We start from the raw sequence: 81003 nt of genomic DNA, 5'->3' as shown, positions 1-81003 counted from the left end.
GCGAAGCTGCTCGAGTTGGCTGGAGGTCAGACGTGATGGACGTCCTGGAGCGACGGTGGCCTGCAGCGTGCCGATCTTTTTGAGCCGGGCGCTCCAAGTGGTGACGGTGAGGACAGACACGCCAAAATGTTCGGCAATCTCGCGGTGCGTCTGGGTGCCGCGTTGAAGCCATTCGGCAGCGGCCAGTCGGCGTTCCTCAAGCTGGGCGCGGGAATACCGTGAAGGTTGCCATTCGGCCATGCCATTAGAGTATCAGGCTGTATTTACGCCGTGATCAATAAGGGGAGGTGGCGCGCAGCGTCGGAGGGGTTAAAGCGTGACAGCCACCCCAAAACCAGAGAGAAGCTTTCCCCCATCCCTCTAGCACTCTCCTCTACCCTCTGATAATGTGGTGAGTTGCGCTGTCTGGCGAGGCGTGAACTTGCCAAAGAGACCGTGTAAAGCGAGGTGAATTATGAACCAGTACGACCTGAACCTGATCCTGAACCCCAACCTCAGCGCCGAGCAGGTGCAAACCGAGAAGGATTACATCGAGAACACCCTGAAGAACAACGGGGCCGAGATGGCAAGTCTGGACGACGTGGGCAACCGCCGACTGGCCTACGCCATCGACAAGGACCGCGAGGGCTATTACCTGATGTACACCATCAAGGTGGGCGGCAACCCCGAAAAGGAAATCGCCAGCACCCTGCGTCTGCGCGACCACGTGCGCCGCGTCCTGGTGGTCAAGGACCGCCCGGAATGGAAGACCAAGAAGGCCTGATCCCGCTGGGAGCATTACGCTCTTGACAGAACCCGGTCAACTTGTTACAGTCTTTCCAACCCGCATGTCTTGATGACCTGCACAGGGCCACATCCGCCAGCCACGTTAGAGCACCCAGTTACGGACGCCGCCGCGCGTCCAGCCAGCCACCAAGGAGAACACTGTTATGGCCCGAGGCATGAACCATGTGTATTTAGTGGGGGCGCTCGCCCGCGACCCCGAACTGCGTTACACCCCCAACGGAACTGCCGTGTTCGAGGCCACTGTGGCCGGAGAAGACCGGATCGTCGGCAACGACGGACGTGAGCGGAACCTGCCGTGGTACCACCGCGTGTCCATTCTGGGCAAGCCCGCCGAATGGCAGGCCGAGCGCAACCTGAAGGGCGGCGACGCCGTGATGGTTGAGGGGACTCTGGACTACAGCTCCTGGGACGCCCCGGAAGGCGGCAAGCGCAGCGCAGTCAAGGTCAAGGCCCTGCGCATGGAAGGTCTGGACGCCCAGCCCGAACTGATCCAGGACGCCGGAGGCGGCGTTCGCATGGGCAACGGGATGAATGAAGTAGCACTGATCGGCAACGTCGTCCGCGACCCCGAACTGCGCTACACCCCCGCCGGAGACGCCGTGCTCGGGATCGGCCTGGCCGTGAACGAAACGTGGAATGATCGTCAGGGGAACAAGCAGGAAAAGACCCACTGGATCGACGTGACCCTGTGGCGCGAAATGGCCGAGGCCATGAAAGAGCTGCGCAAGGGTGACCCCGTGATGGTCAAGGGCCGTCTGGTCAACGAGAGTTGGACCGACAAGGACGGCAACAAACGAAACTCCACCAAAGTAGAGGCGACGCGAGTCGAAGCCCTGTCCCGAGGCGCGGGAGCCGGTGCTTCCGCAGCCACCCCCGCCGGACCTCGCACGCAGACCGCGAGCAGTGCGGCGCGCCCCCAGCGCAACGGCTACGGCCAGAGCCAGAATCAGGCGGCGAACACGGGGAACCGTTCGGGCGGCTTAGATATAGACCAAGGTCTCGACGATTTCCCACCGGAAGAAGAAGACCTGCCGTTCTGACCTATTTGTAGGAACCCAGCAGGCACAAGGAATCCATGACGCAATCCAGTGACCGCAAACCGCGTGGCAAGGGACCGAAACGTCCCCGCAAGCCCAAGGTTGACCCCTTCTCCATCGGGGAACTTGAAATTACCGATTACAAAGACGTGAAGATGCTGCGCCGTTTTGTCTCTGACACCGGCAAGATCTTGCCCCGCCGCCGCACCGGCCTCTCGGCCAAGCACCAGCGCCGCATTTCGCAGACCATCAAGGTCGCGCGTCAGTTGGCCCTGCTGCCCTACACCGAGAAACTGGTTCGGAAGTAAGGAGGCGCTGCCAATGCAAGTCATTCTGATGGAACCCGGCAAGCTGGGCAAAACCGGCGACATTGTGGAGGTCAAAAGCGGGTACGCCCGCAACTGGCTAATTCCGCAGGGCATCGCCACGTCCGCCACCGCCGCCAACATGAAGAGCCTGGAAGCCCGCATCCGCGCGCGCCAGAAGATTCAGGCCCAGGAAAAGGCCACCGCCGAAGACCTCGCCAGCCGCCTGAACGGAGTCGCCGTGGAAATGAGCGTCCGCGCGGGTGAAGGCAAGATCTATGGGGCCGTGACCCACGCCGACGTGGCGGGCGCACTGGACCAACTGGGCTTCGACATCGACAAGCGCAAGCTGGAGATGCCCAAGACCGTCAAGGACATCGGCGAGTACGACATCGCTTACCGCGCCCACCCCGAAGTGACCATCCCCATGAAACTGGTGGTCCACGCCCAGAAAGGAAGCTGAGTTTAACTTCCGGTTTGAACAGGCCCCCGCCCATTGTGGTGGGGGTTTTTCCTTTGCGCCGTGTAGGTCATCCAGGTTCGGACGACGCCTGGCAACTCTGCCTCTGGCACACGCGCTAGGGCGGCCAGCGTCCGGCCCTGTTTCAACCAGTCCTCCACCAGCCACCAGCCCAGAGCATAGGCCGTGCGTTCCAGATGAAACTGCGGGTGGGGGCGAATGAACCGGAGAAGCGTCGCATCGTCAGAATCTTCAAGGGAGGCCAGGGCGTCTTCGATCAGTTCGGTACGAATGTTCTGGCAAGCGTCCAGCCACGCCCTTTCCCCAACTCGCCAGACCAGGGGCGCGTCCGGGTGAAGGACAGTGGTGGCCCGCATTGCCAGTCCTTCCTGAACGATGGTGGCCCCCAGCGCGCGCGTCCAGCTACCCAGACTGCCGCTGAACGTGTGGTGGACCAGATGCGTTAGCTCGTGGGTCAGGATGACGCCCGCCTTTGTCGCTGCCATCTCCACGGGCAGACACAGGGTAGGCTGCGGATCACTGAAGGCAAAGGCATTGTCCTCGAATCCGCCCACGTAGGCCACCAGGCGGTGCGGGGGAACGGGAGCGCCCAGCAGCAATTCCAGAGGGGGGGCGGCGGCCTCGTCCTGCCCCAGCAGCCTGTGCGCCTCGGCTTCCAGAGCATGCGGCAGCCCGGCATAGCGGTCCCAGGCGTCGCCCAAGAGCTTGCGCGCCATAGCCTGACCTTCCGGGACAGGAGGCACGGCGGCGAATCCGTAATGCTGCTGCCACAGTCCCCACCGTCTGTCCGGCGCGACGCCCTGAGCCAGAGCGTAGAAGGTGCGAAAACGTGGGGTCAGGTCAAGGAGTTCGGTCATGCCTTACGTTGCCTCTGACGCTACTCACCGCATAACCTCTCAGCGTGAGTAGCCCGCTGACTGTCACCGATCCCGCCGCCGTTCGCTTGTTGATGCGGGGGCGGACCCGTCGGGTGCTTGGAGCTTTCCTGGCCGGAGAAAACAGCGTGTCGGGTGCGGCTCGCCGGACGGGGGCGGATCTCCGTATCGTTCACCGCGAAGTGCTGGCGCTCTGCGGCGCGGGTCTGCTGCAAATCGTACGCGAGGACAGACGCGCCGGGCGGGCCATTAAGGTCTACGCCGCCGTCGCATCCACCTTTTTCGTGCCGTTCAGCGCCACCGACGCGGTCACGCTGGATGAACTATCGGGCAGCTACGCAGGCCACTATGCCGAACTGTTCCGGCAGGCCAGCGCCCGTGAGTTTGAGCGGCTGCACCGTAAACAATCCGCCGGGCGCGAGTGGGGCGTCAGGTTGTACCTCGCGCCGGAGGGCCACTGGCAAACCGACACCAGTTATGAGGGCGCGGAGCTGATCGACGCCGCCGTGCGCTATCAGGGACCAGTGGGCCTGATGCTGGATGCCGACGCCAGTTTTACCCTCACGGAGGAAGAGGCCAGAGCAGTTCAGCGCGAACTGATCCTGATGCTGATGCGTCTGCGCCCGCTGAGCCTGGAACATCGGCAGGCGGGGACGGGCAAGCCATATCTGCTGCGGCTGGGCCTGGTGCCAGTCACCGTGGAGGAGGGCAAATGCCTGCACGAACTGGCGGGGCAGCACTGAACCTTTACTGCACTCCCCCATTCCCTGAAGCATTCTTAATCCAGTATCACCGCCCACCTCACGCCCTCGGCTGTCCCGTTAAGGTGGACGGCGGAGGTTATACTCATGTTGAACAAAATGTTGACCGTCTCGGCCCTCGCCCTTTCCTCGCTGGCGCTGGGTCAGGCCGTGAAAGGCGCTGATCTGGACGTGACCAGCGGTGGCAAGGTCTACAAGAGCTATCTGGCCGCCCCAGCCAGCGCCACTCCCAAGGCCGCCGTGATCCTGCTGCACTCCTTTAACGGGCTGGAACAGGGCTACCGCGATCTGGTGGACGAGATGGCCGGGGCCGGGTACGTGACCCTGGCGCTGGGCTGGCAGACCTTCGAGAAACAGCCCAGTGACGACGTGATGAGGGCGCTGGTGGAAGACGGCCTGAAAACCCTGGCGGCGCGTGGGGACGTGAATATGAACGCCGTGGGCCTGACCGGCTTCTGCGCGGGCGGACGCTACACCATGCTGCTGCTGCCGCAGATGAAACAGTTCAAGTCGGGCGTGGCGTGGTACGGCTTCCCCGATTCGGGCGGCTCGGCCACCCAGCCCAAAGCGCCCGCTGAATTTATCGGGGACCTCAGCGCGCCCATGCTGATCCTGCACGGGACCAGGGACCAGCCCAGCCCAATTGCCAGCATCTACGCCTACGCGCAGAAACTGGACGCGGCCAACAAGAATTTCAAGCTGACGGTCTATCAGGGCGAGCCGCACAGTTTCCTGCTCAAGGACGGCAAGATTGCGGACACCTACGCCAGCCGCGACGCCCGGAAAGAGATGCTGAACTATTTTGGCGACACACTGAAGTAAAGTTTCGAAATAGCCCTCTACAAAACAACAGGCAAGGGCAGAGACACAGGGTTCACCTCTGCCCTCGCCGTTTCCTGTGCATTCCCACAACCCTCCCCCAGATACTCAGGTGAGGCCAGCACTCCTAAACTTCAGCTTTGGGGCTAGACTGCAAGGCGAACGTCCGAATTCACGCGGCGTTCGTCTTTTCTCACTTTTTTGCGGGGCGGGGCGGACCGTCTCAAGGTCCCCGCCGCCCTGAAACAGAACCACAAGGAGTCAGTTATGCCAACGATGCTGTGGGTGATCGTGGCGCTCCTGATCGGATTGGTCGGAGGGTTTTTCGGGGGGCAGTCGCGGGGCCTGCGGGAGCGGGCCGCCACCGACGACCGCCTGCAACGCGAAGCCCGCGCAGAAGCAGAGCGCATTCGCATGGCGGCGCAGGCCGAGGTGCGGACAGCGCGGGAGCAGGCCGACCAGGCCAGACAGGACGCAGCGAAGAGGATGCAAGAGGCCGGGGAGCGTGAGGGTCAGGTCACGGCGCTGGGCGCGCAACTCGGCGCAGAGCGCGAGGAAATCGCACGGTTACGCACGCAGGCCGAGGCCGAGCGCACGGCGGCCAAGACCGAGGTGTCCCGTGACCGCGAGACGCTGGGCGCAGACCGCAAGGAAATCCGCGCCGAACGCGAGGAACTCAAGCGCGAGGTCGAGAGATTGAACCGGCGGGCCGAGCAACTCGACGCGCGCGGCGACAAGCTCGATTCGGTGGAAGAACGGGTGGAGGAACGCTCGCGCACCCTGACCGAACACGAGGCGGACCTAACCGAACGGGGCCGGGCGGTGGACCTGCGGCTGTACGAAGTCGCGGGCCTCTCGCCGCAGGCCGCGCGCGACGAGATCATGGGCCGCCTGGAAAACGAGCTGGAAGAAGAGAAGGCCATCCGGGTCAAGGCCATGCAGGAGCGCACCACGGCAGAGGCCAAGCGGCACGCCCGCCACGTGATCGCCCAGGCCATCCAGCGCAGCGCCTCCGAGACGAGCGCTGCGCTGAGCGTGTCGGTGGTGCCCATTCCCAACGACGCCATGAAAGGCCGCCTGATCGGGCGCGAGGGCCGCAACATCCGCGCCTTCGAGGCGTTGACGGGGGTGGACCTGATCATCGACGACACGCCCGAGGCCGTAATTCTGTCCAGCTTTAACCCGGTGCGGCGCGAGGTGGCCAAGCATGTGCTGGACGCGCTGGTGGCCGACGGGCGCATTCACCCCACCCGCATCGAGGAGATGGTCCACAAGGCGCAGGACGAGATGAAGACCTTTATTCACGCGCAGGGCGAGGAGGCGGCCATCGAGGCGGGCGTGCTGGGGGTCAAGCCGGGGCTGACGCAACTGCTGGGGCGCATGTACTTCCGCACCAGCTACGGCCAGAACGTCCTGAAACACAGCATTCAGGTGGCGCACCTGACCGGCATCATGGCCGATGAGCTGGGGCTGGACGCGGGGCTGGCCCGCCGCGCTGGCCTGATGCACGACGTGGGCAAGAGCATTGACCGCGAGATCGACGGCACGCACGTCGAAATTGGGATCAACCTCGCCAGGCGTTTCGGTGAGTTGCCCGAAGTGATCGACGCGATTGCCCACCACCATGACCCCGAAAACGGCGAGACGCTGTACAGCGTGCTGGTGGCCGCCGCCGACGCCATCAGCGCGGCCCGGCCCGGCGCGCGGCGCGAGGAGCTGGAATCCTACGTGCGCCGTCTGGAGCAACTGGAGCAGATCGCGGTTTCTTTCCCTGGCGTGCAGCAGGCCTACGCCATCCAGGCCGGGCGCGAGGTTCGCGTGATCGTGCAGCCCGAGAAGGTCACCGATGCGCAGGCCGTTCTGCTGGCCCGCGAGATCGCCGGACGAGTCGAGCAGGACATGGAATATCCGGGGCAGGTGCAGGTCACGGTGGTCCGCGAAAGCCGCGCCGTGGAAGTGGCGCACTAGGCAGGAGCGGGGGCGGTCAGACTGAAATGGGCCGCCCCTTATGCAAGTCAGATCGAGACAGCCTCTTTTTTTCGTCGTCCCAGTGCAGGAATTTTGACCCGATGCATAAGTTTGACATAGGCCGCATTCCACGCTATATTTGTCTTATCACCGTCCGAGAGGGCGGGTTTTTCGTTTCTGGAGCGGCTGGGTGGCCCCCTCACCCCCGCCGCTGCGCGGCTCCTCCCCCTCCCACGTGGGGAGAGGGGATGGGCAAGGCGACTTGCTTCAGTTCAGCGTATGCAAATGCAGTCAATGGACAGCGAGATTTATGCCGTCCCAGCGCGGAAATTTTGACCCAATGTATAAATTTGACATTCGCCGCATTCCGCGCTATATTTTCCTTATCACCGTCCGCAAAGGGCGGGTTTTTTGTTTTCCGCCCTTTCGTGCCGCCGACAGCAGCGGTTTTACCCCTCTGCCGTCTGCTTTCCGCTCTCTGTTTCTTGCATGGCCTTCCAGTCTTCGTAGGCCAGGGCGGGCAACAGGGAGAAGCTGCCCACCGCCAGCGAGGCCACCGCCGCCGGGACACGCACCCGCGACTTGCCGTTCAGCACCAGATACAGCGCCCCCAGCGTGCTGAGTGCGCCAATGTCCATGAACATGATTCGCGCGAACGAGCTGCGTTTCAATGTTTCCACGGTTCCCAGATCGCCGTCGCGCCGCCGCCCGACGATGGCGGTCAGCACCAGCATCAGCAGCAGCGACAGGTACAGACGGAGGCGCGCAGGGCTGGGGCGGCGGTAGTCGTCGAGGTTCATGGTCTGAGGGTAACAGGAGAAAGCGAACTCAGCGCAATGCCTCAATCACCGTCAACGCCGGAAAATCGCTGAAATCACCGACATTCTCGGTATACAGGCGATCTGCGCGGTGCAGGGCGTGTGCGCCCACCAGAAAATCGGGCAGCACGGGTCTGGGCTGGGGAAAGCCGCCTGCACGCCGCCGGGCGTGGTAGTCGGCATTGGCCCGGCCTGCCTCGGCCCAGACCACCTCACCCATATCCGGGTCAAGCGTGATCCCAACCGCTTGCAAGAAGGCGTCCAGCTCTGTTTTGGGACGTTCTGGCCCGGCCAGCAGTTCCGCGTACACCACGCCGCAGATCACCAGCACGCCGTCTGCGGCAAGGCGGTACAGGGCGCGGCCCAGTTCCGGCGCGTTTGGCGCGTGGTCATAGATCAGGGCCAGCACGTTGGTGTCAATGGCGGTGATCAGGGGCCAGTCTCGGCAGCGTCCTGTAGATCCAGGTCACCAAGACAGACCACCCGTGCGCCCGGCCCAGCCTGGAGAAGACGACGTTCCTCCGGGTCAAGGCCAGCGTGCCGTGCCCCACGGGCGTCGGCGCTGGCCTGTGCTGCGGTGGCCTGTGCTGCGGTGGCCTGTGCTGCGGTGGCCTGTGCTGCGGTGGTCTGCGCTGCGGTGGTCTGCGCCGTGGTGGCCTGGGCTGGGGCAGGCGTGCGGGCCAGCCAGGTCAGAAAAGGATTGTCACCTTTTCGCAGCGGAAGCAGATGGACGCCCTGCTCGTCCAGCGTGAATTCCACCAGGTCACCTCTGTCCACACCCAGCCGTTCACGCACGGCGCGGGGCAGGGTGAGCTGGCTTTTACTGGAAATGGCGGCGGTGACTTTGCGGGTGGTGGTCATGGCTTGGCTCCTTACTTCAGTGTAGCAAAGTAAGAAAGAGCGGATCGTGGCGGTTGGCATTCAAAAACGCCCCCGCCCTCCCAGCTTCAAAAACACCGTGGGCAGCAGCGGAAGCTGGAGCGTGACTATTAAGTCACTATGATATTAAGTAAATCGAAAAAACAGTTCAAAAATGCGAATATTTAAGATTCTCGTCTCAGTATATAATCTAAAGGTATTTTTGTAGCATAGCAGTATGCCGAAATAATAGATTTTGCGTCCTTCTCAATAGCCGGAAATGCAATTTGATATGCTGGATCTTCTGATATTCCACCCGTTTTGAGTAGGCAGTGACCGAAAATGTATAAGTCAGTGTTGAAAGGTACTAAATTCATAGTTGAAGAACCCGTATATTCGTTTATGATCTCTATGATATTTGTCGAATAATCTGGGGCTGCTATAGGATCGTCACCCAATCCGGCAATACGGAAAATTCTTTCAATCACATTTGGATTAATTTCACCATATGTAAGTTTCTTCCTAATGTTATCCTCTCTATCCGTAGATCTAAGAATTCTGGTTTCAGATGCTATGCGCGCCAGCATGAGAGCAAATAGTGACGCCCCTTCAAGACATATGTGTCTTTTCAACCATGCAATGTCAGAGTTGGAAGGTTTAATATTGTATACACTGATAGCATAAGAAATTATTCTATTTAAGTTCGTGACTGGATTACCATGAATGACTGTAGAAAGCATGTCCGTATAAGAAGACTTTAGCTCTCGATTCTGAGATCTTACTGAAGACCACTTTCTCTCTAGTTCTACCGTTAATGAATGGCTTGCAGCGCCATACCCATAATCTATATACTTTTTTGATTCAATTCTCTCATCAATAGTGGGTGAATCTAATATTTCAACACCTCCCCTCATAGCAAATTCACGAGCATGTAAGGGAATTCGAGGTGCTGAGAAAACAGCCCTGTTAGCACTGGCATATTTTTTTAGGCCGCTTACCCAAAGAATTCTCTCATATGGTTTCGGTCTTTCTCGGTCTTTACAGTCAACGATTACACGTTCTTCAGCGTCCGTCGGAGTGAAATTTACTGCCACGACGTCTACGTCAGTCGCATCAGAATTGTCTACTCCACTCGTCACACTTACTCCTCTTTTTACATAATATCCATAGGACTGAAAATAAGCTGCCACCTTTATTTCAAGTCCCATCCCAGCGTTAACGGTCATGTCTTGCCGTCCGAAGTTCCAGTATTAGCTGTTGACGAGCTTCAGTCGTTGACTTATTAAGCTGGGAACTAGAGACCACCTTAAAAATTTCCGGAGGATTAAAAGATGTTGGAAACGCAATATCTTGAGTGGCCCCAGTATTTTTGTGAGTTTCCCTGAATCCACTCTCTAAGAGCCGTTTGACAATTACGGCAGGCTCTCTCCTTCTGAGAGACATGTAATACTGCTCGCCTGTTTTATGCTCTGCCTTATTTGTTTCAATGACTCCTTCTGTCTCCAAAACGACATAATCTTCGCCAATGGCTGTACATGGCCCAACCTCATTATCCTCGATCAATCTGGACATCAGGATTACTGGATCCATTATTCTTCCTCTGCTAGCTATTGACCTTTGTTCACCAAATCTGATTGAAGACAAAAGTAGTTTTGCATTATGGAATATGTCATCTTCGAGAGTATCCATATTCATACCTTTAATTTTGACAGAAGGAGGCATAACAAAATCTGCGCTAATAAGTCCAGATCCGGCGCTGTTAACTGTCACAACTTCGATTAATCCTAAATTGGCTGCCAATTGTATAATTTCATCTGGTACACCGCAATTTTCTTTCAATAGTCCCGCAATTCTGTAAATTTTTCCAACAAGTCCATCAATTTGTTCTTGAACGATAGGATTTACCAATCGCAAGAGGACATTGATATCCTTATCAAAATCTACAGATTTGTTTTGGAATAAGCTAAAATAGACTTGGCCTCCCTCTCCATCTTCAATAAGCGTGATTAAGTTATACGTTGTAAAAATTCTAATAAGTATTTTTAAATCCACCTCACTACCTAGATTCAGCGATAAACAATATCTGCTAATTTCCTTAATTTCTCTTGGCCTGATATTAAGAAATTCCATAAAGTGGATAGCTAGCATTTCTAAATCGGTTGCCATCCCTTCGTAACTGAGTATCTGATAAACAGCATCTAAAACTCGTATGCCATCTCTACTAAGGATTCTATACTCCGTCATTTCCACATTTGAGTCGATAATACCAAGTCGTCTGAACTCTTCTAAGGATTTTTGGACGGTCTTACGGCCCAATTTGCATGCATGTCCATACGCAGCGATTTGTTGTGCTGAAATAGTCTTTTCTTTATCTGTCACAATCGTTTGGAGGAACTTCCCCATTTTGCTCGCGGTAATAATCTCTTCCAATCGTGATAGATCTTCAGAAGTCGCATGGTGGCTGAGAGCTTGACCAATATTGACGATCCATGCTCCATAACGGGCGTTAGTAAGACCGACTAATTGTTTGACAGTCACGATTTTTCACCCGCACTTGCTATACCCACAAGCCTGGCACTTCAAACAACCCTCTTCCCGAATCACGGCCCGTTCCTCGCAGACGGGGCAACGTTCGCGGGTTGCGCCGTCCATGCCCTCCACACTGACACCTGACACGCTGACGCCGCTGCCTCCGGCCAGGGGCGGCAGGCCAGCCGCTTCCTGCGCCGATATCTGCCCGGCGGCCATGTCCTTCTGGAAGGTTTCCAGCGCCACGGCGATCAGATCTGCCTTGCTGCCCACCAGTCGCCCGTTGTAGCTGCCGTACAGCCCGCCGTTGATCCCGCGCAGGGTCTTGATCAGCGCCTGGGCCGGAACGCCGTGCTGGAGGGCAATGCTGACCACGCGCCCCAGCGCCTCGCTGTCGGCATTGGCCTCGTCGCCAGCGCGCCCGCTGATGACCATGACCTCCACCGGCTTGCCGTTCAGGTGGTTGACCGTAACCAGGAACGAACGCCGGTGCCCGCTGGTGGGATCGGTCAGCTTGACCATGTCGGTGATGCCGGAGAGGCGGGCGGGACGGTCATATTGCGGCTTCGCGGAGGTTGTGGGTTGTGGGTTGTGGATTGTGGAGGCGGCGGGCTGGGCCGCTCTGGGCTGGGCCGGAGCTTCCTCGCCCATCACTTCGGCAGCGGCCTGCGCGGGGGCGTCCTCGGTCTTCTCTTCCTTGGTCTTGCTGGTACTCAGCACCTGAAACTGGCGTGAGCCGTCGCGGTAGACCGTGATGCCCTTGCAGCCGGTGCGGTACGCCTCGCTGTAGGCGTCCTGCACGTCCTGCACGGTGGCGTTGTTGGGCAGGTTGATGGTCTTGGACAGGCTGTTGCCCGCAAATCCGTCCGCATCAAAGGCCCGCTGCACCGTTCCCTGCATCCGCACATGATCCTGCGGCGCGATGTCGTGGGCGCACACGAAGACCTGCTGGAGGGCGTCGGGGATAAAGGGCAGGCCCACCGCGCTGCCGTGGTTCTCGCTCACGGCTTCCGTCACCTTGTCCCAGTCCCAGCCGCCGTCCTTCTGTACGCCGTCGGGGGCGGGGTAGGTTTCCAGCAACTCCACGAAGAGGGGGGCCAGCAGCGCCCGGTACTCGCTGCCGATCTTGCGCCAGATAAAGGGCGAGAAGACGGGTTCAATGCCGGAACTGACGCCCATCAGCATGGAGGTGGTGCCGGTGGGGGCCACGGTCAGCACCGCCACATTGCGCCTCGGCGCGTGCGGCATCTTGGCCTCGTTGCGGGCGTACACCGCGTAGACGCCGCGCTCCTCGCCCAGGCGTTCGCTCTCGGCAATCGCCTCCTCGCGCAGCGCCGACATGATTTCCATGATCGTCTCGCGGCCCGCCTCGTTGTCGTAGCGCAGCCCCAGCTTGATTAAAGCGTCGGCCAGTCCCATCACGCCCAATCCAAGGCGGCGCAGGTCCTGACTGGCCACCCGGTTGTCCTCCAGCGCAAACACGTTCACGTCCAGCACGTCGTCCAGAAAGCGCACGCAGGTACGGACATCGGCCCGGAAGGTGGCGTAGTCGAAGCTGCTGTTGTGGACATAGGCGGCGAGGTTGATCGCCCCTAGATCACAGGGTTCCCCGATGGTGAGTGGGATCTCGCCACAATTTTGGGTGTTTACGTAGCTAAATCGGGATTTTTGATGACTTCCAGACACCTGATGATGCCCAATATAGTAATTATGGAAATCATCCACCGTACCATTATAAACATCTTCAATCCCAACATATTCCACCGAGATTACACGGTGATTCGCCACACTGGCCCGCTCGGTCAGGGCCGAGTAGGTGGGCAGTCCGCCAGGATGCAGACGAACAGGCACGCCCGCCGTGCGGCAGTGGGTTTCCCATTCCTGCTTCAGGGGGCGGCGGCCCAGGCTGAACTTCAGGTCATTGAAGGCGCGAACCTGCTGCCCGGCGGTGTTCTCGCTGATGCGTGTCATGGCGGCCCTAGCTCCGGGACGGCCCATTGCAGAGGCGCGCTTAAGGCCACACGGGCGGCAGTAGCTGACCTCGCGGCGGTTCCAGGGCTGCTCGTAGTGGGCAGCGCAGTCCTCACAGGCACGGGTCACGATGGGGTAGAAGTTGCCCTCGTGCCGCACTGCGACGTAACCCGAAGCCAGCGCCAATTCGTACAGCTCAAAATTATGGACGGCCTGGCGAGACTGGCCCACGCCACGCGGCAGAGCAGGCAGTTCAAGTTCAGCCGCCACCCCTTCAGACAGGGCGTTGACGCTGCCCAACTCGGCGCTGCGGTGTCCAGAGAAGCTCTGGGGCAGGCCGCGCTCCCCGGCAAATGCCTGCCACTCCCGGTTGGTGAAGCCCCGGCCCAGCGCCGCAATCAGCTCGCGGGCGGCGTCTTCCAGCTCCGCATGGCTCAGGCCAGAGTGACGGCCATTGCGCTCGCCGGAAGTCGCCTCGCTCATCTTTGCGCGGTGAGCGTCCTTCTGCCCGTCGCTGAGCTGGCCCCACCAGCGATCACGCATGGGGTTGTTGTCGCCCAGCATGTCGGCGCGGTGCAGTTCCGCGTGGGTTTCCCGGCCCATGACTTCCAGATTGGAAGAATGATTGTTGAGGCCGTTGTAATCACGGTGATGCACCACCTCACCCGGCAGCAGTGAGCGCCCGGCGGCAAACGTGGCAATCAGGCGGTGTTCGCCCACAGGCTGCCCCTGCCCCGAAGTCAACCAGGCGTAATCCTGACTGCGCTTCCCGGCAAACCCAAACGCATCGTCAAAGTTCCCCTCGAAGCGCGTCATCGACGCCACCGAATCCCCGGCCCGTAGCTCCAGCGCCTCACGCGCAGTGCCGTCGGTCAGGTTGAAGCGGTGGTTGCCCGTCACGCGAGTCTTGAGGCCGTCGTCAAAAGTCACCTCGTAAATCGGCTGGGCGTAGCCCGTCACGCGGGGGTTTCGCATCCAGCGCACAGCAACATTGCCCCGGTCATCCCTCGCGTACACGGGAACGTCTGCGCCTGCCTCGGTCAGTTCGCGGAAGCTGACTGCGCCGCGCCCATCGGCCACCGCCACCAGGGTATCCCCAGTTACACAGGGATTCGTGCTGCGAATCTCATACCGCTCCCCCAGGTTCTTCAGGGCGCTGAATTCGTTCACGCGGTCATTGAAGATCAGGCCCGGCTCCCCCGTGCTCCAGGCATGCTGGGCGATCTGGTCCCACAGCCACGCGGCGGGAATGCCGCTCTGGGCGCTCTTGCCTTTGCCGACCGAATACACCGGCACGCCGCGCGCCCCGTCCTCATCGCGGTCTGGCAATTCGGGGAACTGTCCCTCGAAGGTTCCCTCCTGCTTTGCCAGGTAATACTTGCCCGGCACCTCCTGCGCGGTCATGGGCCACACGCCCCCTGCCTGGAGCGTCTCCCAGAACTTCTCGGTAATCAGGATGGAGATGTTGAAGGTAGAGATATCCCCCTCGGACGCCTCGCGGTCCAGATCCTTGGCGGTCAGGAAATCCAACACGTCGGGATGACTGATGGCGATGGTGGCCATCCCTGCGCCGCGCCGGGTTCCTCCCTGCCTGACCACCCGCAACACTGGCGCGTAAACAAACCGCAGCGTATTGATCGGCCCCGCTTCCTCCGCGCCCCGGTTGGCCCACACCAGGAAGTTATCGAAGATTTCCATTAAAAAGCTGACCGGGCCGCTGCTGGTGCCCCCTGAACCCTTGATCGGCGCACCCTCGGCGCGCATCTCGGACAAATCCAGGCGGGGTTCCAGGCCCAGCTTGGCGTCCTCGGCCACCTTGCGGGCCGCGTCCACGATGCCGCCCATATCGTCGGGCACGCCCTGCACGCCCTCGGGCAGGGCGCGCACGATCTGCACGCCGTTGGCGCGGGCCAGCGCCACCAGTTCCGGCGCAATCGCCTGACCGTAGACCACACGGGTCCAGTTGCGGACGGCTACCGGCTGCTTGTCGCCGTCCGGCTGGGTGGGCGGGCGCATCAGGCCCTCTATGAAATCGGTCACGTCGGCGTGGCTGGCCGCCATGTAGGCCCAGCCGCGCACGCCCGCATCGGGACGACTGCCCTCGGCGCGGGGGCGGTACACGTCCAGGTTGACGCCGTTGCCGCCCCCCACCTTGGTCACCAGCGCCAGCTTCTTGGCGACTTCCATCACGCCTTCAAAAGAGGCTGGCTCATGCTCTGTCGCGCCCTGCACAAAGCAGTTCAGGACGTTGCCGTGCTGCGTCCCCGCCCCCGCCAGCACGCGCCCGCCGGGGCAGAACTTCTTGCCCGCCATCAGGTCGTAGTACTTCTGCGCCCAGGACAGCCGCGCTTCGGGAGCTTCCGCCCCCGCCACCCAGTTGGCAATCCGCCGGAACATGCCGCCGATGTCGCCGTCGTTCGGCTGCAAATACTGCCGCCTGGCAATGTGCTGGGCGTTGTCGTCGAAGGTGGTCAGCGGCTGAGCGGGGAGGGTGGTCATGGCGAGGCTCCTTGCAAAGAGAGAAAAAGAGAGGCGGCGGACAGGGGTGACAATAGGCGGCCATACCGACCCGGTAGGACGGCGGCTTGATAGGGAGCAATAGGCTCAGATGAGTACACGGTGTCCGACTAGGGCCTGACTGTACCACTGGCACCCGGTAGGTACAAGGGCTTGTACGTGAATCTTAGGTGTTATACAAGATGCGGCATTTTTCACGTCCTGCAACGCCAGGCGAAACAGCCGCTGTAGGCGTCGAGAGGAGCTTTGGTTGATGTGATCGTCGCCTGTAGGGACTGCGGCAGAACGTCCAGACAGGCTCAACCTTAGCCGTGTTCCTCCGCCTTGGCGTCCCGCTCCATCAGGCTGGCGATCCCGCTGTCCAGGGTCCATTCGCCCGAGGCCACCCGCGCCACCGCCCGTACGATGGGCAGGTCAAAGCCGTGCGCGCTGGCCCAGGCGTCCAGCAGGCCCGCCGTCCGCAGCCCTTCCACCACCTGAGCGCCCTGGGACGGATTCTGACCGCGCGCCATTGCCTCACCTGCCGCGCGGTTGCGGCTGAGGCGGCTGGTGGCGGTGGCGAACAGGTCGCCCAGCCCACTCAGGCCGTACACGGTGTCCTCCTGCGCGCCCAGGGCCAGCAGGTAGCGGCGCATCTCGCGCAGGCCACGGGTGATTAAAGCGGCCTTGGCGTTGTCGCCCAGTTCCAGGCCGTCCACCAGTCCGGCGGCCAGCGCCATCACGTTCTTCAGGACGCCGCCCAGTTCCACGCCCACTTCGTCCGCGCTGGTATACACGCGCAGGGCCGGGGACATCAGGGCCGACTGCACTGCCAGGGCCAGTTTCTGATCGGCACTGGCCACCACCGTCGCCGCAGGCAGGCCGCCCCCGATTTCAGACGCGAGGTTGGGGCCGCTCAGCACGGCCACGCGCCCAAAGCCCATCCGGCGGGCCAGGGCCGACAGTTGCCCGCCGTCCGGGGCCAGCCCCTTGGCACACAGCACCACGCCCAGCGTGCGCGGAAGCTGCTCCAGCAATTCCGGCACGCCCACGCTGGGGACTGCCACCAGGGCAAAGTCGGCCCCACTCACGGCTTCCGTCAGGTCAGACGTGAAACGCAGGGGGTCCGGTAGCGTCACGTCCGGCAGGTAGTCGGCGTTCACGCGCGTCCGGGTCAACTCGGCCACCAGCTCTGGCCGCCGCGCCCACAGGATGACGTCCCGGCCACTGCGCGCCGCGCCCACCGCCAGCGCCGTTCCCCAACCGCCCGCACCCAGGACCGGAAGGGCGCTCAAGCCACTGCCCACGCAAAGACCCAGACGCGCGGCACATCCGGCATCGGCGGGGCGTAATCGGGGTATTCCACGATTTCCCAGCGCGCAAAGCCTGCCGCCCGCAGCGGCCCTTCCAGATCGGCAGGATCGTAGCCGCGCTCGCGGTGGGTCTCGACGAACTCGCGCAGCTCGCCGCCCTCCTCTATGCGGCAAAACGCCTGCACCACGCCCAGATCGGCCCCGGCATCGTGGTGGTGGGACCAGTGGTAATGCACCTCGCCGCCGCCCTGGAGCGGGGCCAGCCCCTCGATGGCGTCGTCCTCCCACAACTCGCGCACGCCCAGGCGGGTGTTGACGTCGAAGGCCAGCAGGCCGCCAGGTTTCAGGTGTGCCCGCGCCCGCGTCAGGGCCGCCGTCAGGTCTTCGGCGGTCAGCAGGTTGTTGAGGCTGTCAAAGACGCAGGTGATCAGGTCAAAGCGAGCTGACAGGTCAAAGGTCCGCAGGTCACCTGCCACGAAGTCCACCCCCGGCAATCTGGACCGTGCCTCGCGCAGCATGTCCTCGCTGCCGTCCAGACCGGTTACGCGCAGGCCCGCTGCTGTCAGTTCCCGCGTAAAGCCTCCCGTACCGCAGGCCAGGTCCAGGGCCGCCGAGTCCTCCAGCTTCAGGCCCCCATCTCGGGCGTAGGTCAGCACAAAATCGGCCCAGTAGTCATACTCCACATCCGACATGATCGCGTCGTACACGGCGGCGAGGGCGGTGAAGGGCGGGCGCTGCATGGTCCGGAGTATAGGGCCGCCCCCCCCGTTCAGGTGCCCCCCACTGTCTCAAGGGCGCGTCAGCTTCTCTGTGCGAATCTGCCCTTGCGTGAGCAAGCCATGAGTTAAGCGGGAAGGCTTGGTCCGTAGGCAGGCCCACTACCGCCCGCTACGGTAGGGACGTTGGATTTGTAACCATTCTCACCGGAGGTATTTCTATGAACAAGTTCCTGATTCCCCTGGCCCTCGGCACCCTGACGCTCAGCGCGTGTACCCTGGCGGGCAACCCCACCAAAAAAGACGTGACCGGCCAGATTCGCGGCTTCCAGACCAACCAGAACCTGGGGCTGGCGCTGGTCGGCTTTAACGCTGGCAAGTACACTGCAGACGGCACCGAGAGCCAACTGATCGACAAGTTCTTGACCGGCGGCTTCATCCTGGACCTGCCCAGCAACGTGCCCTACGGCACCTACCGCGTCGTGGTATTCCGCGACGCCAACAACAACAACCGCTTTGACACCGGGGACACCGTGCTGAGCAAGGACAATGGCAAGCGGCTGGCCTTTGCCCAGAGCGACAACCAGTTCTTCGCCGGGACCAAGAAGGGCTGGAACCTGGTCAATCCCGACGGCAACATCCAGACCACCGTGCTAAACAACTACGATCTGGACGCGCAGTAAGCGGCTCTGGACGCCAAACGGGGAGGCCACGCGCCTCCCTTTTTTCATGTCTCCAGCGTCCGTTCGAGTTCTTTGCGCCGCGCTGCCAGTTCCGATGTGGCCAGCGCCGCCTCTCCCACTTCCACCTTCACGTCTCCCAGCGGCACCCAACTGACGCAGCCCAGCAGGTCCGGCGTTTCGGTCACAACCAGCGGCGCGTTCAGCGGACACACCCGCAGCAGCAGGGCGTGAATCCAGGGGCGGTTGCGGTAATGAAACCGCCGCTCAATGGCCCCGGCATTCAGCGCTTGCAGGGGTTCCAGGCGCAGCGCCGCCGCCAGAGACTCTACCTTCTGCACGGCCAGCACCTCGGCCAGCGCGGGCAGCACAATCTGGCCGGGGGCGGGGTCCGGGCGCAGCAGCGGCAGGTACTGGGGTTGCAACTCGGCGGCGTTCTGATGCAGGAAGGTGGGATACAGCAAAAAGCGGCGGTGCTCGACTTCAAACCCGTCGTGCGTTTCCATGATGCCGCCCTTGCGGAGCAGCAACGACACGCGGCCAGTGGTCAGAAGCTGGCACTGGGCGTCCCATTCCTTGAGGGCAGAGAAGCTGTGGGGCTGGGTCATGGACAGAGGGTAACGCGGGTGGAGATGCAGAACGTCCCTGCCTAATGTGGAAGGAGTGGACGGCAAGTCCGGGCGACCCACGGTATTCCCGCGCCCAGCTTGAGGAACGCCGACTGATACGCATTGCGTTAGAGGATTTGTCCGAATGGAAGCATCGGGGAGATGCACTTACTCCGTTCGGCCAAAATCCCATAATTCTTTTGAAAAGTGATCTAATTCAGCATCCGTCCGTCCTGCGGCCCCAGCAGCCCCTGTGCCTTGATCAGCAGGTCTTGCAGGGTCCCGTGCCAGTCGTCGCTCTCGGGGGTGTGGGCCAGCGCCTGCTGCGCGTGGGCGACGGCGGCGGCGGGGTTGGGGAAGCCCTGCTGGGCCATCACGTCGGCGGCCATCTGGTGGCCAGTGATCCAGTCGCGGCTGTCAGGGGCGGCCTCGCGCACCACGCGCTCGTAGTGTTCCAGGGCGTCGTCCAGTTGGAAGTAATCCAGCGCCACGCTGCCCAGCACCAGGCTGGCGGGAATCACCGCGCCCTGCGCCAGCGCCTGCTCGGCTGCCAGTTGGGCCTCGGGCATGCGGCCCAGGCGGTAGTCGCACTCGGCGATATCGGCCAGCACCTCAGGCTGGTAGGGGTAATCGGCCTCGTTCAACACGGCTTCCAGCCGGTCGCGGGCCTCCACCGGGCGGTCCATGTCCAGCAGGGCCACGCCCAGCTCGTGGTTGGCGTAGGGGCGGTCCCCGTCCTCGGCCAGGGTCAGGGCGGCCTCGAAGGCGGCGATGGCGGGTTCCTGCTGTCCCAGGTGGCTGAGAATCTGGCCGCGCAGCAGCGCCACTACATAGCCGGGCGTCCCGTGCTGCCGCTCCAGCCGGTCTGCCTCGCGGATCATCTCGAAGGCGGGATCCGGCTGGCCCATCTGGAGCAGCGCCTGGGCGCGCAGGTAATGCCAGGTGGCCAGATTCAGTCCCTCGTCCTCGGCCTGATTGGCATTGATCTGCGGGGCCTGTTTGCTGCCGTACAGCAGCCGCGCGCTGTCCAGCACCTTCTTGGCCTCCTCGGCCTGACCGTCCTGGATCAGCAGCGCCGCCTGCTCCTGCAACATCACCGCGCGGTCCAGCCCGCCTGCCAGGTGCGCGGCCTCGGCGTACAGGTGAACAGCGTCCGCCGTGTGGCCCAGTTGCTCCTGACAGTCGGCCTGCCACGAGCGCAAGCGCCAGCGCAGGTGCGTGGGCAGCTCGTCCGCCGCCAGGTGAAGGTCCAGTGCCGCCTGCGGCTGCTCGGCCAGCGCCAGCGCACACAGCGCATGAAAACGGACCACGGCGTCGGCGGCCTCGCGCACGGCCCCGGCAGGTGGGGCGGCGTCCGGGCCACGCGTGCGGGCGTCGAGTTCGGCGCTCAGGGCCAGATACAGCGGCTGCTCGCGGGTGGCCAGGTCCAACGTCTGCGCCTCGGTCAGTGCCGTTTTCAGTTGCTCGGTGGCCGCGTCGCCGTACAGCGCGTGCAGGCTGCCCAGATACAGGCAGATGCGCGCCGCCGTGGGCCGTGCGGCCTTGCCCGGCCCCTTCTCAGGTGGCATGGCCTCGTCCAGTGCCGAATCCAGTACTCCAAAGGCCGTCTCGTAGTCGCCCCCCGCCAGGGCCGTGCAAGCCTGTTGCCAGGTGGTATCCGCATCAATCATTCCCCGTCAGGATAGTCCATCCTTTAGAGGGTTGACCGTGTGCGGGCCGCTGCGCCCCGGCAAAGGCCGACGGCCCAGCTTTTCAAGGTGTGCGGCAACCTTTCGGAACGCTAAAGGTAGCCCCCAAACCCCAGTTGTAATGCGGGACAATTTCATACACCTTGAGTCTGGTACACTCAAGTCTAGAAGGGGCGAATTGCGCCCCATTTTCCCACTTTCCCCCTGGAGGAACGTTCTTGAGGCGGCTTAATCCCTGGCTGATCGTATTATTCGTCCTGGCACTGTTTTTAATGTTTTCTCAGACGCCCAACGGACGGGTCAATGTCAACTACAACGAATTCAAGACCCTGCTGGACCAGGGCAGCGTCTCTCAGGTCGTGGTGCGCGAGAACAACGCCAGCGTGGTCCTCAAAGCGCCCACCGAGGTCAAGCTGGCCACCAATCCGGGCCAGCAGCCACAGACCAAAACGGTGCCGGGCTTCACTGTGCGGCTGCCCAGCAGTCTGGCCGTTCCCGACAGCAGCCTGATCACCGAGCTGGAAACCCAGAAGGTCGATTACCGCTTCGAGGCCCCCAGCCAGTGGCTCGGCATCCTGCTGAACTTCCTGCCCATCATCTTGCTGATCGGCTTGATGTACTTCTTCTTTATGCGCGCCCAGGGCGGCCAGAACGGCGTGATGCAGTTCGGGCAGAGCAAGGCCAAGAAGTACGGCAAGGAAAACCGTGTGCAGACCAAGTTCACCGACGTGGCCGGTCACGAGGAAGCCAAGAAGGAACTGATCGAGGTCGTCGATTTCCTGAAGAACCCCGGCAAGTACCACCAGATCGGCGCGGAAATTCCCAAGGGCGTGCTGCTGGTCGGCCCTCCCGGCACCGGTAAGACCCTGCTGGCCCGCGCGATTGCCGGGGAAGCGGACGTGCCGTTCTTCTCGGTCAGTGCCTCTGAGTTCATGGAAATGTTTGTCGGCGTCGGCGCGAGCCGCGTGCGCGCCCTGTTCGAGGACGCCCGCAAGAGTGCGCCCGCAATCATGTTCATCGACGAGATCGACTCGATTGGCCGCAAGCGCGGCGCGGGCATCGGCGGCGGTCACGACGAGCGCGAACAGACCCTCAACCAGATCCTCTCCGAGATGGACGGTTTCGACAAGTCCAGCAACGTGATCGTGCTGGGCGCGACCAACCGCCCGGACGTGCTGGACTCGGCGCTGCTGCGGCCTGGCCGCTTTGACCGTCAGGTGACGATTGACCTGCCCACCATGAAGGAGCGCGAGGCGATTCTCAAGGTCCACCTGCGCAACAAGCCTATTGCTGACGGTGTGGACGTGAATGAGGTCGCCAAGAGCACGCCGTACTTCAGCGGCGCGGACCTCAAGAACATCACCAACGAGGCCGCCCTGGAAGCCGCCCGCCTGAGCAAGACCCAGATCGACATGAGCGACTTCTACCGCGCGCTGGACAAGATCACCCTGGGTCTGGAAAATAGCTCCCTGACTGTTAGCCCCGAGGAAAAGAAGGCCATCGCCTACCACGAGGCCGGACACGCCGTCACGGCAGCCGTGATTCCCGGTAGCGACAAGCTCCAGAAGGTCAGCATCATCCCGCGTGGGCGTGCCCTGGGCGCAGCCTTCTATCTGCCGGAAGAACAGGTGCTGATGAGCAAGGAACGCCTGGAAAACCAACTGGTGGTGGCGCTGGGAGGCCGCGCCGCCGAGGAAGTCTTCATGGGCAGCGTGACCAGCGGCGCAGCCGACGACTTCCGCAAAGCCAGCAACATCGCCCGCAAGATGGTGCTGGAGTGGGGCATGGGCGAGAACTTCAAGAACATGGCCCTGAGCAGCGATTCCGGCCCGGTCTTCCTGGGCGAGGACATGGCCCGCCCCAAAGCGTTCAGCGAACACACCAGCCAACTGGTAGACGAGGACGTGAAGCGCATCCTAAACCACGCTTTTGACCGCGCCCGCGACCTGGTGGTGGAGTACAAGGCCGCCATGCACGAGGTGGCCGAGGCGCTGCTGACCCAGGAACTGATCACCGGCGACGTGGTGCGCGACGCGGTGGCCAAGATTGCCAGCCCGCAGATGCCGATGCCGCAGACCACGGCCTGAGCCTCACCTTTCAACTGATGGAACAAACAGCCCCCGCCGAGACGCGGGGGTTTTTCGTGCTCGCCTACGTTTTGAGATTCGGCAGATAGAACAGCAGGTCCATTGACGGCGGCCCGATGCCCTGTGTCCGCAGCAGCGCGGCGATCTGCGCGGTGTGCCGGACCTCGTGCAACATGACGTGCCACAGCAGGCCATCCAGTTTGAAGTGTTCTTCCGGCGAATCCTCAATAACCTTTTCTAGATCGGCGTCGCTCAGGGTGGCGAGGTAGGTCAGGGTGCTTTGCTCTACCGCGCGCCAGTAGTCCAGCAGGTCTGAAAGTGGGAATGGGGCGTAGGCCGGGCCGCTCCCGGCGGCTTTCAGCGCGGAAAACCCTTCCTCTACAGGCGTGTCTTGCAGAATCGTGTAGTGCAGCCAGCCGTCCTCCACACCCGCCGTGTGGGCAATCAGATCTTTGATGCTGTGCATCCGGTCGCCGTCCAGCATGGGACGCGATAAGACCTCGTCCGGTACGCTTTCCAGCGTGGCCCACAGGTCGCGGCGGGCGCGTACAAGGTAGTTATACAGTTCGGCAATTTTCATCATTCCCTCCAGATCGCCCAGTGGTTGTCCAGCGCGTCCATGTCCTGTGCCGTGCGTCCGCCCAATCGCAGCAGCGCCATGATCTGTCCCCGGTGGTGGCTGTCATGGACGATGGTGTGTTGCAGGAAGTGGGCCGGGTTGGAGGCGTAGGCCCCTTCCCCATGCGGGTCTTCAAAGGTACGGTTCTCATCCAGCGCGGCCTGAACGGCATCCAGCGCGGCATCGTCGCCAGACTTGAAGGCAGCGGCCAGTTCACCCGGCGGGCTGTTGTGCCAGCGCCACATGGGATCACCATCCTCGTCTTTCCGGGTGAGATCGAGCAGTGGCTCGGCGTGGACGCGCGACAGGTTCCACAGCCAGCCGACGCGGAAGCCCGCCATGTGCCGCAGGTGTCGGTCCACGGTCCAGCCCCCCTGACCGTCAGACCGGTCCAGATCGGCCTCCGTAACGGCCTCCAGCAGGAAGGCATTGACGCGCCCGTTGCGGCGGAAGGATTCGTGGAGCAGAGTCAGATCGGTCATGGATTCTCCTTTGTGCGGGTCATCAACCCACTCGCATTTGCACGCTCACCACGCCACCTTGCTCGATGTTCTCGGCCTTTCTGGCCACCATTTTGATGGGCAGAATGTACTGCTCATCCTTGGGAAACAGCGAGGTCTTCCATTCGGTCTCACCCAGTTTGACCCGCACCGGGATCATGCCCCAGCCGTAGCTGACGAAGCGGGCGGCGGCCTTGATCTGCTGGGCCTGCTCGGCTGGGATGGTCACGAAGTAGAACGGGGCGGGGCCGCGCCAGTGCCAGAGCGGGCCACTGAACTCAAGATTGAGGGGCATGGGTCACCGCAGAGTGTGTCATGGAAGTTGAAGAGCAAGGGGCCAGGGCATCGGCCCGTCGTTCAGATGGGGTGGCGTTTTCGGGATGTTCAGAACGAGGAGGCGAGCAGATGTTGAACGGCTGCGGGCGTCCAACCTCATCTCGTTCAGCGCCTCCATCCTCTCGCGGGCCGCCGGGGTCAGGCGAATGGGGCAGGGTTGGGTCATGGTGACCTCTCACTGGGAAAAGAGTGTGTAGTTCGGAAGAACGTAGTGCAAGCTGTAGTGATGAACGCCCTCCACGATCTCCAGCCGTAGCTCCCCGCTCAGGCCCACCAGTTCCCCGCTGCCGGAATCGGGAACCACCCGGTAGGTCAGGCTCTGGCTGCCGCGTTCGCTGACGCCCGCGTGGAAGAAGGCGAAACGACCCTGCTTGCCATTCAGCGTGGCCTGGACGATTTCGATGGCCACGTAGACCGCCGAACCCTCCACGGGCGTCATGAAAGTCAGCATCTCCACCACGCTCTGCCCGGCCAGATCGCCGCTCCACTGTTTGTCCAGCAGCCGCCGCCCGATCTCGGGAACAGCCCGGGCGGGGGCATCGGCGCGCGGCCCCACGGTAAAAGTTCCTGTGGCGGTCTCGCTCATGGCCCCATGTAGGTGGGAAAGGCGGGCGGCTCGGTGCCCAGTGCCCGCAGGTACACGTAGCCCTGACTCCGGTGATGAATCTCGTTGTCGATGTTATAGATCGCGGCGGCCCAGCCGCTCATCTCGCCCCACGGCAGGGTGTGCATACGCGGGAAGAAGGCCGGGTCCACTTTCGGCAATTCAGCCGCTATGCGGGCCGTCAGTTCGTCCCAGGCATCCAGTAGCTCGGCCCGGTCCTGCGAGACGCCGTTTCGCCACTCGGGCATGGGCCACTGGCCGGTCAGCAATCCCGTCAGTGTCAATTCGCTGACCTGATGGATTTCCCAGGCCAGCACGCCGAAGGGGCGCATTCCGCCCACGCTGAAGCTGAACAACTGGTCCTCTGGAAAAGCCAGGGTCACTCGCCGGGTCAATCGGCGGTTGCCCTGCCAGTAAGCCAGAAACTGGGCGGGCGAGACGATCACGGGCGGGGCCGATACTGGAGCGGACACTTCAACTGCGGACGTATTCGACATCTTGACCTCCGCCTACAGCGTAACCCCGATTCCCGTCAGGATCTGTCGTCTTTGTGTGGCAGACTACCAAGATGTATGACCCCTCCATGCGGGTGCTGACCGTGCTGGAACTGCTTCAGGCCCGCGAGAGCGTGACCGGCGCGGAGCTGGCCCGCGTGTTGGAGGTCAGCCCGCGCACGGTGCAGCGCTACATCGCGCGCCTGCAAGATCTGGGCATTCCGGTAGAGGGACGGCGCGGCGTGGGCGGGGCGTACTGCCTGAAACCCGGCTTCCGGTTGCCGCCGCTGATGTTCACGGGCGAGGAAGCCCTGAGCCTGGCGCTGGGGTTGCGGGCGCTGCACCTGCTGGGACTGGGCGCACTGGCCCCGGCGGCACATGCGGCGGGTGCCAAACTGGCCCGCACGCTGCCGCATGCCCTGCGGGAGACGGTGGAGGCGCTGGAAGGCGCGGTGCAACTGGACTGTTCGCCGTGGGTGGTGTCCACCGACGCGGCGCTGCTCTCCAAACTACTGGGCGCTGTTCACGCCGCGCAGACGGTGGAATTCCGGTACGCCTCGCCCCAGTCCAGGCCCATAACGCGCCGGGTGGACGTGTACCGCGCCCTGCACCTGGACGGGCGCTGGTACGCGGTGGGCCGCTGCCATCTGCGCGACGCCCTGCGCTCGTTCCGGCTGGACCGTATGGCCGAACTGTGCGTGCTGAACGACAAGTTCGCCGCGCCACCCGACTTCGACGCGCTGGCCTACCTGCGCTCCACGCTGCCGCCGGGGGCCGCCGCCGCTCCCATCAGCGTGTGGCTGGACGCCCTGCCGGAGACCTTGCAGGGCCGGGTGTCGGTCTGGTTTACCCAGGTCAGCGCCGAGGCAGGCGGCACCCGGCTGCGCTGCACGCGCGACGATCTGGGCAGTTTTGCCGCCTTCCTTCTGGGCCTGGACTGCGATTTTCGGGTGGACGGGCCGCCGGAGTTGCTGGCCGTGTTCGGGCGACTGGGGGCGCGGTGCGGGGCGATGGGGGTCACGGCGCGGCTGAATGGGGTCTATGCCGAAGAGGACAGCACGCTGTCTCCGGGTCTGGAGGAACTGGGTTTCGACGCTTTGCGCCGGGCCGGGGAGTAGGCTGACCCATGACCCAGCCTTCTCATACCCCTGAAGAACTGGCCCCCACCGACCTGGCGCAGGGCAAGGCGTACACCGCGCCCGGCATCACCGTTTACTACGACGCCCGGCGTTGCGTGCATGTCGCCAACTGTATTCGCGGGCTGCCGCAGGTCTTCGATACCGCCCAGCGCCCCTGGATTCAGCCGTGGCAAGGCAGCGCCGAGCGCGTGGCGGCAGTGGTCCGCACCTGTCCCACCGGAGCGCTGCATTACGCTCTGGAGGCTGGAGAGGCCGAAACGCCCGCCATTCCCACCACCTTCCATCTCATCCCGGACGGGCCGCTGGCCGTATCGGGCAACCTGAGCATCCAGACCCCCAGAGGTGAAGTTCGGGAGGTGCGCGCCGCACTGTGTCGTTGCGGGGCCAGCAGCAACAAACCCTTCTGTGACGGAACCCACGCGAAAGTGGGCTGGAAAAGTGGGGACGCTGAAGCCAGCAGTTAAACTGCCCCATGACTTTCCCTGACTCTTTTAACGTCCCAGACCTGATCCGCAAGAAGCGCGACGGCGGCCAGCATTCCCGCGCCGAGCTACAGGCTCTGATCGGCGGCTACACGCGCGGCGAGGTGCCCGACTACCAGATCAGCGCGTGGCTGATGGCCGTATACCTGAAGGGCATGACCGCGCAGGAAACGGCGGACCTGACGCTGGTGATGGCCGGGAGCGGCGACCAGATGGACCTGGGAGACCTGCCGCGCACGGTGGACAAGCACAGCACCGGGGGCGTGGGCGACAAGACCAGCCTGATCCTGACCCCGATGCTGGCCGCGCTGGGCCTGACGGTGGCCAAGATGAGCGGACGCGGTCTGGCGCACACGGGCGGCACCATCGACAAGCTCGAAAGCTTTCCGGGCTGGACCTCCGAACTGTCGGAGGAGCGGTTTATCAAGCAGGCGCACGACATCGGGCTGGCGCTGGTGGGGCAGAGTAGAGACCTGGCCCCCGCTGACGGCAAGCTGTACGCCCTGCGCGACGTGACGGCCACGGTGGACTGCCTGCCGCTGATCGCCAGCTCGATCATGAGCAAGAAACTGGCCTCCGGGGCGCACACGGTGGTGCTGGATGTGAAGGTGGGGGCCGGGGCGTTTATGAAAACGCTGGAGGATGGCCGCGCACTGGCCCGCGCGATGGTGGACATCGGCACCCACGCCGGGCGGCAGGTGCGCGCCGTGCTGACCGATATGGACACCCCGCTGGGCCATCTGGCGGGCAACAGCCTGGAGGTGCAGGAGGCCCTGGCCACCCTGCGCGGCGAGGGGCCGCAGGACCTGACCGAGCTGTGCGTGGCGCTGGCAGTGGAGGCCCTGGCCGCCCACGGCGAGGAAGAGGCGGCAGCCGAGGCCCGTGCCCGCGCCACCTTGCACGACGGCACGGCCCTGGCGAGGTTCCGCGCCTTCGTGGAGGCGCAGGGCGGCGATCCGGCGCTGGTGGATGACCCCTCACTGCTCGATGTGGCCCCCGGACGCGCCGAGGTCATTGCGCCCGCTGCCGGGTTCGTGGACCGCATCGACGCCCTGAACGTGGGCCGCGCGGTGCTGGCCCTGGGCGGCGGACGCGAACGCAAGGGCGAGGCCATCGATCACGGCGTCGGTGTGGAACTGATCAGGAAGCCGGGCGAGGCCGTGACGGCGGGCGAGGTGGTGCTGCGCCTGTACCACCGGAATGGACGCGGCCTGGACGTGGCCCAGCGCCTCCTGACCGGGGGTCTGGGCACCGCAGAAGTGGCCCCGGAGCCGGAAAAGCTGATACTTGACCGGGTGTTTTAAGGGTGGTGGGCTGTGGGTTGTCGGGTGTGAAAAAAGACGGGCGAAGCCTCAGCTTGACTCTCCATTCCTACGGCAGCCGCAGCGCCTTGCAGTTCTCGCCGGGACTTTCGGGGGCGTCCGGGCTGACGACGATGCGTTCGTCAACGCCCACAAAACCCTGACAGCGGGCGAGTTCCCGCAGATATTCGGGGGTGTTGGCGCTGGCCTCGGCGTCCTGCAAGACCTGCACGTCGCGCTCCAGGCCCTGGATGCGGACCTGGGCCTTCCCGGTCTGGTGACTCCAGGACACGCTGCGGTAAGCGGTGTTGATCAGTTGAAAGCTGAGCTGCACGATGCCCAGCCCCGCCAGCAGGCTGGCCAGCATCATGGTCAGAGGCAGGCGGGCCAGCCGCCGGTAGCTGAGCTGCCGCCACCACGCCCGGCGCTGCGGTGGGGGTGGGGGGGGCGGCGCGTCGGTCATGCGGCCCCAGCATAGCGCCCGCTCCCCAGGAGTGTGCTGCCAGCGGTGCTCTGGAACGGGGCGCAGGGGGGCCGTCCACACAGCCCGCTAGACTGGGAGGCATGACTGTTCCGCCCTCTCCCGCCCCAACCTCCCCGGCCCTGTCTGGTGGGCGCATTCCAGCCCTGAACTGGCATGAGGCGCACCGCACCGACATTCAGCTCCGTTTTGCCGACGTGGACGCGATGGGCCATGTCAACAACGCCCGTTACGCCGAGTTTCTGGAGGTGGCGCGCATGGACATGTCGGCGGCGACGGGCATCCAGGGTGACGATGACCATTCCATGCTGGCCCGCCTGGAACTGGATTACGTGCGCGAGATCCGGCTGGGGCAGGCCGTGTTCATCGAGTCGCTGGTGGAGCGGGTGGGACGGAGCAGTTGGACCGTGGCCGCCCGCTTCGTGGCCGACAACGTGCCCTGCGCCTTTGCCCGCTCGGTGCAGGTGCGCGTGAACGCCGAGCATATCCCCGAAGCTCTGCCGGGGCGCTTCCACGAACTGGTCAGGCCGCTGCTGGCCCGTCTGGACGAAACCCCATGAGCGGTCCCTCCCGCAACAACCAGTACCAGGAGCGCGTGCTGTACCAGGGCGATCCCTGGGTCCGCGTGGAGACCCTGCCGCGCCTGCTGGCCGAGAGCTGGCGGCGCGTCCTGTCGGCGGGCGGCGTGGTCAGCGTGGTCCGCACGCCCTTCCAGTGGGTGATGGTGTCTCCGGTCATCGAGATTGAAACGGGCGGTTACCTGGGCGACGTGGGCCTGTACGTGCCACAGGTGCAACTGGCCGAGGCGCTGGAGTTGCTGGGCTTCGAGCCGGAAGAGGCCGGGGGAGAAACAGGGAGCTGAGCGGGACGGGATAGAGTGATGAATTAAGCCACTTTCCCCTGCGCCCCCTCTTCAGGAGTTCCCATGACCACGTTCCCCCTTCCCGAACAAGTCAGCATCGGTGTGGATGTCGGCGGCACCAAGATCGCCACCGGCGTGCTGCGCGGCGACGAGTTGCAGGACCGCCACGTCCAGCCCACCCCCGAGACCGGCTGGGAGGCGGTGCTGGACGCCATCGCCGCGCAGATCGCGGAGTTGCAGCGCAAGCACCCCGACGCCCGCCTGATCGGCGTGGGTATTCCGGGGCCGCTCAACAGCGACCGCACCCGCGTCAAGTTTGCCCCCAACATCTACGGCTTCAACGACGTGCCGATGGTGGACGGTCTGCTGGAACGCCTGTCGCAGCGCATCGTGCTGGAAAACGACGCCAAGGCCGCCGCCCTGGCCGAGGCGTACCTGGGAGCCGCGCGCGGCACCGAGAGCAGCATCTACGTGACCGTCAGCACTGGCATCGGCGCGGGCATCGTGCTGAACGGGCGCATCTGGCGTGGGCGGCATGGCGTGGCGGGAGAACTGGGCCACATCACGGTGATGCCCGGCGGCCCGGTCAGCGGCGCGGGGCTGGATGGCGCGCTGGAGGCCGTCGCCAGTGGCACCGCGATTGCCCGCGACGCCAGCTACGCCCTGAACCGCGACGTGAGCACCGCCGAGGCGTTCATGCTGGCGCAGCAGGGCCATCCCGGTGTGCGGCGCGTGATCGCGCAGGCCATGAAGCACATTGGCGTGGCGCTGGCGGACCTTCAGAAAATCATTGACCCCGAGGTCTTCGTGATCGGCGGCGGCGTTGCCAGCGTGGGCGATTACTTCTTCCACGGCGTGCAGGCAGCAGCCGACGAGTACGCCCAGGGCTTTGCGCCCGTCACCATTCGCCGCGCGCAGCTTGGGCCGGACGCGGGAGTGATCGGTGCGGCACTGGCGGCCCGCTACGGCTGAACGGGACGGCTGAGCCGGACTTGCTGGCAGAGGCCGAGGCGTTCGCCCTTCCCCATTACGCAGGGGTGGAGCGTTTTTACCACAACGCCGCCCACGTCCGCGCCATGCTCGACGCCCTAGACTCGCGCGGCGTGCTGACCCCAGCGCTGGCCCTGGCGGTGTGGGGCCATGATCTGATCTATGACGCCAGGGCGGGCGACAACGAAGAACGCAGCGCGGAGGTCTTTGATGGCTGGCTGGTGTCTCAGAACGCTTCAGCAGACCTGCGGGGGGAAATCCGGGCGCTGATTCTGGCAACGAAGCACAATGCGCCGCCCGCTACCCGCGCCGAAGCATTACTGGTGGACGCCGATCTGGTAATTCTGGGGGCACCTGCCGCCGACTTCGCTGCCTATGACGCTGCCATCCGGCGGGAATACTCGCATGTTCCCGCACTGCTGTACCGGGTGGGCCGCAAGAAAGTGTTGCGCGGTTTTCTGGACCGTGGGCAGATTTACACGACACCGGAATTTACAGGACTGGAGCAGCAGGCGCGGTGGAATCTGACGGGTGCGGTGGGGCGGTTGTAAAACTCCAAGATTTATAGCCAGTCCAGATCATGCCCGATCACCAGTTCCGTCAGCTCGGCGTGGTGAGTGTTCTTCATGGCGATTGATCGGTAATTCAAGGCGTGGGCATCGGCCAAGAGCCGCACTTCGGGGGCGTCGTTGTAGGTCATTAAAATTGATCCTTGTTGTGCGGCAGTCAGTTCAAACAGCTCCGCATGGTCAATGTCCCAGTGCGCGTAAAGGCGGCTGCCCGCACGCTTGCCGCCAGCGGTATAAGGCGGATCAATAAAACTGGCCGTCTGCGAATCGTCCTTGTATTTTTCCAGGGCTGCCAGACCATCGCCATGAATAACCGTCACCCTGTTACGGTGTCTGTACAGTTCCAGGATTCGCCGCGCCAGCGTTTCTGGATACCAGCGGCTCAGCAGGCCGCGCCCATTTTCGCCCGCTTTCAGTCGCCCGGCACCCGGCGCGAGGATGCCGCCCCGGTTGACCCGGTTTCGTAAGATGGTCTGAACTGCTCGTTCCAGCGTTGAAGTAGGAGCCTGACTCAACGCTCCATTGACCGTCCCCTCGTCCATAACGAAGGCAGTGAGTCGTTGTGCAAGAAGTGGGGCGTCCTGGCTGAAAATGGTCTGCCAGACGCTGAACACATCCTCGTCTAATTCCACGATCTGAACGTGATTGGCCAGTCCTTCGACCAGCACGGTGCAGGCGCAGATGCCTCCCCCGGCAAAAGGCTCTAGAAAGAGTCTGGGGCGTCCTGGCAAACTCTCCAGCCAGGCGCGCAGATGAGGAACAAACCAGGTTTTGCCGCCGGGGTAACGGAACGGAGAGCGCTGCGGCACGGTGGAAACGTTGACTCCAGCCGCAATTCCTGGGAAAAGTGTAGGGGCCGTGGTCATAGCTCCAATTCCCCGGCAATGGTGGGAGCAATAGGCGCACTGTTCAGTTTCTCGTCCAGTTTGCCCTGCAACTTCTGCACGAAATCAGGCATCGGCCCCGCTGTTGAACGGGTAATTGCCAGCAACGCATCATCAAAAGCGGTGTACACCGTCCGCGCCCGCCTGAGCCGATGCTGAGCGCCGTCATCCTGAACATCGTAGAGAAACCACGCCATCTCCGCTTCTTCGGCAGGAACTTCAGGTAGTGGGGGTAGCGTATTGAAAAAGGCTGTGTGAAGGGCGACGGCTGACCGTTTGCACCATTCGTGCAAAATGCCGCCCTTGTAAATCAGTTGTGGAGCCAGCCGCTTACGCGACGAACTGAGATAATCGGCTCTGGGTGCATCTCTGGCAGACGGCAGGTGGCTCAAGAACTCTGTTGGATCACGCATGTACGCCTCAAAAGGCCGCCGGACATTACCACTGATGTACACGGCCTGCACTTCCAGAGCGCCAAAATCTGTGATTTGTCCGGCTTCGTCGTAAGCGACCAACACCACGTCTATGTTCCCAGCAGACTGGCCTGTGGCATCGGTCAGACGCACCTCAGTCAATGAGGTCCAGCGCGTTCCAGTGGGAAAGAAAAATTCAGCGGCGTCCTCTGCAATCAGCCAATCCTGTCGGAACCGAACAGGGCAGGTGATAGCAAGGCCACTGCTGTCATGGACGCTGCAAACCCCCAATGGGTCCTGGGCCTTATCCTTTGTGCAGTTGGGAACCTTGTTGTTGAATGGGCAAAGGCGCAGGCGACGGTATCTCTGCGCTTCTTCTGACAGATTTTCGGCAGGAAAACCAAACACTTCTGCTAGGGGTTGGGCAGGCATAGTCGGAGTTTAGCAAACCGGCCGATTTACAAACAGGATCAAAAAAGAGCCGGAGCATCACGCCCCGGCCTCTTTTCTTGCGGTTGGCCATCATCCATAAACGGTCAACCATCAATCTTGCTCTGACTAGAAGTCCATCCCGCCCATGTCGCCGCCGCCCATACCGCCCTGGGGCTGACCCTGGGGCTTTTCAGGCTTATCGGAGACAATCGCTTCGGTGGTCAGAATCAGCGCGCCGATGCTGGCGGCGTTCTGGAGCGCAGTGCGCGTCACCTTGGCAGGATCGACGATCCCGGCGGCCACCATGTCGTCCACGTACTCGCCCGTCGCGGCGTTGAAGCCGTAGCGGGGCTTGTCGCTGTTGATCACGGCGTTCACGATGACGCTGCCTTCCTCGCCCGCGTTCACGGCGATCTGGCGGGCGGGTTCTTCCAGGGCGCGGATCAGGATGCGCGCTCCGGTAGCCTCGTCGCCCATCAGGCTCTCAGCGGCCTTGCGGACGGCGGGAATGATGCGCAGCAGCGTGGTGCCGCCGCCCGCGACGATGCCTTCCTCAACCGCCGAGCGGGCGGTGGATAGGGCGTCCTCGTAGCGGTGCTTCTTTTCCTTCAGTTCGGTCTCGGTGGCTGCGCCGACGCGGATCACGGCCACGCCGCCCGCCAGCTTCGCCAGACGTTCCTGGAGTTTTTCCTTGGCGTAGTCGCTGTCGGTGGTGTCCAGTTCGCCCTTGATGGCGTTGACGCGGGCGTCAATCTCGGCCTGTTCACCCTTGCCGTCCACAATCGTGGTTTCGTCCTTGGTGATGCGGATGCGCGTGGCGCTGCCCAGCATGTCCAGGCCAACATTTTCTAGCTTATGGCCCAGGTCCTCGGACACAACCTGGCCGCCCGTGACGGCGGCAATGTCGCGCAGCATTTCTTTGCGGCGGTCCCCGAAGCCGGGGGCCTTGACGGCGGCGATGTTCAGCGTGCCGCGCAGCTTGTTGACCACCAGCGTCGCCAGGGCTTCGCCTTCCACGTCTTCGGCAATGATCAACAGGGGGCGTCCGCTCTGGACGACTTTTTCCAGCACGGGCAGCAGGTCTTTGAGGTTGCTGATCTTCTTCTCGACGATCAGGATGTAGGCGTCTTCCAGCACGGCTTCCATCTTCTCGGGGTTGGTCACGAAGTAGGGGTTGATGAAGCCCTTGTCGAACTGCATCCCTTCCACCACGTCCACTTCGGTGTCAAAGCCCTTGCTTTCTTCAATGGTGATGACGCCTTCCTTGCCCACCTTGTCCATCGCGGAGGCAATTTCCTCGCCGACCTGATCGTCGTTGGCGCTGATGCCCGCGACTTTCTTGATGGCGTCGGAGTCTTCAACCGGCACGGCCAGCTTCTTGATTTCCTCGATGGCGACCAAGACGGCCTTGTCGATGCCGCGCTTCAGGGCGAGGGGGTTGGCACCGGCAGCCACGTTCCGCAGACCTTCCTTGACGATGGCCTGGCCCAGCACGGTGGCGGTGGTGGTGCCGTCCCCGGTGATGTCGTTGGTCTTGCTGGCGACTTCCTTCAGCAACTGCGCGCCGATGTTCTCCAGCTTGTCTTCCAGCTCGATTTCCTTGGCGACGGTGACGCCGTCCTTGGTGATCGTGGGGCTGCCGAACTTCTTCTCGATGACCACGTTGCGGCCACGGGGGCCAAGGGTCACTTTGACGGCGTTGGCGACGGCGTTCACGCCACGCTCAAGGCTGCGGCGGGCGACTTCATCAAATACGAGCTGTTTAGCCATTGGGAGTACTCCTTCGGAGTGGGTCTAAAAGTTTGAAAGGGTGGAGGTCAAAAGTGGACGGTCTTGCTCGTCCTTACTCGACGATGGCGAGGATGTCGCGCTCGGCCAGGATCGAGTAGTTCTTGCCTTCCAGGTTGACTTCGGTGCCGCCGTACTTGGCGAAGTACACGGTGTCGCCTTCCTTGACATCCAGAGCGACGCGGGTGCCGTTGTCCAGCATCTTGCCGCTGCCCACGGAAATGACCTTGCCACGCTGGCTCTTTTCCTTGGCGGAATCGGGGACGAACAGGCCGCCCGCCGTCTTCTGCTCGGTGTCCTCGACGATTTCTACCAGTACACGATCACCTAAAGGTTTAAGCATGGATATTCCTCCTGCGAATGAAGTGTGGAGCCGTGCCCGCGCCGGAATCTCCGCGCCGGGTTTTTGCCGTTCCAAACGGCAGACTAGCCCTGCTGTTATAAAAATGTCAAGCGGAATCATCTGACAATTTGAGTGTAGGGCGCTCAAGGTGCGCCAGCACGTCTAAACAGCGTATACCTGCCCCACCTAGTCTGTATAACATATATATGTCAGACCAATATAGCTAGATTCTAGACCAGGAGGAACCCCTATGGCCCGCCCCGATATCCTGTCCCGCAATCCGTTTGAAGACGCCTTTGCCAAGCTGGGACATACCCCACTCACGCTTGCTGTGCTTGACCTCGATCACTTCAAGACCCTCAACGACACCCTGGGCCACACTGAGGGAGACCGCGTGCTGCGCGCCGTGGAGCGCCTGCTGTCGGGCAGTCTGCCGTCGGGCAGCATCATCGGGCGCATCGGCGGCGACGAGTACGCCGTGATCCTGCCGGAAAGCGCCGCAGAGACCGCGTTGATCCTGTTCGACGAGATGATCCGCCACTTTCATATCCACCGCGATCCGCACTGGCCGCGCAGCCTGGGCCTGAGCGTGGGGCTGGCCGCCCGTCCCGCCCACGCCAGTGAGTATGCCGAGCTGTACCGCGCCGCCGACGAGGCCCTGCTGCGAGCCAAACGCGAGGGCCGGGGCCGCGCCTGCATCTTCGTGGAGTCCAAGATGGTCCTCAAATCCAATTATTACCCCAAGAGCCAACTGGAACGCCTGAGCAAACTGAGCGGCGCGCTGGGCCGGACGGAAGCCAGCCTGCTGCGCGAGGCGCTGGACGAGCTGGTCGAGCGGTATCGGGGGGAGCTATGAACGGGACTGTGGAAACACTGTCTCCCGGCTGGCACGCGGCCCTCGAAGGAGCCTGGGAGACATACCTGCTTGGCTCGTACCCGATTGGGGCGTGCGTGGTGGACGCGGACGGGCAGGTCATTGCGCGGGGGCGCAACCGGCTGGGCGAGGAAAAGAAGGTCGACGGTGTCATTTCCGGGCATCGGCTGGGCCACGCCGAGGTCAACGCCCTCCTGACCCTGCCGGAACTGTCGGCGGCGGAGTGCCGGACATTGACGCTCGTTTCCACCGTGGAACCCTGCCCGCTGTGCCTGGGGGCCATGCTGATGCAGCGCGTCGGACACCTTTCCTACGCCGCCGCCGATCTGTGGGCCGGACACAGCGAGGCACTGACCAAAACCTCCTATCCCAGCCAGAGGAACGTGACGGTCAGCCGCGCACCGCAGAGCGTGGTCCGGGCCTGCACCGTCTGGCAATTCACCTTCCATATGGACCGGGGCATGCCGCTGGATCACGGCTACTTTCAGATTCACCGGGAGAGTGAACTGGCCCTTTACGCCGCCGCTGAGCAGTTGCACGCCTCCGGTTCACTGGCTGCTCTGCGTAAGCGCGGCGCGAGTCTGGAACAAGCGTTGGCGGTGCTGGCGTGAGCGCCCAACCCTTCCTCAACCTCTCGCCCGGTGAGGACCGGATCGGGCGGGCCTGCGCGTGGATTGAATACGAGGGCCGGGTGCTGATGTCAGCGCGGGATTCCTGGGGCTGGACTCTGCCTGGCGGCGGTATCCATCCCAATGAGACGCCTCAGCAGGCCGCCGTCCGCGAGGCGTGGGAGGAATGCGGCGCACATGGCGAGGTGGTGGGCGAGGCCGTCCGGCTTTCGGAGGGCGCGGACTGCTACCCCATGCGTCTGCTGGGGCTGGAAGCCAGCCCGGAAGGGCGTCCGGTGCTGTGGGTTAGGACGAATTCGTTGTGGTGGGCGTGTGACCCTCAACTGTGTCAGATGCTGGTCGCAGGGGGCCGCGCTGTGCCGCCGCCTGCTGTCCGGGCTTTGATGCGAGTGGTCAGGCGCGTGGTTTTCCAGATTCAGGCCAGACTTGGGCGGTCTTGAGGGCGGACTTGGCCTTGGAGGTCTAAACTCCCCCCATGCACCACTCCACCACCCTGACCGACGGCAGTCTGACCCTGCGCCCGCTGACTGAGGCGGATATTCCCGGCCTGTGCGCCCTGGCCGCAGATTGTGCGGACGAGTTGGCCCTGATGGGAACCTCCCCGTCAAACGCGGCCTACTATCAGGCAGGACTGGACGCCCCCGATCAGCAGCCCCTGACCATCGTGGTGGACGGCGAACTGGCGGGCAGCACGCGCTACGGCGACATTCGCGTGGCGCACGCGGGTCTGGAAATCGGCTGGACGTGGTTGCATCCGCGCCACATGGGAACGGGTATCAACCGCCGTATGAAGCTGTTGCTGCTGGCCCACGCCTTTGGGGAGTTAGGGATGCAGCGCGTGCAGCTCAAGACCGACAACCTGAACATCCGCTCCCAGCGCGCCATCGAGAAACTCGGCGCGGTGCGCGAGGGTGTGTTGCGGCGGCACCAGCGCCGTCAGGACGGAACCTTGCGCGACACGGTGATGTACTCCATCACGGCGGACGAGTGGCCGGAGATCAGGGCGCGGCTGGGTTCTTCTCCAGCAATCCATACGGATTAATGGCCCCGCCGCCCGCGTAAATTCCGTAATGCAGATGCGGAGGCGTGTTCTTGGCGTTGCCACTGTTGCCCACATAGCCCACGACAGTTCCCGCCTCTATCCACTCGCCTCGTTCTAACTCCGGGTATTTCTCCAGGTGCGCGTAATAGTGCCGCTGCCCGCCGGGGCCAAGGACCATCACCGTGCGCCCGCCCAGCCCGTTGGGGCCGACATTCAACACGATGCCGCGCGTGGTGGCATGAATGGGTGTATTTCGTTTGGCGAAGATGTCAATGCCCTCGTGCCTGCGCCCCTGGCTGCGGGCCGCGCCCCAGGTGTCGGTCAGATTCTGGCCGGGCAGCGGACTGGGGAGGCTGTCTTCGGCTGGCGTGGGCGCGGACAGCAGCGCCGAGTATCGCTGGGCGTTCCTGATCTGCGGCCACAGCAGATACAGCGCCCCGGCCAGCAACGCCAGAAAAACAATCAGCCCCAGAAAACGCTTCACGGTCCCAGCATGCCGCCCTGGGGCCAGGGGAGAATCAGGGGAAAGTTGTAGAAATGCCCGTTTCTTCGGCTTCCACCCCCCGGCGAATTCCCCCACATCCCACATCCGTTTACCCACAACCCTCTACAATCGCCGGATGCATGCCTTGCCCCAAGCTCCCCCCGCCTCTGAATTGTGGACGCTGTCCGGCGGCCTGCGGCTGGCTTTTGAACGCCGGGCCGGGCCGGGTTTCGCCTTTGATCTGCGCCTGCCAGTGGGCAGCGCCCATGATCCAGTGGGCCAGGAAGGTTCGTCGGGCGTGCTGGAGGAGTGGCTGTTCAAGGGCGTGGCGGGCCGCGACGCCCGCGCCTTGCAGGACGCCTTCGATGACCTGGGCGTGCGCCGGGGCGGCGGCGTGGGGCCGGAGGCGACGCGCATGGGCGTGTCTGGCCTGCGCGATGATCTGGGAGCCTCACTGACGCTGGTGGCCGATGTATTGCTGCGCCCCGATCTGCCGGAGGCCGAATTGCCCGTGCTGACCGATCTGGCGCGGCAGGATCTGGACGGCCTTCAGGACAGCCCGCCCGACCTGCTAGCGTTAGAGGCCCGGCGGGTGACCTTTCCTCGCCCCGCCGACTCCCCGCTGGCAGGCTTCGCGCACCCGCCCAGCGGCACGCTGAAGGGTTTGGAGGGGTTGACCGCCGACACCTTGCGGGCGCATCTGGACGCCTATGGGCAGGCGGGCGCGGTGCTGGGGCTGGTGGCCGATCTGGAGCAGGAAGCGGCGCTGAGTCTGGTTTCCGACGCTCTGGCAGGCTTGCGCCCCGGACGGCAGCCCCAGGCGACGGCAGATTTTCAGGCCGGGCGGCGCGTCCATGTCACGGATGCGGACGCCGAGCAAACCCACCTGAGCCTGACCGCCCCCGGCATCGCGCCTGGCGATTCGCGCTGGCTGGCGTGGCAGGTGGCCTTAACGGCGCTGTCCGGGGGCAGTGCCAGCCGCCTGTTCCATGCCGTGCGCGAGGAGCGTGGGCTGGCCTACGCGGTCAGCGCCTCGCCGGTGCTGCTGGGCGGCCAGGGCTTTCTGACGGCCTACGCGGGCAGCACCCCGGCCCGCGCCCCTGAAACGCTGGAGGTGATGCTGGCCGAACTCGCGCGCCTGCCCCAGGGTCTGAGCGCCGACGAGTTCCGCCGCGCCCGCAGCGGCCTGCGTGCCAGCGTGGTCTTCAGCGCGGAATCCATGCGCGCCCGCGCCGGGGCGTTGACGCGTGACGTGGCCGTGTTCGGGCAGGTACGCCCGCTGGCCGAATTGCGCGCAAGTCTGGACGCACTGACCCTGGAAAGCGTGAACAGCTTTCTGGCGGCCTACGACCCGGTTTCGGAAATCACGATTGTCACGCTGGGGCCGGAAAATGTTTAGGGGTGGTATCGAACCTCTGACCCACGTTCTGCCCAACGGTCTGACCCTGCTCCTGGAGGCAGACCCGGTCGCGCAGACCGTCGCCGCCGGATACTTCGTCAACACCGGGGCGCGCGACGAGTTGCCGCAGGAAATGGGCGCGAGTCATTTCCTCGAACACCTGATGTTCAAGGGGTCTGAGCGGCTCTCGGCTTCGGTTCTGAACGAGCGGCTGGACGATCTGGGGGGGCAGTCCAACGCCTTTACCGGCGAGGAGGCCACCGTCTACCACGCCGCCTGCCTGCCCGAACAGACGGGCGAACTGCTGGACACCCTGACCGAATTGATGCGCCCGGCGTTGCGTGAAAGCGATCTGGAGGCCGAGCGCGGCGTGATTCTGGAAGAAATCGCCATGTACGCCGACCAGCCGGGCATCCGCGTGATCGACGAATTGCGGGCCGACTACTGGGGCGCGCACCCGCTGGGGCACCTGATCCTGGGGACCACTCAGACGGTGGGGGACCTGAGCCGCGAGGCCCTGACCCACAACCACCGCGCCCGCTACGGCGCATCCCGCGTGACGCTGGCGCTGACGGGTGCGTTCGGTCCAGAGGCGGTTCTGGAGTGGGCCACGGCGAATCTGGCGGACTGGCCTGCTGCCGATGCGCCCGGTGTAGAGCCGCCGCCCATCCCGGCTTTCCCCGCCCGCGTGCGCGTGGTCCCGGACCCCGAACTGAGCCGCGTGCAGGTGGCCCTCGCCGCTCCCGGCCTGCCCGTGACCCACCCCCTGCGCGAGGCGGCGGGCGTGCTGGCCGACCTGATCGGCGGCGAGAACGGCGCGCTGTACTGGGCGCTGCTGGACACCGGCCTGGCCGACAGCGCCGATCTGGCCCATCTGGAATACCGCGACGCCGGGAGTTTCGAGGGCGGCTTCTCCTGCGATCCGGCCCGCGCTCAGGCCGTGCTGGACATCTTCCGCGCCGTGCTGCGCGACGCCGACGCGCTGATCACCGAACCCGCCGTGCGCCGCGCCGCCCGCAAACTGGCGGTGTCCACGCTGCTGCGCGCCGAAACGCCGCAGGGCCGCCTGTTCGCGCTGGGCATGGAATACCTGGCAACTGGGCGGGCCGAGACGACCCCGCAACTGGTGGATCACTACGCCAAGGTCAGCACCGGGGCTGTGCGCGAGGTGTTGAGGCTCTGCCCGCTGGACCGCTGGACGGGAGTGGCGCTGGGACCGCTGACGGAACTGGAATAGAAGTGCTTGCTTCCCCCTCCCCTCGTGAGCGAGGGCCGGGGTCAGGAGGGGTATGACCGGCGAACCCGCTCAAGTCCCAGATTCCAGCTCCCCCAGCACCTCCGCTGTGTGCTGCCCCAGCGTGGGCGGGGCGCGGCGCACGGGCAGGGTCCGTCCCCCGATGTCCCACGGCGGCGAGGTGACGGTGGTGTGGCCCAGCGACGCATGCTCCACCTCTACCGCCACGCCGCGCGCCCGCACATGCGGATCATCAAACACCTCGGCCATGTTGTTGACGGGGCCGCACGGCACGCCCGTCCGTTCCAGCCGGTCCATGATGTCCTGACGGGTCAAGCGGGCCAGGCCGCCCAGCATCAGCGTGTCCAGCTCGGCGCGGCCCTTCACGCGGCCCTCGTTGGTGGCAAAGCGTGGGTCCGCGTCCAGCTCGGTCAGATCCAGCGCCGCGCAGAAGCGCCGCCACAGGGCGTCGTTGCCCACCGCGATATTCACGAAGCCGTCGCCGCAGGCCACCGTTCCGTACGGCACGATGCTGCGGTGGTCATTGCCGACGGGCACGGGAATTTCCCCGGTCGCCAGGTAACGCCCCACCTGCGATGACCCCAGCGCGATCACGCTTTCCAGCAGATTCACGTCCACCCGCTCGCCCTGCCCACTGCGCTCGCGCCCGTAGAGCGCGGCCAGAATCGCCTGCGTGATCAGCGATCCGGCGAACACGTCGGCCACCGCCACGCCCACCCGCAGCGGCGGGCCGCCGATCTCGCCGTTGTAGCTCATCATGCCGCCCATGCCCTGCGCGATCACGTCGTACCCGGCGCGGTCCTTGTATGGCCCCCATTGCCCGAACCCGGAGATGCTGGCGTAGATCAGCCGGGGATGCGCGGCATGCAGCGCCTCCCAGCCCAGGCCCAGGCGCTCCAGCGTGCCGGGGCGGAAGTTTTCCACCAGCACGTCGCTCGCGGCGATCAGCTTGCGACCGGCGTCCAGGCCCTGCGGCGTCTTGAGGTCCAGCTCCACACTGCGCTTGTTGCGGTTGACGCTCAGGAAGTAGCTGGACTCGCGTCCCCCATCGCTTTCCTGAAAGGGCGGCCCCCAGCCGCGCGTGTCGTCGCCGCCGGGCGGCTCGATCTTGATCACGTCCGCACCCAGATCGCCCAGCAGCATGGTGCAAAAGGGGCCGGTCAGTACGCGTGTAAAGTCGGCCACCCGGATGCCGGAAAGGGGCAGAGCGGGCGGCGAAGGGTGAGGGGAAGTCATGGGCACGCGGCGGGACAAGGCATGATGGCGGAAACCTCCGGGACAGAGACAGGGGCACAGAGCAAGGGGGAATGTCAGGCCCCCGGAGTCTAGCCCAGTGGTGTCTGGCTCAGTGGTGTCTGGCCCAGTGGTGTCCGGCCCAGTCGGCACATGGCGCTGACTCCAGGGCACTGGTCCCAGAGCGCGCCAGCCCGTAGACTCTCAGCCGAACCCCAGGAGGTCCACGTGACAGACACCACCTATCTCGGCAAACGGCGCAGGATCATCGACGGCCTCGAAAAGGTGCGGGGCAGGGCGCGCTACACCGCCGATCTGGACCTCGCGGGCATGCTGCACGCCCGCCCGGTCCTCTCGCCGTACCCGCACGCGCGGCTCGGGGCCATCGACGCCTCCGCCGCCCTGAGCGTGCCCGGCGTGGTCGCTGTGCTGACCGCAGCGGACCTGAACGGGGGGCGCACCGCCCACTCGCGGCCCAGCATGCTCCTGGCACAGGGCGAGGTGCAGTTTGCCGGGCAGCCGGTCGCGGTGGTGGTCGCCGCCACCGAGGCGCAGGCCGCCGACGCCGCCGCGCTGCTGGACATCGACTACCAGGTGCTGGAGAGCGTGGACGACGCGGAAGCGGCCATGACCGACGAACAGTTGGTGTGGCCGCAGGGCGTGCCGGGCGCGGACACCAGTCTGGCGAGCCTGCACGGCGGCGAGGCGGGCGCGCAGGGCGGCGACACGCGGTCGAACATTGACGAGCGCCGGACGTTTGCGCGGGGAGACGCCGAGGCAGCGCTGGCAGGCGCGCACACCGTGGTGAAGGGCACCTACACGAATTCGTGGGTCCACCAGTCGTACCTGGAACCGCACGCGGTGGTGGCGCAGCCCGGACTCCGGCCCGGCCAGGTCACGGTGTATACCAGCACGCAGGGACAGTACGCGGTGCGCGGCGAGGTCGCGGGCGCGCTGGGGCTGCGCGAGGGGGACGTGCGGGTCAAGCCGATGACCGTCGGCGGCGGTTTTGGGGCGAAGTACGGCATCATCGACGCGCTGGTGACGGCGGTGGCGCTGCACCTGGACCGCCCGGTGCGGATGGTCCTGTCGCGCAGCGAGGACATGCTGACCACCATGCCCGCCCCCGGCACGGTGATCCGCGTGCGCCTGGGGGCCGATCAGACCGGCCACCTGGTGGGTCTGGACGTGCACGCCGTGATCGAGAACGGCATCTTCCGCTTTGGGCACGCGGGCATCCTCGCCACCCTGATCGGCGGAATGTACCGCTGCGAGAACCTGAGCATCGAGACGCTGGAAGTCCTGACCCACCGCGCGCCCACCGGGGCCTACCGCGCGCCCGGCGTGCCGCAGGCCCTCTTCGCGCTGGAATCGAGCGTGGACGAACTCGCCCGCGCCCTCGGGCACGATCCGCTGGAGCTGCGCCTGCTCAACGCCGTGGAGGGCGGCGACCCCACCGGCACCGGACGCCCGTGGCCGGACATCGGCCTGAAAGCCTGCCTGGAGCGGGCGCGCGAGCATCCGCTGTGGCAATCGCGCGCCGCGCGGCCCCACCACGAGGGGGTGGGCCTGGCCGTCGGCGGCTGGCCGGGGGGCTTCTCACCTGCCGGAGCAGTGTGCCGGGTGGACACCGACGGCACCGTGCGGCTGCATGTGGGCAGTGTGGACATCAGCGGCGTCCACAGCTCGATGGTGCTGATCGTCGCCGAGACGCTGGACATCGACCCGGAGACCGTCGAGATCGTGCAGGGCAGCACCGACAGCGGACCGTATGCCCCCGCCTCGGGCGGTTCGCAGGTCACCATCAGTCTGTCGGGGGCGGTGCTGGGGGCCAGCCAGCAGGTACGTGAACAGTTGCTGGACCTGGCCGCCTCGCATTTCGAGGCACACCGCGACGACATTGAGCTGAGCGGGGGCCAGGCGCGCGTGCGCGGCGTGGCCGGACAGGACGTGACCCTGGGGCAGCTCGCCCGGCTGGGCCAGGGAACGGCGGGCGGCCCCGGCCCGGTGGTCGCCGAGGGCCGCGCCGCGATCAAGGGCGGCGCACCCGGCTTCACGGCGCAGCTCATGCGGGTGCGGGTCGATCCCGATACCGGACACGTCACGCCGCTGGAGGCGGTCTGTATCCAGGATGTCGGGTACGCCCTCAATCCGCTGCTGGTCGAGGGCCAGATGCACGGCGGCACGGCCCAGGGCCTGAGCATGGGGCTGTACGAGGGCCTGAACTTCGAGGGCGGCACACTGACCAACCCCAACTTCATGGAATACGTGTTTCCCACCTCCACCGACCTGCCGCCCATCGACGCGGTGATCGTCGAGCGGCCCTCCGAACACGGGCCGTTCGGGGCGCGCGTCGTCGGCGAACCGCCGATCACGGCGGGGGCCGCCGCCATCGCCAACGCGATCCGCGACGCGGCGGGCGTACGCGTCACGGGCCTGCCTGCCACGCCCGAGCAGGTCTGGCGGCTGATGCAGGAGCGCGGCTGAGCGTATGCCTGCATGGAGGCTTATGGTTGACCGGATGCTGACCGATCACTGGCCCCTGGCCGCCCTGCGCCTCCAGACGCCGCGCCTGGAATTGCGTCCGCCGGATGACGAGGAACTGGCCGCCCTCGCCGGTGTCGCGGCACAAGGCGTCCATCACCCTGAGCAGCGCCCCTTTCTGACGCCCTGGACGCACCTTCCGCCTGCGCGGCGCGCCCTGTTTGTGATCCAGCAGCACGGGCTGACGCGTGGGCAGTGGCGGCCAGAGGCGTGGATTCTGGAACTGGGCATCTTCCACGGCGGCCAACCCATCAGCATGGTCTCGCTGCGGGGCCGCGACTTCCCGGTTCTGCGCGAGGTCAGGACCAGTTCCTGGCTCGGTCTGGACTTTCAGGGTCAAGGCTCCGGCACCGGGGCACGCGCCGCGCTGCTGCATCTGGCCTTCGCCGAACTCGGCGCGGTGGCCGCACTCAGCGAGGTCTTTCAGGACAATGCGGCTTCACAAAGTGTTTCCCGCAAGCTGGGCTACCGGCCCGACGGCATCTCGCGGGACGTGCTGGACGGTGCGGTCGTCGTCTCGGATCGCCTGCGCCTTATGCGGGAGGACTGGGAGCAAGATCAACATGCGACGGTGACGGTGACGGGTCTGGAGTCATGCCGCCAATTCTTCTTCCCCGGGTCCGATTGAGCAGCAAAAAACCGCCCCACTGGGAGGGCGGCTCTCTCTACGCTCGGACTCAGTCTGCTGCGGAGCCGTGGTTCCCGGCCTGCATGTTTTCCTTGTCCTTCTTGGCGTCGGCTTCCAGCTTGGCCTTGATCTTCTTCAAGGTAAAGCTGGCCTCGCGTTCGCGCTGGTCCAGCACGCTGCGGATAAAGCGGATGTCGTCCTGAATGCCGGGAATCAGAACCTGTTCCAGCGCGTTCACGCGGCGCGAGGTTTTTTTAATTTCCTCGCCAATGCGGCGCAGTTTGGTCTCGGTGGCGGCTACCTTGACGATGCCGTCCATCACGCCGCCAAAATCGGTGGCGGCCTGGATGGTGCGCGCCCCGACGTTGATCGGGCTGAACGTGGTGGCGGTGTCGCGCTCGGGAATCTCGATGCGCGGCACTTTCACGCCGTACAGGTTGTCGATCTGCATGTCGATGGCGTAATCGCCGCTGCCCGCCAGACTCAGGCTCTCAACGGCCTCCGGGCTGTCCCACGCTTTCGCGCCGAACAGGCTGGTGTAAGCGCCCTTGCTGACGCCGGAGAGTTCCTCGCGGGCGGCCAGCGCGTCCTTGACCAGCGCGAAGAACTCGCCGATCAACGCGTCGCGCTTGCGCTTCAGCAGGTCCGCGCCGCTCTGTGCGGTCTTGAGGCTGGCCTTGCTCGCCAGCATGGCGCTGCGGGTGGGGCTGATCTGTCCTGCCATGTGTGTTCACCTCCTTTCTTGGTGGAGATTTGGAGAGTCTGACCGCTGTCACTTACAGCGGTCAGATCTCCTGGCCTGCTTAGATGCTCGTGCTGCGCCCGCCGCGCCACATGTCGTCCATCTTCTCGCCGTAGAACTTGTCGATGGAGTCCTTGCTCAGGCGGGTCAACTGGCTCTGTGGCAGCTTGGAGAGGATGCCCCAAGCCACGGTCAGGCTGTCGTCGATGCTGCGGTCCTGATCGCCCTGGCCGATGAAATACTGCTCGAAGTCGTCGGCGAAGCGCAGGTACAGCTTGTCGGTGTCGGTCAGGGCGTCCTCACCCGTGATGGCGACGAGCTTACGCAAGTCCAGCCCGTTGGCGTAGGCCGCGAACAACTGATCGGACACGTTCTTGTGATCGGCGCGGGTCTTCCCCTTGCCGATGCCGTTGCCCTGCAAGCGGCTCAGGCTAGGCAGCGGGTTGATCGGCGGGAACACGCCCTTGGCGTTCAGCGTGCGGTCCACCACGATCTGGCCTTCGGTAATGTAGCCGGTCAGGTCGGGGATCGGGTGGGTAATATCGTCGTCGGGCATGGACAGAATCGGAATCTGCGTGACCGAGCCAGGCTTGCCCTGCACCACGCCTGCGCGTTCATATAGGGAGGCCAAGTCGGTGTACATGTAGCCGGGGAAGCCACGGCGTCCGGGGATTTCCTCGCGCGCGCCGCCGATTTCACGCAGCGCCTCGCAGTAGTTGGTGAGATCGGTCAGGATCACCAGGACGTGGTAGCCGTGCTCGAAGGCCAGGTACTCGGCAGTGGTCAGCGCCATGCGCGGCGTCAGTAGACGCTCCACGGCAGGATCGTCGGCGCGGTTCAGGAACAGCACGGCGCGGGCCAGCGCCCCGGTGCGCTCGAACTCCTGCGTGAAGAAGGAGACCTCGCGCTGGGTCAGGCCCATCGCCGCGAAGACCACCGCGAAGGGTTCATCCGAGCCGGGCACCTTGGCCTGACGCGCGATCTGGGCCGCCAGTTCGTTGTGGGGCAGACCGGAGCCGGAGAAGATCGGGAGCTTCTGCCCACGAATCAGGCTGGTGTTCACGTCAATGGTGGAGATCCCGGTCTGGATGAATTCCTCGGGCTTGGCGCGGGCGGTGGGGTTCATGGCCTGACCGTTAATGCTCAGGCGTTTCTCGGCCACCACGGCGGGCAGCCCGTCGATGGGGCGGCCCAGGCCGTCGAAGCGGCGTCCGATCATTTCCTTACTGACGCCCAGGCGAGCCACGTCTTCCACCAGGCTCACCGAGGCGGTGGCGAGGTCGAGGCCGCGCGTTTCGCCGAACACCTGGATCACGGCGTTCTGGTCGCTCACAGTGATGACCTGGCCGCCGCGCAGCTTGCCGCTGGCGTCCTTGATGTTGACAATTGCGCCGTAGGCCAGATCGCTGGCCGCGTTCACGAACAGCAGCGGCCCGGAAATATAGGCGACGTCGTTGTACTCCTTCTGGAGAAGGGTCATGCGGTCACTCCCTTGAAGGTCTGGGCGAGTTCGTCCATGACGCCCTCGCCGTAGGCATTGAATTCAGTCTCGGCCACGTAGCGGGCGCGGGCCAGCTTCTCGATGACCGGGTTCTGGATGATGTCGTCGATGGTTGCGCCGCTCTTGAGGGCCGCATCGGCTTCCTCGTAGAACTTCAGGAACATCTTCATCAGGCCGTAGTTCTTGGGCATCGAGGACGAGGCGTCCACGGCGTCGAAGCCGTTTTGCTGCAAAAAGTCCTGACGCAGCATGCGCCCGGCCTCGATGATCAGCCGCTCGTTGTCCTGCAAAGCGTCCGGGCCGACGAGCTGCACCACTTCCTGCAAGGAGGCTTCTTCCTGCAAGATGTTCTGGATGCGCTGGCGCAGTTCGGGGAAGTCGGAACCGACGTTGTCGCGGTACCACCGGTCCAGAATGGGCGTGAATAGGCTGTAAGAGCCGTTCCAGTTGATTGCCGGAAAGTGGCGGCGGCGGGCCAGGCCCGCGTCCAGACGCCAGAATGCGCCGGTGATTCGCAGGGTGGCCTGGGTCACGGGTTCGGACATGTCGCCGCCTGCGGGCGAGACTGCGCCGATCACGCTGACCGCGCCGTCCTCGCCGCCCAGGGTCTTGACGGCCCCAGCGCGCTCGTAGAACGCCGCCAGTTTCGCGCCCAGGTAAGGGGGATACCCTTCTTCTGCGGGCATTTCTTCCAGACGCGAGGAGATTTCGCGGAGGGCCTCGGCCCAGCGGCTGGTGCTGTCGGCCATCAGGGACACGCTGTAGCCCTGATCGCGGAAGTACTCGGCCAGGGTAATGCCGGTGTACACGCTGGCTTCACGCGCCGCCACGGGCATGTTGGAGGTGTTGGCGATCAGGATGGTGCGCTGCATCAGGGGGTTGCCGGTCTTGGGGTCCTCCAGTTCCGGGAATTCCACCAGCACGTCGGTCATCTCGTTGCCGCGCTCGCCGCAGCCCACGTACACCACGATGTCGGCGTTGCCGTACTTGGCCACGCTCTGCTGGGTCACGGTCTTGCCCGAGCCGAAGGGACCGGGAATCGCCGCCGCGCCGCCCATCACGAGGGGGAACAGCACGTCCAGAATCCGCATTCCGGTCAGGAAGGGCAGGCTGGGATCGAGCTTCTTGGCAACGGGACGCGCCGCGCGAACAGGCCAGTAGTGGGCCATCCGCAGTTTTGTGCCGTCTTCCAGTTCGGCAATCGTATCGTCGATGGTGTACTCACCGGCAGCCACGATGCTTTTAATCTTGCCGCTGCTTTCCGGCGGAACCAGAATCTTGTGGGTGAAGGCGAACTCCGGCACGGTGCCGAGGATGGCGCTGCCGATGACCTCATCGCCGACCCCCACGCTGGGGGTGAAATCCCACTTGCGCTCGCGGTCCAGACTGGAGACTTCGATGCCGCGCGCGATAAAGTCGCCCGACAGCTCGCGGATCTTGTCCAGCGGGCGCTGGATGCCGTCGTAGATGCCGTTGAGCATCCCTGGCCCCAGTTCCACCGACAGCGGCAGCCCGGTGGTTTCCACAGGTTCGCCCACGGTCAGGCCGGAGGTATCCTCGTACACCTGCACGAAGGCGGTGTTGCCGTCCAGGCGGATGATCTCGCCCACCAGGCGTTCGGTGCCGACTCGCACGATGTCGTACATCTTCGCGCCGTACATGCCGTCCGCGATCACCGCAGGTCCGGCAATGCTCTGCACGACGCCACTCTTGTTCTGAGTCATTGAATCTCCTTCGGAGAGGTTGATGGTTGAAAGTAGATGGTTGATGGAAAAAGAGCGTGTTGGAGGCTATTTTTACCATCAACCATCAACCGTTTACCATCAACCCACTTACAGTTTGATATCGAAGCCAATCGTTTCCCGCACCAGTTTGCCCATGTACGCCTTGGCGTCCACGGTTTCGGGCGAGAAGGCGTCTTTCAGGCTGGGAATGGGCAGCAGGATGGGCAGGTCACGGCCCCGCATGACGCGGGCGGTGGATGTCGCCGGATCGGCGATCAGGCTGGTGTCAATGGCTACCAGGCCGTAATCGCCCTCGGTGATCAGGCGTTCCAGCTCGGCCTGAGCATTTTCCGGCGTGGTGTCCACCACCTCGGCTCCAGCCAGGCGGAAGCCGGTGGCGGTCTCGTGATCGGTCAGAACGACGACTTTACGCACCTTCCAGCTCCCTTTGCAGCTCGTCCTTGGACAGGCCGTAGAACTTGGCGCGGCCAATCAGACGCATGCGGGCGATTTCCTGTTCCTTGCGGCGCAGGTAATCCAGCGCCACGCCCGGCCCCAGCGCGTCGGCCATGGCCACGTTGCGGCTGGCTTCATCCAAGAGCCGCCGGGCAATCGCCTCGGAGCTGCCCAGATCGGGGGCTTCCAGCACCGCGCCCAGATCGGGGGCCGAGACGCTGTTGTCGCCGCCCGCGATGCGCAGGAAGTCGGCCTCGGACACGTCGCGTCCGCCGGGGATGAAATAGCGGACGTTGGGGGCCGCGCCGCGCAACTGGCGGGCGATCAGCAGGTTGCGAACGTCGATCTCGCGCGTGAAGTAACGGCGGACATTGGTGCCGCGCACGCCCGAAAGCACGGCGCGGTAATACCCCTGATCCAGCGCAACCTCTAAATCGAGCAGGCTGTTGGCCCCGCCACTGACGGCGGCGCGCAGAATCTGGCCGATCTTGCCGCCCGCCACGCTCAGGGTCTGGGCGAGGCTGGCGACGTCGGCACTCTGGGCCGCGCCCTGGAGGGCAGACCACGGCAGTGTTCCCGCCGGGATCAGGCCCGCCACGATGTCGTCTGCCGATCTGCCGGTCTGCACGCCGCGCACCAGGGTCTTAACATTCTGGAGGTCATAGCGCAGCAGCAACGCCTCGATCTCGCGGGCGGGTTGCCCGGTGGCAATCGAGCGCAGATGCGAGATTGCTTTGAGGTAGTTGCGGCTCAGGGCCTCGTCGAGCTGCCCCAGACCCGCCCCCTGCGCGGTGGCCTCGCCCAGGTCCTCGCGCAGCGGCGTCTCGCTGATCTGACGCAGGAATTCCTGGTAGTTCAACGTGTTCGTCACGTCGTCCATCGCGCGGGCGTCCACCAGGGCCACGCGCATCATGCGCACGCGCCCGTTGATATACCCGTAGGGGTTGTTCATGTTCAGCCCCCTTGGGACTCGGCCAGCATGTGTGAGACTTCGGCGCTCAGGGTGGGGCGCGCGGCTTCCAGACGGCCCAGCAGGGTGTTCTGCACGCTGGTCTTGCCGCCGGAACCCAGCAGGCGCACGCCGGTCTTCACCGTGTCGTTCACGCGCACGTCCATACTGCGGCCCAGCCCGGACAGCGCCTGACGCACCGCGCCTTCCTCTGCCGCAGAGGTTTCGACGACTTCCGCCGTCGGCAGGGCACTGAGGCCCTCCTCGATCAGCTTGGTCAGCACCTGCGGGTATTCCGGCGCGCTGACCATGCTGGTGATGAACTGCTGGGCGGTCTGAAAGGCCTTGACCTGCAAGGTGTCCGAGGCCGCCAGCCGCTGGGCATTGCTGTCCAGATCGGCGGCGCTGCGGGCGCGGGTCAGTCCGGCGGCGTAGTCGCTGTCCAGGGCGCGCTTTCTGCCCTCGATCATGCCCTGGGCGCGTTCCTGGGCGGCAGAGACGATCTGCGCGGCCTTTTCCTGCGCGCCAGAGCGAATCTGGGTGATCTCGCCCTGGATTTCCTGCTCTAGGATGTCACCGAGGCTCATCGCTTACCCGCGCAGCAGGAAGAAGCCGACGAAGCCGAAGATGACGAGCGTTTCGGGGATAAAGAACCAGATCGCCATCTGACCGAACTTCTCGGGGCGCTCGGCCACCACGCCTGCGGCGGCAGCGCCGATGGGTCCCTGCGCCAGACCGGTGCCGACGGCTCCCAGGCCCAGGGCCAGGCCCGCGCCGATGGCCTTGAGTCCCGCCGCGTTGGCGTCTGCGCCCGTTGCGGCGACTTCCTGCGCGAAGGCGGAACCGGCGAAGGTCATAACAGTCAGGGCGGGGGCGTATTTAGCGGCTTTCTGGATTGCGGTGTTCTTCATGTGTTTCCTCCGGGAAAATAGGTCTTGCGACAGACTTGAGATGAGGGGTTTATTTCCGTGCCACGGGGGCAAAAGGAGCGTAACGGGTGCCGGTTTCCTGATAGAAGCCGGTGGGGTTCAGATATTCCACCCAGACCAGTCGAATGGGCTGCATGATGTGACCCAGGATGGTCAGGACGAACAGGAAGGTATGCACGATGACGCCCAGGATGATCCCCAGCAGCGGCCCGATGATCGGCAGCACTTTGCCCAGGCTCCAGCCCACGTCGGTGGCGAGGTTGGCGAGAATGGCGGCAGCGACGCCCACCGCGAACAGACGGGTAAAGCTGATGATGTTGCCGCCGTTGGACAGCACCTCGATCAGCATCAGCGGGGTCTTGCTGACGATCAGTCCGATCACGAAGATCACGAAGCCGGCCAGCATGACCAGCACCAGCGGATTGCCGAAGTTGCTCAGCGCGCCGAAATCCTGCCCGGCACGGCTGACATAGGCCACCATGATCAGACCGACCAGACCGCCCAGCATGCCCACCGCTTCCCAGAAGTGGTGCATGTGCTTGTGCTTCCAGGTCAGTTGCGCCTTCAAGGCCCAGGACCACAGCACGAAGATCACGCCCACCGCGATGCAGATCAGCATGATGGTATTGGAGAAGTCCGACAGTACACGCGGGAACAGGATCGGGAACAGGCCCTTATTGTGGCCCTCCTCGACAATCGTGTTCAGCGTGGAGGGGCTGAGCTGCACGCCCCACAGGTTACGGATCAGTTCGGGATTGTAGAAGAAGACGTGCAGTTTCTCGAACACGTTGCCGAAGAACTCGCCGGTCAACACGCCCCACAGGATGCTCCACAGGCCCATCGTGCGGAGAACGACGCCCACCCGCTTGAGGGTGGCCGGATCGAGGGTGATGCCCAGCAGGCCCACCGGCAGGCTGACGCCGCGTGCGGCCCGCGCCAGACCCCACAGCGCCACCGCCAGATACAGCAGGCCGAAGCCGATGTCCGCGACGATGAAGCCGAAGAACAGCGGGAAGAACCACGCCACCACCCACGACGGATCGAAGGTGCCGTATTTGGGCGGATCGCTGATGTTCAGCATGAATTCGAAGTTCTCGGTATAGCCGCCGTTCTTGAGCTGCACCGGAACCGCCCCGGAGTCGCCGTGTTCATCGACGGGGTGCAGTTCCATCAGGGCGCTGGCCTTGTACGGCTCCAGCGCGCCCTGAAGAGCAGGCACCCGGTCTGTGGGCACAAAGCCCTGCAACACGAAGCCGTACTTGCCACGGGCGGTCTGCGCGCGGGCGTCGTCGATGCCCACCCGGTCAGCCAGTGCGTCCCGGATGGGAAACAGCGTGGCCGCGTGCTGCGAGGCCAGCGTGCTTTTCTCGGCGCGCACCCGCTCCAGTTCCTGCGGATTGTTCTTGAGAATGGCGCTGAAGGCCGTGGCGACTTCGGACAGCGGCAGCCGCTCGAAGCGGCCCGGCAACCTCAGTTCGCCCAGTCGGGCCTTACCCAGCGCGGCACGGGCGCGGTCCCGGTCGGCACGCAGCACGGCCACCACCACAGCCGTACTCTGCTGACCGATGCGCTCGGCACCGATGGCGAAACGGTCTCCCAGTTCACCCTTGAGTGCCTCCTGCGCCGCCGCCAGCTCCTCCGACTTTTCCACGGTCAGCGGAATCAGCGTAATGCGGGAGCTGCGGTCCAGTGTTCCCGCCGCACGCGACAGCGCCGCAATGGTGTCGCCGTAGGTGCGCGCGGTGTCCAGCTCCGTTCGCAGTTCGGTCTCGCGCTCCATGAGAGCGGAGGCGGGCTTTGCGGCGGCTTCCACCAGCGCGGACCACTGGCCCTCGTCGGGCAGGGCGGCGGCGCGCTCGGGCCGCAGGGCTTCCAGCTCGCCCAGCGTGCTTTCGCTACGGGCCAGCAGGCGTTCGGCGTCGCGGCGCTGGTCGGCTGCCGCGCCCGCCAGGGGGCCGCTCTGAAAGCCCTGCGCTTCCAGCGGAACGATGTGCAGCACGCCTGCGGTTTGAAGGGCCTGCATGATCGCGCGGCTGTCGCTCTGACGGCCCGCCACCACCACCTGCTGCATCGGGTTGATCACGGCAGGACCGCCCGCATAATCGTTTCGACGGCGTGGCCCAGCTTGCCCTCGGCGCGGTCACGGGTGGACTGCGCCTGGGTGCGGGCGTCCGCGCCTGCCGCGTCGCGAATCTGGCCGACTTCCGCCGACAGTTTCTGCTCATGCTCCGCCGACATCTGCTTGGCCAGCGCTTCGGCGTCGCGCATGATCCCGGCGGCCTGGGCCTCGGCAGCGGCCACCACCTGTTTGGCTTCCTCGCGCGCCGCTTGGATCTGCGCGTCCAGCGCGGCTTCCCGCTGCGCCAGTTCGTTCAAGACCTTACTTGAGACGTCCAAAACTCCACTCCTCCTTTTCCTGCATTCCGGCAATCCTCACGGGTTTCAGCCGCTTCAAAAGCCCCATCCTTTGGGGGATGAGGTCTCTGGGGTGAACTGCGAGAATTGCGGCGGCCCGACCCGTTTGTAATAGTTGCGTCAGACTCAGCCGACATCGTAACACAGCCTTTACAAATGCCTGTGGGGGCATGCGTCCCTGAGGTGGACATTGACCATTCTGGAAGAGGAGACCTACCACTGCGGCCTTCCCCCCGGCACAAGGCGTGAAAACAGCCAGCCACCGGGGATGCGGTCGGGGCTGGCTGGACGTGGAGGTTCAGGGTTAAGAGATGGAGGTGAGGATCAATCGCCGCCCACAAAGACCGGTGCGCCCAGGCCCGTCTCGCTGTCGGCGTAGCCCTGCTCGCTGTGGGAGCTGATATCGATGCCGCTGACCTCGTGATTGGCCGAGACGCGCAGCGGCGTGACCACGCTGACCAGCTTGAGCAGGATGAACGACCCCACCCCGGCCCAGACCAGCGAGGCCCCCACGCTCAGGAGCTGCACCAGCACCTGCTCGCCCACCGGCTTGCCCTGCGCGGTGGTCCAGGCCAGCGCCCCGGTCAGCAGCGCGCCCGCGATTCCGGCGACGCCGTGGCACGCGAATACGTCCAGCGTGTCGTCTGCGCCCATGCGGTGCTTGAGCTGCACTGCCCCGTAGCTGGCTGCCGCGCCCACCACGCCCACCACGACGGCGGCCCAGGGGCTGACGAAGGCGCAGGCGGGGGTGATGGCCACCAGACCGACCACCAGGCCGGTGGCCGCGCCGACGGCGGTGGGCTTGCCACCCCGCGCCGATTCAAAGCCCAGCCAGGTCAGCATGGCGGCGGCGGGAGCGATCAGCGTGGTGATAAAGGCCAGTCCGGCGGTCTGTCCGGCAGACAGCGCGCTGCCCGCGTTGAAGCCCATCCAGCCGAACCACAGCAGCCCCGCACCCAGCAGCACCAGCGGCACGTTGTGCGGCACATGGGCGTTGCGCGGAAAGCCGATGCGCGGCCCCAGCACGAAGGCGGCCACCAGCGCGCTGATCCCCGCCGAGATATGGATGACGGTACCGCCCGCGAAATCCAGCGCGCCCGCCTTGGCCAGCCAGCCGTCCGCGCTCCAGACCCAGTGGGCCAGCGGCGAGTAAATCAGCAGCGTCCACAATGCGCCGAACAGGATGAAGGCCCCGAAGCGCATGCGCTCCACGACGGCCCCCGAGATCAGCGCCAGCGCGATGATGGCGAACATGGCCTGGAACGCCGCGAAGACGTAGGTGGGAATGGTGCCGGTCAGTTGATCCGCCAGCCCGTTCAGGCCGAGGTTTGCCAGCGAGCCGACAAAACCGTTGCCACCCTCGGAAAAGGCGATGCTGTACCCGGCCAGCATCCACAGCACGCCCACCAGGCCAATCGAGACCACACTCATCATCATGGTGTTCAGCACGCTCTGGGCGCGGGTCAGGCCGCCGTAGAACAGGGCCAGGCCCGGCGTCATCAGCAGCACCAGCGCCGCCGAGGCCAGCATCCAGGCAGTGTCGCCGGTGTCCAGCGTGGGCGTGGCGTCCTGCGCCAGCGCCGCGCCGCCCAGTGCAACGATCAGGGGCAGGGCCGGTTTGAAAGTGGCCTTCAGTGTCATAGCGTTCACGCTCCTTGTCAGGGTCCCGGTCATGCGGGGGCCAGCGTCTTTTCGGTCACGGGCGTCAGGGCCGAATTGCCTTCCTCGCCAGTGCGGATGCGGACCACCCGTTCCAGCGGTTGCACGAAAATCTTGCCGTCGCCCACCTCGCCGGTGCGCGCGCCCTTGCAGATGGCGTCGATGGCGGCCTGCTCGAAGGGTTCGCTGACGGCCATACGGATTTCTACCTTGTCGCGGAACTCGATCATCACGCGCGTGCCCCGGTACTGCTCGACGATTTCCTGCTCGCCGCCGTGTCCACTAACCCGCGAGAGCGTGATACCGCTGATCCCCGCCTGAAACAACGCTTCCTTGACCTGCTGAACCCGTTCGGGCCTGACGACTGCCGTGATCAGTTTCATGGCGTCTCCTTTTGCCTGTGCAATTTGCAGCGTTCGCATCCCTGCATAGCCAGAGCTTAGGGGCGATGGTGAGAAATGTCAAAAGGTTTAGGGATATTTGGCTAGATTTAGATAAACATATTGCAGATATTGGACTAGAAACTGTTAGTCGTTTAAGCAATTCTGGAGAGTCGGCGCGAAAAGTGCTGACAGACGGCTGAGCGGCGTCGCCCGGTCATACCGCCGGGCCTGTTGCGTCTGGAACCGCTGGCCGGTCATCACCTCAACGCCCTGCTCGCGCTGAAGCTGCCGGAGGAGCAGCAACCTTTCACCGCCCGGCCCGCCACCTGGCTGGAGCGTGCGCGCGGCGACCCTCAACTTCTGCCCGTGGTCATCACGGCAGACGGCGCGGCGGTGGGCCTGTTCGCCCGGTCCACTGGACTGGACCGCGATAGATATTTGCTTCAACCTGACCCGGACGCAGTGGCCCTCACTTCCCTGATTCTGATGAGCGCGTTCAGGAACGTGGCCTCGGCACACGCGCCATGCAACTCGTCCCGGACTTCGTGAGTCGGCATCTGCCACAGACCCGGCGCATGATTTTGGTGGTCAACCAGCGCAATAGGCGGGCCAGACGGGTGTACGAGCGAGCCGGATTCACGGTCACGGCCACGCGCGAGGGAAAATCGGGCCGCAGTAGGTCATAACTCTGCCCATAGATAAGCAAGCAGGACAGGCCCCCGCTGACCTCTCCCTCAAGTTGATCCCGCTACAGCGCCCGGCGTCGGCCCCGCAACCGGGTCCATAGGCGGTAGCCGACCAGGAACACGGCGGCCAGCAAAATGACCGCCAGAACCGGCACGAAGACAGCCAGCAGTGACATCAGCAGGCTGGTGCTGTCCTCCAGCGTGCTGACCAGCGGATTGCCCAGGCCGCCCGTGGTGGCGGTGGCGACGGGGCGAACCGCCGTGCGGGTGGCATGCACCCCGCCCGCCACGATCACGCCCAGCGCCAGGCTCAGGGCGGGGGGAATGTCGGCCACCCCCGCCTGCGCGGCAAACAGGACCGCGCCCGCCGCTGTGTTGACGATCCCGCCCACCAGATGCAGCACAGTATCTATGCCCGATCTATGCCCGGAATCTTGTCGCCCACGAAATCCAGCAGGCCAATGATGCCCACCGCCAGCAGCACCCAGGGATGGCCCAGCAAGCTGAACGGCTCATTCAGGTTCATGACCCCGGCGCGCGACAGCAGCCCCACCACCAGCAGCGGCACGTAGGCATTCAGACCTGCCGCACCCGACAGGCCCAGCGAGGACAGCAGGCCGGAGAGCAGTTCCATAGGGCATTGTGACGCGCAATCAGGCCCAAGGATGACCGAGGTTTGTGTTTTCGTTGTCTGGAAAAGCGTTTGAGGTGAATGGAACGCTCCCACGAAAACCCCTCAGTCGGCTTGAGGGGATCCGAGAAGCGCGATAGATCGTGTAATGCAGCAATCCCCTGGCCTGCTCGCTGAGGAAAGGTGGCGCAGAGCGCCGGAGGGGTGGAACGTGAGAGCAAACGCGAGACATCGGGAACCATCCAATGTTGCGCGCCTCTTGCCCCACCCTCCCCGCCTCGCGTATAGTCTTCTCTTGGTCAAGTGGGGCAGGGCAGACCAACGGCGCAGGTGTAGCAATGAAGCCTGAGCGGCCCGAACCCCAGACGTAAACGCGGCAATGCCGATGTGAGCGGACTAAACAGGAGGGCCAACCATGCCCAAGATGAAGACACTCAAGAGCGCCGTGCGCCGGATCAAGATCACTGGCACCGGCAAGGTGATGGCGTTCAAGAGCGGCAAGCGCCACCAGAACACTGGCAAGAGCGGCAACGAGATTCGCGGCAAGGGCAAGGGCTTCGTGCTGGCTAACAGTGAGTGGGCGCGCATGAAGAAGATGCTGCCCTATAAGGGAGGCAAGTAATGCCGCGCGTTAAGACCGGCATCGTCCGCCGCCGCCGCCACAAGAAGGTGCTCAAGCGCGCCAAGGGGTTCTGGGGTTCACGCAGCCGCCAGTACCGCAACGCCTTCCAGACCCTGCTGAATGCCGCGACCTACGAGTACCGGGACCGCCGCAACAAGAAGCGCGATTTCCGCCGGTTGTGGATTCAGCGCATCAACGCGGGCGCACGCCTGCACGGCATGAACTACTCCACCTTTATCGGTGGCCTGCGTCTGGCCGGGATCGACCTGAACCGCAAGGTGCTGGCCGATATCGCCGCCCGTGAACCCGAGTCGTTCAAGGCGCTGGTGGACGCCGCGCAGGGCGCGCAGAAGAACAAAGCCGCCTGAAGCACTCGGGTTGAACAACCCCGTTCAGAGCATTTGTCCAAATGGAAGCATCGGGAGTCTCCCTTCCCGATACTTCCGTTCGCTTAAATGATCAACAAAATCCACTCACTTTGTTCGGTGAAAAGTCAACAACTCTTTTAACAAATGCGCTAGGGCTTGGTAAAATCGTGGGCGATCACGGCCAGGACGACACGCAGGCCCCATTGCGCCTGCGTGTTGATCTGAACAGACGTGACGCCCTCAGCGCCCACCTGTGAACACCTGGTTTTGGTAGGTTTGTACAGTCCTGGAAGTTGGAGCTTGGACCCAAGAAATCTCCCTCGCGTGCCATATCCTTAGCTGGCCCCCGAGCAGCAGCGTCGGGGGCGGAGAAATCTACCCTGGCTCAAGCTTTAGGCGAGGGCGAGCATTGGGAAAAATGCAGGCTTTCATTGTCTTTTTCTGGTGCGGTAGTTGGGACAGATGCTTTAGGGAAGCGGCGGCTGGCAGGAGCGCCGTTGGCAGGAGCGAGAAAGACTTGAGGGCCGGGGCGATCAACCACCGCCCCTCGGGTCTTGCTCGCTCATACGAATTGCGATTGACAAGGTATCGGAACCACCTGGACATCCGAGCGGGCGTCCAGGCGTTCTCATGGGCGCTGCTCTGGACAGGACAGCGAGCAGGAGAACAACCGGAATCCGTATCAGTCCGCGTCCAGCGCCGCTTTCAGGACGCCCGATACCCGTCCCGGCTCGGCTTTGCCCTTCGTGGCGCGCATGATCTGACCGGTAAAAAAGCCCAGCAGCGCGGTCTTGCCGCTCTGGTACGCCTCAACCTCGGCGGGGTGCTTTTCCAGCACCTCGGCCACGATTCGCCCCAGTTCAGCCTCATCCAGTCCGGAGTTCAGGCCCTCGCGCTCGATCAGGGCGGCGGGAGCCTCGCCGGACGCGGCGGCGCGGGCCAGGGCGTCGCGGGCCACGCGTGAAGTGACCTTGCCGAAGGCCAGCAGCCCAGCCAGCGGCGCGAGATCGGCGGCCCGCACCTTGACCTCCCCGGCGCGCAGCAATGTGGCCAGATCGTTGACGGTCCACGACGCCACCTGAGCGAAGGTGTCGCCCGGCGCGGCGTCGGCCAGGAACGTCAGTAGCGTTTCATCCCGCGCAACCGTCCGCGCGTCGCCCTCGGAGGCCCCCAGATCCGTCAGACGCGTGACTTCCGCCTCCTGTCCGGGCGTGAGGACGGGCTGCGCGCCGCTGACTGCAACGGGCGTTGTTTCGGCTTTCTGCTTCTTGCCCTCCCCTTTCGGTTTGCCGCTTTCAGCCTTCTGCGTCTGCGCCCAGGCGTCTTTCAGGGTGATGATCCGCCCATACACGGGGGCGTCCCCCCGGCTGTCCACCGGATCGCGCCAGAAGTAGCCCTGCCGTTCAAACTGGTAACGGGTGTCCGGCGGATCGTTCGCAACGCTGCCTTCCACAAACCCACGTGTGACGCGCAGGCTGCCGGGGTTCAGGTAACGCAGAAAGCCAGTGTCCAGCGGCCCGCTGTCTTCGGATAACTCGGCGTGGCCGGGCTGTTCGGGGTCAAATTCCGGGGCGATGTCGTCGGGGTTCTGGCCTTCCGGGTTGGCGACGCGGAACAGGCGGTCATACAGCCGGAACTCGGCGGGGATGGCGTGCGCGGCGCTGGCCCAGTGGATCACGCCGCCCGCGCGCGCGCCGTCTTCGAGCAGCGTGGCGTGGACGTGAGTGACGTTGCCGGAATCGTCGGTTTCAAAGTCATCGGCCCGGATGATGCCCGCCCCGCGCAGGCGCACCGTGCCGCCGGGGGTCAGGCGCTTGTAGCCTCTGGGCGGATCGGCGCTGAAATCCTCACGCTCGATGAACAGCTCGCGGGTCAGGGGTACGTCCCGCACAGCCTGCTCCGGCGCAACCCGTTCGCCACCCGGCAGGGCCACCAGACCATCGGAAGACGCCTCGATCACGTCATGCGGCCAGTAGGGAATCTGGAGGGTCCGTGCCTCCTCCAGATTTTCCAGCGTCACGCGCACCGGGTCCAGCACGGCCATCACGCGCGGGGCGCGGTGGTTCAGATCGTCGCGCACGGCGTTCTCGTAGACGGCGATGTCCACGGTGCGGTTGGTGCGGCTCACCCCAATCTGACTGGCAAAGGCGCGCACAGCCTCTGGCGTGACCCCCAGCCGCTGCTGGGCGCGCAGGGTGGGCATGCGGGGATCGTCCCAGCCCGTCACATGGCCGCCCGCGACCAGTTGCCGCAGCTTGCGTTTGGACACAATCGTGTATTCCAGGCTGCGCCGCCCGAACTCGTACTGGTGCGGGCGCGGGGCGAAGGCCAGGCGCTCCATCAGCCAGTCGTAGATGGCGCGGTTGTCCACGAATTCCAGGCTGCACATGCTGTGGGTCACGCCCTCGATAGCGTCCTGGAGGGGATGCTGGAAGTCGTACATGGGGTAGATGCACCACGCGTCCCCGGCGCGGTAGTGCCACGCACGCTTGATGCGGTACAGCACCGGATCGCGCAGCTTCATGTTGGCGCTGCCCAGGTCGATCCTGCCGCGCAGGACGTGTGCGCCGTCCGCAAAGTCCCCGGCCCGCATGCGGCGGAACAGGTCCAGATTCTCGTCCACGCCGCGCTCCCGGTACTCGCTGGGCGTGCCAGGGGTGTGGGCGTCGCCACGCAGGCGGGCCATCTCGTCGCCGCTGACGCTGTCCACATAGGCGTCGCCCTGCCGGATCAACTGTTCGGCGTACCCGTAATACCGTTCGAAATTATCGGAGGCGTAGAACAGCCCATCGCCCCAGTCCCAGCCCATCCAGCGCAAGTCGGCCATGATGCCCTCGGCGAATTCCTGGGACTCGCCCTCGGGGTTGGTGTCGTCCAGGCGCAGGTGATAGCGGCCCCCGTACTGCACGGCGGTCTGGAAGTCCAGGAACGAGGCGAAGGTGTGGCCCAGGTGCAGGTAGCCGTTGGGTTCAGGGGGAAAGCGGGTCACGACGCCCGCATACTTGCCGCTGGCCAGGTCGCGTTCGATGATCTCGGTGATGAAATTGGGAGCCATCCGCGCGCCGGGCGCAGGATCGGGCAGGGAGTCGGGCGCGGTCATCGTGCCAGCATACCCGCGTGTGGGGCGCGGGCCACGCCCTGGCCGTTCGTGAGGTCCGCCTCTACCCCCGGCACACGGCCCCGCCGCGCCTAGCCCCCACACTGCCGTATGGAACTTCTCTGGAACGTCTTCATCGATCTGCTGACCCCGGAAAACGGCTGGTCCGTGCGGCTGGTGGTGCGGATCATCCTCAGCACGGCGCTGCTGTTCGGGTACATCGTCGTGCTGGCACGCACTTTCGGGTCACGGACCTTTGCCACCTTTACCTCGTATGACTTTCTGACCAACGTGGCCGCCGGGTCGCTGGTTGCCAGCGCGATTCTGGGAAAAAGCATTGTGGAAAGCAGCCTCAGTCTGCTGGTGCTGGTGGGCGTGCAGGCCAGCGTGTCTGCCGTGAGCGCCCGCTCGAAACGCGCGCGGGAATTCTTCGACAATGGGCCGGTGGTGCTGGTGGAGCGCGGGCAGATTCGCCGTGAGGCGATGCGCCGCGCCCGCATCTCGGACGCCATCTTGCACGAGCAATTGCGGCAGGCCGGGGTCAACAGCGTGGACGGCGTGGCCTTTGCGGTGCTGGAATCCGGCGGGCGCATCAGCGTGTTGCAGACGCCGGAGCAGGGCACCATCAGCCGCGCGGTCCAGCCAGAGCGCGGCGGATCATGATCCCGGTGCGGCGTGCGCGGGCAAGGGACACACGACTGACCGCCCGCCGCAGTACCCTGGGAACCGCATGAATCTTGAACTGAGCGCCGTCTGGATGCGGGTGCAGAGCCTGCTCCAGGGCTTTATCGTGACCATTCCCAACATCCTGATCGGCCTGCTGGTCTTCCTGGTCTTCTTGCTGATCGCCCGGCTGGCGCGCAACGCCGTGACGGGTCTGGCCGAGCGATCCGGGCAGCCCAGGGGCGTCTCGCTGGTGTTCTCGCGCACCGTGTCGTGGCTGGTGCTGGCGGTGGGCGTGCTGACGGCGCTGACCGTGATCTTCCCGACGCTGACCGCCGCCTCGCTGTTCGGGGCGCTGGGGGTCAGCGGCGTGGCGATTGGCTTTGCTTTCAAAGACATCTTCCAGAACCTGCTGGCGGGCATCTTGATTCTGGTCACGCGGCCCTTTCGCATTGGCGATCAGATTGTCTCCGGCGATCACGAGGGCGTGGTGGAGGACATTCAGGTGCGCGCCACGCTGCTGCGGACCTACGACAACCGCCGGGTGGTCATTCCCAATTCCGAGCTGTACACCAACCGCGTGACCGTGAACACCGCCTACGAACACCGCCGCCTGGCCGTCACGGTGGGCATCGGCTACGGCGACGACATCGCGGCGGCCCGCAAGCTGATTCTGGAGACACTGAAGGGCCTGGACGGCTTGCTGCAAGACCCCGCCCCCAGCGTGCTGGTCAGGGAACTGGGCGACTTCTCGGTGAATCTGGAGGTCCGCTTCTGGATCGATCCGCCCGTGCGCAAGGAGGCCGTGGAAACGCAGGACAGCGTGCTGGAGGCCATCAAGAATGCGCTGCCCGCCGCTGGCTTCGATCTGCCCTTTCCCACCCAGCAGGTGCTGTACCACGATCAGACCGAGACGGCGGACGGGAACCGCAGGGAGCAGCGCGAGGGCTGGCCCGCCCGCGAGGACAACCCGCAATCGAGGCAGCAGGCCCGGCGTGAGGCGCAGCAAACGCTGCCACACCCGGAGGCCCGGCAGCCATGAACCGCACCTGGCTGCGCCTGCGCCAGATCACCCAGGAATTCTGGTTCATTCCGGCGGTCATGACCGTCCTGGCGCTGCTGCTGGCCGAGGCCGGGATCAGTGCCGAGGAAAGCTACGGCGTCCCCGAGGGGCTGCGTTTCGTATATGGCGGCGGCGAGACCGGTTCGCGCAGCCTGCTCTCGGCCATCGCGGGCAGCTCCATCGGGGTGGCGGGCACAGTCTTCTCCATCACCATCGCGGCCCTCTCCTATGCGGCGGGATCGATGGGGCCGCGCCTGCTGGACAACTTCACGCGGGACCGGGGCAACCAGTTCACGCTGGGCACCTTTATTTCCACCTTCGCCTTCTCGCTGTACACCCTGCGCGCAGTGACAGGCAGCCAGGACCAGCCCTTTGTGCCCCACTACAACGTCACCTTTGCGCTGGTGCTGGCCATATTCAGTGTCGCCATGCTGGTGTATTACCTGGCGCACATCACCGGCTCGATCAACATGACCCATGTGGCCAACCTGCTGCGCGACGACATGCGCGACTCGCTGATGCGGGCCACCCTGAAAGAGGACCCGGACCGCGACCTGGCCGTGGCCCCGCCACCGGAATTCTGGGCGGGCGGCGAGGTCCTGCACGCCCCCAGCGGCGGCTACCTGCAACTGACCGACAACGACCTGTTGCTGAAAAAGGCCAGGGAGGCGGACGTGGCCCTGCTGCTGCACGTCCGGCCCGGCGACTACGTATTTCCCAACTCGGTGATCGCGGTGGGCGTGCCCAGATTGCCGCAGGGCGTGATGGACGCCCTGAGTCTGGGAGACCGCCGCACGGTGGGCCAGGACCTGGAATACAGCGTGCGCCAGCTCTCGGAGGTGGCCGCCCGCGCGCTCAGTCCCGGCGTGAATGACCCGGTGACGGCCATCGACGTGGTGGACCGTTTCGGCGACGCGCTGTGCAGTTTGCAGGACCGCCGCTGGCCCGACGGCGTGTACCACCACGGGCAGGTGCTGCGGCTGGTGGTCCCCGTGACCGATTTCGTGGGCCTGACCCACAGCATGTTTTCCATGATCCGGCAGTACGGCAAGGGCAGCCCCAGCGTGATGGTGAGGATGCTGGAAGTGTTCGGCACCGCCGCCTCGTGCCTCAGGGACGCCGAACGCCGCGCCGTGATCCGCCATCACGCCGAACTGGTCCGCGAGGACGCGCTGGCGAACATCGAGAACTCGGCGGACCGCGCCGACATCGAGGACCGCTACCGCAAGGTGCTGGACACCCTGGCGGGCGGTGGGGCCGCCGAGGTCCGCAGGGCCGCCCAGCACGCGGTCCGGCAGGCGCAGGGCGAGCAGGTGAACTGAGGGGCAAGCAGTGGGCCGGAGGGTGGGAGGCGTGGGCCGGCCACCTGTACCGGGCGCAACCGGGGAGTCGCGGGCAGGACAACACCTCTTTTCTCCCCTCATCCAGAGACAGGTCCACCCCGGCAGCGCCCATTGAACTTTTCCTCCCCGCAGACCCGTATCATGCATATGACGTGGATGGCTGTGCCTGACTCCCGCTTTTCCCTGCGCTCCCAGCCCGCGACGGCGGCAGAGCGCGCGGAAGAGCATGTTCAGGCAGCCCAGGCCGGGCCGCAGCAGGCAGAGCAGCCGGACACCGACGCCCGCCTGGCCCTGCGCCTGCGCCAGCGCGAGGAAGCGGCGCTCTCGGAGGTGTACGACCAGCATTCTGGGGCCGTGTACGGGGTGCTGAACCGGCTGCTGGGCGACGCGGCGGCGCAGGAAGCGTTGCAGGACGTGTTTGTGCGGTTGTGGGAGCGCCCCGAAAGCTATGATCCGGCGCGGGCGGGCCTCAAGACCTTTTTGCTGGTGATGGCGCGTTCGCGGGCGCTGGACCGCCTGCGCGCCACCAAGGCCACCCTGCCGCTGTTCACCGAGGACGGCGCGGAGCTGCCCTTCCCGGATACGGGACCGGGGCCGGTGGGCCACAGCGAGGACGCCCAGCGCCGCGAGCAGATTCGCGCCGCGCTGTCGCAGCTCTCGGCGGCGCACCGCGAGACGGTCGAGCGCGCTTTTCTGGTGGGCGAGTCCCGCGAGGAGATCTCGGGCGCGATGAAGGTGCCGGTGGGAACGGTCAAGAGCCGACTGAGTTACGCCCTGAAACACCTGCGCGCCGTGCTAGAGAAGGCAGGCCAGGAAAACGCGGGGCCGGAAAACGCAGGGCTGGGAAAGGAGGTGGAGACATGGCTGGAATAACCGAACCTTGCGACACGGTTCAGCAGCAACTGGAAGAACGCGTTGGCCTGGGCCAGTCTCTGACCCCCGAGCTGCGCGCCCACCTGGCGGACTGCCCCGGGTGCCGCGCCCACCTGACGCTGCTGCGCGATCTGGAGGCGGCGCTGCTAGAAGTCGTGCCGCCGCTGGAGCCGCCCGCCCACCTGAAGACGGCGGTGCTGGGCGCGGCGCGCCAGGCGCGGGTGACAGCTCCGGCTGCTGCAAAGGCGCGCCCCCATCCCTCGCGCCGCTGGTGGCCGCTGATGCTGGGCGCGGCGGCGGTGTCGGGTCTGCTGGCCTTTGGGGCGCTGCTGACACCCTCGCGCGGGACGGCGGCGGCGCTGCCCGATCCGGCGGTGGTGGTGGCGGCGGCAGGCGGCCTGCTGGTGGCCAGCAACGATCAGGGCGGCACCCTCAATCTGCTGCGTGGCGATCAGGTCACCGCCACCCTGCGCTCGGGCGGACGGCAGCCATCGTGGTTCACCCAGGGCGTGCGGCTAGGAGACCGGGTGTACCTGGCCGACGCCGCCAATGACCGCGTGCTGGAGGTGCAGACCGATCCGCTGAAGGTGGTCCGCTCTTACCCGGTGCCGGACGGCGTGGCGGGCCTGACGGCTTCCAGCGGGCCGGACGGTGGGCGCGTGTACTTCAAGACCGTGCGCGGCGCGGTGGGCCGCCTGGGAGACGCGGGGGGGCAGATCACGGTGGCCCGCGAGGCCGGGATGCCGCTGGCCGACGTGATGGACGGCGTGCTGCTCTCGGGCGGCACGCTGTTCGTGACCCACCACCTGACCGGCGAGGTCTGCCTGCTGGACCCCGACACCCTGAAGGTCCTGAAACGCGTGGTGGTGGGCGGCGCGCCGGTGGACCTGGCCCCCGAGGCGGGCGGCACCGTGCTGGCGCTGGACGTGAAGGGCCGCCTGCTGCGCCTGAGCGCGGGCGGCGAGGTTGTCAGGAGCTGGCCCCTGCCCGGCCACCCCGACAAGCTGGGGGTCAACGGCAGCGTGGCCCTGGTCACGGACCGCGCCGGGCAACTGACGCGCATCGATCTGGTCAGCGGCAAGCTGCACCCCATGCCCCTGGTCCACCCGATGGACGTGGTGGCCCTGCCCGACGGCACCTTCGCCGTGGCCGAGGGCAGTGCCAGCGGCAAGGGCAGCGTGCGCGTGCTGGACGAAGCGCTCAAGACGAGCTGGCAGTTGGAGGGCGGGAGCAGGAAGTAAAACGGGCATCCTGGCGAGATTCAATCTCCATCCGAGGACAGGATTCCAACGCTCCTAGCCTTCCGCTGATCCCCGCCGCAGCAGTTCAAACTGGCCCGGCAGCGACACGAAACCCAGCCGCAGGTTTACCGCCAGCATGGGCGCGTTCTGGCTGTGGTTGTTGGTCCGCATGGTGCCAATTCCAGCCGCCTGCGCCCGGCGGATGGCCTCCAGTTTCAGCGGCAGCGCCAGCCCACGCCCGCGTGCGGATGGATGCACGGCGGTCAGTTCGTTGTAGGCCGCCTGCCCGCCAAAGATCGAGACCATCACGGTCAGGCCCAGCCACTCACTATCCGGCCCCAGCGCCAGCACCAGCCATTCTGGGCGCGGATCGCTGTCCAGGCGCAGAACCTCGCGCACCTGCGCCAGTGGCCAGCGGGGGTGCCCGGCCAGATCGGGGGTCTCGGTCAGGCGGTCCGCGACGAAATTTAGATAGCGGTCCAGCGTGGCCTCGTCTGCACCTGCCAGGTCCATGAAGGTCACGCCCTGCGCCACCGCCCGCTCCAGATCGGCTTGAAAAGGAGTTTCGTCGAAGCCGTTCAGGTCCAGCTCGGAGGCAAAGCGGTGGAGGTGCCGCTCGAAGCCGCGCCGCTGCGCCCACGCCAGACTTTCCATGTCCGTATCCGAAACGCCAGTGGCGAGACTGGCGACGCCCAGCCGCCTGGCCTCATCCTGAACGGTCTGCCACAGCGCGCGGCCCACGCCCCGGCCCCGGTGGTGCGGGGCCACCATGACATTGACACTCAGAAATCCCGGCGGATTGAAGGGAAAGAACGAGAGGAGGGCGGTGCCCACCACCTCTCCCCCATCCACAGCCACCCAGCGGCAATGGGTCTGCGCGGCGTCGCGGCGGGCGTCTTCCTCCAGCAAAGCTTCAGCGGTGGCCTGACGGTTCAGGACAGCGTTGCTGATCGCCACCCACGCGGGGGCGTCGGCGGGGGTGAAGGGGCGAACGGTGAACTGAGCCGTCACGGCTGCTCCCCGTGGGGTTTCGTAGCGTCCAGCACGATGGACACGAAACCCAGCTTTCCCTCACGGTTGCGGTGGTCCAGTTGCAGCGAGCGGTAGATCGGCCCGGTATTCAGGTCCCAGTCCCGGGCGTGAAACTGGCCCTGCGCGTCGCAGTATTCCAGCAGCTCCACCGTGAATCCGGCCCCCGTGAACACATCGGCCAGCAGTGGGGCGGTGTACACCATCTGGTGATCGGCGGCGGGGTGATCGGCTGGCCCCGGTCCCCCGATCTGCACCCCGCGCTGATACCCGGCATTTGGAAAGTTTGCGTCCGGCACGGCCACCCGCACAAAACCGCCGGGCTTGAGGAACTCCAGAGACAGCCGGGCAGCGGCGCGGCCCTGCTGCTCGTTCAGGTGTTCCCAGACGTGTTCGCACAGCAGCGCGTCGGCCCGGCGGCTCCCGAACCACGCGGCCCAGGTGGCCCGGTCCAGCAGATCAAGCTGCTCCCGCTGGGTGGGAATCCAGCCGTCCCAGCGCTGCTCACCCGCGCCGATGATGACCCGCAGCGGTTCGTCCGGCCTCATGCCAGGCCTTTCACCATCTGCCGGATGGCCCCCAGATGGTAGGCGACGTGCGCCACCGCCCCCGTCATGCTGCCCGTGGCATCCCCCGTCGCCTCGCCCTCTTTCTGGGTGCGGGCAAAGGCGCACAGGGCGTCGTAAGCGGCGCGCAGACGGACGCGCAGGTCGTCCCACGCCTCGTCGTCCACATCCGCCGGGTGAAAGCTGCCTTTCCAGTCGAACGGCCCCCGGTCTCCGCCGCGCTCCCAGCGCACGACCACTTCCATGTGCAGGGCGCTGTGGCGGGCGTGGCCAGCGATGGACGTGCCGTGAATCTCGGTGCTGGCCTGCGCGGCGCTCAGGGCGTCCAGCGTGGCGATCAGTCCGTTGTTGCCGCTGCCGTCCGCCGCCGTGCCATCCAGAAAGGCCGTGCCCTCGCCGGGCGCGCCGCCCTCCACGGCCTCGTGCAGGATGTCGAGAATGCCTTCCAGCCAGTGCTGGGGCTGTCCGTCTTGTGCGGGTTGGCTGTGTCCAGGCTGGCTGTATTCGGGCTGGGTCATGGTTCAGCGTACCCGGACAGCCGCGAAACCGCCAGACCTCTGCCGCGCATCATCCCCGGCAGTGATACACTCGGGGGTGCGCCCGCGCCCGGCACGCAGAACGTGTGCCACTGGCCGAAAAGACAACATTCGCCGCCAGCGTTGTGAACGACAGTGCAGGGAAACAGTCCGGCGCTCCGCTTTACCGAGTACCGCGCCACGCCAAAAGGAGAACTACCATGACCGACAACAACGAGCCGCGCCAGGGCCAGCCCGCCGACGACCAGATGCCCGCCGAGGTGCGCGAGATTCTGCCCCACCTTGAGGGCGAACCCGACGAGGACCTGGTGCTGGACGCCCAGGAAGCCCAGGCCGAGGGCCACGGCGATGACGCCCATGACAGTGACGACAGCGCCATGCAGATGCAGAGCCAGGACGCCACCGGAGGCCCAGAAAAAGGTACAGAAGATGGTGAGGACGGCGAGGAAGACGAGTACATCGACGCCGACGACCTGATGGAGCTGCTGGGCGAGATGAAGGAAATGCTTGAGGCCCAGGGCAAGGAAATTCGTGGTCTGCGCCGCGAGATGCGCGAGATGCGCGAGGGCCAGGGCCAGGGCGGTTTCAAGAGCGGCGAGCGGCCTGCGGGTGACCGTCCCAGCAGTGACCGTCCCGCCCCCCAGGGGGGCAACTTCCGTCCCCGCGAGGACCGGGGCGGACAGGGCGGCTACGGCGGCGGGGACCGTCAGGGTGGCGGCGGCTTCCGGGGCAATGACCGGGGCGGCTCGCAGGGCGGCGGTTATCAGGGGGGCGACTTCCGTCCCCGCGAGGACCGGGGCGGACAGGGCGGCTACGGCGGCGGGGACCGTCAGGGTGGCGGCGGCTTCCGGGGCAATGACCGGGGCGGCTCGCAGGGCGGCGGTTATCAGGGCGGCGGCTTCCGTCCCCGCGAGGACCGGGGCGGACAGGGCGGCGGCGGTTACCGGGGCAACAATGACCGGGGTGGACAGGGCGGCGGCTATCAGGGCGGCGGCTCCCAGGGCCGTGACGACCGGGGCGGCTCGCAGGGCGGCGGCTTCCGTCCCCGCGAGGACCGTCCGGCCTTCCGCCCGCGCGAGGACCGGCCCCGTGATGACCGGCCCCGTGACGCTGCGCCCGCTCCCCGCGAGGGCAGTGAGGGCGGCGAGGGCGGCGGCTTTCGCCCGCGCGCCCGCGCCGACCGCGGCTGGAGCAACAACCGCAGCGACGACGAGTAAGATGCTGGCCCGCACAGGGCGCTCACGAGGAGACTGGGAGAAACATCCCGGTCTCTTTTTGATGTCCAGTCGGCGGGGACTGCGCCTGGCCCCGTGATCCGCCCGCCCTGTACACTCCTGCGGTGAGGCATTTTCAATGAGTCCGGCCCTGTGAATCCGGCCCTGAGCGGCCTGCTGTCGGCGCTGACGTATGGCGTCGGCGATTTTCTGGCGGGGCTGGCCAGTCGGCGCGATTCGCCGCTGCGGGTGGTGGCGCTGACCCACCCGATCAGTGCGGGGGTCATGCTGCTGCTGGCGGTGGTGATGGGCCAGGCCTTGCCGCCCGTGGGCGACCTGCTGTGGGGCGCGCTGGCCGGGGCGGTGGGCTTATTCGCGGTGCTGGCCTTTTACCGCGCGCTGGCGCTGGGGCCGATGGGCGCGGTGTCGGTGGGCGCAGGGGCGCTGTCCGCACTGGTTCCGGTGGTCATCGGTTTGCTGGGCGGCGAGGTGCTAAGCTCCCTCGGCTGGCTGGGCGCGGTGGGCGTGCTGCTGGGAACGGGTTTGCTGAGCTACGCGCCGGGAGAGGGCGGCAGCGCCGTCCGCTGGCAGGACAACGGCGTGCTGATCGGGCTGGCGGCGGGCCTAGGCTTCGGCTTCTTCTTTGCGCTGCTGGGACAGGCGCAGTCGCCGGGGGTGTTCTGGATTCTGGGGGCCGCCCGGGTCAGTTCCTCATTGATCGCCCTGCCGCTGGCCGCGCGGCTGGTGGGCCTGCGCCCGCACAATCCGGCGCTGATCCTGGCCTCCGCGCCGGGGGACACGCTGGGCAACCTGTTTTACCTGCTGGCGGTGCAGGGCGGCGGGCTGGCGGTGGGTTCGCTGCTGTCCAGCCTGTACCCGGCCTTTACCACCCTGCTGGCCGTCACCGTGCTGCGCGAGGGCTTGCGCGCCGCGCAGTGGGTGGGCGTGGTGCTGGCGCTGGTAGGAGCGGGGCTGATCGCGGGGCGCTAGGCGTCACATCGGGGCGGGCGCGACTCTGCCTGTCACCAACGCAGAGGCTTCCCTGGCAATTTCCTCCCACTCCACCGCCGTCTGACGGCCCGCCGCAAATTCAGCGCCCAGGCGGGCGTGCAGGGCGCGCAGTCCAGCGTCGTCCTTGGACAGCTCGCGGCCCGTGTGCGCCCTGATTAAAAAGATCAGCCCGGCCACGCCGCTGTCTGCCGTCAGGCTCAGTTCCAGCGGACGGCCCAGCAGGCCAGGCACGTCGAAGGGCGCGTACATCGGCCAGAATTTGTTGAGGCCGTCGGCGTGGATGCCCGCGCGGGTGCGGTGGGCGTCGCGGCCATACAGCGGGTACTTGGCAGGCACACCCTGGCCCAGGCGTTCGTACAGGTCGTTCAGACGGTTCAGCACGGTGAAATCGGGCAGCCCGCTGACGCCCTGGCCCACCAGATGCAGGCCGACCAGATGCAGCAGCACGCCCTCCAGTGGCGCGTTGCCGGTGCGCTCGCCCTTGCCCAGCAGCGTGCCGTTAATAGCCGCGCACCCGGCCAGCACGGCGGCCAGGCAGTTCGCCACCACCAGATGCGTGTCGTTGTGGGGGTGGAATTCCAGCCGCTCACCCGGCACGCCCGCCGCCCGCAGTTCGCGCACCATGCCGGGAACACTGCGCGGCCACGCCACGCCCTCCAGCGGCAGTCCCAGGCCCATCGTGTCGCAGAGGCGGAACTTGGGGGCCTGGTCTGCCGGATACTTTGCGGCCAGTGCCTGTACCGCCGCCACGAAGGGCAGAATGAATTCGCGGGGCGCGCGGGTGGCGTCCTCCAGGTGCAGGCGGGGGCGCAATCCCGCGTCCAGCACGACCCCCACCGCGTCCAAGTAGGTGCGCGCAGCCTGGGCGCGGCCCCCCGGCTTGAACTTGTAAAAGGTGTGGTAATCGCTGGCGCTGGCGAGCATCCCCGTCTCAGCCACGCCCAGCCCGGCCACCAGTTGGGCGTCCTGGCTGGTGGCCCGGATCCAGGTGGTGGGTTCCACCGGATGCCCGCCGCGCCAGCGTTCCAGCGCGCCCTCCAGCATGGCGCGGTCCGCCGGGCGGTACACGAAGAACTCGGCCTGCCGCAGCGCCCCGGACTGGCCCGTGAACGCGCCCATCAGGTCATAGATGGCCAGCCCATCGGTTTCGTTCAGCGGCAGACCGCCCTGCTGGCCGTCGCGGTGGGTGGTCTCGGTGGTCCACGCCTGCGCGGGCAGGTTCGGGGGCCGCCCCTCCTCCCAGACGAACTGGGGAAAGCCGTCCCTGGGAAAAGCCTGGGGAAAGAGGTTGGCCTCTGGCACGTCGGCAACAGGGGAAGTCATGCCCGAACGCTAGCCCTCAGTGAATGTGCCGTCAATCTTGATTCTCCGATCAATGTTAGCCTGAACGATGGCCGAACAGTTTCTCAGGGCTGTTGAGGCCACCGCCCTGCTGGGCGTCAAGCCCGCCACCCTATACGCCTACGTGTCGCGCGGCCTGATTCGTTCCGAGGCCGGACCCGGGAAGAGCCGCCAGCGCCTGTATCACGCCGAGGACGTGCGCGCCCTGCTGGCCCGGCAGGAACTGAAACGCGATCCGGCGGGGGCGGTGCAGGGCGCGGCAGCCGGGGCGCTGGAATGGGGCATGCCCGTGCTGGACAGCGCCCTGACGCGGATCGCGGGCGGCACCCTGAGTTACCGGGGCCGCGACGCCGTGACTCTGGCCGACAGCGCGACGGTGGAAGAGGTGGCCGCGCTGCTGTGGACCGGAAACGCGGACGGCTGGGCCAGCCTGCCTCTGCGCGCCCGCCTAAATCTGGGAGCCACCTTTGGGCGCAAGGACTCCAGGCAGAACCTCTCCTGCGCCGAGGCGTTCCTGCACGCGCTGGCCCACGCCGGGGCGCAGGACATTGGCGCGCAGGACACCCGTGCCGGGCAGCTTCCCGCCCGCGCCGCCCGCGTGCTGAGCCTGCTGTACGCCACGCTGGAGCGCCATGAACGCCGTCCCGGTGCCCCAGATCTGCCGCTGCACGCCCGGCTGGCGCGGGCCTGGGGCGTGATGGCAGATGCCGATCTGCTGCGCCGCGCCCTAGTCTTGCTGGCCGATCACGAGCTGAATGTCAGTACCTTTGCCGCCCGCGTGACCGCCAGCAGCGGCGCAGGCCTGCCACACGCCACGCTGGCCGCGCTGTGTGCATTGCAGGGGCCACGGCATGGGCTGGCGGCTTATGCGGCCCACGAACTCCTGACGCACACGCTGTTCACCGACGCCCGCATGGCTCTGAAGGCGGCCACCCAGCAGCGCGCCTTTTTGCCCGGCTTCGGCCACCCGCTGTACCCGGAAGGCGATCCCCGTGCCCGCGCGCTGCTGGGCGCGCTGGAGGCCACGCACGCCGGTGCTCCCGCCATGCGTGCCGTCCGTGACCTTCAGACGGTGGCGCGGGCCGAGACGGGCGAACTCGCCAACGTTGACCTCGCGCTGGCCGCGCTGACGCACACGCTGGGACGCGGCCCGGACGACGCGCTGACGCTGTTTGCCCTGGCCCGCGCCACGGGCTGGCTGGCCCACGCCACCGAAACGGTGCTGGGCGGCAGGATGATCCGTCCACGGGCGCGTTACGTGGGGCTGTAGATCAGTGGGGCTGTAGATCAGTGGGGCTGTAGATCATCAGTCCGTGGTGGAAAAAATGTCCAGTTCGCCCAATGACTTTTCCAGCGCCCGCGCCGCCTCCAGTTGCCTTCCCAGCACCGCGTGCTTCTCGGTCAGCCGTGCATTGGCCTCACGGATGCGGTTAAGGGTGGTGGCTTTCAGCTCCTGAAGTTTTTCCGGGCGGGGCTTTTCCACGCCCGCCGTGACCGTCGCCATTCCGCCGCCCTCGCTTTCGATCAGCATTCCGGCCACCTGCTGCGCCTCCAGAAAGGCCCGTGTTTCGTCCAGTGTCAGGCCCAGACTCTGCCACTGGCGGATGCCCCGGACCTCAATGATGTTGTGCAGCAGGAATTTGAATTTGCCGTTCACTGTATAGGGGTGAATCAGCCCCTCCCGCAGAAAATGGCGAATGGTGGAGGCGGGCAATTCCATCAGTTCCGCGAAGCGCCCGAGGCCCAGGCCGCGTGGATCGAGCATGGCGTCCAGAACTTCCCCCCCACCGCAGATGTTGGCGACGCCCTGACGAAATTCAGGCGTGCTGTTGAAGGATTCGCGCAGGGCATTCACACACTGCACGAACTCCTGAGGGGTGAGAGTTTGGCCTTTCACGCGTGCCGCCTGACCCGCTCCACGCGCACGCTCAGGCGCAGGGTGGGCCAACGCCATTCCCACGACCAGTTCTGGCGGCTCCAGCTCTGGCAAAGCTGGGCGGCCAGGCGTGCGCAATCCGCCTCGGCGTGAAGCTGCTCCAGACGGGCGATTCCGGCGGCGTGACGGTCCAGTTGATGGTGCGGCATGAGGTGGGCCTCCTGTGCTGCCCATGCTGGAACGTGCAGCACGCTGCATGTCAAGCTCCATGCGTCTTTACCACGAGAGCGGGCCGTCCACTCCGGTAAGAGGGGCGGACGGCCCGGCACAACAAGGAAAACTAGCGGACGTTCAGGGTCAGGCGGGCGGCGGGCGCGTCGCTGGGACTGGCGTCTGCCGGACGGACCTCGTAGGTGACCGGTCCCGCGCTGGAGCCGGGATTGCTGGTGTAGCTCCAGCCGCAGCCCGCGCCCACGGGCACCGTCTTGGTGCCCACGATCCGCTCGCCGCGTTTGACGGTCACGGTGTAGGCGCTGCCGCCCCCCACGCCGCCGAAACGGTACGGCGCGGTGACGGTCTCGCCGTCCGCCAGGCTGACGTCCAGGGCCTGGGTGCAGGCGGCGTCCTGATCGCCGGCAGGCGCGGCCTCCACGGTCACCGGCAGGGAGGCCACCTGCTGACCGTCCGCCGAGCGGATCACGTAGGTCTTTGCGCCCGCGCCGGGGCCAGGGACCTGACGCGTCCAGGTGCCGTCTGTGCCCACGGTGAAGCTGCCGATGCTGACGCCGTCCTCCAGCACCTCGAAGGTCTGTCCCGCCGGGCCGCTGCCCGACAACGCGAAGTCCGTGCCGGGGACCTGCGCGCCGCTGGCCGGGCTGCCGACGGTGACCCTGGCCGCGCCTGCTGAAGCTGCTGTCCCGGCGTTGCCTGCCGCACGACCTGCCGCGCCCTGGGTGCTGGGCGCGACCTGAAGGCGAATCCTGGCCACCACCTGTCCCGCCGCGTTGCGCAGGTCATAGCGCTGCGGCCCCGGCAGCGCGGCTCCGGCCAGGATGACGGCCTTCCAGGTGCCGTCCGCGCCCACGGTCATGCTCCCGGCCCGCAGGCCGCTGTGGAACAGCTCGAACTGCTCGCCCGCCGGTCCCGTGCCGCGCAATGTCAGCCCGCCCGCCGCCACCCGCGCGCCGTCTGCGGGTTCGGTAATCACGACGGGGACGGTGGCCGCGTCCGCCGCCGAGACTCCAGCCGCAGAGACGCCAGCCGCCGCGATGCCCGGGGCCGCAGCCCCGGCGTCGTTTGCCCCGCTGACCGCCGGCCCCGCCAGAGCCGGGGTGCCCGAACCTTCCGCAGGCGCTGGGGCACTGGTGGGAGCAGATGGGGCCGGATTGATGGGTTTCGGATTGATGGGTGTGGGGGCAGGAGTGGGCGCGGATGACGGGGCAGGCACATCCGGCGTTGCAGCGCCACTGGCCGCACCGTCATCCGTGGCAGCGCCGTTATCCGTGGCAGTGCCGTCAGTTGCAGGCGTGCCCGCCGCCGGTGTGGCCGGTGCCGGCGCGGGAACGGAATCTGCGGCTGGAACGCCGCCCGGCACAGTGGCCTCTGCCGTGCCGCTCTCCGAGGGGCTGCTGTCCGGCGCAGTGGCGGCAGCGTCGGCGTCCGGCGTGGCTGGGACGGATGGGACGGCGGGGGTAGAACTGACGGGTGGAGCAGCGCCCGTGCTGTCAGGACCCGTGCTGTCAGACCCAGTACCGTCAGGAACAGTACCGTCAGGAACAGTGCCGTCAGACCCAGTGCCATCGGAACCCATGCCATCGGAACCCATGCCATCAGAACCCGTGCCAGCCCCGCCCACCACGACGTCCAGCGTGGCCATGTCCCCGCCCGACGTGTCCCGGAGGGTGTAGGTCTGCGGTCCCTGGGGCGCGCCGTCTCCCACGTCCAGGCTCCACGTTCCGTCCGGGCCGACGGTGGCGCTGCCCACCTCATCGTCGCCCTGGAACACGCTCAGGGTTTCACCAGCGGGACCGGTGCCGCGCAGGGTAAAGCCGCCCGCCGGGACTGCCGCGCCGCCCTGGGGGTCCGTGAAGCCCGCCTGGACGGGCGTGATGGGCGCGGTGGTGGTTTCAGGGGAGGGCGCAGGTGTGGGTGCAGGTGCGGGCGTGGCAGGCTGGCGGTTTTGCAGCACCCAGCAGCCGCCCAGCAGCAAGAGCAGCAGCAGCGGAATCAGCCACAGCGGAAAGCCGCCGCGCCTGCGGGCCGGTGGGGGCGGCGGCGGTGCGGGCGTCTGGAAGCGGGCGGGCCGGGCCGGCTTGAGGGGCGAGGGCCTGGGCGGCGCGGCAGAAACCGGCGCGCCCTGCTGCACGACAACGCGCGGCGTGGTCTGCACGGTGGTGGAGGCGGCTCCGGGCAGCGGCGTCCCTGCGGCCAGGCTGCCGATCAGCACGCCCAGACTGGAGAAGCCCGGCGGCAGCGCCGCCTTCAGGCCGTCCGCCAGACCGCCAATTGGCAGCGCTGCCAGTCCGTTCGGGTGGGCGCGGCTCAGGGCCGAGAGCACCAGCGGGGTCAGCAGGGCCAGCAGGCGGCGCGAGCTGTCGCCGCTGCCGCCCAGCGCGCTGCCCAGCCGCCCGGTCACCGCGTTCACGTCCCCGAACAGCGAGGCCAGCAGCCCGCGCCCCTGGCCCTCGATGCGGGCCACCTCCACCGGGCTGTCCAGCAGGTCCGTGTTGACCTGACCGTCGTCACCCGTCAGCGGCGCAAAGGGGCGGGCCAGCGTGTCCAGGTTACCCCCGGCCCCCGCCTTCCCCACCAGCGCGGCCAGCACCACCGGCAGCGCCGCCAGGGCCGCCTGCTTGCGGACCCCGCCCCCAAAGCCCGCCACTGCGCCAAGCTGCTGGCCCACCGGGCCTCCAAAGCGCGCCTGGAGGTACTTGAGCAACCCGTCCGGCGTACTGGGGTCCGGCGGGGTGGCCTCGGATGGGGCAGGTTTAGCAGATGCCGCCGGGGCCTCTGCTGACACCGCTTGCGACGGGCTGGCCTCTGGCGCGGTTTTCTCCAGCGCGACAGGGGCCGTTTCGGCTGGCACTTCTCCGACTGGCTCGACTGATGCTGGCGGGACCGTTTCCGCCGCCTCCGTGGCAGCCACGTCCACGCCGACCGCCCCAGCCAGGCCCGCCAGCATCGGGGCAATGTTCCCCGCCTTCAGTCCGCGCTGACCCAGCGCACTCAGCAGCAGCGGCAGCGCCATCTGGAGGAGGGTCTGAACCCGGGCCGGGTCCGCCGCCGCCTGTTCAGTCATCTGGGCGGCCACCTGTGCGGGCAGGGTTTCTGCCGCCCCCCCCAGCAACGCCGAGGCCAGCAGTTCCCCGGCCTGTTGCAGGTTCGCTGCGCCGCCCGACTGCTCCAGCGCCCCGGCCACACTGCCAAAGCGGGGCAGCGAGTCCACGGCGTTGGCGATCATGGCCTCGCCCTCCGGCGTGTTCGCCGACCCGGCCAGCGCGCGGAGCTGAAGCGGCAGTCCGGCCTCCAGCACCCGCCCGGCCATGTCCGGCTCCAGGCCCACCGCCTGGGCCAGCCGCGCCACCGCATCGGCGTCAAAGTAGGACTGAATCAGGTCGGTTGCATTCATGGACATTCCCCACAGCATAGGGTGAATTCAGAGCCGCAGACCCAGGACCGCGCCCCCAGATGATATTCAGGTCAGGTCAGCGCAGCAGGAGACCGTGTCTTTTCCAACGTTTGGACGGCCCTGTTCAAGCTGCTTGCCTGAGCCGATCACTCAGCGCCCGTTGCCCCGTTACTCATTGCCCCGCTTGAAATTGCCGGTGGCGCGCGCCATCAGCAATTGCGCGGCGTGGTCTTGCCGCCCTTCCACACGCTTCAGGAACCGTTCGGCGTCTTTACCCGCCAGCGTCGTCACGGGCCGCCCGTAATGCGACACAATCATCCTCCGTCTTTCAGCGCCCGGTAATCGAAACGCCCGTCCAGCAACTCTCCCCGCGCGTCTTCCGGCACTACAGCAGGACGCTGGGGTGCGAACCCTCCACGACTTCCAGCCGGTTGCCGAAGCTGTCTTTGAGGAACACGCGCGGTATCCCCGCCTCATCGTCGGAGATGTAGGGAACGCCGTGTGCGTCGCAGTGCGTCGCAGTGCGCCCCGAAAGCGCCGATGTCGTCGCAACGCAGCGCCGGATGCCCCTTGTCGCGCGGCACGAAGTCGGGGGCCACACCCACATGCAGTTGCCGCCCGTCGGCCAGCGCAAACCAGACACCGCCGTTATTGAGGAAAGGAGCGGGCTTTCGCAGTTCGGGCAGACCCAGAAACTCGCCGTAGAAGGCGCGGGCAGCGGCCTCACATCCGGCGGGGGCTTCGACTTGAAAGTGATCGAGTCCGGTAATCAGGGTGGCCATGCAAAGAAGCGTAGCAAGCACAGTCGCCCGCTGTTGCTACTACTTCAGGGACAACAAGTGAGATTAGGCCTGCGCCGCGCCCTCTCCCCCACCCTGGGCTGGAGGATCGAAGCTGTCGTGTGCCCGCACCACCAGCGTCAGAATGTCGTAGGTGGCGACGAGTTCACCCGTCTGGTTGGTGATCTCGGCGTGCCATTCCACCACCCCGGTGGGCTGCTTGTCATCCGGGCGCAGGTCCTTGCGAATCTTGCGCTTACAGGTCAATCGGGTGCGGATGGTGTCGCCGATGCCCACCGGTTCCACGAAGCGCAGGTGTTCCAGCCCGTAGTTCGCCAGCACCGGCCCCGGCGCGGGCGAGACGAACATTCCGGCGGCGGCGGCGATCAGGAAATAGCCGTGCGCCACCCGCTTGCCGAAGATGCTCTCCTTTGCGCCGATCTCGTCCACATGGGCGTAAAAGTGATCGCCGGTCAGGCCCGCGAAGTTCACGATGTCGGCCTCGGTGACGGTGCGGCGGTGGGTGAGCAGGCTGTCGCCCACCTGAATTTCATCGAAGGTCTTGCGGAAGGGGTGAATCACGTCCTCGCGAACCTCGCCCCCCGGCACGAATTCGCGGGTGATCGCGGCCAGGGTGGTGGGATCGGCCTGCACCGCCACCCTGTTCATGTGGTGCTTGACGCCCGCGATGCCGCCCAGCTCCGCGCCGCCACCCGCGCGTCCAGGGCCACCGTGAAGGAGCTGCGGCAGTGGGGAGCCGTGGCCGGTGCTTTCCTTCGCATCGTCGCGGTTGAGCACCAGAATCCGCCCGTGCGTACTCGCCAGCCCCAGCACAAGTTCAGTGGCCTCCGCGCGGTCATGCGTGATGACGCTGCCCACCAGCGAACCGCGTCCCATGCGGGCCAACTCAATGGCGTCATCTAAAGAGTCGTAGGGCAGCAGCGTCGCCACCGGGCCGAAGGCCTCCAGCTCGTGCGGCGCAGTGGCGGTCAGGGGCGAGTCGCACAGCAGCACCGTGGGATCGAGAAACGCGCCCTTCTTGCGGTCACCGCCCAGCAGTTCGCTCTCGGTGCCGCCGCCAATCACGACTCGCGTCTCCCTACCCAGCTCCTCCAATGTCTGGCGCACGCGGTCCCGCTGCTCCACGCTGACCAGCGCGCCCATTCGCACGTCGTCGCGGGCCGGATCGCCCAGCGTGACCTTGCCCAGCTCCTTGCGTAACGCCTCGGTGACGGCCTCCACCAGCCCCGACGGCACGATGGCGCGGCGGATGGCGGTGCATTTCTGGCCGGCCTTGCCGGTGATCTCGCGGGCCACTTCCTTGACATACAGCATGAATTCGGGGCTGTCGGGCGTCACGGTCAGCCCCAGGACGGAGGCGTTCAAGCTGTCGGCCTCGGCATTAAACGGCACCGCATGGGCGATCAGGTTGGGGTGGACCTTGAGTTTGGCCGCTGTCGCCGCCGAGCCAGTGAAGGCGACTAAATCCTGCTCGCGCACATGGTCCAGCAAGTCGCCCGGCTCACCGATGACCAGTTGCAACGAACCCTCGGGCAGCAGACCGGACTCGATGATGTCGCGCACCACGCGCTCGGTCAGGTAGGCGGTCTGGGGCGCGGGCTTGACCAGGCTGGGCATCCCGGCAATAAACGACGGCGCAAGTTTTTCCAGCATGCCCCACACCGGGAAGTTGAAGGCGTTGATCTGGACCGCCACACCTTCACGCGGGACCAGCAGATGGCGGCCCACGAAGGTTCCGGCCTTGCCCAGTTGTTCCACTTTCCCTTCGGGCAGGAAGCGCTCATCGGGCAGCTCGCGCCGGGCCATGCTGCTGTAGCTGAGCAGGGTGCCGATGCCGCCCTCGATGTCCACCCAGCCGTCGCGGCGGGTTGCGCCGGTCAGCAGGTTGAGGGCGTAATACTCCTCCTTGCGCTCCATCAGGTACAGGCCCAGCGCCTTGAGCGCCCGCGCCCGCGTGTGGAAGGTCATCTTTCGCAGCGCCGCGCCCTTTTGCCGCCCGTAGGCCAGCGCCCCGGCGAAGTCCACGCCCTCGGAGGAAATCACGGCGACGGGGCGGCCATACACGGCGTCCACCAGGGTTTGCCCGTCGGCGTTGGCGTGCCACTGGCCGGAGATATAGGAGGCGGGGCGGAGGACTTGGTAAGTGGGGAGCCTAGTGGTCATATCTTATTCTATCAAAGATCATTTATTGATCGCGGCATAAATTAGAGTCCATCAAGCGGCGCGGCAACTGGATGTATCTGACGCGCTGCCAGGCACCGACCAGTTTCTCCTTGAGGACGGTGACCGAACGGGCACAGAAATTCCCCAACACATTTCGTTTGACGTACGCCCACACGAGCTCAATTGGATTGAGCTCTGGCGCGTACGGTGGCAAGTACACCAACGACAGGCGTTCGTGGATCTCCACGAACGCCTGAACCATCTTCGCCCGATGGATACCCGCATTGTCCAGAATCACCACGATCTTCCCCTGGATGTGACGCAGGAGATGCCGGAAGAACGCGATCACGTCTCCACTTCGAATGGCGCCCAA

The 81003-nt window shown here is 65.4% G+C and carries 85 protein-coding genes and 1 pseudogene; 36 read left to right on the top strand and 50 right to left on the bottom strand.

Annotated elements, in window-relative coordinates; genetic code table 11:
- Window positions 1-240 (bottom strand): annotated as a pseudogene (locus Q322_RS23220) (IS630 family transposase); the annotation flags it as partial.
- Between the two features lie 214 nt (window positions 241-454).
- On the opposite strand from Q322_RS23220, the gene rpsF reads away from it, so the two are divergent.
- From rpsF to rplI, 4 genes are all read left to right on the top strand, one after another.
- Entirely contained in the window at window positions 455-763 is a 309-nt protein-coding gene (gene rpsF, locus Q322_RS0108285) for a 30S ribosomal protein S6 (protein WP_029477419.1), read from the top strand.
- Window positions 764-929: 166 nt separating this feature from the next.
- The gene (locus Q322_RS0108280) at window positions 930-1826 is read left to right on the top strand and encodes a single-stranded DNA-binding protein (protein WP_029477418.1); all 897 of its coding nucleotides are present in this window, start codon (window positions 930-932) and stop codon (window positions 1824-1826) included.
- A gap of 35 nt (window positions 1827-1861) precedes the next feature.
- Window positions 1862-2131 carry a 30S ribosomal protein S18 gene (gene rpsR, locus Q322_RS0108275; RefSeq protein WP_029477417.1) on the top strand — a complete coding sequence of 90 codons (270 nt, stop codon included), beginning with the start codon at window positions 1862-1864 and terminating at the stop codon, window positions 2129-2131.
- A gap of 13 nt (window positions 2132-2144) precedes the next feature.
- Window positions 2145-2591 carry a 50S ribosomal protein L9 gene (gene rplI, locus Q322_RS0108270; protein ID WP_029477416.1) on the top strand — a complete coding sequence of 149 codons (447 nt, stop codon included), beginning with the start codon at window positions 2145-2147 and terminating at the stop codon, window positions 2589-2591.
- 2 nt (window positions 2592-2593) lie between these two features.
- Here rplI and Q322_RS0108265 read toward each other — a convergent pair whose 3' ends face one another.
- Entirely contained in the window at window positions 2594-3466 is an 873-nt protein-coding gene (locus tag Q322_RS0108265) for a DUF2268 domain-containing putative Zn-dependent protease (protein ID WP_034418030.1), read from the bottom strand.
- 44 nt (window positions 3467-3510) lie between these two features.
- Between Q322_RS0108265 and Q322_RS0108260 the strand changes: the two genes are divergently transcribed.
- The 3 genes from Q322_RS0108260 (at window position 3511) to rny (ending at window position 7032) form a co-directional block, all read left to right on the top strand.
- Window positions 3511-4227 carry a hypothetical protein gene (locus tag Q322_RS0108260; protein ID WP_156952954.1) on the top strand — a complete coding sequence of 239 codons (717 nt, stop codon included), beginning with the start codon at window positions 3511-3513 and terminating at the stop codon, window positions 4225-4227.
- Between the two features lie 105 nt (window positions 4228-4332).
- A complete protein-coding gene (locus Q322_RS0108255; protein ID WP_034418027.1) occupies window positions 4333-5067 on the top strand; it encodes a dienelactone hydrolase family protein in 735 nt (244 codons plus the stop codon).
- A gap of 264 nt (window positions 5068-5331) precedes the next feature.
- The gene (rny, locus tag Q322_RS0108250; protein WP_029477412.1) at window positions 5332-7032 is read left to right on the top strand and encodes a ribonuclease Y; all 1701 of its coding nucleotides are present in this window, start codon (window positions 5332-5334) and stop codon (window positions 7030-7032) included.
- Window positions 7033-7481: 449 nt separating this feature from the next.
- Here the strand turns inward: rny and Q322_RS0108245 are convergent, their stop codons facing one another.
- From Q322_RS0108245 to Q322_RS0108215, 8 genes are all read right to left on the bottom strand, one after another.
- A complete protein-coding gene (locus tag Q322_RS0108245; protein WP_029477411.1) occupies window positions 7482-7832 on the bottom strand; it encodes a hypothetical protein in 351 nt (116 codons plus the stop codon).
- A 28-nt stretch (window positions 7833-7860) separates the two neighbouring features.
- On the bottom strand, window positions 7861-8259 hold the full coding sequence (locus Q322_RS21685) for a type II toxin-antitoxin system VapC family toxin (RefSeq protein WP_051668361.1): 399 nt from the start codon (window positions 8257-8259) through the stop codon (window positions 7861-7863).
- A 20-nt stretch (window positions 8260-8279) separates the two neighbouring features.
- Entirely contained in the window at window positions 8280-8711 is a 432-nt protein-coding gene (locus Q322_RS0108235) for an AbrB/MazE/SpoVT family DNA-binding domain-containing protein (protein WP_029477408.1), read from the bottom strand.
- A 182-nt stretch (window positions 8712-8893) separates the two neighbouring features.
- Window positions 8894-9934: a hypothetical protein gene (locus Q322_RS23215; protein WP_156952952.1), complete on the bottom strand. Its 1041-nt coding sequence runs from the start codon at window positions 9932-9934 to the stop codon at window positions 8894-8896.
- Window positions 9924-11246 carry a hypothetical protein gene (locus Q322_RS23210; protein WP_156952951.1) on the bottom strand — a complete coding sequence of 441 codons (1323 nt, stop codon included), beginning with the start codon at window positions 11244-11246 and terminating at the stop codon, window positions 9924-9926. The genes Q322_RS23215 and Q322_RS23210 overlap by 11 nt, the downstream gene beginning before the upstream one ends.
- Before the next feature lie 6 nt (window positions 11247-11252).
- Window positions 11253-15707, bottom strand: coding sequence for a TSCPD domain-containing protein (locus tag Q322_RS22360; protein WP_084147878.1), 4455 nt, complete (start codon window positions 15705-15707; stop codon window positions 11253-11255).
- 323 nt (window positions 15708-16030) lie between these two features.
- Window positions 16031-16999, bottom strand: a complete 969-nt coding sequence (locus Q322_RS0108220) for an NAD(P)H-dependent glycerol-3-phosphate dehydrogenase (RefSeq protein WP_029477407.1) — start codon at window positions 16997-16999, stop codon at window positions 16031-16033.
- The gene (locus Q322_RS0108215; RefSeq protein ID WP_029477406.1) at window positions 16996-17757 is read right to left on the bottom strand and encodes a class I SAM-dependent DNA methyltransferase; all 762 of its coding nucleotides are present in this window, start codon (window positions 17755-17757) and stop codon (window positions 16996-16998) included. The genes Q322_RS0108220 and Q322_RS0108215 overlap by 4 nt, the downstream gene beginning before the upstream one ends.
- Before the next feature lie 197 nt (window positions 17758-17954).
- On the opposite strand from Q322_RS0108215, the gene Q322_RS0108210 reads away from it, so the two are divergent.
- Window positions 17955-18416 (top strand): hypothetical protein, encoded by a 462-nt coding sequence (locus Q322_RS0108210; protein WP_029477405.1) that lies wholly within the window; start codon window positions 17955-17957, stop codon window positions 18414-18416.
- A gap of 44 nt (window positions 18417-18460) precedes the next feature.
- Here the strand turns inward: Q322_RS0108210 and Q322_RS0108205 are convergent, their stop codons facing one another.
- Window positions 18461-19021 carry a DUF1802 family protein gene (locus Q322_RS0108205; RefSeq protein ID WP_029477404.1) on the bottom strand — a complete coding sequence of 187 codons (561 nt, stop codon included), beginning with the start codon at window positions 19019-19021 and terminating at the stop codon, window positions 18461-18463.
- A gap of 212 nt (window positions 19022-19233) precedes the next feature.
- Window positions 19234-20691, bottom strand: coding sequence for a tetratricopeptide repeat protein (locus tag Q322_RS0108200; protein ID WP_029477403.1), 1458 nt, complete (start codon window positions 20689-20691; stop codon window positions 19234-19236).
- A gap of 236 nt (window positions 20692-20927) precedes the next feature.
- Here Q322_RS0108200 and ftsH point away from each other — a divergent pair, with 236 nt between their 5' ends.
- Window positions 20928-22796, top strand: a complete 1869-nt coding sequence (gene ftsH / locus Q322_RS0108195; RefSeq protein WP_029477402.1) for an ATP-dependent zinc metalloprotease FtsH — start codon at window positions 20928-20930, stop codon at window positions 22794-22796.
- Between the two features lie 64 nt (window positions 22797-22860).
- On the opposite strand, the gene Q322_RS0108190 is transcribed toward ftsH, so the two are convergent.
- Genes Q322_RS0108190 through Q322_RS0108170 form a run of 6 tightly spaced genes read right to left on the bottom strand, consistent with a single transcriptional unit; the run spans window position 22861 to window position 25352 of the window.
- Window positions 22861-23376, bottom strand: coding sequence for a DinB family protein (locus tag Q322_RS0108190; protein WP_029477400.1), 516 nt, complete (start codon window positions 23374-23376; stop codon window positions 22861-22863).
- Window positions 23376-23897, bottom strand: a complete 522-nt coding sequence (locus tag Q322_RS0108185) for a DinB family protein (protein WP_029477399.1) — start codon at window positions 23895-23897, stop codon at window positions 23376-23378. Before Q322_RS0108185 ends, Q322_RS0108190 begins: the two co-directional genes overlap by 1 nt.
- Window positions 23898-23919: 22 nt before the next feature.
- Window positions 23920-24210, bottom strand: coding sequence for a DUF1905 domain-containing protein (locus Q322_RS0108180; RefSeq protein WP_029477398.1), 291 nt, complete (start codon window positions 24208-24210; stop codon window positions 23920-23922).
- Between the two features lie 18 nt (window positions 24211-24228).
- Window positions 24229-24417, bottom strand: coding sequence for a hypothetical protein (locus Q322_RS23205; protein WP_156952950.1), 189 nt, complete (start codon window positions 24415-24417; stop codon window positions 24229-24231).
- 9 nt (window positions 24418-24426) lie between these two features.
- The gene (locus tag Q322_RS0108175; protein WP_029477397.1) at window positions 24427-24837 is read right to left on the bottom strand and encodes a DUF3224 domain-containing protein; all 411 of its coding nucleotides are present in this window, start codon (window positions 24835-24837) and stop codon (window positions 24427-24429) included.
- Window positions 24834-25352: a DinB family protein gene (locus Q322_RS0108170; RefSeq protein WP_029477396.1), complete on the bottom strand. Its 519-nt coding sequence runs from the start codon at window positions 25350-25352 to the stop codon at window positions 24834-24836. Before Q322_RS0108170 ends, Q322_RS0108175 begins: the two co-directional genes overlap by 4 nt.
- Before the next feature lie 71 nt (window positions 25353-25423).
- On the opposite strand from Q322_RS0108170, the gene Q322_RS0108165 reads away from it, so the two are divergent.
- The 3 genes from Q322_RS0108165 to Q322_RS0108155 are packed head-to-tail and all read left to right on the top strand — an operon-like array spanning window position 25424 to window position 28274.
- Entirely contained in the window at window positions 25424-26467 is a 1044-nt protein-coding gene (locus tag Q322_RS0108165; RefSeq protein ID WP_084147877.1) for a helix-turn-helix transcriptional regulator, read from the top strand.
- Between the two features lie 8 nt (window positions 26468-26475).
- On the top strand, window positions 26476-26952 hold the full coding sequence (locus Q322_RS0108160) for a (4Fe-4S)-binding protein (RefSeq protein ID WP_029477393.1): 477 nt from the start codon (window positions 26476-26478) through the stop codon (window positions 26950-26952).
- Between the two features lie 8 nt (window positions 26953-26960).
- On the top strand, window positions 26961-28274 hold the full coding sequence (locus Q322_RS0108155) for a thymidine phosphorylase (protein ID WP_029477392.1): 1314 nt from the start codon (window positions 26961-26963) through the stop codon (window positions 28272-28274).
- Between the two features lie 67 nt (window positions 28275-28341).
- Here Q322_RS0108155 and Q322_RS0108150 read toward each other — a convergent pair whose 3' ends face one another.
- Window positions 28342-28734: a hypothetical protein gene (locus Q322_RS0108150; RefSeq protein WP_029477391.1), complete on the bottom strand. Its 393-nt coding sequence runs from the start codon at window positions 28732-28734 to the stop codon at window positions 28342-28344.
- 101 nt (window positions 28735-28835) lie between these two features.
- On the opposite strand from Q322_RS0108150, the gene Q322_RS0108145 reads away from it, so the two are divergent.
- The 4 genes from Q322_RS0108145 (at window position 28836) to Q322_RS0108130 (ending at window position 31155) form a co-directional block, all read left to right on the top strand.
- The gene (locus Q322_RS0108145; RefSeq protein WP_034418023.1) at window positions 28836-29312 is read left to right on the top strand and encodes an acyl-CoA thioesterase; all 477 of its coding nucleotides are present in this window, start codon (window positions 28836-28838) and stop codon (window positions 29310-29312) included.
- Window positions 29309-29614 (top strand): hypothetical protein, encoded by a 306-nt coding sequence (locus tag Q322_RS0108140; protein WP_029477389.1) that lies wholly within the window; start codon window positions 29309-29311, stop codon window positions 29612-29614. The genes Q322_RS0108145 and Q322_RS0108140 overlap by 4 nt, the downstream gene beginning before the upstream one ends.
- Before the next feature lie 63 nt (window positions 29615-29677).
- Window positions 29678-30586, top strand: a complete 909-nt coding sequence (locus Q322_RS0108135) for an ROK family protein (protein WP_029477388.1) — start codon at window positions 29678-29680, stop codon at window positions 30584-30586.
- 20 nt (window positions 30587-30606) lie between these two features.
- A complete protein-coding gene (locus tag Q322_RS0108130) occupies window positions 30607-31155 on the top strand; it encodes an HD domain-containing protein (RefSeq protein ID WP_245593181.1) in 549 nt (182 codons plus the stop codon).
- A gap of 11 nt (window positions 31156-31166) precedes the next feature.
- Here the strand turns inward: Q322_RS0108130 and Q322_RS0108125 are convergent, their stop codons facing one another.
- The 4 genes from Q322_RS0108125 to groES form a co-directional block, all read right to left on the bottom strand.
- On the bottom strand, window positions 31167-32039 hold the full coding sequence (locus tag Q322_RS0108125; RefSeq protein WP_029477386.1) for a DNA adenine methylase: 873 nt from the start codon (window positions 32037-32039) through the stop codon (window positions 31167-31169).
- On the bottom strand, window positions 32036-32902 hold the full coding sequence (locus Q322_RS0108120) for a NotI family restriction endonuclease (RefSeq protein ID WP_029477385.1): 867 nt from the start codon (window positions 32900-32902) through the stop codon (window positions 32036-32038). Before Q322_RS0108120 ends, Q322_RS0108125 begins: the two co-directional genes overlap by 4 nt.
- Window positions 32903-33028: 126 nt before the next feature.
- Window positions 33029-34672 (bottom strand): chaperonin GroEL, encoded by a 1644-nt coding sequence (groL, locus tag Q322_RS0108115; protein WP_029477384.1) that lies wholly within the window; start codon window positions 34670-34672, stop codon window positions 33029-33031.
- A gap of 73 nt (window positions 34673-34745) precedes the next feature.
- Entirely contained in the window at window positions 34746-35033 is a 288-nt protein-coding gene (groES, locus tag Q322_RS0108110; protein ID WP_029477383.1) for a co-chaperone GroES, read from the bottom strand.
- A gap of 250 nt (window positions 35034-35283) precedes the next feature.
- On the opposite strand from groES, the gene Q322_RS0108105 reads away from it, so the two are divergent.
- From Q322_RS0108105 to Q322_RS0108090, 4 genes are read left to right on the top strand one after another with little or no spacing between them, the layout of a single operon-like run.
- Entirely contained in the window at window positions 35284-35889 is a 606-nt protein-coding gene (locus Q322_RS0108105; protein WP_029477381.1) for a GGDEF domain-containing protein, read from the top strand.
- Window positions 35886-36518 (top strand): nucleoside deaminase, encoded by a 633-nt coding sequence (locus Q322_RS0108100; RefSeq protein WP_034418021.1) that lies wholly within the window; start codon window positions 35886-35888, stop codon window positions 36516-36518. Before Q322_RS0108105 ends, Q322_RS0108100 begins: the two co-directional genes overlap by 4 nt.
- The gene (locus Q322_RS0108095) at window positions 36515-36976 is read left to right on the top strand and encodes an NUDIX hydrolase (protein ID WP_029477378.1); all 462 of its coding nucleotides are present in this window, start codon (window positions 36515-36517) and stop codon (window positions 36974-36976) included. Before Q322_RS0108100 ends, Q322_RS0108095 begins: the two co-directional genes overlap by 4 nt.
- 35 nt (window positions 36977-37011) lie before the next feature.
- Complete coding sequence (locus Q322_RS0108090; protein ID WP_029477377.1) at window positions 37012-37578, top strand: GNAT family N-acetyltransferase; 567 nt, start codon at window positions 37012-37014, stop codon at window positions 37576-37578.
- On the opposite strand, the gene Q322_RS0108085 is transcribed toward Q322_RS0108090, so the two are convergent.
- Entirely contained in the window at window positions 37535-38062 is a 528-nt protein-coding gene (locus Q322_RS0108085; RefSeq protein ID WP_034418019.1) for a M23 family metallopeptidase, read from the bottom strand. The genes Q322_RS0108090 and Q322_RS0108085 overlap by 44 nt on opposite strands.
- A gap of 136 nt (window positions 38063-38198) precedes the next feature.
- Between Q322_RS0108085 and Q322_RS0108080 the strand changes: the two genes are divergently transcribed.
- Together Q322_RS0108080 and Q322_RS0108075 are read left to right on the top strand one after the other, a co-directional pair.
- A complete protein-coding gene (locus Q322_RS0108080) occupies window positions 38199-39461 on the top strand; it encodes a M16 family metallopeptidase (RefSeq protein WP_029477375.1) in 1263 nt (420 codons plus the stop codon).
- Complete coding sequence (locus Q322_RS0108075; RefSeq protein ID WP_029477374.1) at window positions 39454-40698, top strand: M16 family metallopeptidase; 1245 nt, start codon at window positions 39454-39456, stop codon at window positions 40696-40698. The genes Q322_RS0108080 and Q322_RS0108075 overlap by 8 nt, the downstream gene beginning before the upstream one ends.
- Window positions 40699-40767: 69 nt before the next feature.
- Here Q322_RS0108075 and Q322_RS0108070 read toward each other — a convergent pair whose 3' ends face one another.
- Window positions 40768-41952 (bottom strand): CaiB/BaiF CoA transferase family protein, encoded by a 1185-nt coding sequence (locus tag Q322_RS0108070; protein WP_034418016.1) that lies wholly within the window; start codon window positions 41950-41952, stop codon window positions 40768-40770.
- Window positions 41953-42177: 225 nt separating this feature from the next.
- Between Q322_RS0108070 and Q322_RS0108065 the strand changes: the two genes are divergently transcribed.
- Together Q322_RS0108065 and Q322_RS0108060 are read left to right on the top strand one after the other, a co-directional pair.
- The gene (locus Q322_RS0108065) at window positions 42178-44436 is read left to right on the top strand and encodes a xanthine dehydrogenase family protein molybdopterin-binding subunit (protein WP_029477372.1); all 2259 of its coding nucleotides are present in this window, start codon (window positions 42178-42180) and stop codon (window positions 44434-44436) included.
- A 22-nt stretch (window positions 44437-44458) separates the two neighbouring features.
- The gene (locus Q322_RS0108060) at window positions 44459-45121 is read left to right on the top strand and encodes a GNAT family N-acetyltransferase (RefSeq protein WP_211248881.1); all 663 of its coding nucleotides are present in this window, start codon (window positions 44459-44461) and stop codon (window positions 45119-45121) included.
- A gap of 49 nt (window positions 45122-45170) precedes the next feature.
- Here Q322_RS0108060 and Q322_RS0108055 read toward each other — a convergent pair whose 3' ends face one another.
- From Q322_RS0108055 to Q322_RS0108005, 11 genes are all read right to left on the bottom strand, one after another.
- Complete coding sequence (locus Q322_RS0108055) at window positions 45171-45845, bottom strand: V-type ATP synthase subunit D (RefSeq protein ID WP_029477370.1); 675 nt, start codon at window positions 45843-45845, stop codon at window positions 45171-45173.
- A 79-nt stretch (window positions 45846-45924) separates the two neighbouring features.
- A complete protein-coding gene (locus tag Q322_RS0108050) occupies window positions 45925-47343 on the bottom strand; it encodes a V-type ATP synthase subunit B (RefSeq protein WP_029477369.1) in 1419 nt (472 codons plus the stop codon).
- The gene (locus Q322_RS0108045; protein WP_029477368.1) at window positions 47340-49088 is read right to left on the bottom strand and encodes a V-type ATP synthase subunit A; all 1749 of its coding nucleotides are present in this window, start codon (window positions 49086-49088) and stop codon (window positions 47340-47342) included. The genes Q322_RS0108050 and Q322_RS0108045 overlap by 4 nt, the downstream gene beginning before the upstream one ends.
- A 108-nt stretch (window positions 49089-49196) precedes the next feature.
- Window positions 49197-49523, bottom strand: a complete 327-nt coding sequence (locus Q322_RS0108040; RefSeq protein WP_029477367.1) for a V-type ATP synthase subunit F — start codon at window positions 49521-49523, stop codon at window positions 49197-49199.
- Window positions 49516-50496 carry a V-type ATPase subunit gene (locus tag Q322_RS0108035; protein WP_029477366.1) on the bottom strand — a complete coding sequence of 327 codons (981 nt, stop codon included), beginning with the start codon at window positions 50494-50496 and terminating at the stop codon, window positions 49516-49518. Before Q322_RS0108035 ends, Q322_RS0108040 begins: the two co-directional genes overlap by 8 nt.
- 2 nt (window positions 50497-50498) lie before the next feature.
- A complete protein-coding gene (locus Q322_RS0108030; protein WP_029477365.1) occupies window positions 50499-51080 on the bottom strand; it encodes a V-type ATP synthase subunit E in 582 nt (193 codons plus the stop codon).
- A gap of 3 nt (window positions 51081-51083) precedes the next feature.
- On the bottom strand, window positions 51084-51404 hold the full coding sequence (locus Q322_RS0108025) for a V-type ATP synthase subunit K (RefSeq protein WP_156952949.1): 321 nt from the start codon (window positions 51402-51404) through the stop codon (window positions 51084-51086).
- 49 nt (window positions 51405-51453) lie between these two features.
- Complete coding sequence (locus Q322_RS0108020; RefSeq protein ID WP_029477362.1) at window positions 51454-53505, bottom strand: V-type ATP synthase subunit I; 2052 nt, start codon at window positions 53503-53505, stop codon at window positions 51454-51456.
- Entirely contained in the window at window positions 53502-53819 is a 318-nt protein-coding gene (locus Q322_RS0108015) for a V-type ATPase subunit subunit G family protein (RefSeq protein WP_029477361.1), read from the bottom strand. Before Q322_RS0108015 ends, Q322_RS0108020 begins: the two co-directional genes overlap by 4 nt.
- Window positions 53820-54161: 342 nt before the next feature.
- Window positions 54162-55478 carry an ammonium transporter gene (locus tag Q322_RS0108010; protein ID WP_029477360.1) on the bottom strand — a complete coding sequence of 439 codons (1317 nt, stop codon included), beginning with the start codon at window positions 55476-55478 and terminating at the stop codon, window positions 54162-54164.
- Window positions 55479-55507: 29 nt separating this feature from the next.
- Entirely contained in the window at window positions 55508-55879 is a 372-nt protein-coding gene (locus Q322_RS0108005; protein ID WP_029477358.1) for a P-II family nitrogen regulator, read from the bottom strand.
- A gap of 231 nt (window positions 55880-56110) precedes the next feature.
- Between Q322_RS0108005 and Q322_RS0108000 the strand changes: the two genes are divergently transcribed.
- Window positions 56111-56428 carry a hypothetical protein gene (locus tag Q322_RS0108000; protein ID WP_029477357.1) on the top strand — a complete coding sequence of 106 codons (318 nt, stop codon included), beginning with the start codon at window positions 56111-56113 and terminating at the stop codon, window positions 56426-56428.
- Window positions 56404-56565, top strand: coding sequence for a GNAT family N-acetyltransferase (locus Q322_RS24975; RefSeq protein ID WP_156952948.1), 162 nt, complete (start codon window positions 56404-56406; stop codon window positions 56563-56565). Before Q322_RS0108000 ends, Q322_RS24975 begins: the two co-directional genes overlap by 25 nt.
- A gap of 62 nt (window positions 56566-56627) precedes the next feature.
- Here the strand turns inward: Q322_RS24975 and Q322_RS24905 are convergent, their stop codons facing one another.
- Together Q322_RS24905 and Q322_RS24900 are read right to left on the bottom strand one after the other, a co-directional pair.
- On the bottom strand, window positions 56628-56969 hold the full coding sequence (locus Q322_RS24905; protein ID WP_342667662.1) for a DUF4126 domain-containing protein: 342 nt from the start codon (window positions 56967-56969) through the stop codon (window positions 56628-56630).
- Between the two features lie 5 nt (window positions 56970-56974).
- Window positions 56975-57199 (bottom strand): DUF4126 domain-containing protein, encoded by a 225-nt coding sequence (locus Q322_RS24900; protein WP_342667661.1) that lies wholly within the window; start codon window positions 57197-57199, stop codon window positions 56975-56977.
- Window positions 57200-57611: 412 nt separating this feature from the next.
- Between Q322_RS24900 and rpmI the strand changes: the two genes are divergently transcribed.
- Both rpmI and rplT read left to right on the top strand, forming a co-directional pair.
- Window positions 57612-57818 (top strand): 50S ribosomal protein L35, encoded by a 207-nt coding sequence (gene rpmI / locus Q322_RS0107990; protein ID WP_029477355.1) that lies wholly within the window; start codon window positions 57612-57614, stop codon window positions 57816-57818.
- Entirely contained in the window at window positions 57818-58186 is a 369-nt protein-coding gene (rplT, locus tag Q322_RS0107985; RefSeq protein ID WP_029477354.1) for a 50S ribosomal protein L20, read from the top strand. The genes rpmI and rplT overlap by 1 nt, the downstream gene beginning before the upstream one ends.
- A gap of 682 nt (window positions 58187-58868) precedes the next feature.
- Here the strand turns inward: rplT and Q322_RS0107975 are convergent.
- A complete protein-coding gene (locus tag Q322_RS0107975) occupies window positions 58869-61286 on the bottom strand; it encodes a glutamine--tRNA ligase/YqeY domain fusion protein (RefSeq protein WP_029477353.1) in 2418 nt (805 codons plus the stop codon).
- A gap of 108 nt (window positions 61287-61394) precedes the next feature.
- On the opposite strand from Q322_RS0107975, the gene Q322_RS0107970 reads away from it, so the two are divergent.
- The 5 genes from Q322_RS0107970 (at window position 61395) to Q322_RS0107950 (ending at window position 66466) form a co-directional block, all read left to right on the top strand.
- Complete coding sequence (locus tag Q322_RS0107970) at window positions 61395-61946, top strand: DUF421 domain-containing protein (RefSeq protein WP_051668358.1); 552 nt, start codon at window positions 61395-61397, stop codon at window positions 61944-61946.
- 67 nt (window positions 61947-62013) lie between these two features.
- Window positions 62014-62988: a mechanosensitive ion channel family protein gene (locus Q322_RS0107965; protein ID WP_029477351.1), complete on the top strand. Its 975-nt coding sequence runs from the start codon at window positions 62014-62016 to the stop codon at window positions 62986-62988.
- Window positions 62985-64331, top strand: a complete 1347-nt coding sequence (locus Q322_RS0107960) for a DUF2254 domain-containing protein (RefSeq protein WP_084147875.1) — start codon at window positions 62985-62987, stop codon at window positions 64329-64331. Before Q322_RS0107965 ends, Q322_RS0107960 begins: the two co-directional genes overlap by 4 nt.
- 183 nt (window positions 64332-64514) lie before the next feature.
- The gene (locus Q322_RS0107955; RefSeq protein WP_211248880.1) at window positions 64515-65225 is read left to right on the top strand and encodes an RNA polymerase sigma factor; all 711 of its coding nucleotides are present in this window, start codon (window positions 64515-64517) and stop codon (window positions 65223-65225) included.
- Entirely contained in the window at window positions 65213-66466 is a 1254-nt protein-coding gene (locus Q322_RS0107950; protein ID WP_029477348.1) for a hypothetical protein, read from the top strand. The genes Q322_RS0107955 and Q322_RS0107950 overlap by 13 nt, the downstream gene beginning before the upstream one ends.
- A 54-nt stretch (window positions 66467-66520) precedes the next feature.
- Here the strand turns inward: Q322_RS0107950 and Q322_RS0107945 are convergent, their stop codons facing one another.
- Genes Q322_RS0107945 through Q322_RS0107935 form a run of 3 tightly spaced genes read right to left on the bottom strand, consistent with a single transcriptional unit; the run spans window position 66521 to window position 68579 of the window.
- Window positions 66521-67477, bottom strand: a complete 957-nt coding sequence (locus Q322_RS0107945) for a GNAT family N-acetyltransferase (protein ID WP_029477347.1) — start codon at window positions 67475-67477, stop codon at window positions 66521-66523.
- Window positions 67474-68043, bottom strand: a complete 570-nt coding sequence (locus tag Q322_RS0107940) for a class I SAM-dependent methyltransferase (protein ID WP_029477346.1) — start codon at window positions 68041-68043, stop codon at window positions 67474-67476. The genes Q322_RS0107945 and Q322_RS0107940 overlap by 4 nt, the downstream gene beginning before the upstream one ends.
- On the bottom strand, window positions 68040-68579 hold the full coding sequence (locus Q322_RS0107935) for a DinB family protein (protein ID WP_051668357.1): 540 nt from the start codon (window positions 68577-68579) through the stop codon (window positions 68040-68042). The genes Q322_RS0107940 and Q322_RS0107935 overlap by 4 nt, the downstream gene beginning before the upstream one ends.
- A gap of 218 nt (window positions 68580-68797) precedes the next feature.
- Between Q322_RS0107935 and Q322_RS0107930 the strand changes: the two genes are divergently transcribed.
- Together Q322_RS0107930 and Q322_RS0107925 are read left to right on the top strand one after the other, a co-directional pair.
- The gene (locus Q322_RS0107930; RefSeq protein ID WP_029477343.1) at window positions 68798-69814 is read left to right on the top strand and encodes a hypothetical protein; all 1017 of its coding nucleotides are present in this window, start codon (window positions 68798-68800) and stop codon (window positions 69812-69814) included.
- Between the two features lie 150 nt (window positions 69815-69964).
- On the top strand, window positions 69965-70801 hold the full coding sequence (locus Q322_RS0107925; RefSeq protein WP_029477342.1) for a DMT family transporter: 837 nt from the start codon (window positions 69965-69967) through the stop codon (window positions 70799-70801).
- Between the two features lie 3 nt (window positions 70802-70804).
- Here the strand turns inward: Q322_RS0107925 and Q322_RS0107920 are convergent, their stop codons facing one another.
- Entirely contained in the window at window positions 70805-72145 is a 1341-nt protein-coding gene (locus Q322_RS0107920) for a beta/alpha barrel domain-containing protein (protein WP_029477341.1), read from the bottom strand.
- A 67-nt stretch (window positions 72146-72212) separates the two neighbouring features.
- Here Q322_RS0107920 and Q322_RS0107915 point away from each other — a divergent pair, with 67 nt between their 5' ends.
- On the top strand, window positions 72213-73433 hold the full coding sequence (locus Q322_RS0107915; RefSeq protein WP_029477340.1) for a citrate synthase family protein: 1221 nt from the start codon (window positions 72213-72215) through the stop codon (window positions 73431-73433).
- 36 nt (window positions 73434-73469) lie between these two features.
- Here Q322_RS0107915 and Q322_RS0107910 read toward each other — a convergent pair whose 3' ends face one another.
- The 7 genes from Q322_RS0107910 to Q322_RS24120 form a co-directional block, all read right to left on the bottom strand.
- Complete coding sequence (locus Q322_RS0107910) at window positions 73470-74060, bottom strand: MerR family transcriptional regulator (RefSeq protein WP_034418008.1); 591 nt, start codon at window positions 74058-74060, stop codon at window positions 73470-73472.
- Window positions 74057-74248: a hypothetical protein gene (locus Q322_RS23850; protein WP_029477338.1), complete on the bottom strand. Its 192-nt coding sequence runs from the start codon at window positions 74246-74248 to the stop codon at window positions 74057-74059. The genes Q322_RS0107910 and Q322_RS23850 overlap by 4 nt, the downstream gene beginning before the upstream one ends.
- Window positions 74249-74379: 131 nt before the next feature.
- Window positions 74380-77667, bottom strand: coding sequence for a DUF937 domain-containing protein (locus Q322_RS21680; protein WP_162176601.1), 3288 nt, complete (start codon window positions 77665-77667; stop codon window positions 74380-74382).
- 168 nt (window positions 77668-77835) lie between these two features.
- Window positions 77836-77985 (bottom strand): ABC transporter ATP-binding protein, encoded by a 150-nt coding sequence (locus Q322_RS23195; protein WP_162176600.1) that lies wholly within the window; start codon window positions 77983-77985, stop codon window positions 77836-77838.
- Between the two features lie 155 nt (window positions 77986-78140).
- Window positions 78141-78449 (bottom strand): VOC family protein, encoded by a 309-nt coding sequence (locus tag Q322_RS20755; protein WP_342667660.1) that lies wholly within the window; start codon window positions 78447-78449, stop codon window positions 78141-78143.
- Window positions 78450-78512: 63 nt separating this feature from the next.
- Window positions 78513-80630: a phenylacetic acid degradation bifunctional protein PaaZ gene (gene paaZ / locus Q322_RS0107880; RefSeq protein WP_029477337.1), complete on the bottom strand. Its 2118-nt coding sequence runs from the start codon at window positions 80628-80630 to the stop codon at window positions 78513-78515.
- Window positions 80631-80652: 22 nt separating this feature from the next.
- On the bottom strand, window positions 80653-81003 hold a 351-nt coding region (locus tag Q322_RS24120), incomplete at its 5' end, for an IS630 family transposase (protein ID WP_034418006.1).

Origin of the sequence: Deinococcus frigens DSM 12807, assembly GCF_000701425.1 — a bacterium.
GTDB lineage: Bacteria > Deinococcota > Deinococci > Deinococcales > Deinococcaceae > Deinococcus > Deinococcus frigens.
Note: the sequence above shows the minus strand (reverse complement) of the source record. Positions and strands in the feature narration are given on the sequence as shown.

What these genes read in the sequence shown, in the direction of transcription:
- rpsF (WP_029477419.1), top strand. Translation starts at nt 455, where the DNA reads ATGAACCAGTACGACCTGAACCTGATCCTGAACCCCAACCTCAGCGCC.
- Q322_RS0108280 (WP_029477418.1), top strand. Translation starts at nt 930, where the DNA reads ATGGCCCGAGGCATGAACCATGTGTATTTAGTGGGGGCGCTCGCCCGC.
- rpsR (WP_029477417.1), top strand. Translation starts at nt 1,862, where the DNA reads ATGACGCAATCCAGTGACCGCAAACCGCGTGGCAAGGGACCGAAACGT.
- rplI (WP_029477416.1), top strand. Translation starts at nt 2,145, where the DNA reads ATGCAAGTCATTCTGATGGAACCCGGCAAGCTGGGCAAAACCGGCGAC.
- Q322_RS0108265 (WP_034418030.1), bottom strand. Translation starts at nt 3,466, where the DNA reads ATGACCGAACTCCTTGACCTGACCCCACGTTTTCGCACCTTCTACGCT.
- Q322_RS0108255 (WP_034418027.1), top strand. Translation starts at nt 4,333, where the DNA reads ATGTTGAACAAAATGTTGACCGTCTCGGCCCTCGCCCTTTCCTCGCTG.
- rny (WP_029477412.1), top strand. Translation starts at nt 5,332, where the DNA reads ATGCCAACGATGCTGTGGGTGATCGTGGCGCTCCTGATCGGATTGGTC.
- Q322_RS0108245 (WP_029477411.1), bottom strand. Translation starts at nt 7,832, where the DNA reads ATGAACCTCGACGACTACCGCCGCCCCAGCCCTGCGCGCCTCCGTCTG.
- Q322_RS0108235 (WP_029477408.1), bottom strand. Translation starts at nt 8,711, where the DNA reads ATGACCACCACCCGCAAAGTCACCGCCGCCATTTCCAGTAAAAGCCAG.
- Q322_RS23215 (WP_156952952.1), bottom strand. Translation starts at nt 9,934, where the DNA reads ATGACCGTTAACGCTGGGATGGGACTTGAAATAAAGGTGGCAGCTTAT.
- Q322_RS22360 (WP_084147878.1), bottom strand. Translation starts at nt 15,707, where the DNA reads ATGACCACCCTCCCCGCTCAGCCGCTGACCACCTTCGACGACAACGCC.
- Q322_RS0108215 (WP_029477406.1), bottom strand. Translation starts at nt 17,757, where the DNA reads ATGCAGCGCCCGCCCTTCACCGCCCTCGCCGCCGTGTACGACGCGATC.
- Q322_RS0108210 (WP_029477405.1), top strand. Translation starts at nt 17,955, where the DNA reads ATGAACAAGTTCCTGATTCCCCTGGCCCTCGGCACCCTGACGCTCAGC.
- Q322_RS0108205 (WP_029477404.1), bottom strand. Translation starts at nt 19,021, where the DNA reads ATGACCCAGCCCCACAGCTTCTCTGCCCTCAAGGAATGGGACGCCCAG.
- Q322_RS0108200 (WP_029477403.1), bottom strand. Translation starts at nt 20,691, where the DNA reads ATGATTGATGCGGATACCACCTGGCAACAGGCTTGCACGGCCCTGGCG.
- Q322_RS0108190 (WP_029477400.1), bottom strand. Translation starts at nt 23,376, where the DNA reads ATGAAAATTGCCGAACTGTATAACTACCTTGTACGCGCCCGCCGCGAC.
- Q322_RS0108185 (WP_029477399.1), bottom strand. Translation starts at nt 23,897, where the DNA reads ATGACCGATCTGACTCTGCTCCACGAATCCTTCCGCCGCAACGGGCGC.
- Q322_RS0108180 (WP_029477398.1), bottom strand. Translation starts at nt 24,210, where the DNA reads ATGCCCCTCAATCTTGAGTTCAGTGGCCCGCTCTGGCACTGGCGCGGC.
- Q322_RS23205 (WP_156952950.1), bottom strand. Translation starts at nt 24,417, where the DNA reads ATGACCCAACCCTGCCCCATTCGCCTGACCCCGGCGGCCCGCGAGAGG.
- Q322_RS0108175 (WP_029477397.1), bottom strand. Translation starts at nt 24,837, where the DNA reads ATGAGCGAGACCGCCACAGGAACTTTTACCGTGGGGCCGCGCGCCGAT.
- Q322_RS0108170 (WP_029477396.1), bottom strand. Translation starts at nt 25,352, where the DNA reads ATGTCGAATACGTCCGCAGTTGAAGTGTCCGCTCCAGTATCGGCCCCG.
- Q322_RS0108165 (WP_084147877.1), top strand. Translation starts at nt 25,424, where the DNA reads ATGTATGACCCCTCCATGCGGGTGCTGACCGTGCTGGAACTGCTTCAG.
- Q322_RS0108160 (WP_029477393.1), top strand. Translation starts at nt 26,476, where the DNA reads ATGACCCAGCCTTCTCATACCCCTGAAGAACTGGCCCCCACCGACCTG.
- Q322_RS0108155 (WP_029477392.1), top strand. Translation starts at nt 26,961, where the DNA reads ATGACTTTCCCTGACTCTTTTAACGTCCCAGACCTGATCCGCAAGAAG.
- Q322_RS0108150 (WP_029477391.1), bottom strand. Translation starts at nt 28,734, where the DNA reads ATGACCGACGCGCCGCCCCCCCCACCCCCACCGCAGCGCCGGGCGTGG.
- Q322_RS0108145 (WP_034418023.1), top strand. Translation starts at nt 28,836, where the DNA reads ATGACTGTTCCGCCCTCTCCCGCCCCAACCTCCCCGGCCCTGTCTGGT.
- Q322_RS0108140 (WP_029477389.1), top strand. Translation starts at nt 29,309, where the DNA reads ATGAGCGGTCCCTCCCGCAACAACCAGTACCAGGAGCGCGTGCTGTAC.
- Q322_RS0108135 (WP_029477388.1), top strand. Translation starts at nt 29,678, where the DNA reads ATGACCACGTTCCCCCTTCCCGAACAAGTCAGCATCGGTGTGGATGTC.
- Q322_RS0108125 (WP_029477386.1), bottom strand. Translation starts at nt 32,039, where the DNA reads ATGACCACGGCCCCTACACTTTTCCCAGGAATTGCGGCTGGAGTCAAC.
- Q322_RS0108120 (WP_029477385.1), bottom strand. Translation starts at nt 32,902, where the DNA reads ATGCCTGCCCAACCCCTAGCAGAAGTGTTTGGTTTTCCTGCCGAAAAT.
- groL (WP_029477384.1), bottom strand. Translation starts at nt 34,672, where the DNA reads ATGGCTAAACAGCTCGTATTTGATGAAGTCGCCCGCCGCAGCCTTGAG.
- groES (WP_029477383.1), bottom strand. Translation starts at nt 35,033, where the DNA reads ATGCTTAAACCTTTAGGTGATCGTGTACTGGTAGAAATCGTCGAGGAC.
- Q322_RS0108105 (WP_029477381.1), top strand. Translation starts at nt 35,284, where the DNA reads ATGGCCCGCCCCGATATCCTGTCCCGCAATCCGTTTGAAGACGCCTTT.
- Q322_RS0108100 (WP_034418021.1), top strand. Translation starts at nt 35,886, where the DNA reads ATGAACGGGACTGTGGAAACACTGTCTCCCGGCTGGCACGCGGCCCTC.
- Q322_RS0108090 (WP_029477377.1), top strand. Translation starts at nt 37,012, where the DNA reads ATGCACCACTCCACCACCCTGACCGACGGCAGTCTGACCCTGCGCCCG.
- Q322_RS0108080 (WP_029477375.1), top strand. Translation starts at nt 38,199, where the DNA reads ATGCATGCCTTGCCCCAAGCTCCCCCCGCCTCTGAATTGTGGACGCTG.
- Q322_RS0108075 (WP_029477374.1), top strand. Translation starts at nt 39,454, where the DNA reads ATGTTTAGGGGTGGTATCGAACCTCTGACCCACGTTCTGCCCAACGGT.
- Q322_RS0108070 (WP_034418016.1), bottom strand. Translation starts at nt 41,952, where the DNA reads ATGACTTCCCCTCACCCTTCGCCGCCCGCTCTGCCCCTTTCCGGCATC.
- Q322_RS0108060 (WP_211248881.1), top strand. Translation starts at nt 44,459, where the DNA reads ATGGTTGACCGGATGCTGACCGATCACTGGCCCCTGGCCGCCCTGCGC.
- Q322_RS0108055 (WP_029477370.1), bottom strand. Translation starts at nt 45,845, where the DNA reads ATGGCAGGACAGATCAGCCCCACCCGCAGCGCCATGCTGGCGAGCAAG.
- Q322_RS0108050 (WP_029477369.1), bottom strand. Translation starts at nt 47,343, where the DNA reads ATGACCCTTCTCCAGAAGGAGTACAACGACGTCGCCTATATTTCCGGG.
- Q322_RS0108045 (WP_029477368.1), bottom strand. Translation starts at nt 49,088, where the DNA reads ATGACTCAGAACAAGAGTGGCGTCGTGCAGAGCATTGCCGGACCTGCG.
- Q322_RS0108035 (WP_029477366.1), bottom strand. Translation starts at nt 50,496, where the DNA reads ATGAACAACCCCTACGGGTATATCAACGGGCGCGTGCGCATGATGCGC.
- Q322_RS0108030 (WP_029477365.1), bottom strand. Translation starts at nt 51,080, where the DNA reads ATGAGCCTCGGTGACATCCTAGAGCAGGAAATCCAGGGCGAGATCACC.
- Q322_RS0108025 (WP_156952949.1), bottom strand. Translation starts at nt 51,404, where the DNA reads ATGAAGAACACCGCAATCCAGAAAGCCGCTAAATACGCCCCCGCCCTG.
- Q322_RS0108010 (WP_029477360.1), bottom strand. Translation starts at nt 55,478, where the DNA reads ATGACACTGAAGGCCACTTTCAAACCGGCCCTGCCCCTGATCGTTGCA.
- Q322_RS0108005 (WP_029477358.1), bottom strand. Translation starts at nt 55,879, where the DNA reads ATGAAACTGATCACGGCAGTCGTCAGGCCCGAACGGGTTCAGCAGGTC.
- Q322_RS24975 (WP_156952948.1), top strand. Translation starts at nt 56,404, where the DNA reads ATGCAACTCGTCCCGGACTTCGTGAGTCGGCATCTGCCACAGACCCGG.
- Q322_RS24900 (WP_342667661.1), bottom strand. Translation starts at nt 57,199, where the DNA reads ATGGAACTGCTCTCCGGCCTGCTGTCCTCGCTGGGCCTGTCGGGTGCG.
- rpmI (WP_029477355.1), top strand. Translation starts at nt 57,612, where the DNA reads ATGCCCAAGATGAAGACACTCAAGAGCGCCGTGCGCCGGATCAAGATC.
- rplT (WP_029477354.1), top strand. Translation starts at nt 57,818, where the DNA reads ATGCCGCGCGTTAAGACCGGCATCGTCCGCCGCCGCCGCCACAAGAAG.
- Q322_RS0107975 (WP_029477353.1), bottom strand. Translation starts at nt 61,286, where the DNA reads ATGACCGCGCCCGACTCCCTGCCCGATCCTGCGCCCGGCGCGCGGATG.
- Q322_RS0107970 (WP_051668358.1), top strand. Translation starts at nt 61,395, where the DNA reads ATGGAACTTCTCTGGAACGTCTTCATCGATCTGCTGACCCCGGAAAAC.
- Q322_RS0107965 (WP_029477351.1), top strand. Translation starts at nt 62,014, where the DNA reads ATGAATCTTGAACTGAGCGCCGTCTGGATGCGGGTGCAGAGCCTGCTC.
- Q322_RS0107960 (WP_084147875.1), top strand. Translation starts at nt 62,985, where the DNA reads ATGAACCGCACCTGGCTGCGCCTGCGCCAGATCACCCAGGAATTCTGG.
- Q322_RS0107950 (WP_029477348.1), top strand. Translation starts at nt 65,213, where the DNA reads ATGGCTGGAATAACCGAACCTTGCGACACGGTTCAGCAGCAACTGGAA.
- Q322_RS0107940 (WP_029477346.1), bottom strand. Translation starts at nt 68,043, where the DNA reads ATGAGGCCGGACGAACCGCTGCGGGTCATCATCGGCGCGGGTGAGCAG.
- Q322_RS0107935 (WP_051668357.1), bottom strand. Translation starts at nt 68,579, where the DNA reads ATGACCCAGCCCGAATACAGCCAGCCTGGACACAGCCAACCCGCACAA.
- Q322_RS0107930 (WP_029477343.1), top strand. Translation starts at nt 68,798, where the DNA reads ATGACCGACAACAACGAGCCGCGCCAGGGCCAGCCCGCCGACGACCAG.
- Q322_RS0107920 (WP_029477341.1), bottom strand. Translation starts at nt 72,145, where the DNA reads ATGACTTCCCCTGTTGCCGACGTGCCAGAGGCCAACCTCTTTCCCCAG.
- Q322_RS0107915 (WP_029477340.1), top strand. Translation starts at nt 72,213, where the DNA reads ATGGCCGAACAGTTTCTCAGGGCTGTTGAGGCCACCGCCCTGCTGGGC.
- Q322_RS23850 (WP_029477338.1), bottom strand. Translation starts at nt 74,248, where the DNA reads ATGCCGCACCATCAACTGGACCGTCACGCCGCCGGAATCGCCCGTCTG.
- Q322_RS21680 (WP_162176601.1), bottom strand. Translation starts at nt 77,667, where the DNA reads ATGAATGCAACCGACCTGATTCAGTCCTACTTTGACGCCGATGCGGTG.
- Q322_RS23195 (WP_162176600.1), bottom strand. Translation starts at nt 77,985, where the DNA reads ATGATTGTGTCGCATTACGGGCGGCCCGTGACGACGCTGGCGGGTAAA.
- Q322_RS20755 (WP_342667660.1), bottom strand. Translation starts at nt 78,449, where the DNA reads ATGGCCACCCTGATTACCGGACTCGATCACTTTCAAGTCGAAGCCCCC.
- paaZ (WP_029477337.1), bottom strand. Translation starts at nt 80,630, where the DNA reads ATGACCACTAGGCTCCCCACTTACCAAGTCCTCCGCCCCGCCTCCTAT.